Consider the following 115,343-nt stretch of genomic DNA (forward strand, 5'->3'; position numbering starts at 1 on the left):
GATGTTTATATTTATGCTGTGAATATAGGTTTTTCTATAGATAAGAAAGAACTGATTAAACATTATCTGGAGTTGAGTGGTAACGATAAATTAGATCAAGAATCTAAAGAAATTTTAGAAGAAATTTTATTTGATATTTAATAATTTTAAAAGTTTGCTTAATTGAGGTTTAGTGATAAATAGCCTGTAATCGAAGAGGGGGCTGTGGTGGACGCCTATTTATTGGATAGATTATCAAAGTTCTATAAAGATAACCCAGAAATGAAAGGGGTTCCATTAACTTTGGATGATATTAATAATGTGGAAAATATCTTGAAAATAAAGCTTCCAGAGGACTATAAGCTATTTGTTAGTACATATGGTGGTTCATACGCAGGTTTAGCTATATATGGTTTGAAAAATGCTGAGATGATCGGGGATGAAACTGTTATTGAATTAACTAATAGAGCAAGAAAACTTTTAGATGATTTGAAAGTTGATAACTATATTTTAAAATCAGTAGTAGTTTCGGATGATGGTGCAGGTAACCCTATTTTTATAAATGTAAATGGAGAAGTATATATTTATTATGTAGATAATGATGAGTATAATAAGCTGGGAGATTCTTTGGGTGATGTAATAGAAGAAAATTTCCATGAGCGGTAACTATTGAAGAGAAACTATATATGTGTAATATTATGGGGTGCAGGTTGTGTTAAATATTGAAAAATGAGTATAAATGAGAAAAAATGTTAGATGTATATCAGTTGATAAATCAGTTTTTAGATTATTTAAATCAAAAGGATCAGCATCAACTTGAAGAAAAGTTTGAGTTGTCATCAGCAATGTATGAAGAAATTATTGAGGAATTAGAACGGAACTTTGATAATAATTCGTATGTTTTATCTTTGATACCTTTTAGCGAGATAGAAAGTGTAAAAGTAAAATCTCCTAATAGACCTATTTTTGAAATAGAGGATACCAATGAGGATGGTCAGTTTGTTGTTGAGTGTAATATATACAACAAATCAAAAATAACTGATTTAATTTTGCAAGGTTATCTTGAATACGAGGATGGAATGTTGGAATTTACATTGCCATTATTTAGGTCTTGATTTTTAAAAAATAAAATCAGAATCTAATTTTCCTCTAATATATCAATATGGAACGATTTGGTATAGGAGAGCTATAAATGTCTTTTAAAACAAAGTTACATCTATGGTTGGGTTTAGCAGAGATATCTGAACAAGAGTATTGGGATTATTTTGATGATTCACATGGATTACCAAAATTTTGCAAAGAGGTTGGTCTAGATTGGTTAGACCAAGACTTTATGGGATATCATTTTGATGAGCAGGCTAATGATGTAAGATCTATTATAGATGAGACACCTGAACCTGATCATCATCAAAAAATGTTAAAAGACTCTTTGGATAAAGGAATAAATAATGCTAATGCTATGTTTTATTACTGGGGTGATGATCCAATTAAAGTTGATAAAGATAAGCGGTATAATACTCTAACTTATATTGGTTGTTATGAATGGGATTAAATTCCTATATTTTACATAAAATTTTATACAAGCCAAATTTTCATAAATTTGATTTTGGCTTTTTTATTAAAAAGAGTGAAATTCTTTTATGAAGAAACACTTAAAGCAAGTCAATATTTTATAGGTAATGGAGTAGATGTTATTGAAAAGAGGGAATCATTTAATGATTTCTTAGAATGGTATTTTGGGGTTTAATTTAGCTTTATAAGAGTCAATTGATCTAGAAACTGAATATAAGGCGTGAGGTGAACTCGTTTCTGCAAAGTAACGCTTTGCACAAGTGCAAGACCTTGCGTCATATGGCTCATATGCTCAAAGCAGCAAAGTCCGCATCTAACTTTTTTGAAAATTCAGAAATCATCACCAATAATATCCGCTTCCAAGGACAGTATTTTGATGAAGAAACAGGTTTACATTACAACCGCTATCGATATTATTCGCCTTATGTAGGACGTTTTATCTCTAAAGATCCGATTGGGTTGTTGGGCGGTAATAATATATATCAATATGCTCCTAACCCCATAATTTGGGTCGACCCATTAGGTTTAACAAATAATAATTGTGCGCCTACAGAGCAACAATATCTGTATCGAGGAGTTCATGCGGAACATCCAGAGTTGGAGAATGCTAAAAAAGGTATTGTTAACCCTGGAAAATTAGATGGAACAGCTAGTGCAGATGCACATAATGCTGGTGGTGTACAATCAAATAGCCCATATACTTCTTGGTCAAGATCTAAGGAAGTAGCCGAAGGTTTTGGTAAGAGTAAAGGTGAAGGTGGGGTCTTACTTAGAGTACCAGTTGGCGCTCCGAAAGAAAATGACAAATGGAAATGGGAATACTCACCAGATATCTGGGGAGAACAAGAGGTTTTAATGAAAGGAACTCGAAAAGGTGTTGAGGTGTTTAATTTATGAGTTTAAAAAATGAGATTTATGAATATATTGAAAGCAATAGATTTTTAATGAAAAATATTCCTAAATTTTCGCAAATTAATTTAAATGAAGTCCATTCTTTTGAATATTATGATTTGTTGGATTGTGAATATTTGGAGAATATTTTAATAATGAGGAAGAAGAATTTTGATGAGAAAGAAATTGAATATTTTCATTTGAAAGAGTGTATTAATGATCTCAAGAAGCGGGAGGGTGTAAAAGTAAAATGGATACCAATAAAGTTTAATGAAACTTATGTGGTATTTGTTTTTAATCAAAAAAAAGAGATTTTAACTTTTTTTGGATTTAAGCAATAAGTTTAGACGAATGTAGATAACTTGTTATTGTAATCAAGGTTGGTCAACTATATTGAGATGTTGATTTAGATAATATTATCCTAAAAAGTATACTTTTCGGGAGGGCAGGACGAGAGCTATACTCGAAGTAGCAAAGTACAAAAGGAGCAATCTAAATATTTTGAAAATAATGAACTCATTACAAAATATTTTCTTGCAAAGGTAATATTATGATGAGGAAACTGGTCTCCATTACAATCGACATCATTACTATTCGCCTTAAGTAGGCCGATTTATTTCTAAGGATCCTATTGGTTTACTCGGAGGACATAATGTTTATGCTTACGCGCAGAATCCAGTGGGTTGGATTGATCCATTAGGGCTTAACACAACTAATCAACCCTCTAAAAATATAAATAATTTACCAGCATTTAAAGGTAAATCTATTCCTTCAGTACAAAAGGTTTTAGTAGATAATAATTATATAAGAACGAATCCTGCAAATCTTAGAAATCAGCGCTGGGTACATCAAGATGGTTCTGAGGTTCAAATTCATGCCTATGGAAATCAAAATACGAGTCAATACAAAGCAGGAAACAATGCACATGTGCATAAATCTATTGGTAAACACGGTGAACCAAATACGATAGAATTGGATGATGATGGAGTGACTCAAGTTTCTAAGCATTCAAAAGAAGCTCATATCGGTGTGAAAAATCCAAAAGATTTTTGTCAAGTTTCAGGTCGTAATCACGGAGATTAAATGATGTCAGCCGAGTTATATATAAAATTCAATGATAAAGAATGGCTTGAGAAAAACAAGTTAAAAGTGATTGATAAACTTAAAGAATTAAAAAGTTTTTCTGTGTTTGATACGGAAAAGAAAGTAGTTTATTTGAAAGATGAAAGTGGAGATAATGGTTGGGTTTATGATGTTAGATTCTTCTTTCATGAGAATTATATTTTTTTTGAAGTGTCATCACATGGAGAAACTGTAACTTCAGATTTAATTAGATTTTTTGGTTGGTTACGTAATAATACAACTATTTCTATACAAGATGAGGATGGAGAACTTTCAAGCTGGTGAAATAGGGGGGTGAATAGCTATCCATTTAAGTAGCTTTATTTTTTAGTATATTTTTATGGTGAATAGAATCCGATGATTGTTGAAATAGAAATTCCCTTTTGGCAAGATCCCCAATGTCATGTTTTTACTCAACATTATCGGGATGATTTAATTACCTATTTTACATGCTGGGATGATAATGCTGAGCTGATAAAAAATAAACTCGGAGAGATTTTTTTTAATGATGTTTTAAGTGTCAAAATTGAAAGTGAAATTAGAAGTTACCTAATAGATGAGCCCGAGTATAGGTCATCTATATATGAGGTTTTAGATTCTAAAGTGATAAGAAAATACTTAAAGAAAAGAAAGAAATGGGAATATTCTAAAGTTAATATTAAAGATTATAGGTGCTTTGTTGTTAACAGTCATGATTATCAAATTGTAATTATAGCAAAAAAATATACATTTAAATTAATTTCAGTTGATCCACATACAGATGTGATATATAAAAAAATTTTAGAGGTAATTTAGCAATAAGCTAGTAAAATTTAACTTGCCCAATATAACCGAGAAAATCTACATCCATGTATATTTTCCCAATTGAAACTTTATTGCCGTACCAACTCCACTTGGCCAGTATGCCAACCACCACCTAAAGCCCGAATGAGATCAACACCGGTAATCATTCGACTGCCATGAAGCTGTGCAGCGAGTTGCTCTTGTTGCAAGATACTCCGATCCGAATCAATCACATCCAGATAACTAATGCTGCCTTCACGATAACGCAAATGTGAAAGCTGATTGGCATGTCGGGATGACGCAAGTGCTTGACCTTGTGCCTGAATTTGCTGATCCAGAATACGCTGATCAGACAAACCATTTTCAACTTCACGGAAAGCATTCAGCACGGTCTGCCGATAATTGGCCACACTTTGTTCATAGCCTGCACGTGCCTGAGCAACGCCCGCCTTACGTTGCCCACCATCAAATAACGGTAAAGACAAAATTGTGCCTGCAACAGGGCCGAGTAAAAAAGTTCGACTCGACCATTTACCCAAATCGCCTAAACTTGCTGATTCATAACCCAACGCACCAGTGAGATCAAGTTTGGGGAAAAAGGCAGCACGGGCAATACCAATGCGTGCATTATCAGCGGCCATAGCGCGTTCTGCGGCAGCGATATCGGGACGGCGTTCAAGCAAGCTCGAAGGCAAACCCGCAGGCAGGCGAATCGCAGTAGCAGACAAGGGTTGAATCGCTAAGCTAAATTCGGCAGGTGGTTTACCGAGTAATACTGCCAATGCATGTTCGGTACTGGCACGATTCCGTGTAATGCTGAGCGCAGTGCTTTGGGCGGTCGAGAGTTCTGTTTGTGCTCGAGAAACATCCAGATCACTGACGAGACCATTGCGATAACGTGCTTGAATCAAATTTTGATTCTCTGTCAGTAATTTGATGTTTTGCGTATAGATGGCTTGTTCAGCATCGAATTGACGAATCAGAAAGTACGCCTGTGCCACATCTGCTTGCAAGGCTAACAGTGCAGAATGATACAAGGCTTCCTGTTGCTGCACATCTGCGGTTGCTGCATTGATACTGCTAGCAACCCGTCCAAATAGATCCAGTTCATAGGAGACATTGGCTTGTGCCCGCCATAAGGTACGTGCAGATGTAGATGCATCCGAATCAACTCCTAAAGAAGCGGGTGAGGGCTTTTGGCGGGTGGGCCCAAAACCTGCGCCAATACTAGGTAAGCGTTCAGCTTGTGCAGCAGACCTTAAAGCACGTGAGGCCTGAATATTGGCCGCGGCTGCCTTTAAATTCTGGTTACCCGCAATGGCCTGCTGTTCCAGATCATTCAGTTGCGGGTCATTAAAAATACGCCACCATTCACCGCGAGACTGCGCATCGGCAGGTTGCGCGAGGGTCCAGTTGGGATCATCCAGTTTGGCATCCGCTTCCTTGAATTGCAGTGGAATAACCAGCTTGGCAGGCTGATATTCAGGTGCCAATGAGCAGCCTGCAAGCAGCAGGCTTCCCATCAGTGAGGAGAGTATCCAGTGTGTTTTGAATCCTGTCATGTCCTGCTCCTTAATGATCGTGTGAGCTGTGCAGTGGTGCTTCATGCACCGCTGCCGAATGCAGTTTATGTTTGCTGTTCAGGGTACGAATCAATACATAGAAGGCAGGGGTCAGGAACAAACCAAAGAAGGTTACCCCGATCATACCAAAGAACACCGCAACGCCCATGGCATGACGCATTTCAGCACCTGCACCTGTTGATGTGACCAGTGGAACCACACCCATAATGAAGGCGATTGATGTCATCAAGATCGGACGTAAACGTAGTCGGCTGGCTTCAACCGCAGCATTGAATGCGGTCGCGCCTTGCATCTCCAGTTCTCGGGCAAATTCCACGATCAAGATGGCATTCTTACAGGCCAGCCCGACCAGTACCATCAAGCCGATTTGGGTAAAGATATTGTTATCCCCGCCTGTGAGCCAAACCCCTGTCAGTGCAGCTAAAATACCCATTGGGACAATCAGAATCACGGCTAATGGCAAGGTGAGGCTTTCATATTGTGCGGCCAAGACCAAGAACACTAATAGCACACTGATCGGGAACACCCACAATCCGGCATTACCTGCCAAGATCTTTTGATAGGTCAGATCGGTCCATTCAAATTTCACCCCACGTGGTAAGGTTTCAGCGGCAATGCGCTCAACCGCAGCTTCGGCTTGGCTGGATGAATAACCCGGTGCAGGTCCACCGTTAATATCGGCTGCGGTATAACCGTTATAGCGCACCACCATTTCTGGGCCATAGGTTTGAGTGACATTAACCAGTGAAGACAACGGTACCATTTGCCCTGCATTGTTACGGGTTTTAAGCTGTAAAATATCTTCAGGATTGGCACGGAACGGTGCATCGGCTTGGGCACGCACCTGATAGACACGACCAAAGCGATTAAAGTCATTTACATATTGTGAACCGAGGTAAATCTGCATGGTATTAAATACATCGGTCACGGCAACGCCTTGCTGCTTGGCTTTGACCCGATCCAGATCAACATTCAATTGCGGTACATTGATTTGATAACTGGAGAACATTGGCCCCAATTCAGGTGCAGATTGTGCCGCCTTCATAAAGGATTGGGCTGCGTTGTTTAACTCGGCATAGCCTAAAGCACCGCGATCTTCGAGCTGGAGTTTAAAGCCGCCCATGGTGCCGAGACCCATCACGGGTGGTGGCGGGAATACAGCAATATAAGCATCTTGGATCGCGGCGTATTTCTGATTTAAAGCACCTGCAATGGCATTGGCAGAAAGATCGGCTGCTTTACGTTCAGCAAATGGTTTTAAGGTGACAAACACAATCCCTGCGCTGGAGCTGTTGGTGAAACCATTAATCGATAAACCAGGGAAAGCCACCGCACTTTCTACGCCGGGTTGTTTCAGTGCTGCATCACTCATTTTACGAATCACGGTTTCGGTTCGATCCAGTGAGGCACCATTCGGTAATTGGGCAAAGCTGATCAGGTATTGCTTATCTTGTGCAGGCACAAAACCACCCGGAACGATATAAGAAATCCCGATGGTCAGGCCGAGTAAAGCTGCATAAACACCCATCGCAGAGGCTTTATGGGAAATCACCCGACTAACGCCACGACCATACTGATCAGAGGCACGTGAGAATACGCGGTTAAACAGGGCAAAGAAGCGTCCGAAGACACGGTTCATCACACGGGTCAGGAAGTCAGGTTTGGCATCATGACCTTTCAGCAACATGGCGGCCAAAGCAGGTGACAGAGTGAGGGAGTTGAAGGCCGAAATCACGGTGGAAATGGCAATGGTCATGGCGAATTGTTTATAGAATTGGCCTGTTAAGCCGGTCATAAAAGCGAGAGGGACGAACACGGCAACCAGTGTCAATGCAATCGCGATAATCGGTCCACTGACTTCACGCATGGCACGGTAGGTGGCATCTCTTGGACTGAGTCCTGCTTCAATATTCCGCTCAACATTTTCCACCACCACGATGGCATCATCGACCACAATCCCGATGGCGAGTACCATCCCAAACAGGGACAGGGCATTGATGGAATAACCGAAGGCCAGCATTAAGGCGAAGGTACCAATGATTGAAACAGGTACTGCCAATAACGGAATGATTGAGGCACGCCATGTTTGTAAGAACAGGATCACCACCACAACCACCAGTGCAATCGCTTCAAGCAGGGTATGAATCACCGCTTTGATACTTGAGCGTACGAATTGGGTTGGGTCGTAAACAATATCGTATTTAATGGATGCTGGAAAATCTTTGGACAGTTCCGCCATGGTGCTACGCACTTGGTCCGAGACCTGTAAGGCATTGGCACCCGGCGCTTGGAAAATTGGAATCGCCACCGCCTGTTTATTGTCCAGTAATGAACGTAAACCATATTGCGAAGCGGCCAGTTCAACACGTGCCACATCACCGAGTCGCGTTACTGCACCATCCGCAGCCGTTTTTAAAATAATATCGGCAAATTCCTGTTCGGTGCTTAAACGACCTTGAGCATTCACCGATAGTTGTAATGGTGAATTGTTTGGCGCTGCACCAATGGTTCCTGCGGCAACCTGAATATTCTGCTCACGGATGGCATTGACGATTTCAGTGGCCGTGAGGTTACGTTGTGCCACCTTTTGTGGGTCTAACCATACACGCATAGCGTAATCGCCTGAACCAAATAGCCCCACTTCCCCTACACCTTGTAAACGTGCTAAACGGTCTTTGACATTGAGTACGGCATAGTTACGCAAGTAAGTCATGTCATAGCGATTGTCAGGAGAGGTGAGATGCACCACCATGGTCAAGGTCGGTGAACTTTTGAGTGTAGTCACACCGAGACGCTGTACATCTTCTGGTAAACGTGGCAGGGCTTGAGAAACTCGGTTCTGAACCAGTTGCTGGGCTTTATCGGGATCAATTCCAAGCTTGAAATTGACGGTAATGGTCAGGTTGCCATCGCTGTTGGCCTGAGACTGCATATACAGCATGTTCTCAACACCGTTGATGGATTCTTCCAAAGGAGAAGCAACCGTTTCAGCAATGACTTTGGGGTTAGCACCTGGATATTGGGCACGTACCACGACAGAGGGTGGCACTACTTCTGGATATTCAGAAATCGGCAGTTGGAAAAGGGAGAGTAAGCCCGCCAGTAGAATCAGGACGGACAGCACCCCAGCAAAGATCGGGCGATCAATAAAAAATTTAGAAATATTCATAAGGGTTAACCTTTTGCCGAAGTTGGGGTTTTATCTGTAGGCTGAGGTTGTTGTACGGTGTTATCGGTAATGATTTGAGGATTTGGCATAGGGACCAGATGTGGATTTACAGGATCACCCGGACGGATACGTTGCAAACCATTCACCACGATGCGGTCACCGACTTGCAGGCCGCTATTGATGATTTGTAGGCCGTCTTGTTGTGCGCCGAGTTTTACTTCACGGTATGCAGTTTGGTTTTTCGCATCGACCACCACGACAAAGCGTTTGTCCTGATCGACACCAATCGCAGTCGGGCTAATCAGAATCGCTGCGCGAGGCTGTCCACCGCCCAGACGAATGCGGGCATACAGTCCAGGGAGCATCACACCTTTGGGATTATCAAAGGTGGCACGAACCCGGATGGTGCCTGAGGTGGTATTTAAATTATTGTCGATCGAGCTGATATAACCTTCACGACTAAAACCAGATTCATTGGCAAGACCTAAATAGACAGGAACTTGAGCCGAATTGCGTTGATTGCTGATGTATTTTAAATAAGTTTGTTCATCGACATCGAAAGAAGCATACAGACGTGACACCGAAACCAAACTGGTGAGGACTTGTGCGCCATTGCCTGCGGAGACCACGTTACCAACCGTGACTTCGGCACGGGAAATACGCCCACTGACAGGGGCAGTAATACGGGTATATTCCAGATTTAAACGGGCGGTTTCCACTGCGGCTTTAGCAGCCTGCAAGTTGGCATTGGCTGAGCGGGCTTCATTTTCCGCTTGATCGAGTTCTTGATGGGCAATCGCATTACTTTGAATTAAACGCTGGTTGCGGCCTAAGTTAGCTGAAGAGTAAGTCACTTGCGCTTCAGCCGAAGCCAGTTGTGCTTTGGTGCGATTTAGTTCTGCTTCAAAAGGCCGTGGGTCAATGGTAAACAGCAGATCGCCTTTGTTAACTAAACTACCATCTTTAAAATGCACGGCAATCAGTTTTCCGGAAACTTGGGGTCGAACATCGACTTGATCAATGGCTTCAAGCCGCCCTGAATATTCTTGCCAGTCGGTGATGGTCTGACTGATAACACTAGCGACATCAACGGTTGTGGCAGGCGGCGCACTGGTGGTTGGGGTGGCTTTCGCATCTGCATTTTCTTGGAAGAGAATAAAACTGCCACCCGTTGCAAAAATAGCAAGAATGACGGCAGACAGCGTCAGCTGTTTGCGAGAAAGTGACATGGGATGCTCCTGGTTATTTGAATCCCTGTTTTCAGACTTTTTGTTGTGGTCTGTATGGGAGAAACAGGTTTATGGAATGAAAGGAGCATAAAAGTTTGTCAATTACGAATAAATATACTAAATTTGATAACACTATTCGTATTTTTATAATAATTGTTGTATGAAACTGGAAAAATACAACAATGGGAGTGGGCCTGTGGATCTATTTCATGCAATGAGAGTCTTCAATAAAGTGGTTGAAACCAACAGCTTTAGTCTGGCTGCCGATAGTCTTGGGCTACCGCGCGCTTCGGTGACCACGACCATTCAGGGTTTAGAGAAACATTTACAGGTTCGCCTACTCAATCGCACCACGCGTAAACTGAGCCTAACACCTGATGGTGCGGTGTATTATGACCGTAGCTTGAGAATTTTGGCGGATGTTGAAGATATCGAAGCATCTTTCCATGATGAGGAACGAGGGCCACGAGGCCGTTTACGGATTGATGTGCCTGTGTCGATTGGTCGCTTGATTTTAATTCCAAGGTTAAGAGAGTTTCATCATCGTTATCCCGATATTGATTTGGTGATTGGCATGAATGATCGGCCTGTGGACTTGGTAGGTGAGGCGGTGGATTGTGCGATTCGGGTGGGAGAGCTACAAGACTCGAGCTTGATTGCTCGCCGTATTGGGACGTTTCAGTGTGCAACAGCAGCATCCGCATGCTATTTAGAAAAATATGGTGAACCGAAGACACTGGAAGATTTACAAAAAAATCATCAAGCCATTCATTTTTTCTCCAGTCGTACAGGACGTAATTTTGACTGGGATTTTGTGGTTGATGACCTGATTCAGAGTGTCAGTGTAAATGGACAGGTGTCTGTTAATGATGGCGATGCTTATATCGATTTGGCCTTGCAAGGCTTTGGCCTGATTCAAGGACCACGCTATATGTTGACCAATCATTTTGAAGCGGGAACTTTAAAGGAAGTGTTACCACAATGGACGCCTGCACCGATGCCAATTTCGGTGGTGTATTTGCAAAGTCGGCATCTATCCCACAAAGTTAGAGTCTTTGTCGACTGGGTGGCTGAGCTGTTTGCAGGATGTCCATTATTAGGCGGTAGTGCTTTGCCGTTGGATCAGAAATGTGAGTTTGCCTGTGACCAAAAAACCAATCATGAATATACCATTCGGACTTTGGTGGAGCAGCATAATATTGCTGAGGCGCGTGCTTTAAAGACTTAAAGATCAGTGATGCAGTTACGAGCTTAGTCATCACTGAATCTATAAAAATGCGTAAAAAGGAGATCAAAACGCGACGATCTTCTGCATGCGCTTTATCCGAAAAATGATAAAAAATGATCAGAAAAATAAAATATATGGTAAAAAAAATGCTCAACAAAAAGTTGAAATAATATTAAAAATCAAAGGGGAAGTATAAGTGAATAAAGTTTATAGAATTGTCTGGAATGCGACGCATCTTTGCTGGCAAGCCGTGAGTGAGAAGGCCAAAGGTGGCGTTGTTGCAACGCAATCAACAACAAAAATCAAATCTAAAAGCTCAGTTGCTCATACAGCAAAACTAGCAGCATTCTTTGCGGTGAATGTACTGAGTGCAAGTATTGTTTTTGCAGGACCAACAGGTGGCGTGGTGAGTTCAGGAACAGCGAGCATTTCAACCGCAGGTACCACCACCACGATTAACCAGTCTACTGCAAAAGCTGCAATTGACTGGAGCAGCTTTTCTACCAATAGCAATGAAATTGTGAATTTCGTGCAACCGAATAGCAGCTCGATTACCTTAAACCGCGTCACAGGTACCAGTGCATCCAACTTAAATGGTCAGTTAAATGCCAATGGACAAGTGTTTATTATTAACCCGAATGGGGTGTTATTTGGCAGTACCTCACAGGTGAATACCGCGGGTTTGGTGGCATCAACCTTAAATCTGAGTAATGCTGATTTTAATAACAATCTATTTAATTTTAACAATCCTACCAATAACAAAACTGTTGAGAACCGCGGCAAAATTACTGTACCTACAGGCGGTACGGTTGCCTTAATTGCACCAACAGTAAAACAGACAGGTACGATCAAAGCACCGCAAGGCAATGTATTATTGGCAGCAGGTGGTGATATTACCCTGAATCTAAATAATGGCAGCCTATTGGGTTACACCATTAATCAAGGTAAAGCACAGGCCTTGATTAACTCAGGCGGAATGATTCAGGCCGATGGCGGTAAAGTAATCCTTACTGCAAAAGGGATTGATGAATTAAGTAATGCGGTGGTGAATAGTGTTGGGGTGATCCAAGCACAAACGGTGAATAATGTTCGTGGTGTGATTGAGCTCGGCAGTGATTTAAGCAGTGGTAAGGTAAATGTTAGCGGTACCTTAGATGCATCAGCCCCGAACGGTGGCAATGGTGGGCAGATTAAAACCTCTGCGGCAGAAGTAAATATCAATTCTGGTACCAATATCACGACACAGCGAAATAGCACGAGCAGCTTACCGCCGACCACCAGTGGCTGGGAACTGAAAGCTAAAAATGTCGATGTCGATTTCTTTGGTGGCAGTGTCAGCAGTACCACCTTGGGAGATGCCTTAAACAAAGGCAATGTCACTTTGAATGCGATGGGTACAGCAGAAGGCCAAGGCAATATTAATATCAATGACGCAAGCAGTTGGAATGCCAATACCGCACTGACATTAACGGCAAGTAAGGATATTAATTTTAATAGTGATTTGGACTTAAGTGGAGATAAAGCCAAACTCGCTATGAATTATGGTACAGGTTCGGATTACAACTTAAATAATGGTGCCAAGATTAATATCAGCGGTTCATCACCGACGTTATTGATTAATGGAAGTTCCTACATTGTGATCAATGACCTAGGCGAAGAAGGTGATGCCAATATCAATACCTTGCAAGGGATGAACAATAACCTGACTGGGAATTATGCCTTGGGTAGCAATATTGATGCATCGGATACGGTGAATTGGAATAATGGGAAAGGTTTTGAGCCGATTGGTGATGTTGGCGCAATACTCACGATATCGAATGACCCAAATAATCCCGGTGGAATTACTGCAACACAAACAACGATTGATAAACCTTTCACAGGCGAATTTCATGGTCTTGGGCATACAGTTGCGGGGCTATATATAAACAGAGAAAATCCGTTACCTTATCCAATTCCGACAGAACTGCCAGCAATTTTTGATTTTCATTCAATTGGGCTCTTTGGGGCGACAACCAATACGGTGAGAGATCTTGGAACGATTGGAGGTGTTATAAAAGGAACCAGTAACGTTGGTGGCTTAATTGGTTTTCAGAAATCAGGTGTTATTAAAAATACATTTAGTTCCAATTCAATTTATGGCTTGTCGCAAGTTGGGGGATTAATTGGTACAAGTGGTTATCGTGATGAAAATCATAATCAAAGTTCTGGAACTATTTTGAATTCCTATGCTTCAGGTGATATTACAGTTATGTATATTTCAGAGCCTTTACTTGGCAGTTCTATTGGAGGATTAATTGGTCAAAGTTTTAGTTTAATTAAAGATAGTTATGCAACAGGCCATATCAACTCAGAAATGACAAATTCATATGGTGTTGGTGGGTTGGTTGGCGAACAAATGAATAACGATATAATCAGAAGTTATGCGACAGGAAATATTTCAGGCAACATCGAACATTTAGGTGGTTTGGTGGGCTCACTCAGATTCTCTCAAGGAAATACCAAAATTTATCAAAGTTATGCAACGGGAAATTTGGACGGTAAAGCTAAAGTAGGTGGATTAATCGGATTTGTTGGACTTGAGGCCTCTTATAATAATCCAAGCCGTGATATAGATTCGATTGCAACCGTTGAGCAGAGTTACGCCACTGGTAAAGTAAGTGCTTACGATAATACTTATCTTGCATCTACAGGTGGTCTTATTGCTTCAATTAATGGTGCTGTCAAAGTTAAAAATAGTTACTCAACTGGAGAGGTGATTGGGACATCTAAAACTGGAGGTCTCGTTGGTGCAATCAGTAATAGCTTCCCAAGTTTGCAGAATAAGACTGAAATTGAAAATAGCTACGCAACTGGTAAAGTCACTGGAACCGAATATACAGGTGGCTTAGTTGGTTATAACTTGTCTGAAAGTATTATCAAGAATAGCTATGCTCAAGGCGATGTTCAGGGAACAAACAGTGTAGGTGGTTTAGTCGGATTTAATGCCACTGAAATTTTGAATAGTTCAGCTCAGGGGCATGTCACTGCGGAAAAAGATGTGGGTGGTTTAGTCGGGAAAAACTTACAGGGTGTGAACAATAGCTTTGCGACAGGCAATGTAACTGGAACCGAGAATGTTGGTGGCCTCGTCGGGTACAATGAAAAGTGGGCAAATGCTGAAGAGGGTGTAATTTTTCGTAGTTATGCCACTGGTTCGATTAACGGAAGTACCAGCGTCGGTGGTTTAATTGGTCTGAATCATTTAGGGCTTGTGTCCTCAAGTTCTGCCACTGGTGATGTGAAGGGCTATCAATATACGGGTGGATTAGTTGGGAATACGCAAGGAGGGCATCTTCTCAATACCTATGCTTTAGGTAATGTTATTGGGCAAAACTCTACTGGTGGATTACTTGGAGGTAGAACAACGAATTACTTACCAAAAGTTGAAAATAGCTTTTCTTCTGGTTCTGTCAGTGGCGTAACGAATACAGGCGGACTGATTGGCAATACCAATGGAATCACGATTGATGTAAATAGCTATTGGAATAAAGAGACCTCTGGACAAAGCCAAAGTGCTGGAGGATATGGAAAAACCACGGCTGAACTGCAACAAATTCAGACTTTTGCAGGTTGGGATATTGCTGATGTTTCAGATCCAAATTCAACTTCGACGTGGGTAATTGATGAGAATAATAGCACCCCATGGTTGCGCTATAATCACTAGTATTCAAAACAAGAATGCGTAGATAAAACAAGAGGTTTCGGCCTCTTGTTTTGATGAATTGTTCATTTAAACGATGATTTAATCTGAATACTCATCGATTAAACACGTTGTATTCTAATGCTGCATCGGATTATGCTTTTGATAATGCAAAAATAAAACATAAGGTAAGCGATGTCGACTCAACTAAAATGGTTCATGTTCGGAACCAGTATTGTTCTCGTACTTGCAGGCTGTAGCGCCGCATCTCAATTTCCGATTTCAGCAAGTTATGGCCCTCAACCCGTATTGCCCAAACCTCAATCGAGTTTAGTGCCTACTGTTAATATTGCTCCTGCTAAAGGTTGGCCGAAGGGAGTGATGCCGACGCCAGCAGAAGGTTTAAAAGTTCAAGCATACGCGCAAGGGCTAGACCATCCAAGATGGCTCTATGTATTACCAAATGGTGATGTGTTGGTGGCTGAAACCGATGCACCACCTAAGCCAGATGATAGCAAAGGGATTCGTGGAAAAATTGCGAAAAAGGTGATGCAACGTGCAGGGGCATCTTTTCCAAGTGCCAATCGTATTCGTTTATTGCGTGATACCAATGGCGATGGTATTGCCGATAAAAATACGATTTTTCTGGAAAATCTAAACTCGCCCTTTGGTATGACTTTGGTGGGGAATACACTTTATGTCGCCAATACGGATGCCTTGATGCGTTTTCCTTATCAGGATGGTGCGACAAAAATTACGGCGCAGGGAACGAAAGTTTTGGATCTACCTGCAGGAAAACTCAATCATCATTGGACGAAGAATGTGATTGCAAATCCAGAGGGTACCAAACTATATCTCTCTGTTGGGTCGAATAGTAATGTGGCTGAGAATGGGCTGGACAAGGAAGTTGATCGAGCGCAGATTTTAGAGTTTGATATTGCCACTGGCAAAGCCAGACCTTTTGCGACAGGACTAAGAAACCCAAATGGAATGGGATGGCAACCACAAGGTGGTCAGCTCTGGACGGTAGTAAATGAGCGTGATGAGTTAGGTAGTGATTTAGTGCCTGACTATATGACCTCAGTCAAAGACGGGGCATTTTATGGTTGGCCTTATAGCTATTACGGGCAGCACGTCGATACGCGAGTAAAACCACAAAATCCTGAGATGGTGGCCCGTGCACTTAAACCTGATTATGCTTTGGGAAATCATACTGCATCTTTAGGATTGGCCTTTTATGCAACGGAATTAATGCCACAGTATCGGGGTGGGGCATTTATTGGTCAGCATGGCTCATGGAATCGTAAACCGCATAGTGGTTATAAAGTGATTTTTGTGCCGTTTAGAAGTGGTCAGCCGTATGGGCAACCACAAGATGTATTGACTGGCTTCTTAAATGACAAAGGTGAGGCATATGGAAGACCAGTCGGCGTTGCGATTGATTTTTCTGGTGCATTGTTAGTGGCTGATGATGTGGGAGATGTGATTTGGCGTGTATCACCTATCGCTCAAACGACCTATGAAACGCCAATGCGAGAGTAAAATGGCAGCTTAGCAACTTGAATCATTTTTTCTTTTGAACCTGATCACAGCAAAGCTTAGATAGACAGTTATGTATTGTTTTTGTGATTAGGTATGCATTTTTATTATATTTAGTGATATAAATAACGCATTCGCGATAAGCTTCTCTGTGGAATGTCTATATCGTAATCTCATTCTCTTCCCCAAGGGTTTGAGATTTTTTTTGTTTGAAAAATATAGATCAATTATATTTAGACATGAAATGGATGTTGTAAAACAGCCGATCAGCCTTATTGAACAAGGATTTGATTTAGATACATTTGGAGAACTGATTTAAAATCTGTTCCCCAATTGATTTGGAATAATAAATGAGGTCTTATCTCTTTTGTTTAAAACGATATTTGCACTTTAAGCAACGGTAATCCTGAAAAATGTTTTTATCAACCATGACGCCTGCTTTTTTCCCAAATATATTGCCAACCACACCACCCGTGATTCCTGCACTGATTGCACCGACAAACGTGCCTACCGTACCACCGACAATCACACCTAAGGGGCCAGCAACCGTACCAATTGCTGCACCAATCGATGCACCACCTGCAGCACCACCGACTGTACCCGCAGTCGTACCAGCAGCTGTGAGTAATACACCGCCTGTAGTTCTCAATAATTTGTCATGATTACGTGTTTCAATTTCTGTTGAACCACATTTAGGGCATTCGATAGGTTTTTCCATAAAACGATTTATCCTGTCTTTCTTTATTGAGTCACCCAGTTGACTGTGCTCAAGTAGAATTGTGAGCCAAGGTCATACTTTGGAAGCGGCGCTGTTTTCGAGTCGATAAACCAGAGACATCACTTTTTCAGTTTTGATTTTAGCGGAACAAGGGCATAAGTATTTATAGTTCATGTAAATTATCTTTGCGTATATCTGTCTGCATTTTGTAGAAGTGAAATACTTTAATAGGTCTAAGTAAAGGAGAGGTGACTGTGTTATACAAAGAGATATTGAGTTGAAATTTTGGAGATTAAAAGGAAGGATCGTTGCTGAATGAGATAATTCGAATCAGCAATAAAGCTCCTGTTGCTACAAGAGCTTTAATGTGGCTTGCTCAAGCTTTAGGCTAAAAAAGTTTCTTGTAGATAACTCCACAACATTTTGCCATCGATCTCTTCAACTAGCGCACAAGAACGTCGAATCAGCACGCCAGACGCTTTGGTATGTTTTTCCGTATAAGTCAAAACAATCGCATCAGGCTTTTGCATCAAGATTTGCTCATCATAAATTTCAATTTGGATATCTGGCATTTTGCCTTGATTATTGGCAAATAGGCCTTTTACTTGTTCGAGTGAAATACGTTTTCCAGCCGCACCGACCATTTCAAAATGATCTGCAAAATACTCAATCAGCAGGGGAAGGTCGTGTTCCGCATGTTTGCCACTAAAAATATTTTCAATCAACACATGCATGCTATGGATGCTTTCGATTGCCTGTTCTTTTATCAGTGCCATATTCATTTCCATTGAAAAGTATCATTTGGCCTTATTTTAAACCAAAAATAAATGTAATATTCAATATATTTTTAAAATAAATTTGTCGATAGATTATCCATTTGATTGGATATAATTATAGAAATATTATTTTTATCATATATTTAAATTCATATATTGATTTTCTGGAAGTTGTAAAACAGCTAAAATGGTAAAAAAGGTATAATTTTATACCTAAAATATTATGGAAAATTCCATGTAAAAATAATAATTATAGAAGAAGGAAATTTACCTTATTGAAGACAGAGCAGAAACGGATTCTGCTCATATTGTCTCCAATAAGAAGACCCATTAGAAAAATGGCAAGGACAAGGAAGCAAAATGGATACGCAATCTACGGAGCCGAAACAAGCTCAATCAAATCTTTATGCATGGTATGTGGTTTTACTGTGCATGTTGGCCTATATCTTTTCATTTATTGATCGACAAATCCTGGCGCTGATGATCGAGCCCATTAAGGCTGATCTAGGAATTTCAGATACTCAATTCAGTTTATTACACGGTTTAGCCTTTTCTCTGTTTTATGCCTTTATGGGTCTACCCTTGGCATATTTGGCAGATCGTTTCTCCCGTCCAAAAATTATTGCCATCGGGGTGGTCTTTTGGAGTATTGCGACGGCATTTTGTGGGCTAAGTAAAAACTTTCTGCAACTATTTTTGAGTCGCATGGGTGTCGGAGTAGGTGAAGCCGCTTTGTCTCCAGCAGCTTATTCAATGTTTAGCGATATGTTTAGCAAGGATAAGCTTGGACGCGCTGTTGCAGTTTATTCAATTGGTTCTTTTGTCGGTGGCGGGATCGCGTTTCTGGTCGGTGGCTATGTGATTGGTTTACTCAAAAATATGGATAGCATCATGGTTCCAGTTTTTGGTGCGCTTAAGGCATGGCAAGCGGCATTTATTATTGTCGGTCTGCCTGGTGTCTTTATTGGTCTATTGGTTTTACTCACCGTGAGAGAGCCACAACGTAAAGGTCAGCGTCTAAATGCACAGGGGCAAGTAGAAAAAACCAGTATGAAGGATGCATTCAAGTTTATTAAAAAGCATGGTCGTACCTTCAAATGTCATTATTTAGGTTTTACTTTTTATGCAATGGCCTTGTATTGCCTCATCAGTTGGTCGCCTGCGTTCTATATGCGCAAGTTTGGTCTGACCCCAACTGAAGCGGGCTATATGCTGGGCAGCGTGTTGCTGGTGGCGAATATCCTAGGCGTATTTTGTGCCGGTTGGCTCAATGACTGGTTTATTCAAAAAGGTCGTAAAGATGCGCCGATGATTACAGGCGTGATTGGGATTGCGGGTTTAATCATTCCAATAATGATCTTTACTCAAGTGAATGAGTTATGGCTATCAGTGGTTTTCCTCGTACCTGCGATGTTCTTTGCTTCATTCCCGATGCCGATCTCAACCACCGCTATGCAAATGCTGGCGCCGAATCAGTTACGGGCACAAATTTCAGCAGTCTTCTTGTTGATTAGTAATCTGGTTGCGGTCGGGATTGGCACTACATTGGTGGCTTTGATTACCGATAAGGTGTTTGAAAATCCACTTATGGTCGGGATGTCCCTGTCGATTGTGGGTACGATTTCCTGTGTATTGGCCTTTATCTTACTGAAAAAAGGCTGTCAGGCATTTAGTGACAGTATGCAGCAGGAACATGGATCTTGATTTGATGCTGTACTGAGTATGTAAGGCCCATTCTTTGTAATGGGTTTTATGCTTTGCCTGTGAAATCTTTAGCAAGGGAGTGAAGTGATGCAAGCGAGTTTTAAACTGGATCATTTGCATTATCTGGATGAGTTTTTATTATTTCAGTCCAATGATTATCAAACTATTAAAGATCAAATCAGTCACTATCTCTGTCCGCATCGTTTTGATGTCGAAGTACGAGAACCTCTAAATACGCGTTTGAATGGCTTTAGCTTTGGTAATGGCGCGCTGTACGATCTGAAATATAGTGCGCCAGTTATGATTAACATTGAGGATAGTGCTGACTTTTATTTATTTAGAATCACGCTGGAAGGACAATGTGAGCTCAAATTTGATCGGCAGCAGATCGTGCAATCTGCAGGAATCATGTCGGTCACCCATCCGCATACCAAACAGCAGATCATCACCAATCAGCATTGCCGTAATATTATTTTAAAATTGGCGCAACAGGATATCGAAACTCAATTATTCAACATGTTGGGATGTCGTAGCCAAGAACCGTTGCGCTTTAATTCCTCATTATCCCGTAGTTTGGAAGGGATTGATGCGATTATTGAAACACTGAATTATCTGTGTCATGCCTATTATAATATTCGCAACTGGAGCTTTATTTCAGCCAGTTTTAGCCAGTATTTGATTGAGCTAATTTTGCTGAAAATTCCGAATAATTATACCGAACGGTTGAATGCCCAACGGCAACAACTGCTGCCAAGCTATATGAAAAGAGCACAGCAATATATTCAGGAACATCTGCAACAGGCTATTTCCTTAGCTGATTTAAGTCAGTATTGCGATGTGTCGATACGAACCTTGCAAAAAGGTTTTAGTCAGTATTTACAGCAAACCCCAGTGGAATATATCCGTGAGCAACGCTTGGAGCAGGTACATTTGGCTTTGCAGTATGCACAGACAGATGAAACTGTGACCGATATTTTATTGGAGCATGGCATCCAAAGTTTTGGGCATTTTTCCAGCCTATATAAAAAGCGTTATGGCTGCTTGCCTTCGCATACTTTAAAAAAAGATACTGTGCCAGTTCATCAAATGCGTGCGTAAATGGAATAACGCTTGCGTATTTGGATAAGCCACAGGTCGTGCTCTCTTTTATGCTGAATTGAAAATCAATCAGCAGGAAAGCACATGAAAATTACAGTACTCGGTGGTGGACACGGATGTTATGCAGCAGCGCTAGAGATGGCGGAAAAAGGCCATGACGTGGTGTTATGGCGTCGTGACCGTGAAGCCTTGCAACAGTTGGCTGCTACGGGTGAGCTTAAAATCAAAGATTATCAGGGTGAGCGCGCAGTGGGTGTTGGCTTTGAAAATAGCCAGATTAATCTCTCGAATCATTTAGAAAAAGCCATCCAACATGCCCAGTTGATTATTATTCCTTTACCCGCAACCACACATCTGGATTTGGCTCAACAGGCCGCGCCGTTCTTTCAAGCGGGTCAGGTGGTGTATTTACCGCCTGCAACCTTCGGTACTTTTATTTTTGCCAAAGCCATGCGTGAAGCAGGTAACACAGCTCAAGTGGCTTTTGCCGAAACAGGCACACTGCCTTATCTGGTGCGCAAGCATGGGGTCAATCAGATTGTGGTCAGTGGTTATGCGACTCGTTTACCGACTGGGGTTTTACCAAGCAGCTTGTCCGAGCATGCATTTCAAATTTTAAAACAGGCGTACCCAAGTGTTGAGCCAATTGAGGACAGTTTAAGTGGTGCTTTGATGAATGCGGGGCCGATTATTCATCCACCTTTGATCTTGATGAATGCGGGGCCATTAGAACATTTCGAAGCGTGGGATATTCATAACGAAGGCACTCAACCCTCGATTCGCAGTGTCACCAATCAGCTTGACGCAGAGCGTATACGTGTAAGGGAAGCATTGGGTTATTCTGCACCGCATTTTCCACTGGCTGATCACTACAATAAAGATGGTGAGGGTGATGAATGGATGTATGGGCGTGGGGCGCATGGCAAATTAACCGATAGTGGAGACTGGCGTGAGGATATCGACTTACAGACACATCGTTATATGTTGGAAGATACGCGTCTAGGATTATCCTTTCTGGTTTCGGTCGGGCGTTGGGCAGGTGTCGCGACACCTGTGGCAGAAGGGCTACTGAATATTGCTTCTGCGGTGACAGGCAAGGATTTGTATCAGGACGGACGGACGTTTGAGAACCTAGGGCTTGTCGATAAAAGCAAGGCTGAGTTGCAAGTGACTTTGCAGCAAGGAGTCTAAGATGAACCCAATTCAACAGGTTGCGGTACTGGGTGCTGGTCGTATGGGTAAAGCCATTGCGCTTGCCTTTGCCTATGCTGGACTCAAAGTGGCTTTAATCGATGCCCGACAACGCACGGAGGCTGAGTTTGAGCAATATCAGGCTCAGGTCCTAACCGACTTAAAACAAGAATTGCAATTGCTGGAAAGTATCCAGTTTATTCAATCTGAACAAAGCATCTTTATTCTGGATCAGGTTAAGGTTTTAAGTCGCGCGGCTTCAATATCAGTTTTAGCCCACTGTGATCTGGTTATGGAAGGCATACCCGAGGTGAGGCAAGCCAAAGAAGATATTTTTACTTGGCTGGATCAACATATTACACCGGCTTGTATTGTTGCATCGACCACTTCAACCTTTTTGGTCACTGATATTGCGCAAATGATTTCTCATCCAGAACGGGTAGTCAATGCGCATTGGCTCAACCCAGCCTATCTGATTCCGCTGGTTGAATTAAGTCGCTCTGAGCAAACTTCAGATGAGGCGGTAAATACTTTGAAAAGCTTTCTGCATGCAATTGGCAAAGTTCCTGTGGTTTGTCATGCCAAAGCGGGCTATATCGTGCCACGGATTCAAGCGTTGGCAATGAATGAAGCGGCGCGAATGGTGGAAGAAGGTGTGGCATCGGCAGAAGATATTGATGTTGCGATTCGGACCGGATTTGGTCTGCGCTTTTCGGTATTGGGCTTGTTGGAATTTATTGATTGGGGTGGTGGCGATATTTTGTATTATGCTTCGCAATATTTGCAGCAGGAACTCGGGGAGCGTTATCGAACGCCTGAGATTATTGCCGAGAATATGCGGCAGCAACGCAATGGTCTACGTGAGCAGCAGGGTTTTTATGATTATCAGCAGATCGATATTGCTGCTTATAAACAGCGCATTTTACATACCTTTTCAGATCGGATTGCCGCAAATCAGCTGAAGCCGCCGTTTAATATTTTAAATCAGTAATCAGCTTGGTCCACACTTTTGCCCATCTCTGCATAGACATGGGCTTTTGTCGTTGCTTTAACTAGAGGGCATTAAATCAAATAGCTTTTTTAATTGACCGTTGAGCTGATGCAATTCAGCATCATCAAAGGCGTTCAGAATCCCAGATAAGGTGACCTGACTAATTTGATTAATTTGCTCAACCATTTCTTTCCCCTTATCGGTCAGTTTCACCATGGAGATACGTTCATCCGATTCGGATGAGAACACCTGAACAATATCATCTTCAACCAAACGGTAAATGGCTTTGGTTGCCGTGGTCAGCTTGAGGGTAGAGAGGTTGGCAATCTCGGTAATACTGGCTTGTTCAAGCGCATTGGTGCTTAAAATAATTTTACGACGTGTATTGTCGATACCTAATTTTTTAATTGATTTTTCAATAAGTTGTGTGTATTTACCATTCACTTGAGAGATCCAGAAAAAAGGATAGCTCTGTAAGCTGCTCGGTTCATTGTTGGGTAGAAATTGTTCTAAATGAGTAAGCATAGCCAAGTCATTACTTTTATAAAAATGGACATTCAGCATTATACAAAAATTAGAAACATTTTCTTTGTTCTTAATCATGAAAAATACTTGACAATTACATTACTTTTTCCGATATTTGTAATAAGTATAAAAATACATGGAAAAGTGAATGAATGTTATTGTACAAGAGGTACAAAAAGGAGCAGGTGCTTTGAAAGTCATGGTGAAAGATTCCATTGATATTCAAGGTATGCAGACCATGGCAGGTAGCAAAGCCTTAATGCACAGCCAACCTGCAAGTACAAACGCGGAAGTGGTAAACCGTATTCTTGCTGCGGATTGCCAAATTATTGCAAAGACCAATCTGCACGAACTGGCTTTTGGGATCACAGGCATTAACCATGTGTTTGGTACGGCCATAAATCCGAAATATCCTGAATTGATTCCGGGTGGTTCTTCAAGTGGTTCTGCGGCTGCGGTTGCAGCTGGTCTGGCAGATTTCACATTAGGTACCGATACTGGTGGTTCGATTCGTATGCCAGCAGCCTGTTGTGGTGTTTTCGGTTTAAAACCAAGCTTTGGCCGTGTCAGCCGTGCAGGCGTACATCCAGCAACAAGTTCATTGGATTGTGTTGGCCCCTTTGCAAATTCAGTCGAGATGATTGAAACCGCAATGCAGATTATTGATCCTACGTTCCATCAATCTACTGAATTGACTCAGGCACCGAAACTGGCGTGGCTCAATGTTGTTGCTGATTCAGTCGTCATTGAGACGATCCAGCATTGTCTGACTAAAGCCAATCTGACAGTATCAGCTGTGACTCTGGAAGGCTTTGAAGCTGCTTTTAATGCAGGTATGCAAATCATTAATTACGAAAATTGGCAAGCCTATGGTGAGTTGACTGAAACAGGCTTGCTGGGTGCTGACGTCAATGCTCGTTTACTCAAAGCAGCCGACACCACATTGACCCAAGTCAAACAGGCCGAACAGGTGAAAGCAGATTTTACCGCTGAAATTAATGCCTTATTCGATCAATACGATGCCTTGATTTTACCGACCTTGCCACAGCTTCCACCTAAAGTTGCTGATGCCGAAAATACCGTGGCTTTTTTAAATCTCACGGGTTTGGTTCGGCCTTTTAATCTTTCAGGACACCCTGCGATTTCAATCCCACTGCAAACCAGTGAAGGATTACCTGTGGGCTTACAAATCGTGGCGAAACACAATGCCGATGAATATTTATGTGCTGTTGCGAAATATATCGTGAGTGCAGCGCAATAACCGAAAAGGAATGAGGGAATGAATAACTTATCGATAAAGGAATTTGTTATGGACACAACCACAACGGAATTAGAGCGCTTGTGTCAGGAAATTCGTGAACGTGCCTGCACCGGGGAGTTCGATAATCAGGCCTATGTCAGTCAGGACATCATCGACAAACTCAAACAGATTGGCGTTTACCGTGCTTTGGTTCCAAAACGTTTTGGCGGCAATGAATGGTCACCGAAACAGTTTTGCGAATTGATCGAGCAACTCTCCAAAGCTGATGGCTCAGTCGGTTGGGTGGCAAGTTTTGGTATGAGTCCAGCCTATTTGGGCAGTTTGCCAGAAGCAACGCTTGAGCAACTGTATAAAGATAGCCCTGATATTGTGTTTGCAGGTGGCATTTTCCCTCCACAACCTGCGGAAATTACGGATGATGGCGTGGTAGTGAGCGGACGTTGGAAGTTTTCCAGTGGCTGTATGGGCGCAGATATTGTTGGTGTTGGGATTTCTCCACAAAAAGACAACGAAGCCCAAGGTCTACCGCGCATGGCGGTGATGCCAGCCAATAAAGCACAAATCGATATGACCTGGGACACCGTTGGCTTGAAGGGCACAGGTAGCCATGATCTGGTGGTGAAAGATGTGTTGGTGGCAAAGGAATGGACCTTTGTCCGCGGTGAACCATCCAAGTTACCTGAGCCATTTTTTAAATATCCATCGCTGTCTTTAGCCACTCAGGTCTTAACCGCGGTCGGGATTGGCGTTGCAGCCGCAGCGATCGAAGAATTTCAAAAACTGGCGCCGGGCAAGTCTTCAATTACTGGTGGGGCTGAAATTGCCAGCCGACCTGTAACCCAATATGAATTTGCCCAAGTCGAAGCAGAGTTTAAGGCTGCACGCGTGTGGTTCTACGACACCATGCAGATCGTCTGGAATGAAGTGCTTGCAGGGCGTACGCCAACTGCAGAACAGATCAGTGACATGCGTTTGTCTTGTACCCATGTGGCACGAGTTTGTGCCCGTGTGACTCGCAAAATCCAGATGCTGGCAGGCATGACCGCGATTTATACCCATAACCCGTTTAGCCGCTTTGTCAACGACACCAATGTGGTGACGCAGCATGCCTTTATGGGCGATGCCACTTTACAAAATGCAGGCTTGGTCAGCTTCGGTATGAAGCCAGCACCCGGTTATTTATAAGCCGGATTGATTAAAGATTGTGATGGCAAGGATGAATGACATGAATGCGCCAATGGATTTAACGGAACTGTTACAACGCCTGCAACGGCTTGAAGCCCAAAATGCGATCCGTAACTGCATTAACCGTTATATGGAAATTTGTGATGCCTTGAATGCCGATACTGACCTGAATGAATTGATGGATTTATTTGATCAGGACAGCATTTGGGAAGGGATTGGCGAGAAATATGCTCAGTCTTTTGGTCGCTATGCGTCTTGGCAAGCCATTTATGGCATGTTCAAAAGCTATACCCAAAAGCAGTCGCATTTTGTCATGAATGCGCATTTTGTCAGTTCAGAACAAATTTATATCGAAGCGGATCAAGCCAATGCCAGTTGGTTGATGTTGCAGACTTCAACTTTTCGTGATGGGCGTAGCCATTTAAATGCCGCCAAACTCACGGTGCAGTTTAAGCAGCAACACGATGGACGTTGGAAGATCAAACATTTTCAGACTGAAAATATTTTCAGTCGCCCCGTATCTCACTGGGACAGCACAGCCGCATTGCCAGTGCCGTCTCAGCAATAACCAATGGATAGACCGAAAAGGATAGTGGATATGAACAGTATTATTCCAATGCAGAATATTGAAATGGATTACAACGAATTAGTGCAAAGTGATCGTGCCCATACCTCATTGTATAAGGACGAAAAAATCTTTGAAGATGAGATGGAAAAGATTTATTACAGCACGTGGGTGTGGGTGGCCCATGCCAGCGAGATTCCAGATGGCGGTAGCTATAAGACCATCAATATTGGTAAGCAACCTGTGGTGGTGGTACGGGATCGTAAGAAAAAAGTCCATGTCTTACTCAATCGCTGTCGTCATCGTGCGGCAACGGTCTGTGAACATAAAAAGGGTAAAACCAACAGTTTTGTTTGTCCATACCATGGCTGGAGCTATGCGCTAGACGGTTCTTTACGTGGTGTACCTTCACCTGAAAGCTATGGCGAATGTTTAGATAAATCTGAGTTTCCATTGATCAGCCTGCGCGTTGAAGAATATAACGGCATGATTTTCGCCACTTTTAAACAGGACATTGAACCTTTAGAAGATTTCTTGGGTGCTGCGAAAAAATGGATCGACTTGTTTATGAAACAAGGGGCTGGTTATCCAATCAAGGTCTTGGGTGAACATCGTTTCCGTTTTCCGGGTAACTGGAAAATCCAGTTGGAAAATACCACGGATGCTTACCACTTCCCATTGGTACACAAGTCATTCTTAAGTTCAGTTGATGAAAAAACTGAAGAACTGTTTAACTTTGAAAATCAGCCGGGCTATGTTGAAGACCTCGGTAATGGTCACAGTGTCATGGTGATGATTCCTGAACTGGTTGACTTGGATGAAGAGTTAATGGAACGTCCAATTCAGGAACGTTTTGAAGACCTTGCCCAAGCCTTACGTGATGAAGGGCATGAAGAACTGGAAGTGCGTCGTATGGTCCGTGCTGTGGGTGGTTCTGGTTTCAACCTGAACCTGTTCCCGAACATTGCTTGTTCAATGGCGTTCTTCCGCGTTATGCAGCCGATTTCAGTGAATGAAACTGAGATTCATCATTCTGTAATTACCATGGATGGTGGTCCACAAATTGCCAACCAATATCGCTTACGTCTGCATGAACATTTCCAAGGCCCATTTGGTTTTGGTACGCCAGATGATTCAGAAGCGTGGGAACGTGTACAACATGGTGCCAATGCAGGTAATGACCTGTGGATCATGCTCAATCGTGGCCTGCCAGGTGAAGTCAAAACTGAAGATGGCTTAAAAAGCGATGTCAGTGCTGAAACAGGGATGCGCGCTGCCTATCAGCAGTGGAAAAAGATGATGACGGCTTAAGGAGAGCGCCATGAAAATTGATTTAAATTTACTGAATGAAGTGACCGCTTTTATCTGGGCAGAAGCCGATATGCTGGACCATTCTGAGCATGATACTTGGCTGGATCTGTGGAATGAAAAAGGCGTGTATATCATCCCGATCGATCCGAAACTGACCGATTATGAAAATAATTTGAATTATGCCTATGACGATCATCATATGCGTAAGTTGCGGGTACAGCGTTTAGAAAATGGTGAAGCAATTTCAACTGCACCCAAAGCCAATACGGTACGTAGTGTTTCGCGTATTCGCATCGTCAAAGATCAAGATGGTGAAATCATTCTGCGTTGTGCACAAAACCTGCGTGAATTCCGTAAAGAAAGCCTCAAACATTATACCGCTGATGTGACCTTCCATTTGGTTCGTGATGCTGAACAAGGCTTTAAGATTAATCGTAAAATTATCAACTTAGTTAACTCAACCGATACCTTGGCAGGTATCAGCTACATTCTCTAGGAGTGAAAAAATGAAACAGGTTGTTTTAGTCACAGGTGCTGCTTCTGGTTTAGGGAATGTCATTGCCGAATATTTTGCAGCGCAAGGGCATCAGGTGATTCTTTCTGCCAGTACTTTAGAGAAAGCAGAGCAAGCCAAAGCACGCAGTCCATATGCAGAGAATCTATTTCCACTGAAACTGGATATCTCGGTTGAGGCTGATTTTCATGCCGCTGTGCAGTGGATTCAGCAGACATTCTCAAAACTGGATGTGTTAATCAACAATGCCACCATGACCAAAGCAACGCCTGTCTTAGAGATTAGCGCAGCGGATTTTGACATGATCACGCAAGTGAATCAGCGTGGCACGTTTCAGTCTTGCCAGATCATTGGTAAATATATGGCTGATCAAGGTTATGGCCGCATCGTCAATATGGCATCTTTAGCGGGACAAAATGGCGGTACTGCAACGGGTGCACATTATGCGTCCACCAAGGGTGCCATTATTACCCTAACCAAAATCTTTGCCAAAGAGTTTGCAGCCAAAGGCGTGACGGTGAATGCGATTGCCCCAGGACCGATGGAGTCACCGATTGTGCATAGTGTCGTGTCTGACGAAAAAATGGCGCAATTTATTCAAAATATCCCCGTCAAGGCTTTGGGCAGCATGGAATTTATTGCCGAGACCTGTGCGCTATTGGCAAGTCCAAGTGCAGCTTTTGTGACAGGGGCAACATGGGATATTAACGGTGGATTATTTATGCGTTAAGCCTTCGGCAAGACGCATATCAGGGAGAGAAATCATGACGATACTGTATAACGTGGTGGTTAAAAACCGTCATGTGGAAGGTGGGAATGTTGCAGTCATGGAGTTTGAATCTGCAAATTCGACCGTATTACCCAAAATTGAAGCAGGTGCGCATATTGATGTGCACCTCCCGAATGGCATGGTGCGTCAGTACTCATTATGCCAAAACCCGAATGATGTCGGTAAGTTCCGACTCGGGATTTTACGTGATCCTGAATCACGCGGTGGTTCAGTATCTGCTTTTGATCATTTAAAAGATGGCATGCAGATTCAGGTCAGTGAACCGAAAAACCTGTTTCCTTTAGTGAAATCTAAACATGCTGTGTTGGTGGGTGGTGGTATCGGAATTACTCCACTGATTACGATGGCTTATCAGTTGGCACAGGAAGGCACTTCTTTTGAACTGCATTACTGTGGTGCAAGCCCAGAACGCTGTGCTTTTGTCGATGAAATTAAACATGGCATCTTGGCGCCTTTCACGACCTTTCATTTTAAATCGGAAGGGGCGAGTCACCGTGAGTTTTTCCAATCCGCCATTCAAGACATTGATCAAGACAGCCATATCTATACCTGTGGCCCGAATGGATTTATGGATTGGGTGATCAATTTAGCCCTGACACAAAACTTTCCTGAACAGCAGATTCATAAGGAATATTTTCAGGTGGAGGTTGAAACAGGTGGTGATGCATTTGAAGTGGTGGCACAGCAAAGTGGCAAGATCATTATGGTCAATGCCGAAGAAACCATTTTACAGGCCTTGGCACGTGAAGGCATTGAGATTGAAATGTCATGTGAACAAGGTGTTTGCGGGACCTGCATGTGCGATGTGATTGAGGGGGAACCAGACCATCGTGACGTGTATTTTACCGATGAAGAAAAGGCCAGTAATGAGCAGATTTTGGTGTGCTGTTCACGTTCCAAGTCTGCGCGGTTGGTGCTTGATATTTAATTGATTCGAGCAGCAGGTCAGTCTGGTGATTGGCCTCAATAGGATAAAAGATTCAGGAGAGAATAATGAATTCACTAAAATCAATGGATGAAATCACAATAGATCCAATGCAGTTCAGACGTGCTTTGGGCAATTTTGCCACAGGTGTCACCATTGTGACTGCGCAAAATGAACAAGGTGAAAAAGTGGGCGTGACTGCCAATAGTTTTAATTCAGTGTCGCTAGATCCACCGCTGATTTTATGGAGTATTGATAAAAACTCATCCAGTTTTCCTGTATTTGAACAGGCTTCACATTTTGCAGTGAATATTCTATCGGGCTCGCAGATTGAATTATCCAATAAGTTTTCACGCCGTAATATCGATAAATATGAAGGCACCAGTTATCAGATGGGTTCGGGTCAAGCGCCCATTTTAGATCATTGTTCTGCGGTGTTTGAATGTGAACGCCATGAAATTATTGAAGGTGGGGATCACTGGATTATTATTGGTAAAGTGGTGCGTTTTCGTGATGAAGGACGTAGTCCGCTGGTGTATCACCAAGGGGCTTATTCGGGCGTGATTCCACATCCGTTATTGCAGTTAAAAGACACCGTTGAAGCTGAAGATATTGGTGAAATGCATCAAGGGCATTTATATAGCAATGTCTGTTATTTGATGAGTCGGGCTTTTAAATTCTATCAAACTGATTATATTCCCAAGCAGCTAGTGACAGGATTCCGCACCAGTGAAGCGCGTTTATTGTTGGTACTGGGCAGTGGTACTGCGTCGAATAAAGCAGATTTGCCTCGTGATATTGCCATGCCGATGCGCGAAGTGGAGCAGGCAGCGACTATTCTGAAAAAAGATGGTTTGCTGATTGAGAGTGACGGCTTTTTCAAACTCACGGAAAAAGGCAAGAAAACTGCGCATTATCTATTTGATATTGCCGATAGTCATCAAAATGAGGTGTTTGAAAAATATTCGGATGAGCAAAAGGAGACCTTTATCACCATGCTGAGAGACTTTGCTGGTGTAGCATAAGCTGGGTGAAGCTGATAAATTGAGTTCATTTATCAGCTTTTGATCGAGCTGACTCTAATCAAAAAAGAATTCCAAGGATGAGGAATTTTTGGCACGCAACTTGTTTATTGATCAAACATGATTGCATACAAGCCTAAACAGAGCACCAGTGCTAAAGAACAAACTTTAGCACTGGTGCAGCACAGGGGAGCGAAGGGATGAACCAATATGTGAGTGATGCGCTGTTAACGTGGACGCATCATATCAAGAATGTGTGCGGCAATTTTGAAACAGATTTTGATGGGACACGACATTTATTTATTGGCGAAGTACAATGTTTTTTACTGGGTGATACCGAGATTGCCTTTATTAAAAATAATGCCAATAAAATTGTCCGAAAGGCGGATGAAATCGATCGGGTCAATAATCGCTTCTGTTTTTTGATTTTGCAGAATTCGGGCAAAATGCTGCTGCAATATAAAAATGAAACTTTAACCTTAAATGAGGGTGATATTGTCTTGGTAGATCCCGTCGAAACCATTTCAATGTTTCCACAAGGTTTAGTCAGTCAAATTTCAGTGCATCTGTCGCGAGAAAAATTACTGAAAGAGAATATTAGTTCTGAATATTTTGGCAAGTTGATCACCCAAAATATGAGTGGTTTTCTGCTGAAGAATATTTTGAAAAATATGTCGCCTGAAAATATCAAGCTCTGGTATGCATCGGAAGATGGTAATGCCTTTGAAGATGCGCTGATTGCCCTCATCAAACCGACCATTAATTATAAAAACATCAATAATAATCAGAATCATCTTTTGGAAAAAGCCGAGCGCTATATTATTGAAAATCTGACAAAACCTGATCTTTCTCCAAAGTTGATTGCCGCGCATATCGGGGTATCGTTACGGCATCTGTATCGATTATTTGTGCAAGAAAATCTATCGATTAATAAATACATACAGATCAAACGACTCGAGAAGGTCAAAACAGATCTGTTGGATAAAAGAAACAAGCAGAGTTCGATCACTCAAATCGCGCTGAAATGGGGCTTTTGGGATGGTGCTCATTTTTCAAAGATCTTCAAAAAAACCTATGGCATCTCTCCGAAAGAATTTAGAGAAACGATGTTGGCTTAAACATTTTAGATGTCATTTTTAGACAAGTTCCGCGTCATTCTTGGACAAGCTAGACCCATGTAACTGTGTTGAAATTAAATCAATAAGGGATGATTAAAGCGCTTCAATCGACTTGAAATATGAAGTTGATTTTAGCCGCTGCACACAGAGCAAAGAGCATTTTAACGATCTGATACAGATCGCTCAGGGATAGATGAAAAAGGATCAACGTGATGCATAAACAAAGATTATTCAAAGAGATACAAAAAATACTGGCGCTTAACCTATCTATCGCTGCGAGTTTGTGTGCTGTTCACAGCACCGCTTATGCGCATGGTGAGGCTGCTGAATTGGTGCCACTGTATCAAAACATGACTGAACAGGGTGCCAAAGTGGTCAAGGATGACTTCACTAATAGCTATACCATCTCCAAAGGTTCTATTGTGGTCAGAGCCAAACCCAATTCAGATCAGGTCTTGGTGAATGGAAAACCCTTAAAGCTGAGCGTCCCAGTATTAATCAAAGAAGGTAAACCTGTTATTGGGAAAGATTTTTTCAATGAAGTATTCCAGTCGGGTTTAGACCAGACCTTTAAAATTGAAAATACCTTTCATCCGCTCAATAGCCTAAATATGGCAGAAATCAAAAAGACCTTTGACGTCATTAATCGCTCAAAATATGCCTATAAAAATATGCGTTTTGCCGAGTTGAAGCTCAAAGAGCCAGAAAAGGCCAAAGTCTGGGATTTCTTTATCAATCATAAAGAATATAAAGATGATCGGGTGGCATCGTTCATTTTATTGAAAGGCAATCAGGCGATTGAAGGCGAAGTGAATCTGACGACGCAACAGGTTAGCAAATGGAATGTATTAAAAGACACGCATGGCATGGTGTTACTGGACAACTTTGAGACGGTTCAGCGTGTGATTGAGGCCAGCAAAGAATATCAGGACGCTTTGCGTAAACGTGGTATCACCGATGTCAAGAAAGTGATTACCAATCCATTAACTGTCGGCTATTTTGGTGGTAAAGATGGCTTGGATAAACAGCTTAACGTCTTAAAAGTGGTGTCTTATCTGGATACGGGAGACGGTAACTATTGGGCGCACCCGATTGAAAATCTAGTCGCAGTGGTGGATCTGGATAAAGAAAAAATTATTAAAATCGAAGAAGGAGCAATGATTCCTGTACCGATGACAGACCGTCCTTATGCCACCAAGAATACCCAGCCACCGAAAATCAAACCGCTGAATATCAGTGAACCTGAAGGCAAGAACTTTACTATTACAGGGCAAACCGTACATTGGGGAAATTGGTGTTTCCATGTGGCGCTAGATTCACGTGTCGGCCTGCAACTTTCAACGGTCACCTATAAGGATAAAGGGGTAAAACGCAAGGTTATGTATGAAGGGAACCTTGGCGGCATGGTGGTTCCTTATGGTGACCCAGATATGGGATGGTACTTCAAATCTTATCTGGATTCAGGTGAGTATGGCATGGGAACCCTAACCTCAAACATTCAACTGGGTACCGATGCACCAGAAAATGCGGTGTTACTGGATGCAGTGATTGCCGACTATAAGGGCCAGCCGCAGATTATTCCGAATGCCATCGCTATTTTTGAGCGTTATGCAGGACCAGAGTACAAACATCAAGAGATTTTTGGTGATCAAGATGCCAGTGAAGCACGTCGTGAACTTGTTGTGCGCTGGATTAGTACGGTGGGTAACTACGATTACATGTTTGACTGGGTTTTTGCCCAAAATGGCGTGATTGGAATTAATGCAGGTGCGACAGGGATTGAAGCGGTGAAAGGGGTTAAAGCCCGCACCATGCATGACAGCACCGCCAAAGAAGACACCAAATATGGCACCTTGATTGACCATAATATTGTGGGCACAACCCATCAACATATCTATAACTTCCGCTTAGATATGGATGTAGATGGGGAAAATAACAGCTTTATGCATATGGACCCTGTGGTGAAGGCCAATGATCGAGGTGGTGTGCGTACAAGTACGATGCAAATTGACAGTAAAGTGATTAGCAATGAGCAAAACGCAGCTGAAAAATTTGATCCATCTACTATTCGTTTACTCACCAATTTCAACAAGGAAAATAAATTAGGCAATCCGGTTTCTTACCAATTGATTCCGTTTGCGGGCGGTACTCATCCAGTGGCGAAGGGAGCCAATTTTGCCCCAAATGAATGGCTATTTAAACGTCTTAACTTTATGGATAAACAAATTTGGGTGACACAATACAAGCCAGATGAACGCTATCCGGAAGGGAAATATTCGAATCGTTCAACTCATGATACGGGTTTAGGTCAGTTTATTCAGAACAATGAAAATATTGAAAATAAAGACCTTGTGGTGTGGATGACCACAGGAACCACCCACGTGGCACGTGCCGAAGAATGGCCAATCATGCCAACAGAATGGGTCTATACCTTGATCAAACCGTGGAATTTCTTTGACAACACCCCGACCTTGAATTTGGGTGATGATCAGGAACATGCCCAGCACGAGCATCACTAACAACGCAGATCAAGTGACATGGGTAATCCAAGATTACCCAAAACTGAGTGTTGAGTAGATCGCTGACAAAAAAGGAATTTTGTATGAAAACTTTACTTTCTCAAGTCATGAGAGGGACGCTGTTTGTCTCATGTTTTTCAACTGCATATGCAGGTGATTTTGAAATTAAACCGATTTTTGAAGTAACCTTTGGAGCTTTTAGCAGTGCTAAAAGCTATAACGGTGAAAACATCGATGACCAACGGATCAATTGGCAAGAAGGCCATCTTAAATATGGGGCCAAAGGGCAGCAAACATTTCAAAACCATCAGCTCTATGCCAGTTTAAGCGGGATCAGCTCAGCGACATGGGGCGATGGTGATGCAGGCCAGAATAGTAATGGCAAAGAACGTAAAACCGATGTGAATGAATGGGTGATTGGCTTTAAAGATGGTACCCATAAAGATGAATTGACGACCTACAATTTCAGTATCGGTCGGCAAAATATCATGATCGGTGATGGATTTTTCATTGCCGGAGATGCATTAAATCTGGGTAAAGCACCTGCGGATGGGGCACTCGATCGAGGTGGGGCTTATTATCTAGCAGCACGACGCAGCTTTGATTTTAGCAGCCTACTGCAATATAAACCGCAACAAGATACAACGCTAAAACTGGCGTATTTAAAGTCGAATAACAAAGCACAATTTTCATCTGAACTGTTTGTGACGGATCTGATCTATCAACTTAAAGATAAAGGTATCGGTTTTACTTATTTAAATGTCTTGGACCTTGAAGATGCCGAACACATTTCAGGACGTCAAGATCTTAAGAATTATGCCTTACGCTGGAATTATCAAGTCTTGCCTGAACTGCAACTGAAGTCTGAATGGGTGGTTCAGGATAAACAGGACAGCACGGAAAATGCGGGCTATCTGGGGCTGAACTATAACTTCTTATCTACAAAATATACGCCGTCACTAGGTTATCGTTTCAGCCATTTTTCCGATCAGTACGACCCCATGTTTTACGGCAACACGGTTGGATTTGGAACATGGTTTCAGGGTGAAGTTGCTGGAAATTATGCAGGGCCCTTCAATAAAAATGCCGATATTCACCAAATCTCTTACAGTATGAATTTAAAAGAAAATTTTATGTTGGGTGCTTTGGCTTATAAGTTTCAAACCGTAAATAAGTCATTTGCAAATGTGGATGGGCATGAGCTGGATGTGTTTTCAGTCTGGTCAGTCAATAACAATCTCACCGTTATTCCGCTGATCGGACTATATAAGCCAAAGCATGATATCCACAGTGGTGGCACTCAAAATTATGATGACAAAACCAATTTATATGCCCAGTTGATTCTGCAATACATCTATTAAATCAGTGCGAAGCAGACCGGTATTTATTGGCGGTGCATTCATAGAAATAAAATGAGGGTGAAATCAGATGAATACACAATATGACTATATCGTGATTGGTGCTGGCTCGGCAGGCTGTGTTGTTGCAGCACGACTATTAGAAGCCAAGGCTGGGCGTGTTCTCGTTCTAGAGGCAGGAAGTCGAGATAGCAGTATGTTTCATACCATACCTGCCACGGTGGTTAAAGTATTCCAGCAGAAATCATGGCAATACATGACCGTCCCACAAAAGTATTGTAATCAGCGAGAGATGATCCTTGCACAAGGCAAAGTGTTGGGAGGTGGAAGCTCGGTCAACGGGATGATCTATTGTCGAGGTCAACGTCAGGATTATGATTTATGGGCCTCGGAATGGGGATGTAATCAGTGGTCTTATCAACATGTACTGCCTTTTTTTAAAAAGGCAGAAAAAAATGAAAGTCTTGCTGATGAATATCACGGACAAGATGGCATTTTACCTGTCAGTGAAAACCGTTATCGGCATCCTTTGACGCTTGCTTGTATTAAAGCAGGTCAGCAAATGGGGATGAATTACGTCAATGATATGAATGGTTGGGATCAGGTGGGTGTAGGGTTTTATCAAACTACCACTCAAAACGGTTCTCGGGCGAGTACCTCAAAAACTTATTTAAAGTCAGTCGAAAACCACCCAGACCTTACAGTGATTACGGATGCTTTAGTCCATAAAATTGAAACTCAAGGTGATCAGGTTACTGGGGTGACTTATAGTGTTGGCGGAAAATCCCCCATTACTGTACAGGCTCAAAAAGAAGTCATTCTGAGTGCTGGTGCAATTGGCAGTCCTAAGGTTTTATTACTTTCGGGAATTGGTCCAAAACAGCATTTAGATGAACTCGGAATAGAATGTATAAGTGACTTACCTGTAGGTGAGAATTTTCACGACCATTTGCATATGTCTGTTAATGCGACAGTAACAACCAATAATAGTCTGCTCGGTGAAGACCAAGGTTTAACTGCGGTACGACACTTTTTACAGTGGTGTTTTACACGTTCAGGATTGTTAACCACCAACATTCTAGAAGGTGGTGGTTTTATTGACACCAATAACAATGGTCGACCTGATGTCCAATTTCACTTTTTACCTGTGCTGGATAATTTCGATAATACCCCTGGTGAAAAAGACACAGCTCAAGCACATGGACTGACGATTAAAGTCGGACATATACAGCCAAAAGCACGTGGGACTTTACGTTTAAGCAGTAAAGATCCGAATGCAATGCCGATTATTGATCCAAACTATTTAGGCCATCAAGACGATATTGAGGCCAACATTCGTGCGGTACAGGCTGGGCTGCGCTTATTACAACAATCTGCCTTAAAAGCCATTGTCCAAGACATTATTGAGCCTGCAAATATTGATCCTGAGAATGTTGCCGCGATTGATGCATGGATGCGCCAGAACATTAAAACGGTTTATCACCCTGCGGGCAGTTGCAAAATGGGCAATACACCAAAAGATTCAGTCACAGACCAGACGCTTAAAGTACATGGCTTCCAAAATTTACGCGTCATTGACTGTTCGATTTGCCCACAAGTTCCAAGCGGAAATACCAACGCAATTGCCATCATGATTGGTGAACGCGGTGCAGACTTTATTTTGAATCAAGTCGCTTAGTTGCTGTCATAACAAAATTTTAGAAATGAAAAGAGGAAAAGAAAATGAGTGAAGTTCAGATTTTACAAGGCGTACAGCAATTTATGGCACGTCAACATGGGCATTTTATTGATGGAAAACTAGTTGCTGCTGAGCTTTTAGATAAAGTGGATATTGTAAATCCATCGACGGAACAAGTGGTTGCTCAAATTAGTATTGGTAGTCAACACGATGTCGAAAATGCGGTGAAAAGTGCGGAACATGCTTTTCAAAATGCTTGGGCTGAAACTACGCCCTATGAACGCGGCGTTAAACTGAACAAGCTCGCAGATTTAATTGAGCAACATGGTGAAGAACTTGCACAGCTAGAGTCGTTGTCTACTGGAAAACTCATTAATATTTCCCGCCATCTTGAAGTCGCACAATCTGTTATTTTCTTAAGATATTTTGCGGGTTGGGCAACCAAAATTAATGGTCAAACCATGCAACCTTCTATTCCTTCTATGCAAGGTGAAAAATATACGGCCTTTACTTTAAGACAACCGATTGGTGTGGTTGCAGGGATTGTGCCTTGGAATTTTTCACTGATGATTGGTGTCTGGAAAATTGGTTCAGCGTTAACAACTGGTTGCAGCATTGTGCTTAAACCAAGTGAGTTTGCCAGCTTATCTTTATTACGTTTAGCTGAACTTGCCATTGAAGCAGGGATTCCAGCGGGTGTGATTAATGTGGTGACTGGTAAGGGCGATACAGGACAATATTTAATTGAGTCTCCGCTGGTTAAGAAAGTCTCATTTACAGGTTCAGTTCCGACTGGCATTGCGATTGGTAAACTTGCGATGAGCAGCGATTTAACCCGTGTCAGTCTGGAGTTGGGCGGTAAAAATGCCATTGCTGTTTTGGCCGATGCAAATATTGATGAGATTTTACCAACTTTGATGCAAGCAACTTTTGTGCATCAAGGTCAAGTTTGCGCATCCCCAGAGCGTTTTTTTGTACACCGTACAAAACATGATGAACTGGTCGAGAAACTCTCTAAAGCACTTTCACAGTTTAAAATTGGATCGGCTATGGATGAGGGAAGTATGTTTGGTCCGCTCTCTAATCAGCCACATTTTCATAAAGTAAAACATTATTTAGATATGGCAAAAGCCAACAATCAAATTATTACAGGGGGCGAGGCTTTAGATCAGACAGGGTATTTTGTACAGCCGACTTTAATTTCCTTCAAAAATACCGATGATCCTTTATTTTCAGAAGAAACTTTTGGTCCAGTGGTCGGCGTAATGCCATTCGATACTGATGAAGAACTTATTCAACTGATGAATCAGTCGCGTTTTGGTTTAACTGCAAGTATTTGGAGCAATGACTTATCTAAAGCTTTGCGGTTAATTCCGAAAATTGAAGCAGGGACCTTGTGGGTCAATATGCATACGTTTTTAGATCCATCTGTTCCATTCGGTGGAGTGAAAGCGTCAGGAATTGGCAGAGAGTTTTCAGATGCATTTATTGATGATTATACTGAACTTAAATCGGTGATGATTCGATACTAACCTTATGTAAGATATAAAAAAATGGCCGTTTCAGGCCATTTTTTTAATGATTAACTTTATCAGCTAGTCAGTCAAAAAGTCCTTTAAAATATGATTGAAGCTTTCTGCCTGCTCAATATTTGAAATATGTGAGGCATTGATTTCGACCAGTTTCGATTGTGGTATCTGCTGTTGCATAAATTGACCATCCGCGACAGTGGTGACAGGGTCTTGTGTACCAGCGATGATCAAGACTGGAATAGTAATATCTTTCAACTGTTCACGGACATCCGCTTTAGCCAAAGCCTCACAACAATTGGCATAACCATTTGCGCTGCCAGCACTTAAGTCGTTACACAGATTATTGACGATTGCAGAATGACTTTGGATAAAGGGATCTGTAAACCAGCGTGAAGCTGCTGTGGTAGCGATTGGAACCAAACCTTGCTTTCGAACCAGTTGGGCACGATCCAGCCATGCTTGTTCCTGTCCAATCTTCGCAGCGGTATTACTCACAACCACACGCTGAAAGCGTTCTGGGTAATGGATGGCAAGCCATTGACCCGTTATTCCACCCATGGAAATACCACAGAAATTGGCTTTTTCGATCTTTAAATGATCGAGTAGGTGAATGACATCTTCACCGAGTTGTTGCAGGGTATACGGGCCTGTTGGTGTTGAAGATGAACCATGACCGCGTGTGTCATAACAAATCACATAAAAGCGTTCTTTAAAATAATTGAACTGCTTTTGCCACATGCCATAGTTAGTGCCCAAAGAGTTGGAAAACAGCAGTGCAGGGGAGCTGGGATCGCCAAAAGTTTGATAGTTGATCTGTGCATCGGCGAATTGAAAAACTGACATTCACTATTCCTTAATTTTGTTCGATACGTTCAATAATCAATGCAATCCCTTGACCAACACCAATACACATCGAACATAAGGCATACTGACCTTTGATTTGTTCAAGCTGGTTTAAGGCGGTGGTGACTAGACGCGCACCTGAAGCACCCAAAGGATGACCCAAGGCAATTGCACCACCATTCGGGTTGATACGTACATCGTCTTCACTTAAACCTAAATCACGAGTCACCGCTAAAGCTTGTGCGGCAAAGGCTTCATTGAGTTCAATCACATCCATTTGTTCTAGCGTGATATTAGCCTGTTTCAGTAATTTTTTGATCGCAGGTGCAGGCGCAAAACCCATAATCCGTGGTTCAACGCCAACGGTAGTCGCAGCAATAATTTTGGCGCGAGGCTTGAGCTGATATTTTTCCACTGCTTCATCCGAAGCAATCAACACCGCAGCAGCACCATCGTTAATTCCAGAAGCATTACCTGCCGTGACCGTCCCTTCGGCTTTTACCACCCCTTTAAGTTTGGTTAATGCTTCCAATGTGGTTGATGCACGTGGATGCTCATCCATATCCACCACAACTGCATCACCCTTACGCTGTGGAATACTGACAGGCACGATTTCATTGGCGAAGAAGCCTTTGGCTTGTGCAGTCGCCGTACGTTGTTGGCTGTTGAGGGCAAACTGGTCTTGATCGGCACGATTAATGTTGAATTGTTCCGCCACATTTTCCGCGGTTTGCGGCATGCTATCCACACCATACAACTCTTTGAGTTTTGGATTGATAAAACGCCAGCCCATGGTGGTATCTTCAATCTTTTGACTACGGCCAAATGCACTGTCGGATTTTCCCATCACATAAGGCGCACGACTCATGCTTTCGACCCCACCCGCAATAATCAAATCAGCTTCATTGGCTTTAATGGCACGTGCAGCCATCGCAATCGCATCCAGTGATGAACCACATAAACGGTTTACAGTGGTAGCAGGCACTTGATAAGGCAAACCTGCTAATAATGCTGACATACGGCCTACATTGCGATTGTCTTCACCCGCCTGATTGGCACAACCATAAATCACATCATCGACTTGTTGCCAATCAACACTTGGGTTACGTTGCATCAAGGCTTGAATCGGAATGGCTCCCAAGTCATCGGCACGTACAGGTGCAAGACCGCCGGCATAGCGACCGAATGGGGTACGGATGGCATCGATGATATAAGCGTTTTTCATAGTCTTACATTTCCATTTCTAAATCTGTTGTGATCACTGCCATATCGTTAAAGTCTTTTTGAGCATTTATCGATAGTTGATTGTCATTACTCCGTTATGAGTGAACACGACGGAGTCTTATCGTCTTAAATCAAATGCCAGTAGCTCATTCTTGTCACTTTTTTAAAAAAGTGACCAAAAACCTTTGTTACTCAGACACAACTTCCTTGTTGTGCTGAGTAACGGGGCGACATCCTTGTCGCCAATCACGATAGCAACTCTCAATTTACATTCGACTATGTGAAAATCTCGATCTGAAGCTTTCCCATGAGCATTTCGCGGCGGCGGCATGGATGCCGCCCGTTAGACTGTGGTATATGGATATACCATCAGTCTAACAAAGGATTTTTGTTACTTTTTATCCTTAAAAAGTAAGGCAATGCCTATACAAAAAGCCTCTGCTTTAACCCGTAATTAGTGGCTGTTAAACATTATCCTTGAGTTGCATCAATCAACTGAGCACCTGTCAATGCCTGTAGCTCCTCAAAGCTCAGACCATCCACTTTCTCAATCACTTTTAAACCGTCTACGGTCACATCAATTACACACAGGTCGGTATAAATACGATCGACACATTTCAACCCTGTTGCTGGATATGAAAGCGTTTCAACAATCTTGGGTTCACCTTGCTTGGTATTGTGATCGGTGGTGATAAACACTTTCTTGGCACCGACAGCGAGATCCATGGCACCACCTACCGCAGGAATGGCATCTGCCGCACCGGTATGCCAGTTGGCCAGATCACCATTGGCTGCCACTTGGAAAGCACCCAGTACTGCGATATCCAAATGCCCACCACGCATCATGGCAAAGGAATCACCATGATGGAAAAAGCTGCCACCCGTCAGCATGGTCACATATTCTTTACCTGCATTGATCAGTTCAGGGTCTTCTTCACCTTTGGCAGGTGGTGGACCGAATGCCAGTAAGCCATTTTCCGAATGCAGGAACACATCTTTATCAGCAGGAAGATAATTGGAAATCTTGGTTGGTAAGCCGATGCCTAAATTGACATAAGCACCATCAGGAATATCTTGTGCGACACGTTCAGCAATCTGGTCACGGCTTAGTTTTTGATAGCTCATTGTTCTGCTCCTGTACCGTTGGCTGCATCGACAGCGACCACATGCTGTACAAAAATCCCAGGGGTAATAATGTGTTCAGGATCAAGCTGGCCGAGTTCGACCAGTTCAGACACTTGTGCAATGGTGACATCCGCAGCCATCGCCATGATCGGGCCAAAATTACGTGCAGATTTGTTATAGACCAGATTGCCCCAGCGATCACCTTTGTGTGCTTTGATTAAGGCAAAGTCAGCTTTGATGGGATATTCAAGTACATAGTCTTTGCCATCGATATGACGGGTTTCTTTGCCCTCTGCCAATAAGGTACCAAAGCCAGTTGGGGTAAAGACTGCACCTAAGCCCATACCTGCAGCTTGAATACGACAAGCCAGATTGCCTTGTGGCACCAACTCCAATTCAATCTTACCAGCACGATAGAGTTCATCGAAGACCCATGAATCAGACTGACGTGGGAAGGAACAGATAATTTTACGTACCGCACCTGTTTTAAGCAGTTTGGCCAAACCATAGTCACCATTGCCTGCATTGTTATTGACGATGACCAGATCTTTGATACCAAGCTCAATCAATCCATCAATCAGTTCAGCGGGTTGTCCTGCGGTGCCAAAGCCACCAATCATGATGGTTGCGCCATCCTTGATCTGTGACAGTGCCTCAGTCAATGTGCGCGTACTTTTATCAATCATAAGGCCAACCTTTTATCCATGTTTTCAAATTTCTATACATACGGATTGCTGGATAAGCGGGTATGTATAGAAATTTAAAAACTGTGAGCTAAGGCTTAGCTCACAGTAGTTTTGAGGGAGTTAAGCACCAACGCGACGACGTTCAACTTCTGAACTTGGCGCACCTGCATGTTCTTTGACAAGTTCAACATTAAAAGTAATGTGTTTGAATGGCTTATTCACACCACGACGAGCAAGTTCAGCTTCATCAGTCACATCAACAGCAGTTGCGACCAAGCCTTCACGCGTTGCAAATGCGAAGTCATCCCATAGATATTGATCACCTTCAATATTGAACTGCGTGGTTAATTTGCGATAACCCGGCGCAGACACAAAATAATGCACATGAGAAGGGCGGTTACCGTGACGGCCAAGCAAGTTCAGTACTGCTTGTGTGGTCCCTTCTGGTGGACAGCCATAACCGACAGGCATAGTGGTTTGTGCCACATAGTGACCGTTGATATCAGATAAAATGGTACGGCGTAAGTTAAAGTCAGATTGTGACTTATCGAAGAATGAATAGTTACCTAGGCTGTTGGCATGCCAAACTTCGACTTTAGCGCCTTCGATAATATTACCTTCAGGATCTGTGACAGTGCCTTCGATGAATAAGGTATCCACTTTGTCTGATTCAGAACCGTCATCCATACGGGCAAAACCAACAGATTCAGGCGCACCAGCCACATACAATGGACCTTCGATGGTACGTGGAGTTCCACCCGTAATACCTGCTTTGGCATCTGCTTCATCAGCACGTAAATCTAGATAATGCTCAAGACCTAAACCTGCTGCCAATAAGCCGAGTTCATTGGCTTGGCCTGCATCGGTAAAGTATTCCAGACCTTTCCATAGTTCACTTTGCGAGATGTCCAAATCTTCAATCGCCTGAAAAAGATCACCGAGCAGACGAACCACAATTTGTTGTACACGTGGATTGACTTCACCTGTCGCGGTATCCACATTCATTTTTTTAACCAGTGCATCGATTTCTTGACGGTTCATACATAATCTCCTGAAGTATGATAGTTTTTGGTGGCTCGCGGACTTGCTGTTTTGCTGCTTGCTTGGCTTGCCACATTCCTTGTTCAAATTCTGTTTTTAACTTTATCTGCTATGCGCGTTTAGCTGTCATCTTCACGAATAGTGGATGGGTGACGATTCATTGCCATCACTTCAATATTCATGTAGGGATACAATGGCAGCCCCTGTAAAATATTGTGCAGCTCTTCATTGCTTTCCACATCAAAGATACTGATATTTGAGTATTGTCCGGTAATGCGCCAGATATGACGCCATTTGCCTTGACGCTGTAAATCTTGTGAATAGGCCTTTTCAACAGCTTTAATTTGATTGGCTTGTTCAACTGGCATATCGAGTGGGATATTTACATCCATTCGTACATGAAAAAGCATGGCAACTCCTTAAATTATTGACGACGTAAGTTGTCGATTTTGTCTTCATCCAGTTCAATACCGAGACCTGGGCCAGTTGGAATTTTGAGTTCAAAATTGCCATATTGAAGCGGTGTTTTTAAAATTTCTTCCGTGAGTAGTAGCGGACCAAACAGTTCCGTACCAGCGGCTAAATTGCTAAAAGTAGAGAAGGCATGTGCGGAAGCAATGGTGCCAACTGGACCTTCCAACATGGTGCCACCGTAAAGATCGATCCCTGCCAGATTGGCAATTTTCCCGACTTCACAGGCTTCAATCAGACCACCTGATTGGGCAATTTTTACTGCAAACACTGAGGCGGCATTGCTTTTTGCCAGTTGATAAGCACTTTGCGGACCGGTTAAAGATTCATCCGCCATAATGGCAATATCGAACTTACGGGTGAGACGTTGCATGGCATCAATATTGTGGATCGCACACGGTTGCTCAATCAGATCAACACCGCCATCCTGAAGCATTTGAATCCCTTTAATCGCATTCAACTCAGACCATGCACGGTTGACATCAACACGAATCGAAACCTCTGCGCCCAAGGCTTGTTTAATTGCCAGTACATGTTCAACATCCTGCTCAACTGGGCGAGAGCCGATCTTGAGCTTGAACACATTGTGGCGTTTTAACGCAATCATTTTTTCTGCTTCGGCAATGTCCTTTTCAGTATTGCCTGAGGCCAAAACCCAAAGTACAGGGACGCTATCACGTAGGCGCCCACCTAACATTTCACTGAGCGGCAAAGCTAAACGTTGTGCCTGAATATCCAGTAACGCCGTTTGAATAGCACATTTAGCAAAGCGGTTCCCATTGATACTGTGTTGAATGGCCTGTAGGGTCTGAGCCACATTAAAACTGTCCAAGCTTTTTAACAATGGCGAAAAGTAGTGCTCGATATTGGTTTTTACACTTTCAGGACTTTCATCTCCATAACCCAAGCCACCAATAGTCGTTGCTTCACCCCAACCAATCAAACCATCTGCTGTTGTCACTTTAATGAGGACTAAGGTTTGGGTTTGCATGGTTGCAACCGCCATCTTATGTGGGCGGATGGTTGGGATCTCGACAAGTAGGGTTTCTATGGATTTATACATCTTTGGTATTTCTTTCGTCCTAAGCTATTTACATACCCTAAATTAATGTAATATCTATAACTAGGCTGAATTTGGTATTTTTAGATACTTAAAAGGTATATTAAATGGAATTAAGACATCTTCGTTATTTCGTGACGGTGGTCGAGGAACAGAGCATTACCAAAGCCGCAGAAAAGTTATGCATTGCGCAACCACCATTAAGCCGTCAGATCCAAAAGCTGGAAGAGGAACTCGGTATCCTGTTATTTGAACGTGGTTCGCGACCTGTGAAAACCACAGAGGCAGGGCAATTCTTTTATCAGCATGCGGTGCAGATTTTGACCCATACCGCCCAAGCGGCTTCAATGGCAAAACGCATTAGCACGGTGAATAAGATCGTACGTATTGGCTATGTCAGCTCACTACTTTATGCACTGTTACCGCAAGTGATTTATTTATTCCGTCAAAATCATCCTGATATTCAGGTGGAGTTGATTGAACACGGTACCAAGGATCAGATTGAAGCATTAAAGCTGGGTAAAATCGATTTGGGTTTTGGACGTTTAAGAATTAGTGATCCTGCAATTAAACGGATTTTATTGCGCAAAGAAAAACTCAAATTAGCCATTCATAAAAATCATCATTTAACTCGCTTTATCGATCAAGGCATTTATCTGTCCCAGATTATTGATGAACCTATTTTTTCTTATCCCGCCACCCAAAAACCGAATTTTTCCACCTTAATTCAATCGATTTTTACTGACTTGGGGCTGGTGCCTAAAGATATCGTTGAAGTACGTGAAATTCATATGGCACTTGGTCTGGTGTCATCAGGTGAGGGGATTTGTCTTATTCCTGAAAGTGCCAGTGACATTGGTATGAAGAATCTGGTGTATATCCCAATCTTAGATTTAGAAGCCTATACCCCGATTTCATTGGCAGTGCGCAATATGGATCAGAGTCCGTATCTACCGCAGATTTTAGAATGCATTAAGCAGGTATTTGAAGAAGAAGGCATTCCGATCCAACTAGAGGGTGATTAAGCCACTCTAGGCAGCAAGTTTATTTACAAGCGATCATCATGATCGCTTTTTTAATTGTGGCGAAAATAACCTAAAACTAGACTTAAAAGGTATAACTATATACTTCATTATCTATGGAAAATTACATTAATAATTCAAATAATAAAGCATGACCAATATTTGATCCAAATATATCTTTCTGAATTTATGTCGGTTTTAAAGCAATCGGAAAGCATGGTCTATCGAATGGATTAGCTATCAATTCATCTCTTATAGCAACAATAATTTCAAAACTTAGGAAAGGATTTCCCATGTTAAAACCAGATACGCTGTATCGAGCACAGCGCGTAGCCCTATTTACATTCTTTGGTTGCCTTAATATTAATGTGGCTTATGCAGATTTTTTTAAAGACAGCGAAAAAAGCATTTATCTGCGTAATTTTTACTTGGAACGGGATTTTGAAAATACCACTAAAGATTTAGGCAGTTGGTCTCAGGCGATGGCAGGACGCTTTGAATCAGGTTATACCGATACATCGATTCAAGTCGGTTTGGATATGGGCTTTCAATATGCCTTGCGTTTAACGGATCGTTATGATGAACGCCTAGATACCGTATTTAAATATGATCAGCATGAAGGACGACAGGAGCGTGATTATTTAAAATTAGGCGCAACTTTAAAATTTAAATATCACAATACTGAACTGAAAGTCGGTGAGCTTTTCCCAAAAACACCAGTACTGTTTATTGATGATTCTCGACAATTGGTCACCACCTATGCGGGTGCAATGTTGGAAAGCAAAGACATCAAAAATTTAAAAGTCTCGGCAGGGCGTTTTACCCATGTGAATGCTCGAGATGATGATGAGTATCGAAAGTTCACCTTAGGCAACTCGACAGATCCAAACAAAAGAAGTGACGGGCTGAATTTTTTGGGTCTCGATTATAATTTTACCCCTCAGTTGACGGGTTCTTATTGGTTTGGGCAGCTCGAAGATATTTACCAACAACAATATTTGAGTGCGGCCTTTACGGAAACGGTCAACAAGAGCAAGCTTAAAGTGGATGCCCGCTATTTTAACTATAAAGAAGATGGTGATGCTTATTTTGGCGATATTGATGTCCAATCAATTGGTCTGCAAGCCAGTGTACAAAATGGACCACATACCATTTTGACAGGTTTGCAAAAGCATATGGGTGAGGATAATATTCCTTTGTTGAATGGTTATGTACCACAAGCCTATTTACAGAGTTGGTCTGCAATTGCTTTCTACAAAGCTAAAGAGTTCACTTGGCATGTTTTATATAGTTATGACTTTAAAGAGCAAGGTATCCCTGGGTTAAAACTGACATTACGCTATTTAAATGGCAGTGAAATCTATCGTGAAGGGTTTAAGGATAATAAAGAAACCGAGAAAAATGTGATCGTCAATTACACCGTACCTGAAGGTAAACTGAAAGGCTTGGGCTTTGAATGGCGACATATCCGAGCCGATATTAAATATGGCGCAGGCAATAATTCAGGTACAGATTTTGTCGAAAATCGAATCATGACGACGTATACACATAAATTTTAATTATCGATTCAATACAAGAATTGAACAGCCCATCTCATTCAAATTCGTGAATAAGATGGGCTTATTTTTTTAATCATAATCACTAAAACCTGCGAACACTTCCCCCCCAAGCCTTTTTCAAGTTAAGCGCATCATTATTCATTGATCACCTTACCTCACCTCATAAGCTTTTGTTGTTATTGATGACTTTAAATTATGGAGGGATATGGGGTGTTAATGTTATTATTGATAATAATTATCATTATTATTGTCATTTTTGTTTGTTTTGTGTATTATTCACGAAATTTTTAAGAATGAATTAAGGTTCTTACGTGTTAGAACAAAATAACTCTCTCAAATCATCTCAATTTATTAGAACAACACTCTGCACTTCTGTTTTATTGGTGTTGTCATGTCCGCATGTATTTGCACAGGACAGTGCAGATAAAGCCTCGACGCTGCCGACCATTGCAGTGACGGCAAGTAAGGCCGATGTTGCCTATAAATCGGGCAATATGGATATTCCACGTAGTGAAGACGATGTCCAAGCCTATACTATGATCGAGCGGGAAGAGATTGAGCGCTCAGGTACCACCACAGTCACCGAGTTATTGTCTAAAGTATTGCCAATGGCGACCTCAACCAATAATTCCAGTTATTTCTCCGGCACATCGAGTCAAATTAATTTACGTGGACTTGGTGCCAGTCAAACTTTGGTGTTGATTAATGGTCGCCGTAGTGCGGGAACAGGCAGTCGTGGTACTTCTGAATCCACCGATCAACCTAATTTAAATAATATTCCTTTGGCTGCAATTGAACGGATTGAAGTATTACCGACATCAGCTGCCGCGATTTATGGCAGTGGGGCGATTGGTGGTGTCATCAATGTAATTTTACGCAAAGACTATGTTGGCACCGAAGTGAATCTGCGCTATAGCGATACTGTGGATAATCAACAACCCGCCAAATCTTTTAATTTGGTTTCAGGCTTTTCTCTGGAAGATGGTCGTACCCATGTGATGTTGACTGCTTCTAAAAAAGATCAAGATAGTTTGCTAGCGAGCGAACGTGACTGGAAAAGTAAGTCACGCCAAAATATTTTAAAAAATAATCCAAATAGTCTTATTGGGCACAAGGTCAACCCGCCTGCAGGTAATTTAACCAATATTCGTAGTAAAGATGGTTCTGAATTAGTACCAGGATGGGGCTCATCTATGGCGCATCTTCCCAAAGGTTGGAATGGCGATCTGAGCAAACTTGGTCAAGGCTATGTATTGGGTTTGTCAGATGGAGTGAGTGGCTGGTCAGGTAAAGAGGGATTACTTTACGATACCAAGACCGAAGCCTTTGGTCTTTCTTTAAATCGTGATTTTACTGATCGTCTGAATGTATTTCTTGAGGCGGGCTATGAAAAAGAAGAGGGTTGGTCATTTAATACCTCGCCGCACGGTTATAACGTGGTAACAGTGAGCAAAGATAGTCCGCATAATCCTTTTGGCAAGGATATTCTGGTGAATTATCCAATGCGTTTGGATAGCCTAGGTGGCTTTGCCAAGGACACCTTTGAAACTACTCAGAAGAAAGTAGCAACAGGCTTTACCTTTGACCTTACACCAGAATGGATACTCTCGGCAGATTATGCATGGAGTAAATCGGATATTCGTCAACGTTATACACGTCAAGGCAGCAAAAATCCGAAAGCCAGTGCATGGAACAAAGACACTGCCAATAATGCAATTGATTTTTTGCAAGATTTCACCACTACACCAACCGACCTAATTTCAAAATACTGGAACTATCCAAAAAATAATACGCAACAGACCTTAAATGATTTCTCGATTCGAGCCACAGGTCCAATTGCAAAATGGTATGCAGGCGATATTCGATTGGCAACGGGGATTGAACACCGTCGTTATGAAAGTGAAGGCTTTGCAGATCACCAACATGTCGACAATCCTTGGGTGAAGCCGACTGAGCGTAAGAGCAATGCATCCAGTGTTTACACGGAATTTAATATTCCCCTGATTTCCCCTGAGCTGAATTTACCTTTCGCCAAATTACTCGATGTGCAACTGGCTGCACGTTATGAGGATTTCAATGTCCAAGCCAAGATACCGCAATATGACAGTAAAATTGATCCTGCTACGGGCTATCGTTCTAAATTCTTAAATTATAGCGATTCGGGTAAATCAAAATTTGATGCGATCACGCCAACAGTAGGTTTCCGCTTCGCACCGAATGACCAATTGATGTTCCGTGCGTCTTATAGTGAAGGTTTTGTTACACCATCGGTTTCGCAGATCTCTCAAGCGACTTCGACCCAAGTGACGGGAGCGACATTAACTGATCCAGCAACGGGTAAAATCATTAGCACCTATGAAAGCATTTCTGGGGGCAATCCAGATCTGACGCCAGAAAGTTCAAAAAGTATTAATGCTGGGATTGTGTTAACCCCAGAGGCGATTCCTGATTTACGCCTATCGATTGATTATTACAATATCAAAAAAACCAATAATATCAGTTCGATCAGTGCGCAATATATTTTAGACAATCAAAGCAAATATGGTAGCCGCATTCAACGCAATCAAGCTGGCGATGTGGTTTCAATTGATATCACGCCATTCAACGCTTTAAACCTTAAAACCAGTGGGATTGATACCAATTTAAATTATCGCTTTGATAGCGTGATTGGAGAAACCACCTTTAATTTGGGCTATACCCATGTTAATGAATATCGCCAACAACATAATTTGATTGACCCAGAGAAGAATTTTGTCAGTGTGGTGGGTGGCGCGGTATCCGATGCACCGCTAAAACATCGTGCCAATGCCTCGATTTATCTACAGGCCAATGACAATTGGGGCTTTGGTTGGGCAAGCCAATATTATGGTTCTTATGACATGGTTAATGCGACTGCGATTTTGAATCAAACGGGTCGTGCCGATCAAAAATTAAAAATCGAAGATCAAATCTACCATGACATTTTTGCCAAAGTGAAATTGCCGAGCAGTAAGTTGCTAAAACACAGCTCAAGCGAACTGAGCTTCGGTATTCAAAATTTATTTAACGATTACACGGTCGACATGTCTGGAACGCAGTCTTACCTCAGTAAATACAGTGATGTCCGTGGTCGCCAATATTATCTAAATCTTAAGTTTTCTTTCTAATCTTCCTGAAATGCAGGTGGTGATTATTTTGCATCATCGCCACCTGACTGGGTGTCTTTTATGAATATTGAAGCGTCTGTGCCCTTGGCCTCCGCCAAAAGGGTCACAAAAAAGAAGGTTGAACAATCATCATTGATTAAATATCGATTGATGATTTTTTCACGTTTTGTCTTGGCTATTTTGGGTGGTTATTACTTTGCTGCGATTGCTGCAATGTTGATGGGTTTCCTGTTTTCAGCTGAACCTTCCAAAGCCAATGCCGTATTTGGGGCAACCATGTTGGCTTTTGTGATCCATTGTGCCGTGTTCATTTGGGTATTTTTGGTCAACTCAACCGTGAAAGTCTGGTTAGGCATTATTGTTCCCAGTGCTTTGATGACGTTGATGTATTGGTTTTTAAAAGGGTAAAGTCATGCGTGTTGATGGTAAAAATGAAGGCCCTCGCCAATCCATGTCATGGTTACATACATGGACAAGCCTGCTCTTGGGATGGCTGCTTTACGCCGTTTTTCTGACGGGCACGCTCAGTTTTTTCCAAAATGAAATTACGGTGTGGATGAAACCTGAATTGCATCAGTCTGTGAATAATACTTCTCAACAGCAACAATTGGGTTATGCATTACAGTATTTGCAGCAAAACGGGCAACCTGCCGAAAGCTGGAATATTCGTTTTGCCAATGAACGCCAACCCGCAATTATGCTGAATATCCGTAAGCCGGGTGAAGGTCGTCGTCGTGGGGGGGAAATTTATTTAGATGCACAAACTGGACAGGAAATAAAAGCGCGTGAAACTCGGGGTGGAGGTTTCTTATATCGCTTCCATTTTGAACTTTATGGTATGCCGCGTATTTGGGGACGCTGGATCGTCGGTATTGCAACCTTATTCATGTTTGTCGCGATTATCAGCGGTATTATCACTCATAAAAAGATTTTCAAGGATTTCTTTACCTTTCGCCCAGCCAAAGGTCAGCGTTCGTGGCTCGATGCGCATAATGCAACGGCTGTGTTTGCTTTACCTTTTCATATCATGATCACCTTTAGTGGTTTGCTGCTGTTAATGTTCATGTTTATGCCTTGGGCGATGAACAGCCATTATGGAAATGGTCAGAATTTCTATCAGATGTTGAATGAACCTGTTGCCAAAACACCTGAGCAAGCACGTCTACTCGCTGAGCAAAAACAAAAAGAAGCCGCAGAGGAAGGGCGTGGCAATCGAGGTGGTGGTCGTCGTGGTGAAGCCGAACAAGCAGCACCTGTACTTGCCGTAGCACCGATGGTGAATTTGCTGACATTGAGTCATTACGTTCAACAAGGTTGGCAGGATAACCCGATTGCTTCAATTCGAGTGAATAAACCGAATACCGTTGAAGCTGATGTTGAATTTAATGCAACCCGTACCACTACATTGCTTGATCGAGAAAGCATTCCTTCAATGAAGTTTAATGCGGTGACAGGACAATTGATTGATGAAGCCAAGCCTGTTAACTCGGCATCAAAAGCCATTTATACCTTGGTGACATGGTTGCATATGGCTCATGGTGTAGATTCAGTGTTGCGTTGGTTGCTATTTTTATCGGGCATATTAGGCACCATGATGGTGGCTTCTGGTCTGATCTTGTGGGTGGTGAAACGTATTCCAGATGTACAGAAATTGGGTTATAAGCCTTTTGGTCATCGTCTGGTTGAAGTGCTGAATATTACTGCAATCACAGGTCTACCGATTGCCTGTGCTGCCTATTTCATTGCCAATCGCTTTATCCCAGCTCAATTGGCCGAACGTTCTCCGTTAGAGATTAATGTGTTCTTTATGGCATGGTTGCTGTGTTTAATTCATGCGGCTATTCGGGCACATCGTCCCGCATGGTTGGAGCAACTGGCTTTAGCCGCTGTGCTGTTCTTGTTTATGCCAATCCTAAATTTCTTAACAGGCGGGCAGGCGTTGTGGATGAGTATCTATCATGGGCAGTGGATGATCGCCAGTTTTGATCTAGTGTGCATGATTTTGGGTCTGATTTTTATCTATTCTTATTACAAATTAAAGCGTTATCAAGGTTTGGCGGTGAAGCAGAAAAAACAGCCTAAAGCTCAAGCTGTACAGGAGCAAGCATAATGGCGGCATTGATGTTGTGGTGTGTTGCTGTGTTAGCGTTATCAGCACTTGCCTGTGGGATGAGTAAGCATCAGCGCGATATTTTTAGTGCTCAGATTTCAGCGAAAAATAGTCGCCGTTTTGAGATTGTAGGTTGGGTAATTCTTCTTATATCTGCGTTGGTGATGATTTACTTTAAAGGTGCCTCAGTTGGTTTATCTGAGTGGTTGGGTTGTATCACCTTTGCTGCTTTGGCTGTGGGGTTGTTATTGACTTATCACCCTAAAAAACTATGGCAAGCAAATGTGATCGTGACTGTTGTATTTGGGCTGCTGCTGATTGTGACCTTGATTTAAGCTTTGCTTGTATCGAAGTGAAATAAAAAGAGGAAACATAAGTTTCCTCTTTTTATTTTGGTTGTGAATTGATTTATAGAGCTTTAGTAACTTGCTTTTAAAGTCAAAAGGAAATTACGCGGTTCGCCATAAAAATTACCATAACCTGGGTAGCCAATCGTGCTGTAATAGGTTTTGTCAAAAATATTGTTTAAGTTAAGTGCGATATTCCATTGCGGATTAATATCATAAGCGACACGCGCTGACCAAATAGCATAATTAGGTTGAACCAGCTCAATACTTTTCCAAGCACCATCAAACTTTTGTGTCACTGGATTAAATTCTCTGACTGATCCTGCTGCATAGTTTTTACTTTGAGCAATTACACCTCCACCTATTTCTAAGCCATCGACAATTTGATCAAGCTGATAGGTTGTCCAAATTTTTAACAGATTTTTAGGGGTGTAGCTATTATATGGATTTTCAGTATTATCCTTTTTCTCATTTTTATTGTAGGTATAACCTACAGATAAATTCCAGTCAGGGCTAATATTGCCATTCAGTTCGACATCAACCCCTTTACTTTCCATAGAGCCTGTACCGATATAACAGCATAATGAGTTACTGTTTGGAATACTGGTATAGGCGTTATACACTTTTTCCTTTTCTTTTTTGATATCGAAATAAGCAATGGATGCAAGCAAGTTTGCATTAATTTGATGCTTGATACCAAATTCAATATTTCGCCCTGTTAATGGTTCGAGTCCAGGGCCATCGGCTGCTGTTAAATAGTTACGCTGATTTTTATAAATTTCTGCAAAGCTTGCATAGGCTGTAGTAGAAGGCAAAATATCATAGGTAATCCCATAATAAGGAACAAATTTTTTGTCTTCTGTATAGGTGTTTTCAATATTGCTATTGTGGTTATTGATGGTTAACTCATCTTTAAAGGTGTAGCGGCCACCAAGAATGAGGGCTAAATCATCAATAGGGCGTAATTTTAAAGAACCATAAAGTGCAGATTTATTATTCTTGTTGGTCGTATCTGTTGCCCAAGAGAGCGCAGGGTAGTCCCATTCTGGTGGTGCAACGCGATTAAATGCATCGCCATCAGCATAATAGGTCCAATTTAGTCGATAATCTTTTTGGTTGTTACTACGATCAATACCTAAAATCAGATCATGCTTTTGTTTAAATAAATTAAAGCTGCCTTGTAGGTTTAAATCCATTGTTGTTTCTTTAAAGCGCGTATCATCTTGATAGCGCCACCATTGGCTTTGGTGAGTGTCGTAACTGACAGCACCTTCCATTTCAGCGCTGTTAATCGCATCATTACCAATGTTGTGACGCACATTTAGTTGTGTTTTCCAGTCATCATTAATTTGATGTTGGAGATTGGCGAAGAAGGATGTGTTTTTACGTTCGATCCAACCCCAAGGTGCTCCCATCGTCGTACTACGCGGTAAATGCAGATCTGCGCCATCTTCCCAACGAGGTAAGCTAGCATTAAAAGCATCCACTTTATCTTTTTGATAACTCACACCCGTAAACAATGTTGTTTCGGGTAATAAGTCAAAGCTTAATGCACCGTAGACCATTTCACGGCGGCTTTGTGTTGGTTTGTAGAAGAAGTCTCGATCTTGAAAAACAGTGACCAAACGTCCCTTAACACTTTGATCTTCTGTTAAAGAACCTGTTGCATCGAATTCACCACGATAATTATTCCAGCTACCTGCTGAAATTGATCCATTGATTTCGGTTTCTGCTTTTGGTCGTTTAGAGGTGAGATTAATCACACCGCCAGCTTCACCAGCACCGAATAAACCATCCGCACCACGCAATACCTCAACTGCGTCATATTGTGCCATATCAGCACTGTTACTTCGGTCTTCTAGACTTGAAGTACTGCCGCCGTCATAACGGATATTTTCAATCTTTAGACCACGTGCACTATAGTTATTATTTAACCAGAGCTGTTCGCGTGTTACCCCTGTTGTTTGTACCATGACATCATCAAGGGTTTTTAGGCCTTGCTCATCAAGACGCTGACGAGACATAACTGTTACAGATTGTGGTACGTCTTTAATATTCTGAGCTTGCTTGCCAACATTTGTCATATTTTGGCTGGCAGCTTTGATCGAAATTGTTGGAAGCTGTGTTGAATTGCTTTCTTGCTGAGCGTTGTTATTTTTAGCTTGATCTGCTCGTGTGTGAATCGCTTCTAATTGAACCACTTTCGGTTCAACAGCAGCTACAGTTGCTTTGGCTTGAATGCTATATCCCGCATTGGCAACTTTGATGGCTTCAAATGCATGTGGTTTAAGCAAAATCTCTAAAGCAGTTTCTACTGAATAATTTCCTTTTATTGAAGCACTTTTTATTTTAGAGAGTGTGGTCGAGTCATAGCTGATGGTGGTGCCTGTTTGAATCGCGAGCTGTTTAAGTGCTTGATCGAGTGTGGTCGAGCTAATCGAAATCTGATAAACATTGGCAGCATAAGCAGAAGTTGTTGCTACGCTAATAACGCTGAGTGGCATGCCCCATAAAATGGCGCGTACAGCCAACGCCAAGGTAGTTTTCGCCTGATAATCCTTCATGTGGTCTTCTCGACTGGGAGTGTATTTCTCTATAAGTCGAACAAGATCAAAAAAAGGGTCAAATTTTTATCTTTTTTTTATTTTTAATACATATGGACTGTAATAGCTCAGCTCAAGTTGATGGGTATAGGCCAGTGTTTCTAAGCTTTGTTGAGGATTTTTTAATGAAAACACACCTGAAACGCGAAGGCCTTTTAATGCTGGCTCGATAAAATAAGTGCCTTTTTTATAACGATATAGTTCACCAATGACTTTTTCGAGTGGCCATTGTTCTACCACCAATAAGTGCTGAGTCCAGTAGGGTTGCTCGTTATTCAATGGTAAAGGTTTAGAGATCTGTTGACTGTTGAAATATGCACGTTGACCTTGCTGTAAAATCTGCCGTTGCCCAGAATCCTGCGGCTGTAAAGCGACTGCATGTTGATAGACTTTGACCCGAGTTTGATCATGATGCTCTTGTCTTACCGTGAACTGAGTACCCAAGGCCTCAATTGCACCATCTTTGGTCTTCACCATAAAGGGGCGATGTTGCGGATCTTTGGCGGTCTGGATATAAATTTCACCTTCGATCAGTTGAATCTGTCGAGTCTGTTCGGAGAAATTCACGTTGATATAACTGTCACTGGCCAAGATCAAGGTTGAACCATCTTGTAGTGCAACAGTTTTAATTTCACCGATCTCAGTATGATCATCAGACTGCCATTTTGCCCAAGGCAACAAATACATTCCGTAGCCGATAACCAACAATCCTGAAAGGCTCAACAGCATATTTCGTTTTGCAGTCAGATTAAATTTTTGCTTGGACTGGACTAAAGAATCTGAGGGAAAGTGGTTGGATAAACTTGTTAAGCCATGGGTGAATTTATTGATTTGCTGAATGGCGAGAGCATGTTCTTGCTTTTCTGCTTGCCAATGTTCAAATTGTTGCTGCTGTAACTTAGTCATTTCACCTGAATGTAATAGCACCAGCCAATCTGCGGCTTGGTCCAATACATGATCAGGGATTTTAGGGGCTTGAGACATAGCAGCAAAGAAAATTCAGCAATTAATCGGTCTGATTATAAAGACTTATGCAGGCCAAGAAAGCCTGTTTCATATCTCTTTTGACTGTTGCCTCTGAAATATCCAGTTTTTCACTAATCGCACGATAGGTCAGCCCATCCAATTGCGATAATAAAAACACCTGTGCAGTGCGTTCAGGTAGCTTTTCCAGCATCAAATGCACTTGATAAAGCGTTTCACGAATACAGACTTCGTATTCAGCAGAGGGGTAATATTCTTCTGGCAGCTGTGCAAGCGCATCTAAGTATAAATGTTCTACATGCTGATGCCGCCAATAATCAATAATCACATGCTTGGCGATGCCCATTAACCATGCTTGAGGTTCTTTAATCTTTTCAAAGCAATAGTCACTTTTTAAGGCACGATAGAACACTTCCTGACTCAAGTCTTCTGATTGATGGTGGTGCTGTAGTTTGTGCTTAAACCAAGACAACAGCGAGCTTTGTTGTGATTGATAAACGTGGCTAAACCATAACTGTTTTTCTACATTCAGGTTCATAGCAAGGAGTCCACAAATGAGCAGGGAGATGCACAATTAAAGGCGGATGGAAAAAATATTTTCAAATAGTAATGATAATTGTTATTAATATCAATAAAATTGTATACATACTTTTACAGAAAAAATTGAGCTGATTTTGATTTTCGTTCGACTAAACCAATGTAGGGGAACATTTTTTGTTTTCTTCATCTCCCATATTTCTAATGAATTTTGTTTGATTAAGTAGAGCATGCCATGAGTGAACAACAGATTGATTTAAAACCACAACAGCATCCTCGATCAAATAAAATCAAATGGTTGATTGCATTGACGGTACTTTTATTGCTCATGACATGGGGTTGGAATTATTGGAAAAAATCCCAAGCCAATAAACAGGAGTCGTTTAGCCAATGGAGTAAACCTGTGCCTGTGCGTGTGGTCGGGGTACAACGTGGTGATTTGCAATTACAAATTAAGGCGATTGGTACAGTGGTTCCAGCCAATACCGTGAATGTACAAAGTCAGGTGTCAGGGGTGCTGCAAAAGTTGTATTTCCAAGAAGGGCAATATATTCAGAAAGGGCAGTTGTTGGCACAAATTGACCCGACACCATTCCATGTGGCATTGGCACAGGCACAAGGGACAAAGCAACAAAATTTAGCGCAGTTGCAAAATGCACAAACGGAATTGAATCGCTACCAGTTGCTATTTAAGCAAGATTCGATTGCCAAGCAACAGGTCGACCAACAACAAGCCCTAGTCAATCAGCTCAAGGGACAGATGCAAGCCAATCAGGCACAGGTGGATGCGGCAAAGTTGCAACTGTCTTATACCAAAATATATGCGCCGATAGATGGTCGTGTTGGCTTTCGCTTAAAAGATGCGGGTAATTTAATCCAAGCCAATGAAGCAACAGGTTTATTGAGTATTACTCAAATCCATCCTGTGTATATTCAGTTTGCGATTGCAGAAAACTATTTAGACACGATCCGCCAAGCCACAAAAAATAAGCAAAGCATTCAAGTCAGTGCTTGGGATCGTGCTGAACAAAAACAACTGGCCACAGGTTCAGTTCAGGCACTGGATAATCAGATTGATTTGAATACGGGCACACTCAAAGTAAAAGCTGTGTTTGCCAATCTCGATGATGCTCTATTTCCGAATCAATTTGTCAATGTTCGTTTAAATGCCAAGACCTTGCAAAATGCGGTGCATCTGCCGAGTGACGCCATTCAACATGGGGCAAAAGGCACGTATGTTTATATTGTCAATAAAGAAGATAAAGCCGAAGTTCGTATGTTAAAGCTAGGTGCGGTTTCACAAGGACAGACCGAGATCATTGAAGGCTTACAAGGCAATGAACGTGTTGTATTAGAGGGCATTGATCGACTTTCTGAAGGACAAGAAGTACAAGTCATTCAAGATGATGTTTCTAAGCCACTACCAGCAAAAACAGTAGCTGGATAAGCACATGAATATTTCCAGATTCTTTATTTTACGACCCGTCGCCACCACTTTATTGATGTTGGCACTGTTTTTTAGTGGCCTACTGGTTTGGCGCATGTTACCTGTGTCGGCATTGCCACAAGTCGATTATCCGATTATTCAGATATACACCTTTCAGCCAGGTGCAAATCCAGACACGGTACAGCGAACCATTAGCTCACCTTTAGAACGAGAAATGGGCAAAATTGCAGGTTTGAAGCAAATGTCTTCAAATAGCTCGGTGGGCGCATCGGTGATTACCCTGCAATTTGAGTTATCTGCCGAACTGGGCATTGTCGAGCAAGAAGTACAATCTGCATTGAGCACAGCAAGCAGTAAATTGCCCAGTGATTTACCCACTCCACCGATCTATCGCAAAGTGAATCCTGCCGATGTGCCCGTGATTACCTTGGCAATTAGTTCTGACAGTTTGCCACTGACCACGGTCTATGACATGGTCGATACCCGAGTGGCACAAAAACTGTCGCAGCTCTCAGGGGTGGGGATGGTCAGTCTTGCAGGCGGGCAACGTCCTGCAATTCGGGTGCAGATGAATCCAACTGCTTTGGCAGCGTTTAAGCTCAGTGCTGAAGATGTGCGTTCGGCGATTGCCGCCGCCAATGCCAATCAACCGAAAGGGAGTTTTGATGGGCCTTTTCGATCGACTATGCTGGATGCCAATGATCAGATGCGTTCGATAGCCGATTATGAAAACCTGATTTTACGTTGGAACAATGGTGCACCGATTCGCTTAAAAGATGTTGCACAGGTGCTTGAGGGCAGTGAAGATCGCTATATGGCTGCATGGGCAGATAGCCAGTCGGCTATTTTGGTGAACATCCAGCGTCAGCCCAATGCCAATGTGATTGAGGTAGCAGATCAGATCAAAAAAATCCTACCTGAATTACAACAAAACCTACCCGACAATGTTCATATTCGCGTCCTGACCGACCGAACGGAAAGTATTCGTAGCTCGATTAAAGATGTGCAAAAAGAATTGGTTTTCGCCGTGTGTTTGGTGGTGTTGGTCACCTTCCTGTTTTTGCGTAACTTTGCTGCGACCTTGATTCCGAGTATTGCGGTACCGCTGTCGATTATTGGTACATTTGTGCTGATGTATTTTCTTGGCTTCTCGGTCAATAACCTGACTTTAATGGCATTAACCATCGCCACAGGTTTCGTGGTGGATGATGCCATTGTCATGCTCGAAAATATTGCGCGACACCGAGAGTCAGGTGAAAGCATGTTGCAAGCAGCACTGAAAGGATCAAAAGAAATTGGCTTTACCCTGATTTCCTTAACGATTTCACTGATTGCTGTTTTGATTCCCTTGCTTTTCATGGGCGACGTGGTCGGACGCTTATTCCACGAGTTTGCGGTGACACTGGCAGCTGCGATTGCACTTTCATTGCTCGTTTCACTGACTTTAACTCCAATGATGTGTGCCTATTTACTCAAAGATGCACCGAAGCATGCAGAGCAACCGAGTCGATGGAGTCTGGATCGTGTGATTCAGCATTATGCGAAGTTGTTGCAATGGGTACTTCGACACCAACTAATGACCTTGATGGTGATGTTGGCAACTGTGCTACTGGCAGGACTGTTGTATTGGTCGATTCCAAAGGGTTTTTTCCCAGTACAGGACAATGGTGTGATTCAGGTGGTGACTGAAGCACCTGACCAGATTTCATTTCAGGCCATGAGTGAGCGTCAACAGGCTTTGGCCGAAGTGGTTTTAAAAGATCCTGCGGTAGCTAGCTTATCTTCCTTTATTGGTGTGGATGCCAATAATCCGAAGTTAAGCAATGGACGTATTTTGGTGAATTTAAAACCACATGCTGAACGTGCACCTGCTGCGGAAGTGATGGCACGACTGAATGAAAATTTTGCACAGGTACATGGCATTAAAGGTTGGATGCAACCCGTACAAGAACTCAGTATAGAAGACAAAATTAGCCGCACCCAATATCAGCTCAGTGTGACAGCACCAAAAAATCAATTGGTTGAGGAATGGACGCCTAAACTGGTTCAGGCCTTGCGTCAGCAGGCTGCATTTGCAGAAGTGACCAGTGAAGATGCAGGGCAGGGTTTACAAGCCTATATCGAGGTCAATCGAGATACGGCAGCACGTTTAGGTTTGAGTGTTGAAGACATTAGTTTGGCTTTGCAGAATCTATTTGCGCAGCGGCAAATTGCAACTTTATATACCCAATCCAATCAATACCGCATTGTTTTAGAGTTAGATCCAAAACTCACCCAAGGCATTGAGGCCTTAAATCAGACTTATATCCATAACAACCAAGGACAGCCAATTTTATTGAGCTCTGTCGCTACGATTGTCGAAAAACATGCGCCTATTCTTTTACAGCAACAGTCGCAATTTCCTGCCGTTGGGATTTCTTTTAATTTAGCCAAGGGGGTGTCTTTAGGCGAAGCGATTAATGCGATTGAGCAGGTTAAACAAAGTCTTGAGTTACCGCCAGAGCTACAGGTTCAACTGCAAGGGGCTGCGGCCGCTTTTGAAAACTCACAGCAACATACCTTTTGGTTAGTGATTGCTGCGATTGTGACTATGTATATTGTGCTCGGCATGCTGTATGAAAGCTTTATTCATCCTGTGACCATTCTTTCTACTTTACCTTCTGCCGCGATTGGCGCATTACTGGCCTTGTTTATGGTGGGTCAGCCGTTGGACATGATTGCACTGATCGGGATTATTTTATTGATTGGTTTGGTCAAGAAAAACGGCATCATGATGGTGGATTTTGCACTTGCGGCACAACGTCATCAGGGCTTGTCGGCTGAGCAAGCCATTTATCAGGCTGCTTTGCTACGTTTCCGTCCAATTCTGATGACCACGCTTGCCGCAGTAGTGGGTGCAATCCCGCTGATGCTGGCTTCGGGTTCTGGGGCTGAACTTCGTCAGCCATTAGGGTTGGTGATGGTGGGGGGATTACTGGTCAGTCAGGTGCTCACCTTATTTACCACACCCGTGGTGTATCTGTTTTTTGATCGCCTGCAAGTCAAGCAAACTGATGTAAGCCTACTTTCTGATCAGACAGGAGCATCGCAATGACGTTGCTGTCTGTGTTTGTACAACGTCCAGTAGCCAGTGTGCTGTTGGGGATTGCGATTGTTTTACTTGGTATATTGGCCTATTTACGCCTACCTGTTGCGGCATTGCCACAAGCGGATATTCCCACCATTGTGGTGCGTGCCAATCTACCCGGTGCTAGTCCAGAAAGTATGTCTGCAACCGTTGCCACCCCGTTGGAACGTGCCATGATGGGGGTGTCTGGGGTTAAAGCGATTAATTCATCCAGCAATCAAAGTTCCACACAGGTGGTTTTACACTTTGACTTAAATACCGATATTAATGAAGCTGCGCGCGAGGTTCAGGCTGCCATCAATGCGGCAATGTCGCAGCTACCTGCGGGCATGCCGAGTCCACCTGAGTATTTCAAAATCAACCCGAGTCAAAGTCCGATTTTTTATTTGGCACTTAGCTCAAAACAACTTTCAGCGGCAAAGCTATACGAAATTGCGTCTAATCAATTACAGCCTAATTTGGCCCAGATCAGTGGTGTCGGTGAAGTGTCGATTGACGGGGCTTCTATGCCTGCCGTGCGTATCACCATCAATCCAACTGCTTTAGTTTCAATTGGCCTATCTCTCGAGCAAGTACGACAGGCTGTTGCGAAAAGTAATGTGGTGCAGGCATTGGGCGTGGTGGAGCAACAGCAATTACGTTGGCAAGTGGCACTTTCTACAGAATTAAAGACCGCCCAAGATTTTGCCGATCTGGTCATCCGACACACCGATCAAGGCGTTGTTCGGTTAAAAGATGTTGCAGAAGTGCGTGATTCGGTTGAAAACCGCTATGTCAGTGGTTTTCACAATGAACAGCCTGCTGTGATTTTAAAGATTAGCCGACAGCCCAATGCTAATACCGTGGCGACCATTGACCTGATTAAAGCCAAATTGCCCGTTCTAAGAGAACTGATGCCGCGTGATGCGCAATTGACTGTGGTGATGGATGGCTCAACTATTGTCCGTAACAGTTTAGAGGAAGCAAGGGATACCTTGTTTTTATCCATGTTATTGGTGGTCATCGTTGTGGTGTTGATGTTGGGGCGGCTGCAAAGTGCTGTGATTCCAGCAATGGCACTGCTGGTCACTTTAATTGGCGTATGCAGTCTGATTTATTTGGCTGGATTTTCACTGAATAACCTGTCGATTATGGCGATCATCGTGGCAATTGGCTTGGTGGTGGATGATGCCATTGTGGTACTCGAAAATATTGAACGCTATATCGAACAAGGTGATTCACCTGCACAAGCGGCGGTAAAAGGCATCCAAGAGGTTGGCTTTACCTTGATTGCCATGAATCTGGCATTGATGGTGATTTTTCTCTCAGTCTTGTTTATGGGCGGTGTGATTGAACGTTTATTCAGAGAGTTTTCGCTAACATTGGTGTTTGTGGTGGTTTTATCGGTCTTTGTTTCCTTGATTTTAACCCCAAGCTTATCAGCACGCTGTTTAAAACCTCTATCTCTTAATCACCCCCCACGACTGTATCGTTATAGCCATGATCTGATTCAGGGCTTGACCCAATCTTATATTCGCTCTCTTCATTGGGTACTCAAACATGCTTATCTGATTGTGGTGCTGTGGCTGGCGGCAATTATTGCTTCAGTTTATCTCTACAATTTATTGCCTAAACGCGTTTTGCCTGAACAAGACACGGGGCGAGTTGGTGCTTTTATTCGTGGCGATGATGGCTTTTCTTTTCAGATTATGCAGCCGAAGATTGCCGCATTTAACCAAGCCTTACTCAAAGATCCTGCAGTACAGAATGTGGTGGGTACTTCTGGTGGCGGTGGTGGTATGACCAACTCATTTTTGATGGTCAGTCTCAAACCAAAAGCTGAACGGGACGGTTTAAGCTCCAAACAAGTGGTCGAACGTTTAAAGAAAAATGCACCTTGGCAGGCGGGGGCAGTGTTCTCCGCGGATGTTGAACAGGATTTGGAACTTGATGATCCTTTTTCCAGTGGCAATGCCCAAGAATATTTATTGCTACTACAATCTGACAATGTGAGCTTATTACGTGAATGGGCACCCAAAGTTGCCGAGGCCATGCGTAAACTGCCTGAATTTGAAGAGGTGGAAACACAGGGTGATGAAGGGGCGCAGCATGTCACTTTAGACATCGACCGTGAAGCGGCGAAACGATTGGGCATTGATATTGAAAGTATTTCCAGTGTGCTCAATAACTCCTTTTCGCAACGGCAGATTTCCACAATTTATGATCGCAATGATCAGTTCTATGTGGTGATGGAAGTTGACCAACGTTTTACCGAACATCCAGAAGCCTTGGCGGATGTGAAAGTGCCAAATCAACAAGGGATCTATGTGCCCTTAAGCAATTTTGCTACGTGGAGTTATGGCATTAGCAATGATCGGGTTTATCGCCGTAATCAATTTGCTGCCATGGGTGTTGGCTATGTAGTGAAGAAAGGCTATAGCTATGAACAGGCAGATGCTGCGATTCGTCAGGTCTTGCCAAAGATCATGCTGCCAAAAGAAATCTTTGTGATGACAGATCGCGATGTTGAAACTGAAAGCCTACAGGCAGGTTTGAGTACACCTGCTTTGATTGCGGCTGTGATCGTGCTGATTTTTATTGTCTTGGGGATCACTTATGAAAGTATTGTGCACCCTTTTACCATTTTATCGACCATTCCGACAGCAGCTTTGGGTGCTTTACTCAGCTTATGGCTGTTTCAGATTCCGTTTAGCCTAATTGCCTTGTTAGGCATCTTTTTGCTGATTGGGATTGTGGTGAAAAATGCGATCTTGCTGATTGATTTTACTTTGCAGCAACGACGTCAAGGTCACACCGATTTAGACAGCATTATCGCTGCGGCAACATTGCGTTTTAGACCGATTTTAATGACCAATACCGCAGCTTTATTGGGTGCCGTTCCTTTGGCACTCGGTTGGGGAGAGGGCTCGGAAATGCGGCAACCACTGGGGATTGCCATTGTTGGCGGATTGGCGCTGGGTCAATTATTAACCTTATATACCACCCCTGTGATGTATCTCATATTTGAAAAATTCGCTCAATTCCTGAATCGCTTCAAACTGCGATTGAATATCTTGCGTTGGAATAAATAGGAAGTCGCTATGAAAAAAACAGTTTTTACACTTTCTATAAGTATCACAGCGATGACACTGCTCACGGCATGTCAGTCCAGTAGCTTTAAGCCTGCAGCCTATCAGCAGCCTGAGATTCAGAGTGCAGCGCAGTATAAATATGTAGATTTGCAGTGGATTGAAGCTTCTAAGATAGCAGCGACACCGCAGCAATGGTGGGAGATGTATCAAGATCCGATCTTATCCAAACTGATACAGCAATTGGATCAGGACAACCTGAGCATCCAACAGGCCCAAGCCAAGTATCGCCATGCTATGGCACTGTTGGATGGGCAACGGGCCAATGCGCTTCCGAGCATCAGCATGGGCGGCAATGCCAATCAGACCGAGACTAAAAACGCTGGCAAGAGTCGTCAATTCGGTGCCAATGTCGCAGTGAGTTGGATTCCCGATCTTTGGGGGAGAGTTGCAAAAGCGGTGGAAGGTCAACAGGCCAACCTACAAGCTTCAGCTGCAGATTTAGCCGCCATTCAGCTGAGTCAGCAACTGCTCGCAGCAGAGGCCTATTGGAGCATTCGCTTATTCGACGCCAAACTGGATGTGTTAAATCAGACCCAGCAAAGTTATCAACGATCTGTACGTATTTTACAGCAGCAATACCAAGTAGGCATGATTGCACGGGCTGATGTGATTCAGGCTGAGACCCAACTGAAGCAAGTCGGGTTGCAACTGTTAGAGCTAAAACGTAGTCGTGATTTGCAAGAAAATGTGTTGGCGGTCTTAGTTGGACGCAATGTGGCGGACTTTAATTTAAATAAAAATCGCTATCAATTTAGTACCCCTCAAATTCCGACCCAAATTCCAAGTCGGCTGTTGGCACAACGTCCCGATGTGATTCGTAGCGAACGCGAATTGGCATTCACACATGCGCAATTAGGCCTAGCGCAAACGGCTTGGTTACCTGATTTGACCATCAGCTTGGATAGCAGTGCGAATAGTCAGGTCTTTCATACCTTATTGCAATCACCTAATACCGCATGGTCAATGGGGGCAAAAGTCTTAGGCACATTGTTTGATGGGGGGAAACGACAGGCTGATATTCAACAGGCGCAAGCCAATTACGATGAAAAGCTTGCAGCTTATAAGCAGTCAGTTTTAACAGGCTGGAAAGAGGTGGAGGATGGTTTGCTACAAACAGGTCATTTCCAGCAGCAGATCGTAGCGCAACAGCAACTGCTTAAGCTGTCGATTGAAAATGAACGGGTTGCCAAGCAGCGTTATCAAGCTGGTTTGGTCAGTTATCTAGAAGTCGCGACTGCACAGAATCTGCGTTTGAGTGCAGAAGAACGTTTATTGGAATTACAGCAATTGCATCTCAAAAATTCAGCGCAATTGGTGGCTGCATTGGGTGGTGGGATGAATTCTTCATCTTAAATCGAGTGGCATTATCAATCATTGCAGCTATTCATATTCAATTTGAATGGCATTTGGACAGCTGCAATTTATTTATTAAATTCGAAAGTTACTGCTTGGATTATTATTTTTTTGCTTTATAACATGAAAAAAAATCGTGATTGATGATTTTATTTTTGGATTTTTGAGGGGAAGGATTCCAATTTTTTAGAGCGGTATTCTATTCAGCTCATGATTTTTATTTTTCAGTATCATCTGAATGCCTTTGTGTAAATTTTAGTAGTTAATCAAGCAAATAGCGCTTCGATATGTAGAATAAAAAATAGCCATTTTATTAGAGAAAGACGTTCATCATAAATTAATTTAGATCTTTCTTATTTCATCTTCATCCCAATCTGAGATAACGGAGCAAATATGATTGTATTATTGATATTGCTTGGCCTATTGATTCAGTTAGTTGTGGTATGGGCTGTTTTTTATTTTGAAGCCAATCGAATTGTTGGCTGTCTTGTTTCCATTGTCGCCGCCATTCTGTGTAGTGTGTTGATCACACCGTGGAGTCTGTTACTGGGCATCCCGATTATTCTCGCAAGTGTAATTGTTTTGATTGCACCTTTACGTGATGCTTTGGTGAGTCGACCTGCGTTTAATATTCTCTCAAAAGCAATGCCGAGTATGAGTATCACCGAAAGAGAAGCCTTGGAAGCAGGGACTAGCTGGTGGGAAAAAGAACTATTTATGGGGGCGCCTGATTGGGAAAAGTTTGATCAATATCCTTATCCAACTTTATCCGCAGAAGAACAGGCATTTTTAGATCATGAAGTACAACAGCTCTGTTCCATGTTAGATGAATGGCAGATTCATCATCAAGAAAAAGACCTACCGCCAGAGGTTTGGCAGTTTATTAAAGATAACGGCTTTTTAGGTTTGATCATTCCTAAATCATTCGGTGGTAAGCAATTTACCCCGTTTGCACAAAGTCGAATTATGAGCAAAATTGCGTCTCGTTCCTTAACTGCTGCCGTCAGTTGTATGGTACCAAATTCGCTTGGGCCAGGTGAGTTACTGCTGCACTATGGTACCGAAGAGCAAAAGCAACGCTATTTACCCGGATTGGCAAAAGGGACAGAAGTGCCTTGTTTTGGTTTGACCAGCCCTGAAGCTGGGTCAGATGCAGGGGCAATTCCTGATACGGGTGTGGTTTGTTATGGGCAGTACCAAGGCCAAGAAGTTCTAGGTCTAAAAATGAATTTCTCCAAGCGTTGGATTACGCTCGCACCGATTGCGACCGTGATTGGTTTGGCGTTTAAGCTCTATGATCCAGAAGGCTTGCTTGGTGATAAAAGCAAAGTGGAATATGGCATTACCTGTGCCCTGATTCCTGCTGACCATGAAGGTATTCAGATCGGCCCTCGACATAATCCGGGCGCACCGTTTATGAATGGTACGGTTGAGGGTAGTGATGTCTTTATTCCATTGGACTGGATTATTGGTGGGCAGCAAAATGCAGGTAAAGGTTGGCGTATGCTGATGGAGTGCCTAGGCGTGGGGCGCGGTATTTCACTGCCTGCTTTGGCAACTGCCGGAGGAGAAATGAGCTATCTGTTGGTCGGTGCATTTGCCAGTGTTCGCCAACAATTCAAAATCTCGGTTGGGCATTTTGAAGGCGTACAAGAGGCGACCAGTGATATCGCCAGCGATGCCTATATGTTGGAATCATTTCGTTATCTAGTGACTTGTGGTTTAAACCAAGGTGGAACGCCTGCGGTGATGACTGCAATGGCCAAATACTATGCTACTGAAACCATGCGTAAAGTGGTCAATCACGGTATGGACGTGGTGGGTGGGCGAGCGATTCAATTAGGGCCACGTAACTTTCTTGCGCTGACTTATCAATCCATTCCTGTGGCGATTACCGTAGAAGGGGCCAATATTCTGACCCGCTCATTGATGATTTTTGGTCAAGGCTCAATGCGTTGTCACCCTTATTTATTCGAAGAATTACAGTTATTGCAATCGGAAGATAAGGCATCTGCTTTCAAAACTTTTTCTCCTTTACTATTTAAACATTTGGCTTATACCTTTAATCGAGCGGCGAGAGCAGCAGCATATTCGATTACTGGTGGTTCGGATAAAGGCTCTCAACAAGCAGACGATTTTTCCAAAGCGTATTACAGCAAAATCAACCGTTTTAGCGCTGATTTTGCATTGACTGCGGATATGGCACTTGGAATTTTAGCAGGTGATTTAAAACGTAAAGAAATGCTGTCTGGTCGGTTGGCTGATATCCATTCCAACTTATTTATTGCTACGGCAATTTTGAAATACTATGAGCATGGTCAAAGAACTGAGGCCGAACAGAAACATGCAGAATTGGCCCTCAATAAAGCTTTATATCAAGTGCAAGAAGCGTTCTTTGGCTTCTATGATAATTTCCCAATGAAGCTTGCTGCGTGTCTAGTCAAATTGCTGTGCTTCCCATTTGGACGTCCAATTGCAGCACCATCGGATCAGTTGAAGCAAGAGGTGGCTCAGCTAATCATGCAAGAACATGCATTCCGAGATCAGTTGAAGCAACATGTTTATTACAACACCGATGCTAACGATGTGATGGGGCGTATGGAATCTACTTTTCAGGCATTATTACCACTACAACCGTTGTGGAATAAGTTTAAAAAGGCAGAATCGAAAGATCAGTTTAGTGGTTTGACCTTTGAGGAACATATTGCTGATGCGATTGAGACAGGTTTCATTACCACTGCTGAAGCAGAGTCACTTGTACAATACAACGCCAAACGTTATGACAGTATGTTGACGGATATTTTTGATGCACATTTAGACAAGGAGTTGCCGCTGGATAATCCGCATCTTAAAACCTGATTGTTTTTAGTATCTCGAAATTAAGATCGAACAGTCTTGAATATATTGATGATGGTATTGTCCACGTTTTAATAATATTTGGGACTGTTTTCATAACAGTTCCAATTTTTCCATGCTTATCTGTTATATTTTTTTTAGAAAATTCTGTGTCTTTTTTTTGTCTGTATCTTATTGCACTATAGCAGCATGAGTTGAGCAAAGCCAAAGGTGCCGATATGAGTTTTTTGAAAAAAAAGAATAATGCCAGTTTTGTATTCTTTATCATTACACTGTATGCATTCCTCGGATTCGGTCTAGGCTACATTATCTGGGAATATGTTTTATAAGCAGCAATTTCTGTGTGTTGTTGAAGCTGGGTTAAGACAGGTAAATAGGGAATAATATTATTCCCTATTTGCTAGAGGATTATATTTATTTTGCCAAAAATGTAGCAGCTTCAGTAATTAAGGCAGTCACTTCTTTCGGTTGTGAAGCCAATGAAGCATGACTTGCATTTAAAGAAATCACTTTTTTAGCATTTAAACGATCTGACATCACCGCTTGGTTTTCTGGGCTAATCATTCGGTCTTGAGTTGAAATTTGATACCAAGAAGGTTTGGTTTTCCAAGCTGGGTTGCTAATGTTATCGCCAAAGGTACTGGCTAAAGGCGCCTTTTGAGTGACACCCATGGCAAAGCCTTCATCTTGGGTGAGATCCTGACAGAAACTTTCGTGAAATTTATCTACTTTTAACCAAAGATAACCATCACTATCTGGTTCTAGATTCGGCGCTGCAACAGGTAAATGTTGTTGGGTAATTGCCCCTGGGCTTTCATTGCTATCTGGTGCAAAGGCGGCAATATAAACCAAACCTACGACATTTGGATGATTACCTGCTTCGGTAATGACTGCTCCGCCGTAAGAATGACCCACCAAAAGCACATCACCATCAACTTGGGCAATCATTTTTTGAGTTCGTTCAACGTCATCTGCGAGAGAGGTTAATGGAAGTTCCACGGCACGTAAGGCCTTATAACCTTGATGGGACAATTCAGTAATCACTTTGGTCCAATGGGCTGCACCGCCCCAAAAACCGTGTACGAGAATAATGGTCGGTTGAGTACTCATATTTATCTCCTAGATAAATGCTATTGTATTGAATTTTCAGTATTTAATAGTGGAAGCTTTACGGTATAAAGAGATATGAAGTGGTGGGTGTTTTTTATACTAACGAAATCTTCTCAAAAGATTATTGGTGTTTTGTTATGCTTTCACAATAACTGAAACGCCAATGTTTTTGCAGAAACACTTTTAAGGACAAAAGCATAAAATGAGTGATGAGTATGATCCGCAGGTGTTAACCGATATCTTCTTTGATATTTATCGCTTTGCCGATATCTCGGGTGAAATCTATGGCGTAGAAAATCTCTTAGCAGACAACAAACTGTGCTTTCCTGCCCGATATGCTTATATCCATATTATTCAAAATGCAAGTTGCAGAATTAAAATTAAACGACTTAATCTTGAGCTGATCTTAAAAGCTGGAGACATTGTTGTCTTGCCAACGAAGCTTGAGCATTCGATTGAAATCGTAAGTGGACAAACAACGGAAGCATCTGTGATTAGCTGTACTTTTGAATTGAACGGTATTTATGGAGAGGCGATTGCAGAAGGATTGCCGAGTTACATTCATGTACCGTCACATCATAATGCTGAAAAAGTCGCGGAATGGGTACCCATGACAGTTGCTGCAATCAAGCTTGAGCTTGAACACCCAGCACTTGGCAGTCGAGTCATGCTGTCTCGAATCATTGATTTATTGTTGGTCTGGTCGATACGGTTTTGGTTAGCAACGGAGAAGATTGAACATCAAAGTTGGATTTCTGCATTACGCGATCCAATCATGAGTAAGGCATTATCATTGATACATGCACAACCTGCTTATGAATGGGATGTTGCGTCGCTTGCTCAACTGACCAAACAATCTCGCTCCAGTTTTTCCAAAAAATTTGTTGAGTTGGTTGGCGTACCCCCTATGCTGTATTTAAAAAATTGGCGGATGAAATTGGCCAGCCAATTGCTCCAAGAAACCGATAAAAATATTGCACAAGTTGCTGAATGCGTCGGCTATTCCTCTCAAGCCGCTTTTAGTCGTGCTTTTGCGCAAAGCTTTGGGTGTGCTCCGAAAGTATTTAGGGCCGCGATAAGTCAGGAAGTATTTTAAAGTGTTCGAGCAAATGTATAGATGATAATTTGCACTGATGCAGAGTGAACTGCATCAGTGCATTGAAATCTAAGTTGGGATTTTACTTATTCAGTGACCACTGAATTGCAGCATCAAATAGTTTCAATCCATCCTCAGACAGATTGCTAAAGGTCTCGTTATTGAGAAAAAACATCAGTCGTTTTGCCGGTGCTAGCGACTCATAATCCATGGTCGCACCTTTTTCATAGCCCCAGATTGCGACTTTTTCAGGTTGCCCATAGATAGTCGCAATGATGGTGGCACCGAGTCCTGGTTTACCCCAACTCATTGGTGCTTGTGATTTATAGACGTTACGTGTTCCCGCGGAAAGATGCGCAGATAGGGGATGTGGTGCATTGACCAGCCACAAATAACGTTCTTTCTCGACTTCACCAAAATCTGTATTGATGCGTTTACTTGTCATGGCTAAATCATCCAGATAATCATTTTCCCATGTCATCAGTGGAATCGGCAGCTGTCGCCAACCCGATTGAAGATTTTTGGATGCCACCGTTGAAGAGATAATCACTAGATCGGTGTTTGTTAAACTGTTGGGGGAAACAGATTGATCAATGACTTCAACTTGATAGCCCTTGCGTTGCAAGTAATTTTGAATCGCAACATCGGTGGCAAAGGAAGAACCTTTGAGCTGTGAAATCAGGGCAATCCGTGTTTGGGCGTAAACAGAGGATGTCCATGTACTAAAGGCAAGGATCATCATCATGATCGTAAGAATTTTTTTCATAATGAACTTACTGCGCTGATCCTCTATTAGAATTTAAAAGTGGCACGTAATACCGCTTGACGAGAATCCCCTTGAGACACCGCCAGATTATTAACGCTGGCCGTATAGTAGGTTTTATCAAAGATATTATTTAAATTAAATTGAAAATTAACCGCTTGTTTGGCAATGGTGGTGTCATAACTGACAAAGGCATTGGTCAGTGCATACTCAGGCAGGTCAAAGCTATTTTCTGAGTCTCCCGCACGTTTACCGACATAATTGCCACTGAGACCTAAACGTAATTTGCCATTATAAAGTTCACCATAATTATAGGCTAAGGCCAGAGATGCTGTATCTCGTGCGACATTACTCAAGCGATTGCCTTGCAGACCAAGCTCATCTTCAGTGACTTTGGCATTGGTATAGGCGTAGGTCAGGGTTGCATCAAGTTGATCAGTCAGACGGCCTGTCAGGTCGAGTTCAGCGCCTTTGGAACGGACTGCACCTGTGGTATGTAGTTCAATTTCATTGCTCGATGGGTTGGTGACTTTGGCTAAAACATTACGTTTTTTAATATCATAGACAGCAAAGTTGGCTTTAATACGCTCATTGAACTCGTATTTTGCACCGACTTCATAAGATTTGGCTTGCTCAGGTTTGACATCAGCATCAATGACTGCATTGCCGCCTAAAGGTGCAATTGAAGACGAGGGTTTGAGGGATTCGGTATAGCTGCCATAGAAAGACAGCTGATCATTCCATTGATAGACTAAGCCCGCATGCGGGAGCCAAGCATCGTCTTTGATATTGGTATTTTCCTTAAATGGTCGTCCACGTCCAGCGGTCTGTTGATAATTCAGATAACGGCCACCGAGTACGGCAATCCAGTTTTCATTTAAGTGAATCGCATCTTGCAGATAAAAACCATAGGTATGCAATTTATCGGTTTGGTCGCTATCGGATGCAACGATATTTTTAGATGCTTCAACAGTTCCAAACTTGGGATTTAAATAATCTAAGGTTGAGCTATCACCACGAACCATATCTGGACGGAAATATTTACGGTATTCGATATCTGAACCAATTTGAATATCATGCTTTAAACCCAGTAAATTGACCGAACCATTGAGATAGGCTTGAGCATTACTGTCTATACTTTCTGCGTTTAAGGTGGCATCGGTACGGCGTGTCACCGTATGGTTGGCCGTATTTAGCTTGGTCACACGGAGTTGATTGGCATCATAGGTTTCATAGTTATAGCTATAACCCAAGTGAGCTGACCAGTTATCATTAAGCTGATGATCAACCAATAGTTGTGCCAAATGAGCTTCACCTTTCATTTGGTTAAAGGCTTCATCTAAGCGTTGATATTTCGAGATCGGTAAGGCTTGTTTCGTTTTAGGATCAAAAATGGTTGAGCGATCAAAAGGTACGTCAAAGTCACGATATTGATAACTTAAATTGACTTTAGTCTGACCATTATCCCAACCCAATGAGGGCGCAATTAAAGTCTGTTTGAGATTACCGAAATTACGCCAGTAGTCTGCATCGGAATGATCGGCAATAAAACGATAGGCAAAGTTACTGTCACTGATTGCACCCGTAGTATCCAGACTTGCACCTAAACCATTTTTACCTGCGGCGAAGCTTGAACCATAAACTGAAAATTCAGTTTTTTGCGTCGTTTCAGGTTTTTTTGTAATGACATTGACCACACCACCTGGGTCCATAATGCCATAGAGTAAAGACGCAGGCCCTTTTAAAACTTCAACCTGTTCAACCGCAGCATTCATGGTACGACCTTGCACAATCGGCATGCCATTCACAGTAATCGAGCCATCACGATTATCACCAAAACCCCGTTTCATGACGGTATCTTGAGTACCACCCAAAGTATTGCCCTGCGTAATGCCGCTGACTTGGGTCAGTGCATTATCCAAGTTTGCTGGCAAATAATCTTTCATATATTGTTTAGACACCACATTTACGGTTTGTGGGCTTTCTAGATTGTTTTGATTACCGCGTAAGGTTGATGCTGTTTGTGCGGCGATATAACTGGAGGATTGTTCAGCTTGAACATTAATAGTTGCGAGTTGCGTGGGGTGTTCTGAGGTCGTTTCTGCCCACGACAGCACAGGTATTAAAGATAAAAGGAATGGGCTGCTTTGTTTTAAAATTTCAACAGTAATAAGATTTTTGCGTGGGGAGAAAGCAGACATAGGGATACCAGTGCGATACAGAAAATTAGGTTGATGCAGGAGCGTAATCAACTTATTGGGCTTAAAAGGCGGTTGAGCATGCAATAAGGGGCTTAAGTATAGTTAAATAGGAATCATTTACAATAATGGCAAGATTTATAAAAATTAAAGTATTGATAATGCATTTATTATTTTTGCTAATGAATGAATACAATTCATACTTAAATATTTAAATAAATCATTTTATTCATAATGCTTTGTTCAGTAGGCTAAAGCCACAAGCACTATATTTAGAAATATTAGAGATGTCATGGATGAGCATCATTTCAGATTTTATGCGCTGAGCTTATATCGAGTACAACAATGACAAGATTAGATTTTGCAATTATCGACCCGCATATTCATCAGTGGGATCCTTATCACACACCGCATTCAGCAGCCTTATTGGTCAAAACTTTGGGGAAATATCCGAGAGTGATGGATCGAGTGGTCAGATTGGTCAAGCCTAAGCCTTTATTGGATAGTTTAGGCTTAACAGAATACGCATTGCGTCCTTATTTACCTGAGCATTATCAGGCAGACACTTCGCCATTTTTAGTCGAGAGTGTGGTCCATGTCGAAGCCAACTGGCATCACCACAAAGGCTTTGGTGTGGTTGAAGAAACGGATTGGATTCAGCAATTAGATTTTAATGTACAGGGTCTAAAACTAGGTGCAATTGTTGCAACAGCCGACCCAAGAGATCGAAAGTTCAAAGATATTATTCAAGCCCATCAGCAGGCGAGCCCACGCTTTCGCGGTATTCGTAAAATGGCGGCTTGGCATCAAGACAAGGGTGTTTACCGTTGGTGTGATCGGCCACATTTATACCAGAACAAGAAATTTCTACAAGGCTTTGAACAACTGGCAAAACTGGATTTATCTTTTGATGCTTGGGGCTATTCCACGCAATTAACAGAAATAATAACTCTCGCTCAGCAATTTCCTGAAACACGTATTGTGCTTGACCATCTGGCGACGCCTGTTGGTTTATTTGGAGCCGTGGGCAAGAAAACGGGAATGACACAATCGCAGCGTGATGCCATTTTTAAACAATGGCAACAGAATCTAGCACGACTCGCAGAGCAGAAAAATGTTCATGCCAAAATCTCTGGTTTGATGATGCCCGTATTAGGACACCGTTTTTATCAGCAAGATCGAACGGCAAGCATCGCAGAGATGGTGCATTTACTGACGCCCATGATTCAACATGCAATTGCGGTATTTGGTACAGAGCGGATCATGTTTGCATCCAATTTTCCCATGGATAAGCCAAATGCCCGTTTAAATGACTTAATCCATGCCTATATTCAAATGCTGAGTCCTTATGGTGATCAGGCTTTGCATGCCATGTTTAGACAAAACGCTGCCAATTTTTATCAACTTCAAATAGAGTCATCATATGAAAAGTTTTAATCAAAAAGTCGCTGCAATTACGGGCGCGGGATCTGGTATTGGACAACAACTGGCGATTTTATTGGCACAGCAAGGCGCACATTTAGCACTGAGTGATGTCAATGAAAAAGGTTTGGCAGAAACACAAGCATTGTTACAGCAATATCCAGTCAAGGTCACATTGACGAAACTGGATGTCTCTGATCAACAAGCCGTTCGTGACTGGGCAGAAGACAGCTTCAAAGCCCATGGCAAGATCAACCTGATTTTTAATAACGCAGGTGTGGCACTCGCCAGCACAGTTGAAGGTATGAGCTATGATGAACTGGAATGGATTTTTAAGATTAATTTCTGGGGTGTGGTCTATGGCACCAAAGAGTTCTTGCCTTATCTCAAGCAAAGTGGAGAAGGGCATATTATTAATATTTCAAGTCTGTTTGGCTTAACTGCACAACCGACTCAAAGTGCCTACAACGCGACTAAATTTGCAGTTCGTGGTTTTACCGAAGCCTTACGACAAGAATTAAAACTTCAAAATGATGGTCTCAGTGCAACCTGTGTACATCCAGGAGGAATCCGCACCAATATTGCCAATAGTGCACGGATGAGTGACAGTATTCGGAGCCTAGGCATGAATCCAGCCAAAGCCAGTCAGGCATTTAATAAGGTTTTAAAAACACCACCAGAGCAGGCGGCCAAAGTGATTCTAGATGCGGTGAAAGCGGATAAAGCACGGATCTTGATTGGTAATGACGCCAAAGTACTGGATCTGATTCAGCGGATTACACCGACGCATTATTCGCATGCCTTAAGTTTTTTTAGCAAGAAATCCAAAAAAAATAAGGCTTAAAGCATTCGGACGGGTATTGAAACCATTGAGATTAGATTCAGTTTTAACAAGACCATTGAATGATTTAAACGGGCATAAAAGAAGGTTTAACTGAACTTTCTTTTATGCATATTGCATTTAATCCAGACTTTCTACAATACGGACCATTACATCAGCATCATCATATTAAATTCTTTGATTTAAGAAAGTTCTTATGTGGACTTATAAAACCCAATTAATATTCTTTATTATCTAGTAACCTTTATCACGGTTGGTAGGTTCGATCTTTCCACGACGAAAGCACTTGCTACCAAAATCAGCTCGGTTCGCACCGTCTTCAATCTTTCTAATGTTCTCTGGTTTACAGTTTTCATCATTAACCTCTGGCATCTTTTCTGAACAAGCTGACACAAAGAACGTAAAAAGAAGAATAAGGCCTAATTTTTTCATATAAACAACCTTTATATTTTAACTGTCTATTCGTTTCCGGGTTGGGTGAAATTGATTTTGGGGGTATCACCATCTTGGTTTAATTTTTATGGATGAAGGCATTGCTCATGATCAAACAAGGAGCGTTATAAGGTGAGCAATGCTTTCACTTAGATCATATAAAACTGGTGATCATTTGCAAGAGATAGGGCAAAATTGTCCCATCTTGTCGGTTTTAAAGGGTTTAGTCGTAGTGTGGTGAACGATAAGAAGAAAAAAGATTTGAAAACTAAACTCAGATGATCGGGTGTCATGCGATTTTAAAAAAGTAAATCTTCACTGCTTAAGATAGATTGTTATAACTTGCAGTAGCCGCTCCTTATTTGAGATAGATGTCTATTGCAAAGCTTGTAAAACGATATCACTACAATTCTAAAGCGATGTTGGTGCAAAAATAATTCAAAATGTTGCAAGAAGATTAAAAAGTGATCCAAAATAGGGTTTACTATTTATTTACTAAATGTTGAATTGGTTTACATACCGCCAGTTTATTCGGTTTTGTGCTCTGATTGGTGTAAATTATTGCCCATGCCAAAGCACTTTTTTAAAGTACGTCAGCAAATCCATTTTTTGTACATTCGAGAGAGAGTCTAAAGAGTAAAGTATGTCTGTGAACCTTAGTAAAATCAAAAAACCTTTATATATTCACTATGCTGGAAACGCTCTTTTAGAACTCCCTTTGTTAAATAAAGGCTCTGCTTTTTCGGAAGAAGAACGAGAGAATTTTAACTTGCATGGTCTAGTTCCGTACAATATTGAGAATATTGAAGAGCAGACTCAGCGTTCGTATCAGCAGTACCTTTCCTTCGATAGTGACTTGAATAAGCATATTTATTTGCGAAATATTCAAGACACCAATGAAACCCTGTTCTATAACCTATTGAGTCAGCATTTAGATGAAATGCTGCCGATCATTTATACCCCAACAGTTGGTGAAGCCTGTCAGCGCTTTTCGGATATCTACCGCCGTCACCGTGGTATTTTTATCTCTTATCCAGAGCGCCAATACATCGATCAAATTATCCATAACGTCAACAAGAAAAACGTGAAAGTGATTGTGATTACTGACGGTGAACGTATCTTAGGTCTTGGCGATCAGGGTATTGGTGGCATGGGTATTCCAATTGGCAAATTGTCACTCTATACCGCATGTGGTGGGATTAGTCCTGCTTATACTTTGCCGATCACCATTGATGTCGGTACCAATAACCAAGAATTGCTTGATGATCCAATTTATATGGGGTGGAAACAGCCGCGTATCCGTGGTGAGCAATATTATGAATTTGTTGAGCAAATTATTACGGCAGTACGTCAGCGTTGGCCAGATGTGCTGATTCAATTTGAAGATTTTGCGCAAACCAATGCCATGCCTTTATTGACTCAGTACCGCGATAAAATTTGCTGTTTTAATGATGATATTCAAGGCACGGCAGCAGTCACTGTTGCGACCCTCATTGCTGCCTCAAGGGCACAAGGCAAACAACTGAAAGACCAAACGGTTACTTTTGTTGGCGCAGGCTCAGCAGGTTGTGGTATTGCTGAACAGATCGTTAGACAGATGATGGATGAAGGTCTGAGTGACCATGAAGCACGTTCGCGTATCTTTATGGTGGATCGTTTCGGTTTGATGACCGATCAACAACCAAACTTACTCGATTTTCAGCAAAAACTTGCTACACCCGTCAATGCAATCAGCACTTGGGAATATACAGGTGACAATGTTGCTTTGTTGGACGTGGTCAAGAATGCCAAACCAAGTATCTTGATTGGGGTTTCTGGGCAGGCAGGTTTGTTTAGTGAAGAAGTCATCAAAACCTTAGCTAAATATTATAAGCATCCAATTGTATTGCCATTATCGAACCCGACTTCACAAGTTGAAGCACAACCTAAAGATATTATTGAGTGGACGCAAGGTGCTGCAATTGTGGCAACAGGGAGTCCTTTTGCACCGATCTATTATCAAGGCAAGGTGTATAGCATTGCACAGTGTAATAACTCCTATATTTTCCCTGGGATTGGCTTAGGTGTGATTGCTTGTGGTGCAACCCATATCAGTGACTCGATGTTAATGGCTGCAAGTACAGCTTTGGCAGATTGTTCACCACGTTTGAAAAATGCCGCAGCGGATTTATTACCAAATATCAACGATATTCAACAGGTGTCTAAGTTTATTGCCTTTAAAGTGGCAAAAGCTGCTATGGCTGATGGCTTGGCGGTACCGTTGAGTAATGATGTGTTGAAACAAGCGATTGAAGATAATTTTTGGACACCAGAATATCGTAACTACCGCCGTGTTAGTTATTAAGCCATTTTATTTAAAAAGGGACTCTAGCTAGAGTCCCTTTTTTTAGGTCTTATAGGTGGAGAGCAAAATACTGGTTTCACTATTGTAAATCCCTGAAATATTTCGGATTCGTTCCAGCGCTTTATCAAAGTTTTCCAAACTATCAGATTGCAACTCAACCAGAATATCCCATTTACCATTGGTGGTATGCAGTCGCTCAACGGCTGATTCTAAGCGTAACTCTCGAATTACCGCCTGTGCTCGCGTACCTTCTACCATGATATTCATCCATGCCCGAATGATATTTTTTTCAGCATTGGGACGGAAACGTACGGTATAGCCTGTGATGATCCCCGTTGATTCCATATATTCAATTCGTTTCTGCACGGTGGCACGTGACACCCGTGTTTTTGCTGCCAAGTCGGTAATCGACATCCGTGCATTGTCTTTGAGTAAGCCTAATATAATATGATCGATATTGTTCATTTTGATTCTTTCTATTAGCAAATTGATAAAAAATAATTCATTTTAATCATTATAACGAATTTTGTGAATCAATTTGATTCTTAATAATAATAACAATACAACACCCCAAGCATTTTCACTTCGGCACGAAAGAAGCTGAATGCGCATCAGGGAGGATGGGGGTAGGACGCCCTTAAACAAAGGGAATCTGTGAATAACAGGGACAATTGATTAATTAAGGAATAGATGATGTCTTTATCATATGCGGCTCAAACTGGCAGTGCTTGGCAAACTTTTCTCACTCAAGTAGATCGAGTGGCACCTTATTTGGATGCGGACCTCAGTAACTTTGTCAACACACTGAAAACCCCAAAGCGTACGCTTATCGTTGATGTTCCAATCGTGATGGACGATGGTTCAATTCGCCATTTTGAAGGTTACCGTGTACAGCACAATTTATCACGTGGTCCTGGTAAAGGCGGTATCCGCTATCACCAAGATGTTGAACTGAATGAAGTCATGGCTTTATCTGCATGGATGACCATTAAAACTGCAGTGCTGAACCTGCCGTTCGGTGGTGCCAAAGGTGGTATTCGTGTCAATCCAAAAGAACTTTCAGCGCGTGAATTAGAGCGTTTAACTCGTCGTTTCACCAGTGAAATCAGTCCAATCATTGGTCCTCAAATTGATATTCCTGCGCCAGATGTCGGCACCAATGCCAATATTATGGGCTGGATGATGGATACCTATTCAAGTATCAAAGGTCATACCGTAACAGGTGTGGTAACAGGCAAACCTGTACATTTAGGTGGTTCACTTGGTCGTGTTCGTGCAACAGGCCGTGGTGTATTCGTAACGGGTATGCAGGTTGCGGAACGCATTAAATTACCAGTCGAAGGCAGCAAAGTCGCTGTGCAAGGCTTCGGTAACGTCGGAAATGAAGCCGCTTATTTGTTTAGCCACGCAGGCGCAAAAATCGTTGCTGTACAAGACCATACCGGTACCATTTTCAATGCAGAAGGCTTGGATGTTAAAGCACTGCAAAAGCATGTCGTTGAAACAGGCGGCGTGATAGGCTTTGTTGATTCAACTGTGATCTCAGACGAAGAATTCTGGACGGTTGATATGGACATTCTCATTCCTGCGGCATTGGAAGGTCAGATTACGGTTGAACGTGCACAAAAATTGAAAGCGAAAATCGTACTTGAAGGCGCGAACGGCCCAACCTATCCAGAAGCAGATGATGTATTTGTCAGTCGCGACATTACCGTTGTTCCTGACGTGATCTGTAACGCGGGTGGTGTAACTGTTAGTTATTTTGAATGGGTTCAAGATATGGCGAGTTACTTCTGGACCGAGGATGAAATCAATGAACGTCTTGATAAGTTGATGATCCAAGCGATTGCTGATGTTTGGAACACGGCAGCACAGAAGGAATGTAGCTTACGTACCGCAGCTTATATTTTGGCATGTGAACGTATTCTGAAAGCGCGTAAAGAACGCGGTATTTTCCCAGGTTAAGTCATTTATAAAATTAAGGTGAAGGGCTTGTTGAGCATTCAACAAGCCTGAAGATTAAAACAGGAAGTGAGTAAATAAAATGAGCGAAGTCGCAATTACACGTAGCAATTTTAATGATTGGATGGTTCCAGTTTTTGCCCCAGCAAATTTCATTTTAGTGCGTGGCGAAGGGTCACGTCTTTGGGATCAAAACGATAAGGAATATATTGATTTTGCAGGTGGTATCGCGGTAAATGCCTTGGGTCATGCACATCCTGTTGCAGTAAAAGCCTTAACTGAACAAGCGCAAAAACTTTGGCACATTGGGAATGGTTATACCAACGAGCCTGTATTGCGCTTAGCGAAACAATTGGTGGATAGCACCTTTGCTGACAAAGTCTTTTTCTGTAACTCGGGTGCAGAAGCCAACGAAGCTGCATTAAAACTGGCACGTAAAGTCGGTTTGCTGAGTGGCAATGCAAATAAGAACCAGATTGTTGCATTTAAGAATGCCTTCCACGGTCGTACTTTATTTACCGTAACAGCAGGTGGTCAGCCAAAATATTCTCAAGACTTTGCACCATTACCGGGTGGCATTGAACATACTGCATTTAATGACCTTGAAGCAGCAAAAGCAGCGATCACTGAAAATACTTGTGCAGTCATTGTCGAGCCGATTCAAGGCGAAGGTGGCGTTCTGCCAGCAGATATTGAATTCTTAAAAGGCTTGCGTGCACTGTGTGATGAAAAAGGTGCCGTGCTGATTTTTGATGAAGTACAAACGGGTGTGGGTCGTACAGGTTCTTTGTATGCCTATATGAATACAGGCGTAACGCCTGACATTTTGACCACTGCAAAAGCATTGGGTGGTGGTTTCCCGATTGGTGCAATGATCACTACAGACCATTATGCCAACATGTATGCAGTCGGCGATCACGGCACCACTTATGGTGGTAACCCATTGGCTTGTGCAGTTGCTGGCGCGGTATTTGAATTTATCAATACACCAGAAGTATTAGACGGCGTTAAACAACGTCATCAATATTTCATCGATGCCTTAAACAAAATCAATGCTGAGTACGGATTGTTCAAAGAAATCCGTGGTCAAGGTTTGTTAATCGGTTGTGTATTGAAAGATGAACATGCTGGCAAAGCGAAGAATATCGTGACCTTAGCGGGTGAAGAAGGGTTATTGGCCTTGGTAGCCGGTGCAGATGTGGTTCGCTTTACCCCTTCATTGATCATTCCTCAGCACGATATTGATGAAGGTCTAAGCCGTTTTGTTCGTGCATTAGCACGCCTCTAAGTCTGCCGTGAGCATCTGCCCATGATGATTGTTCGACATGCAGCGCATCGGGACTTAGATGATATTTATCGTTTAGCGCAACGAGCGGGGGAGTCTGGCATTGGCCTGACTTCCTTACCACAAAATAAAGACATCTTGGCTGAACGTATTACACGTACCACTCGCACTTTAGACGGCTTATCCGAAAAGTGCGAGGCAAGTTATCTATTTGTATTGGAAGACACCAGCATTCACAAAATTGTGGGTGTAAGTGCAATTGAAGTTGCGGTTGGGTTGAATGAGCCGTTCTACAACTTTCGTGTGGCCAAACAGGTGCATGCCTCTAAAGCCTTAAATGTGTATAAGACTTTAGACACCTTGTTTTTAAGTAATGACCATACCGGTTGTAGCGAACTCTGCACTTTGTTCCTTGATCCTGAATATCGCAAAAACCAAAACGGCAAATTTTTATCCAAAGTTCGTTTTCTGTTTATTGCCGCATTCCGCTCTTTTTTTGAAGAAAGATTGATTGCTGAAATGCGCGGTTTCTCGGATCAAAACGGACAGTCACCTTTTTGGGATTCCTTGGGCTATTTATTCTTCAATATGGATTTTGCTGCCGCAGACTATCTGAGTGGTGTGGGGCAAAAAGCCTTTATTGCAGAGCTGATGCCTAGATTTCCAGTCTACGTAGATTTACTGAGCTCAGAGGCACGTGAGGTGATTGCAGAGGTACACCCACATACGCTGCCTGCGGCAAAAGTGTTGATGTCAGAAGGTCTTAAATATCAAGGTTATGTTGATATTTTCGATGCTGGTCCAACATTGGAAGCCAATACTGCTGAGTTACGGGCAGTGAAAGAGAGCCGCTTGCTCAAAGTTAAATTCACTGAGCAAGTCGAAAGTACAGAGACACATTTTTTGGTTGCCAATGACCAATACCAAGATTACGCCGTGTTGCTGATCAATAACAAAGTTGATGAAAGTGAGACTTTGCATATGACGGCAGCACAAGCACAGGCACTGAATATTGCTGAACACGATCAAGTCCGTGTCTTAGCATTAGAAAAAATGGAGAATAACTAATGTCACAAGGTGCATTATTAATTGATGGTGCTTGGGTTCAAGGACAAGGAAGCGCATTCGAAAAAACCAATCCGGTTAGCAACGAGCAAATTTGGGCGGGGCATGAAGCAAGCCCAGCCGATGTTGCACAGGCATGCGATGCAGCGCGTCAAGCATTTCCTGTATGGGCACGTTTGCCAATCGAAGACCGTATCGCGACCATTGAGCGTTTTGCTGGATTATTAGAACAGCATAAAACCCAATTGGCCGAAGTGATTAGCCAAGAAACCAGTAAACCACTTTGGGAAACCTTGACTGAAGTACAGTCGATGATTGGCAAAGTGGCGATTTCGATTCGTGCTTATCATCAACGGACAGGTTTTAGCGAAACTGAAATGCCAGATGGCGTGGCTTCACTACGTCATCGTCCACATGGTGTTCTCGCTGTATTTGGCCCGTATAACTTCCCGGGTCACTTGCCAAATGGTCATATTGTTCCTGCATTGATTGCGGGTAATACAGTGGTATTTAAACCAAGTGAACTCACGCCTTGGACGGCTGAAGAAACTGCAAAATTATGGCAGCAAGCAGGTCTACCAAACGGTGTGCTGAATATCGTACAAGGTGGACGCAGCACGGGTGAAGCACTTGCAGCAGCAGAACAAATTGATGGTTTACTGTTTACGGGCAGTGCCAATACAGGCTATCACTTGCATAAACAAATGGCAGGTGCACCTGAAAAAATCCTTGCTTTGGAAATGGGCGGCAATAATGCCCTGATCATTGATGAAGCCAGCGATATCGATGCCGTAGTGAATTTAGCGATTCAATCCGCTTTCGTTTCTGCGGGACAACGTTGTACTTGTGCACGCCGTATTATTGTCAAGCAGGGTGCCAATGGCGATGCCTTCATTCAACGTTTTGTTGAAGTCGCTAAAAATTTGGTTGTTGGTGCGTGGAATGCTGAACCTCAACCCTTTATGGGCGGGGTGATTTCTGCACATGCAGCAGAACAAATGTTGGTAGCGCAAAGCAAACTGATTGCTTTGGGTGCAAAACCGCTTTTAGAAATGACCCGTCCACAAGCCGATAGCTCATTACTCACGGCGGGTATTTTAGATGTTACTCAGGTGACCGATATTCCTGATGATGAATACTTCGGCCCGCTCACCACGATTTATCGCTATAACAGTTTCGATGAAGCCTTGAACATTGCCAATAACACTCGCTTTGGTTTGGCAGTGGGCTTGGTTTCACCTGACCGTAATTTATTTGATCGTGTACTGATTGAAGCGCGTGCAGGCATTGTGAATTGGAATAAACCATTAACAGGTGCTTCAAGTGCCGCACCATTTGGTGGTGTTGGCGCGTCGGGTAATCATCGTGCCAGTGCTTTCTATGCAGCAGACTATAGTGCATGGCCAATGGCTTCACTTGAAAGTGACAGCGTTACTTTACCTTCAAAATTATCACCGGGCATTGTGCTGTAAGTCGGCTCGTATCGGGACACAGGGAGAATAAAATGTCAGGTTATGAAATTAATTTTGATGGTTTAGTGGGGCCGACCCATCATTATGCGGGTTTGTCGTTTGGGAATGTCGCATCAACCAAGAACCGTAATAACGCGTCAAATCCTAAGCTGGCTGCAAAACAAGGCTTGATGAAAATGAAAGCCCTTGCGGATTTAGGACTCAAGCAAGGTGTGTTTGCCCCACAAGAACGTCCGCATGTGCCAACGCTACGCCGTTTGGGTTTTACGGGCAGTGATATTGACGTGATTAGCCAAGCGATGCGTACTGCACCGGCCTTGTTATCGTCATTGAGTTCAGCCTCATCGATGTGGACGGCCAACTCATGTACGGTGTCGCCATCGGCAGATAGTGCTGACAAACGCATGCATTTTACCGCTGCAAACTTAAATAATAAGTTCCATCGATCAATTGAGCATCATACGACCACGCGTATTCTTCAAGCGATGTTCAATAATGATGTATATTTCGCGCATCATGAAGCACTGCCTGAAACCGCCTTATTTGGTGATGAAGGGGCAGCCAATCATAACCGTCTTGGTGGTGGATATGATCAGGCGGGTGTACAGGTTTTTGTTTATGGACAGCAACAACTGGGTGGAACGGTTGCACCGCAGAAATTTCCTGCGCGTCAAACCCGCGAGGCAAGTGAGGCAATTGCTCGTTTACATCGTTTGGATGCGAAACGGACCGTGTTCATTCAGCAAAATCCAGATGTGATTGATCAAGGTGTATTTCATAACGATGTGATCGCCGTGAGTAATCAACAGGTCTTGTTCCACCATCAACAAGCCTTTTTGAATCAAGCTGCGGCATTGGATGAAATCCGTCAAAAAATGGCGGGGATCGAACAAGATTTTATCTCGATTGAAGTCCCTGACAATCGTGTCAGCGTTGAAGATGCGGTCTCGACTTATTTGTTCAACAGCCAGATTTTGACCCGTGCAGATGGTGGCATGAGTATTGTGGTACCAGAGGAATCACGCCATAACAAGGCGGTATGGAGCTACTTGAATGACATGATTCAAATGGGTACGCCAATTGATGACATCAAGGTGTTTGATCTGCGTGAAAGTATGCGTAATGGTGGTGGACCTGCATGTTTGAGATTGCGTGTTGCCGTGAATGAAGCGGAACTAAATGCGGTGAATCCAAACTTGTTTATGAATGATGCATTGTTCAAAACGCTGAATCAGTGGGTCGATCAGCACTATCGTGATGAGTTAACACAAGACGATTTGGCCGATCCAAGTTTGTTGATCGAGAGCCGTACCGCATTAGATGAGTTAACCAAAATTTTAGCTTTAGGTTCGGTTTATCACTTCCAAAAATAAACAGTAAACAACGGCTTTTAGGGATGAAAGTACATGGTTGATCTATTAACGTTGACTTTAACGCAACGAATGCCTGTGCAGATGCAAGGTGAGACGACGGGATTTACATGGCAGTGGTTGGGTGAAGGGCTATTGCAATGTACACCGAAGACAAACTATGGAAAGACCATGCTGCTTTCTGCTGGGATTCATGGCAATGAAACTGCACCGATCGAGCTATTGGACCAAATTATTCATGACCTATTTGCCGAGCGTTTAACGCTTGCAGTACGGGTGCTGTTTGTGTTGGGGAATCCTGAAGCGATTCGACATGGGTTGCGCTATCTTGAAAATGATATGAACCGCATGTTTTGTGGGGCCTATCAGCACTTAGCCCAAGATCAGGAAACCGAACGAGCTGCTCACTTAGAGCAAGTAACAGCACAGTTTTTTGAACAAAGTCAGCCGCAAGCACAGCGCTATCATTATGATCTGCATACGGCAATTCGTGCCTCATTGTTACCCGTTTTTGCGCTATTTCCATACCAAAGCCAGCCTTATGATGAATTCCTCATTCAAAGTCTAGAGGCTGCTGATTTGGATGCTTTGGTCTATCACAATGCCGCAGGCAAAACCTTTACTCACTTTACGGCTGAAAAATTTCAGACAGCGAGTAGTACTTTGGAGCTAGGCAAGGCCAAACCTTTTGGAGCCAATGATTTAGCCCAGTTTGCCAGTACTGACCAGATGCTGCGCGCAGTTCTTGCAGATCAAGCATTGCCGATCAGACAGAAATCCGACATTCGCCAGTTTAAGGTGGTGGATTCAATTTTAAAACAAAGTGAAGATTTTCAACTCAAATTGAGTGCTGACGCACCAAACTTTTCTACTTTTCAGAAAGGCGAGTTGATTGCAACACAACAGGCTGGGGATTATGTCGCGCATGATCAACAAGTCTGGATTTTATTTCCAAACCCTAAGGTAAAAACAGGGCTTCGGGCTGGACTGATTTTAAAAAAAATTGAATAAACAGTCGCCGCTTTAACAGTTTAACTGTCGGCAAGGAATAGTTGAAATGGAGTTTGAATATGGATGTTCAATAGAACAAAACGTGTCAAAGAATATCGTTTAGATATTCGTTTTTATGAAAGTGAAACAGCAAGGACAGGTTGTCATAAGAATACAGTTGGAGTGACCGTGTATGAGTAACAATAACGAAAAGACATTTCCCTCAGGCCAAGCCCTGAGTGGACAATATGTACCACAGCAGGATGTTGCCAGTTTATTGGAAACTTCGAGCGCAGAGATTGAGGTGGGTAAACCATTGAAACGTGCCATGACCAAGCGTCATCTGGTCATGATTTCTTTAGGTGGTGCAATTGGAACAGGGCTGTTTTTAGGCTCTGGTGATGTCATTTCTCAGGCTGGTCCAGTCGGTGCGATTCTCTCTTACCTACTGGGTGGTGTGATTGCATACATGGTGATGTTGTGTTTAGGTGAACTCGCTGTACAAATGCCAGTTTCAGGTTCTTTTGGTGAGTATGCCAGAACCTATATTGGCCCAGGCACAGGCTATATGATCACGTGGTTGTATTGGCTGACGTGGACTGCAACATTAGGGACTGAATTTACAGCCGCTGCTTTATTGATGCAGGAATGGTTTCCGTCTATTTCCATGTGGACCTGGACCTTATTATTTGCAGGGCTGGTGTTTAGCTTGAATGTCAGTTCGACACGGCTATTTGCTGAGTCAGAGTTCTGGCTGTCTTTGGTTAAAGTCCTGACCATTATCTGTTTTATTGGATTGGGTTTAGCCGCTATCTTTGGCTTTATTTCTTATCATGGGCATGAGTCGGCACCGTTGTTCAGTAAGTTGACGGAACATGGCTGGTTTCCAAATGGTATTTTCCCAATTTTTGCGACCATGTTGATCGTGAACTTTGCATTCTCTGGTACAGAGTTGATTGGTGTCGCGGCAGGTGAGGCAGAAGAACCTGCGAAAACAGTACCTAAAGCAATCAATGCCGCGATTTGGCGTTTGTTGATTTTCTTTGTGGGTACCATTGTGGTGATTTGTGCATTACTGCCTTATGAAATGGCAGGTATAAATGCCAATAGTGTCAGCAATAGCCCATTTGTTACCGTATTTAATTATATTGGGATTCCATACGCAGAAGATATTATTCGTTTTGTGATTATTACGGCACTTTTATCTGCTGCAAACTCCGGTTTATTTGCTGCATCGCGAATGATGTGGTCACTGTCTGCAAAGAATCAGTTACCGAAGGTGTTTTCAAAATTAACCCGTTCAGGCACACCGATTATTGCGATTATTGTGACTATGTTTGGCGCAATTCCAGGGTTATTATCGGAACATTTTGCACCTGAAACGATTTTCAAAAATTTATTGGGTGTTGCTGCTTTTACCATGGTGGTGGTATGGATTTCGATTTGTGTTTCCCAGTTTAACTTCCGTAGACAATGGATCAAATCGGGTAAAACAGTCAAAGACCTAAAATTTGCTGCACCATTATTCCCACTCACCCCGATTTTAGGTGGTGTGTTCTGTGTGATTACCTGTATCAGTATGGTGACCGATCCATCAATGCAAGTCGGTTTTGTCTGTTGTGTATTATTTATTATCGCCTGTTATGCGAGCTACAATATTTTTTATAAAAACAAAGCCATTTAAATAACATTTTTATTTAAAAATAAACGTGTAGACGAATAGGTTGTAGGCGTGATCTGCAACTTATTCGTCTTTTTTATGTATGATGATAGGGCGATCTCTTGGTCGGTGATAGACTACCTATACCTGAGCTTTGCTCTTTCAGATAAAGACTGAATAAGCCATCAATGGATATGATTAAGAATGCTTTTAGATGATGATTTGTTTACATATTGTGTAAGAAATATAGTCCTTGGTTGTGATTGCAAAAATAAAAGGTATAAATGGGTTAAGTCGATTTCTTAAACAATAAACAATCTGTGTGATGAGTTTGACTTTATGGCGAATAAAAATAATCCATCCTTCGTAATTGGTCAGCAAGTCAGACCCACTGAACTGGCGGGTTGTGAAGAATGTGACGCGATTTACCGTAAGGTTGAGTTGGCGTCGGGCGAACGCGCTTATTGTACTTGTTGTGGTGCTGAACTTTATCGCCGCAGCCGTTCGTTTTCATCCCTACTGGCGCTGGTCATTACTGCATTGATTATCTTCGTGATTGCCAATAGTTTTCCTATCGTCATTGTTGAACTTCAAGGCAATACCTCGCAAACCACCTTGATTGGTGCAGCATGGACCATGTTTCATATTGATCGTGCCTTAGTCGGGGTGCTGATTCTGATCACAACCTTTATTGTGCCCTTGATTGAGTTGCTGTTACTCAGTTATGTGCTTTTCTTCATTAGTGTATTGAAGATTAGGCCTCAATTTTTGACTTTGGCACTGAGAGCCTTATTTCTGTTTCGGACATGGGGCATGGTTGAGGTTTTTTTAATTGGTGTACTGGTAACCTTGGTCAAACTTGTGGGGATGGTCACCGTCATTCCTGGTGTCGCACTCTGGGCATTTACATTATTGAGCGTGCTTTTGGTCTATATCGCTTCGGTCAAGATTAAAGATATCTGGGATGAAGTTGATCGGAGTTTGGGATGAAGCAAAAACACGACCATGACACCGAGATCGGTTCAATTGTAGAACACCTTTCCGATGTTGATTTACAGATCAAAAATTATGTCAGGGCAAAGCAGGTTGGGCTCATTCAATGTCATTGCTGTGGATTACTGAATGCTGTAGCGAGTCACGCAGATCAGCACAATCATGCTCAATGTTCGAGATGTAAAAGTACCTTGCACTCACGTAAACCACAAAGTTTAAATCGTACTTTTGCTTTGGTGGTCGCCGCAGCAATTTTATATATACCAGCCAATGTACTACCCATGACGGTAACAGATTCTTTGTTGGGGCGTCAGCAAGATACTATTATCAGTGGTGTGATCTATTTCTGGCAAAATAGTGATTATCTGGTGTCTGTGGTTATTTTTATGGCCAGTATTTTTATCCCGATTTTAAAACTATTGATTCTGATTTTTTTATTAATTTCAGTCTATATGCAGTCATCATCGAGATGGCATTTTACCCCTGAACAATGTGCGCTGATGTATCGTATTGTTGAATTTATTGGGCGGTGGTCGATGATCGATGTCTTTGTGGTTGCATTGCTGACTGCATTGATTCAAATTCAGTCATTGGCCACTATTTTGGCAGGGCCTGGCGCAGTCGCTTTTGGTGCTGTAGTGGTGTTGACCATGTTGGCTTCACTCAGTTTTGATCCAAGAATTATTTGGGACAATTATTTCAAGGCGCGTCACGCGAATGCGCAACAATCAAATCATTTGAAAGGAACGGCGATTCATCAATTAAAAAGTTAAGATTGACGATGAGCCTTATTTTTGACCTATAAAAGAAAGATCACTATGTCAGAAAATACCCCGAATAGCCAAGATTCTGAAGAAAACACTACGGTGTTAACGCAGAACGATGCAATCTTTGACGAACCTGAAAAAAAGAAGGGACGTTGGAGACCTGCGCTGATTTGGCTGGTTCCATTTGTTGCGCTTTTAATCGCACTTTCGCTTGCAGCAAAAGCCGTTTTGGATACAGGCCCAACCATTGAAGTGTCTTTCCGAACAGCAGAAGGTTTGGTTGCAGGGAAAACCACGGTACGCTATAAGCAGGTCGATATTGGTTTGGTTCGACAAATTGATCTTTCGGATGATCGTTCGCATGTCATTGCCAAAATCGAATTACGTAAAGATGCCAGTAATTTTGCTGCCAAAGATTCGCGTTTTTGGGTGGTGAGACCTCGAGTAGGAACGGGAGGTATTTCGGGTATTGATACCTTACTCTCTGGGGCATACATTGAAGTCGATGGGGGGAAGGCTGAACAGAAGCAAGAGAATTTTACTGGGCTTGAAGTTCCACCTGTAGTGTCTTCGGATATACCAGGTAAGGTCTTTTTCTTAAAAGCACAGGACTTGGGATCACTTGATGTTGGCGTGCCGATTTACTATCGCAGGATTAATGTCGGGCAGATTACGGCATATAAATTGGCAGCTGATGGGAAAAGTGTTGAACTACAGACCTTTATTCAATCTCCTTACGATAAGTTCGTAACCACAGATGCGCGTTTTTGGCAGGCCAGTGGGGTTGATGTGACTTTAAATGCATCAGGATTTAATCTGGATACGCAATCGCTTGCCAGTATTATCGCGGGTGGTATTGCCTTTGGCTATCCAGAAAATTCTGCTGGTACTATTGCACCAGACAATAGTTATTTTACTTTATCAGACTCTCGCAAAGAGGCCATGAAGGAGCCTGATGGTAAGCCGCGTCCAATTATTATGTACTTTGATCATTCGCTTCGAGGTTTAACTGCGGGTGCACCAATTGACTTTATGGGTATTGAGATTGGTAATGTCAAAGCAATCAACGTCGAATTTGATCAGTCTTATACGCATTTAAGAATGCGCGTGGATGCAGTGATTTATCCATCGCGTTTAGCGCATGGCAAAGAACTTGATCCAGATGGCGAAATTTTTAAATACTTTATTGAGAGAGGTTGGCGTGCGCAGATGCGGACAGGTAATTTATTAACAGGTCAGAACTATATTGCCTTTGATAAGTTTCCAAAAGCCAAAGCCGCTTCTTTAATTACCAGACCAGATGGGCGTGTTGTAGTACCAACCACGGCAACAGAGTTGAGTGGCTTACAAGCGCAAGTTTCACAAATCGCGGATAAAGTGAGTAAGTTCCCACTCGAAGAAATTGGACAAGATGTTCGTAAGACGCTTAATAATATGAACACCACCATTGAATCGACAGACAAACTGGTGAAACAGTTAGATGGTAAAGTCGCACCTGGTCTACAAGCGACGCTGAATGATGTGCGTAAAACCATGCAATCGAGTGAATCCATTTTATCCAGTGATGCACCAATGCAGCAGGATGTGCGTAAAGCATTGCAGCAAATGACTCGAGCTGCGGCATCTTTACAATTAATGGCTGATTATATTGAACAGCATCCTGAATCATTGATTCGGGGTAAAAAAGCAGAGGCAAACAAATGATAAGAACAATCATCGCTAAACATTCATCTGCTGTAGCAGGAGTGCTCAGTAGCGTGAGCATCTTATCTGCTGCGGTGTTACTCACAGCTTGTTCGGGGTCACCCACACCGAATTATTACACCTTGGCAAGCAAAGTTTCTCCATTGCTAAGTTCAAAGGTTAAGGTCATTGAAGTATTGCCTGTTGGATTACCAGATCGTATCAATCGTGCGCCTATCGTGATACAGGATGCAGCAGGTAAATCTAAAATCATGGAAAACGAGCGTTGGACCTCCACGCTTGGAGCAGAATTAAGAGATAACCTGTCTGCAGGTTTACAGCAAAAACTTGGTGCGGTTGATCGTTATAACAGCGGTATGGTGGGTGGCAAGGTGTCTTATCGTGTTGCAACTGATTTTTCACATTTTGATATCATTAATACATCCGATATCGCCAACAAAAATGTTGAAGTTTCGGTTGCGTGGATTATTAAGCGTAATGATCCGAATATTACCTTAGATCAGAACTCAACCCAAAATCAGCAGCTGGCATGTCGTATGACGTTTACTCAGCCAGTATCAGGTAAGAACAATCAGATACAAGATATTGTGAGTGGTGCGAGTAGTTCATTGAGTCGAGTTATTGATGCAATGGCGCTGTCAATTGTGTCCTTAGATGCAAAAACCTCACCCAACATAAATGGGGTAATTTGTTCATAATTTGACTAAAAAGTGGTCAGATTGATCACTTTTGTTCTGTTCAGGTTTTATTGTTTATTCAGACATCACGCTTTAATGTTGTTTTAAGTTGTTCTCTTTAATTTACCAGCTAATACGAACACCTCATTTCGTCTTTGGCTAAATCAAAACATTAAAGAGAGCATAAAAATGAATCAATGTGTGATGAGCGCAAAAAATATTATTCGTGGTAAGCACCACCCAGAATTTTTACAGCATGAAGTCCTTGCTGATATTTTTATTCAGACGGCACAGACATTTCCAGAAAAAGTTGCCTTGATTGAGGCTGAACAAAAGCTGAGCTATGGCGAGTTATATCAACAAGCTTTATTGATGGCACAGCATCTGACGCTGAAAGGAATCAAAGCGGGTGATATTGTTGGTTTATGGCTACCTCGTGGTATTGAATTATTAAAATCACAGTTAGCCATTTGTTTAAGTGGTGCGGCTTGGCTACCATTTGATATGGATACACCTGCAGACCGAATTGCCGTCTGTCTTGAAGATGCTGCGGCAGTGGGGATGATTACCAGTGATGAATGGTATGAACACTTACAAGAAGTACCACAGACCAAATGGACCAATACTGAATTGCAGCGACCACTGCATGAGACTGTGGAATTAGCCAAAACCTCACCTGACCAACCCGCCTATATTATTTATACCTCAGGTTCAACAGGAAAGCCGAAAGGGATTGTAATTACCCAGAAGAATATCTGTCATTTCTTGCGTAGTGAAAACAGTATTTTAGGGATTCAAGAGCAGGATAAGGTCTATCAAGGTTTCTCGGTTGCTTTTGATATGTCCTTTGAAGAAATCTGGTTGTCTTACCTCGTCGGTGCAAGCTTGTGGATTGCACCAAAATCTTTAGTCAGTGATCCAGAGCGACTCTGTCAAACATTGAAACAGCAACAGATTACCGTATTACATGCTGTGCCGACCTTACTGGCTTTATTTCCAGAAGATGTACCGAACCTGCGCATCATTAATCTGGGCGGCGAGATGTGCCCTGATTCATTGGTGGAACGTTGGGCCTTACCACACCATCAAATGTTTAATACCTATGGACCGACCGAAACCACAGTCACTGCCAGTCTGGAACTGTTGCAGCGTGGCAAACCGGTCACCATCGGCAAGCCCTTACCCAACTATGGCATGTTGGTCATTAATGCGGAAAGAGAATTATTGGCACAAGGTGAAACAGGGGAACTGTGTATCTTTGGCCCCAGTGTAGCTCCAGGCTATCTCGGACGCCCTGATCTGACTGCAGATAAATTTATTGAAAATCCTTGGGCAAATAATGAGGATGAAATCAGCTTGTACCGCACTGGAGACTTGGCCAAAATTGATGAATTTGGTCAGGTGCATTGTTTAGGTCGTGCTGATGATCAGGTTAAAATTCGAGGCTTCCGAGTTGAACTCGGTGAAATTGAAGCAGCGCTATGCGATCTTGATGGAATTGGTACGGCAGCAGTCATCCTAAGAGCGGAAGATGGTATTGATCAGTTGATTGCCTTCATTGCACCTGAGTTGGAGGCAAAACAAAGCATTGAGATTAAACAGCTTCGACATCATTTGAGCCAACGCCTACCGCCATATATGGTGCCTAATCGTTTTGAAATTATTGAGGAAGTACCACGACTATTATCTGGAAAAATTGATCGTAAGGCATTGAAGGCTCGCCCATTAACCAGTGTGATTGACCGGAGTGAATCAGACCAGCCACAGAATGAAGCTGAACAGATTTTATTTGAGATTCTAGGTCGTTTGTTTCCGAATATCCCAATTAAGTTAGACTCAGATTTCTTTGATGATCTCGGAGGCCATTCCTTACTCGCTGCTGTACTGATCTCGAATTTACGTGAACACCCTCAATATAGCCATCTGACCATTCAAAGCTTATATCAGGCCAGAAAAGTCGGGGCGATTGCAGCTTTAATGTTAGAACAACCAGAACCCTCCTTATTTGATCGCCAGATTGGACAAGATAATCCACGTAATCAGGCTTATAAATGGCTGTGTGGGATTGCACAGGCGGTGACGATCCCTGTATTGATCTCGATCAATATTCTGCAATGGTTGGCACCATTCTTTACTTATCACTATTTCACAGGCGGCACACGAGACAGTATTCCTTCGGCGATTTTATTGTCGCTCTTGGTCTATATTGTGGTCATCCTTGCCAGTTTTGCAGTTTCAATTACGGTAAAACGGTTATTGATGTTAGGGGTTGGCGCAGGCCGTTATCCATTATGGGGAATGACCTATTTCCGTTGGTGGTTAGCTGATCGGATCAGCAGTATTTCACCTGTATATCTTTTATCTGGTTCAACCTTACTGAATTTATATCTCAAAGCACTTGGGGCAAAAATTGGGCATGATGTCACGATTAGTTCCGTGCATATCCGGATGCCATCGTTGTTAAAGATTGAAGATGGGGTCAGTATTGGTTCCAATGTAAATCTGGAAAATGCCAAGGTGGAACACGGACACCTCGTATTGGGTTCAATCCAACTCAAACAAGACAGCTATGTGGGATCTTATGCAGTATTGGAAGAAAATACCGTGTTAGAACCGCAAGCGCATGTCAATGCTTTAACCTCAATTGAATATGGCACGACGGTACCCACAGGTGAAATTTGGGACGGAACACCAGCGAAAAAAATAGGGCATATTGATGAGTTGGAATCATTGGCAGCACGTCCAAAATTATCTTTAGTGCGCAAATTTTCTGAATATGGCTATTACAGTGTCAGTGCTTTAATCATTGCCTGTTTGTTCTTTATTCCGATTTTCCCAAGTTTCTTGTTAGTGGATTGGTTAGATGTCAATGTGTTTAATATTGATCCGAATAACCATATTCAAACCGCACTGTATTATTTCATCCTTGCCATTCCTGCCAGTGCCATGATGATGGTCATTACCGCATTGATTTCATCGGCTATACGTAAGATTGTATTACCGCGTTTAGAGACAGGCACTTATGCCATACATGGTGGTACTTATTATCGTAAATGGTTCGCAGCTCAGATTTTAGAAACCAGTTTACAGACTTTACATGGCTTGTTTGCAACCTTATATGCTCCGACATGGTTTCGTATGTTGGGCGCAAAGGTGGGTAAAAATACAGAAATTTCGACTGCCACAGGTGTAATTCCTGAAATGCTGACACTAGGTGAAGAAAGTTTTATTGCAGATGCGGTGATGTTGGGTGATGAAGAGATTAAAGGCGGCTGGATGTCGTTGAAATCTACTCAAATTGGCAATCGTAGCTTTGTTGGGAATAGTGCCTATATCGCGGATGGTACGGTATTACCGGATAATGTTTTGATTGGTGTGCAATCAAAAACGCCAGATAACCGAGAAATGTATTCAGGTCAGACATGGTTCGGTTCGCCACCTTTATTGTTGCCAGCGCGTGAAGCAGCAGCGCAATATCCAGATCATCTTACCTTTAAACCAAGTATCAAACGCCGTTTCATGCGAGGCTTGATTGAGGGTTTACGTATTGTATTACCGACAGCACTCGCCATTGGTGTAGGTTATATGATTGTTTTAGAAGTGATTGATGTCATTAATGACTATAGTATTGCGATGGGGCTATTGGCTTTAACTATGGCTGGACTGTTATACGGCGTCGGTTGTTTTGTCATCGTGACCGTATTGAAATGGGCTTTAATTGGACGTTATCAACCACGTTCAGCACCGATGTGGACCATGTTCGTTTGGCTCAGTGAAGGCATTACCAGTTTATACGAATCTGTTGCGATTCCGAACTTTTTGAATTACTTGAGAGGGACTCCGATGTTGCCATTCTTTTTACGCCTATTAGGAGTGAAAATTGGTAAAGATGTCTATCTGGATACGGCTGATATTACTGAATTTGACTGTGTGAAGATTGGAGACCGTGCAGAATTTAACAGCTTCTCTGGGCCACAAACGCATTTATTTGAAGACCGCATCATGAAAATTGGTCAAGTCAATATCGGCAGTGATGTGGTAGTGAATTCGCGTAGTATCATTTTATACAATGCCAATGTGGCTGACCATGCGGTATTGGGTCCACTGACATTGGTAATGAAAGGAGAGAATATTCCTGCAAAATCAGCATGGATTGGCTCACCTGCAGTACCTTGGAAACATAGCTAATCATTTATAAGTGATCACTAAATGGATAAGAAAATAGTTTTTCTTATCCCTTTTCTATATGTGTAACGAAGAGGATTAGCGAAAGATTTAATGTGTTGTTGAAGCAGGTTTGGATTTAAACAACACTAAACAAACAAGGATAAAAGCCAATAATACAAAAGAAGCACCGAATCGGCTTAAATCCAATCCGCCGTGATCAAGAGGTTTATCTAAGAAGTCACCTAAGACCGCACCGAGAGGTCTGGTTAAAACAAAAGCTGACCAGAATAAAAATGTTCTAGAGATCTTGGTCCAATAATACAAGACAATCAAGATAAGCAGTAATGAACCAAAGATCAGGGCAGCCCCTGTATAACCTAGTCTTTGGGTATCTGCTGTCCAGTCACCAAGCGCTGTTCCTAGGGTTTGAGAGAACATAATGGTGACCCAGTAAAAGGCTTCGGTCTTTGCAGACTGCACACTGTTCACCGCAATATTGCCACAGCTCCAATACCAGATCGCAAGTGAGCTAAGCAGTAGGGTGAGTAAAATAATACTCCCTCCGAGATAGCCTATGCCTAGAGAGCGATCGACATAATCAGCAATGGTGGTTCCCAGTGTTGTGGTTGAGATAATGGTTGCCCAATATAAAAAGGGTTTGTACTCTTTGGCTTTCATTTGCAGTGAAACAAAGCCAATAAAAATAATAGAAAAAATATATGTACTTAAGATATAGCCCAGATTGAGCGACATTGATAAAGCATCACCAGCCGTTTCACCGAGTGTTGTTGCTGCAATTTTTATAATCCAGAACAGCAATGTCACTTCAGGCACTTTGCTTAATACTTCGGGTAGCCTATTTTTGTTATCCATAAGTCACTCCAATTTGAGGGTAGATCAAATTTAGGATTTTTTTATTAATAGCGACTTAAAACTAAATTGTAATTTTGTTTGGTTTTTAAGGGGATTTAATTTTATTTTAAGCTGATATTTTTATATTTGCATCGTCAAACCATCATGGAACGATTGACGATGTCAATTGAAACTATCGATATCAGCTTATTTAATTGGATTAACTCAGCTGCAACCCAAAATCCTATTTTAGATAAAGCTGCATTATTCGCATCTCATAATTTAATTGCAGTATTATTTGTATTTTTAATTGCTTCATTGTTTTTTCAGGATAAGAAATATCGAGTGCAGTTTATCAAAATGCTCATTACCATCGTTGTTTCATTACTCGTGACTCAGATCATTCATGCGGTCTACTACCATCCACGTCCTTTTGACATGGGAATCGGACACATCCTGACAGGACATGGTTCATCTTCTTCATTTCCAAGCCAGCATACCTTGACAGTAGCAACGATTGCATTTTCATATCTACTGTCTGGTTATCGAAAAATTGGAAGTGCAGCATTGCTATTGGCTTTAATTGTAGGTTGGTCCAGAATTTATATTGGTGTCCATTTCCCTTTCGATGTACTTGGATCATTTGTGATTGCTTTTATGCTGGTATTAGGAATGAATATAATATTTAAGGAGTTTATTTTTAAAGTTAAAAAAACAGTTCCCATATCTGTTGTGGATTAAGATTTTTTTAATTTTAGTGTGATTTATATTTTATTGAAATATTCTAATTTGATATTAAAATAAAGCCTATCAATTTATAAAGATAGGCTTTATTTAATTTAATTGTACTTTAGATCTGTTTTTAAGACTCATCTGATCGGGCGGTTAATTGTCCTTCTGCTGTGAGTTGTTCAGCCATTTCTTTGGTTTTTCTTAAGCCTGGCATACGGTATTCGGTATGACCATAATCTTGAATAGATTTCCAACGACCACCCCAAGTTAAACCAACGGATTCAGCAACTTGCCCATAGAGTTGATAACCACGCATTGCCCAAGGGTCACGTTCTGAGATAACGACTTTACCGTTGCGTTTAAAAGCAACATCGGCAGCTAAACCAAATTGGTGATAGCTTTGATAACCTTTGGCACGGGTTGTATTTGGATTCCCTGCAAGCATATTTTGACGGCTTGGACTGCGGTAACCTTCAAGTAACACCAACTCATAACCGTGGTGTTCTTTCATGATTTTGAATACCATCAGTAGGCGTTGCTTATAGCGAGGATTAATTTTGTCCCATTTACGATCAACCATGGATACATCAAAACTACCATGTGAATGTGTAAGTGGAATCTCAATTTGAGATGCATTAATACTCGGATCTGTTGGATGCTGGGCTTGATAGGCCTGTTCAAGACGAGTTGCTTCGACAATCGCATCTTCAATCAAGTTGGCATCGACTTCTGGTGGTGGGCTCAGCATTTCACCATTGAGTAGCGTATAAATTTGCGGATCAGTTTCTTTTAAATATTCAGCTTCAATTCGTGTGGAATTGATCGGGCGGGTAAACGCAAAAATCAGGATGCTGGCAAATAAAAAGAAACCTGCGATTAAAATCCACCATTGTTGTAAGTGCCAATGCGATTGTAATTTTTCTGGCGAGGCCGCTTGATGCATATTCTCTGCAAACTGCATCGCATTGGCAATTTTCTTTTTGCTACTTGGAAGTAATGATTGCAACAACTGCTTGCATTTATAACGCAGCTCATATGACATGAGCAGGGTTAATCCGATCGCGACAGCGACAAAGCAAAAGAAAATAAGAAAAATCATGCTTTATTGCAGTTCATTCACAGCAAAAGGCTTTTGTGTGACTTTGATTTGTACCGTTGCCTCAGGTGCTTCAGCTTCTACCTCAGGTGTTTTAGCAGGCGCTGTCGTCTTTGTTGTTTGAGGAGCAGTTTTAACCACTTTATTTGTTGCCGCAGGGGCTGCCTCATTCTTCCCTGAAATAGGTTTGGTTGGCGCTACAGCTTGTGTGGATTTTGCATTTGGCTCATTGGCAAAAGGGGAAACGTGCTGTCCAGTCGGTGTTGGTGCAGCGGCTGGAGGTGTGCGTTGGAAGAATTTATTTAAATCATTACTACCGGGTTGAGTGAAATTATTATCCTCTACCGATTCGGCTGTTTCATGATGATTAGCTATTGTTTCCTCTGAGTTTTGAGTTGTCGTTTTGGTATTATGGGCTTGAGCAGGATTATTTTCTTCTACAGCATGCTCTGGTTGCGTTGTAGCTGTATTGGTTCTACTCGAGTCGGTAACAAATAAGAGAAAGAAAACCAGTGCTGCAAAGATAACTCCTGAAAGAAATCCAATCAGTAAATAAATGACAGGCGATAAGGTTTTTTTCTTATTAGTCTGTAATATGCGTAAAGAAGTTGCTCTTTCCTGAGTCATACGTTATCAACTAAGGCAAATGGATGGTGATATGTGCTTCTTCAGCAGGTGCTGAAATCACATTTTGATAAGGAGCTAAAGCACTCTGATTCTGTTTGGATAGCATGAACTTTAAGCCTGCAAAAGTGAGTGCAGCAAACATGAGCAAGAAGATTAGAATCCAGAAAAAGGGTAACTCGTGATGAATAATGTGTTTAATATGGTCAGGAATTGCGGCAAAAGGAGAAAATGCTGCTTTTTTCCCTTTGAGATAATCAATTTCATCTCCAACACGAGCTACGAGGTGATTTAGACTTTCTACAGATTCCAGACGGTATTTACCCTGAAAACCGAGTAAGAGACAGTAGTGGAAAACCTCAAGTGATGCTAGGCGGTCTTTGCCACGACTGCGCAGTTGTTCCAAGATTTCAAAAAAACGATAACCCGCCAGTTGAGAGCCAAACAGGCTCAATTGCAATGGGCTGATAAGCCATGAATTCTGTAAGTTAAAATAGGCAGCATCCTGTTGCGTCGCAATGGTTTCATCAATCAAGGCACAAAATGCATATTTGGCGTCGTGAATATCATCAGCAGAAAATTGTAAGCGTTTGGCTTGTTGCTCAAATCGGTTCAATAAATCGACGATTTTTTCACGAAAATCAGTTGGATTTGCAGGTATATAGCGATTGCGAAGTAAAAAAACCAGATAGAACCCATCATGTAATAGATCAATCAAGTTAGTCGCTTGCACTTTATTTTGTGGTTGGTCAGACGTAGGGAAGCCTGAACCAATTTTTCCATCATCAAATAAAGAGGGGATGCCTGTTGGTTGAGTCATTGTGATTCTCTTAACTATTCATTACGGCAATGAGTTCAATACTGATATCTTGGAATCCAGCTGGTACATAGACACAGATAGATTCTGACTCAAGCATACGGTGATACAATTCGTGATGTGGTTCGATTTCAAAATAGCTCACTCCAGAACGTACTGGAATAGCAGTTGGCACCTGCATTAAATGATGGAGTGGAACCGCTGGAAGAGCCGCAATAACACGTTGTTCTACATCAATTGTGCTACCCACTTTAAAGCGCAATGGAACGATCTGGATCAATTCATGGGTTTGCATCATGCTGCTTGAAACCGCAATATAGAGACGAGTGTCACGGGTAATTTTGTCAGACTCAAGACTACCAACCCAATACGATGGTCGTGTTTCTTTTAATGCAATGCTGAAATAACGGCTCGAAATAATGGTGTCTAATAAATCTCGCAGAATGAGATCAAGCTGCTGAAAACTGTCTTGTAACTGATGATGTTTATACTGTGGCAAATGATCCACATCATAGGCGGTAGAGAACGTCAGTAAAGAGCCCGTTAAACGTAATAATTCTGAGAATAAACGCTCAGGGTGAATTAGTGGATATTGGAGTAAATGATTCAGTCCTGCATATGCCGTGTTTAAAGCATTGATCAACCAGAACGAAACAATATCACCTGAACGGAACTCAATCAGTTTCTGTTCATTTTCACGGTTATTACTTTGAATCATCTTAATTTTTGCCTTAATCACGTTCAAGGTACGTTTTAGGTTGTTAATTAAAGATTCTGATGCAGCAATATGTAAAATTGGCGGAATAAACTTATTATCTAATTCAAAATGACCTGAGCTTTGGCGTTTAATTCTAGCGACAGGAACATATAAGAAACCATCTAAATTTTGGCTCGGCTGAATATGTTGTTCAAGCAGTTTGAATTCGGCACGACGACGCAACAGATTCAGTTCAGCAGGGCTGGCATCGGTAAACAGATCATGGGTTTCTGTCAAATAGTTATGATAGCGACTAGACACTGAGCGTGTTTCATCCGCGATATTCTTCTTATTGGCTTGTAAAATTGGGAGCGCCAAATAAACCGTCATTTCACCTTGTAGATTAAGATCATCCAGCAATAATGGCTCTGGCAATAAGTCTTGTGCAGGCGCGTGATAAATCTCACCGTCTTGCCAAATGATTTCCACTTCTTGGAGTGCCAGAATATGGGTAGAAAGTTGAACCTCATCAAATTTCAACTTTTGTACACCATAAGCATGCGGAATCATCGCCCGAATCGTATGATTCAAACGTTGTTCATGATAGGTATCTTGGATCTGAAAATGCTGAGGACGTAAAAATAAGCCTTCACCCCAAAGAATCTTTTCTGCTTTAAACATATGTATTTACCAACAATTATTCGTATTCATTCTTTGGCTGAACACCAAGGGTGTCCTGTAGCATTTGTAAAGGATGTTCATCCTTAATCACTTGAGTTAACCATTCATGCAGTGGCATTTGGCTCCACTTGATGGTTTTTTGCAGCATATAGCTGACTGGGCTATGTGGTTCATTTTTCTGAAAATAAGTGGCAATTTCTTGCAGCACACGCATCGCCTGTTCGCGGTTTTCAACATGCGATTGAACTTGCGGCTGAAAAGACAGCTGATTTTGAGGTGCAGCAGATTGAGTCGTCACGGGTTGTACCATCGGTGTTGTCGATGTTTCGATTTCTGTAATGACCGTCTGAGTGCTTTGCTCAAACAGGTCGCTTTTATAAATCTTTTTCAGTGTGATATGAATGGTATCTAAACTTGAGTCGATTGCCGCAAAACTCGGTGAGTCTAAACCAAGCAGGGCATCTAAAACCTGTTTCAATGTTGCCCATTGTTGCAAGATTTCATTAAAACGTTGATAGTTTTGACGCTGAAAATTTTTATCTGTATTTGATAAAGCTTGTTCAAATTGCTCTAATTCTGTTGAACCACTTGAACCTTCATAATCATCGCTTTGTTTACGACGGATATTTTCGTGATAAAGAAAGTTGTCGTAGTCGAGCAAATGATAATAAGGTGCATGATTAATCAAAGAGACTTTTTTGATCAGTAGTGGCAGCTGGTTAATCAAGCCCTGTAATAAGCCAATACGTTGATCTAGATCCTCATCTTCAACTTCAGGATGTAGTGTTAGCCAATATTGTTCTAATAAGCGATGGCTGAGTTCCAGACTTTTGGAAACACCTTCAAAACCATAAAGATTTGCCCAAGCTTCAGAAAGCCAAGTGAGTAAACGGATATCTTTACTTTTCGATTGGAGTAAATCTATAGATGTCGTTGCAACAAAGTCCCAATCGGCCTGTTTAGGTTCAGTGACCCAATCACCCTGATCAAGCAGTACATCATCTTGGGTCTTTGCTTTTTTAATCGCATGGAACTCATTTGAAAATGAGTAATCTTCACCACAAGGTGATTGCTCATTAATTGGCGTTAGTAAAGATAAAATATCCATATGCATCACAAATTTGGCTCAATCTTAAAATTTACACTTCAGCTTTGGTTTTTTTACTCGAACGTTTCTTGGTTGCTTTTTCAGCAGGATCTAACTGATAGGTAATTTCATCATCTTTGCTATCAATCACGATCAGTTTTGGTAACTTATGTTCAGCTAAAGCCACTAAAATTTCAGTTGCCAATGCAGGAAGGACGGTTGAGTTGAGGATGTTATCCACATTTCGCGCACCACTATCCACTTCAGTACAACGGCTTAACAGCAACTCGATTAAATCATCAGAATACTGAACCTTGGTTGCATACTGCTTTTCAATACGATCAACAATTTTCCCAAGCTTGTGTTTAATAATCCGAACCAATAACTCATCATGCAGTGGGAAGTAAGGCACAATGCGCATACGACCAATAAAGGCTGGTTTAAACTGCTTATATAAACTTGGTTTTAGATGTTCGATTAAGTCTTCGGCATGTGGCCATTCTTCTACAGGTTGATTTAAGCATGCCTGCATAATTGCACTTGAGCCTGTATTTGAGGTCAGAATGATTGTGGTGTTTTTAAAGTCAATCACACGACCTTCGCCATCTTCAAGCATTCCCTTGTCGAAGACTTGATAGAATAATTCTTGAACATCACTATGTGCTTTTTCAATCTCATCTAATAGCACGACACTATAAGGATTGCGACGAACGGCTTCGGTGAGAACACCGCCTTGACCATAGCCGACATAGCCAGGAGGAGCACCCTTTAACGATGAGACCGTATGCGCTTCCTGATATTCAGACATATTGATGGTGATGAGGTGATTTTCGCCGCCATACAGCTCATTGGCGAGAGCAAGGGCTGTTTCAGTTTTACCCACACCACTTGGGCCAATCAATAGGAACACACCTTGTGGTTTGTTAGGATCTTCTAATTTTGCTTTAGAGGTTTTAATGCCTTGTACCAATTGAGTGAGCGCATAATCTTGACCCATGACGCGTTCGCCAAGCTTGTCCTCAAGGCTTAGAATTTGTTTGATTTCATCATTCACCATTTTCCCAACGGGAATACCAGTCCAATCTGAAATGATTTCATTGATGATTTGTGCATTGACACGTTCAAATACTAAAGGTGTTTGACCTTGTAATTGTGCTAAGTCCGCTCTTAGTGAAGCAATTTGTGTCTTATTGTCCTGTTCTGTATGTGCATTCAATTGCTGGATTTGTTTAACCAGCGCTAGTTCTTGCTGCCATTTAGTTTCAGTGTCTTGAATTTCTTTGTCTAAGTTTGCAAGTTGCTGATTAAGATCATCTAACCGTTCATGATGGATCGGGAACTGTTGATGTTCGTGGGTAATAATTTGATGTTCTAATTTAAGATTATGTTGTTGTGCTTTGAGTTGATCCAGAATTACAGGTTGTGCATTCTGAGTTAAAGCAACACGGGCTGAAGCGGTATCGAGTACGCTCACTGCTTTATCTGGGAGTTGGCGACCACTGATATAGCGATGAGAGGCTTGAACTGCAGTAATAATGGCTTGATCTTCAATATGTAAATTGAAGTGACTTTGCATCACTGGAATCATGGCGCGTAACATATCGATCGCCACTTCTTCGGTTGGTTCTTCAACTTTGACCACCTGAAAGCGACGGCTGAGGGCTGCATCTTTTTCAAAGTATTGTTTGTACTCAGCCCAAGTTGTTGCTGCAATGGTTCTTAATTCACCACGTGCTAATGCGGGTTTGAGTAAGTTTGCGGCATCATTTTGTCCAGCTTGCCCGCCAGCACCAATCATGGTGTGTGCTTCATCAATAAATAAGATGATTGGGTGAGCAGAGGCTTGTACTTCTTGAATCACTTGTTTTAAACGATTTTCAAACTCACCTTTAACGCTTGCACCTGCTTGTAACAGACCCATGTCTAAACTATGAAGCTGTACATTTTTGAGCGCTTCAGGTACTAAACCTTGTGCAATTTTTAAAGCTAATCCTTCAACAACAGCAGTTTTACCTACACCAGGCTCACCCGTCAAAATTGGATTGTTTTGACGACGACGCATCAAGATATCCAGCATAAGTCGAATTTCAAACTCTCGACCAATTACAGGGTCAATACCCCCTTGTTTCGCTTTTTCAGTCAGATTAATCGTGTATTGATCAAGGGCAGGTGTTTTTGCAGCCGTGATAGTAGATTCAGTATTTGTTGTTTGTTCAGTACTGTTCGAGGTGTTTTCTGTTTGTGGTTGTTCGCTACTTTTTTCACAAATATCGAGAAACTTATGTTTCATTGTGTCGATTGGAAAACGTTCAAATAAGCTTGATGCTCTAAATGCGATTTGTTGTAAATCGGGCGCAGTTAACAATGCTATCAATAAATGACTACTACGTATTAAAGGCGTTTGTTCTGCAGAAGCGAGTAACCATGCTTGTTCAAATAACCGAATGATTGATTTTGCAAAGATGGGCGTACGGGTATTACCTTTGGGTAAAGAAGCAATGGTTTCTTTTAAATCAGTAATTAAGGCATCAGCAGAGATATTATTTTTTTTTAATAAAATGTGTAAATCATTGACTATGTTTTGATTTAATATTTCAACGAATAGATGTTCAATCTCAATTTCATAATTCAATTGGTTAATACAATAGTTTGCAGACTTTTCTAATGCAGTACGAGTAGGAGCTGATAGTTTTGTAATTAAAACTTTTAAGTTACTCATTTATTACTCACAATAATTTTTAAATACCAAGCGCTATTTACTAACTTCTAACTTGGTATGGTTGTTTTTGCTAGAAATATTTTTTGAATAAAATCAAAAACTTAACATAACTCTGCTCGAGTATACAGATTATTCTACAACAAAAAATGTCACTTTTAAACAAAAAATGCACCAGTTTTAAATTTTTTTTTACAGGAATGTCTGTCATGAAAATTTAATAATGTTAATAAACGTAACTAGTATTGACTTTGTATGTGTTTTTTTTGTTAAATTCGCGGAAATGATGTAAATGTACAAAAATTGACGAGTAAGAGGGTTTTTTAACAATAATTGTCAGCTCTTCAATTATAAGTTAAATAATGACGAGGCATATTTTGAAAAAAGGTATTGTAATATCAATTCTTTGTATAACAGCAGGTTTAATCGGTAATTCGGCTTTTGCTGATGATAAAGAAATAAAACCAATTAAGTTAAAAAGTAAATGTCTAAAACAGAATCCGTTGGCAGTAAACCAAACGGATCATGCTTTATTAGATATTTATCAACAAGTTTGTGACAAAGATAATGCTTCGCGTGTAAACGATTTATTGGCTCAAGCAGCAATGCGTATGTATGAATTAAAGCAACCGATGAATGCTTTAAAACTGGCAACGCAGTTACAAGAGCAAAATGTACGCGGTACTACTTTAACGGATGTTACTTTTTTAGCCAGTGTTCAAATTGCCAATGAAGCATTGCAACATATGCGCTCAAGCGAAATGCGCTATTTGAGTAATGAACTCACTTATCCACCAGCAAAACAGCTCAGTGACAGCATCCGTGTTGCTTTACCTGCTCCAGATACCTCAACGAGTAAGGCGATCACCGATGAGTCAGTTAAAAATGAGATGCGAAATACGTCGACCAATAACACAACGCGACGTACAACGAACAGAAAAGTACGTACAACCCAACCAACACGTAGTACTGTTACTCAAACAGTTGCACCGGTGAAACGTCAAACGGCTGTAACACCAACAGTTAGCAAACAACCAAATACTGTTCAAAAGGCAGGTTCGAATCCATTCGATTCGTTGAAATAATAATCAAGGGTGAAAAGTTATGGCAAAGAGAGAAAGCGTACAGAAGAAACTGCAACGCATACGTCCCCCTCGTGTACAGCTGACATATGATGTCGAAGTTGGTGATGGTAAAGAGTCAAAAGAACTCCCTTTTGTTGTGGGTGTGATGGGGGATTTCTCCGCTGCATCTGAGCTAGAAAAGACCAAATTGAAAGACAAAAAATTTATCAATGTTGATTTAGATAACATTGATGAAGTGATGGAATCTTTGGCTCCGCGTGCGGCTTTCCAAGTTGAAAATACTTTGACGGAAGAAGGTGGGCGCATGTCGGTTGACCTTACTTTCAACTCAATGGAAGACTTCCGCCCAGAGCAAGTAGTTCAACAAGTAGATCCATTACGTAAGCTGGTTGCAGCACGTGAGCGTTTGACTGATCTTCGTAACAAGATTTCAAACAGTGAAAGGTTAGAAGATTTGTTAGATGAAGTGTTAAAAAATACGGATCAAGTCCGTCAACTCAGTGCGGAGGCTGAAAATGAGTAATTTACAAGCAGCCGCTGCAGCGAGTGTTGAAGCTGAATCAGCAAATTTGTTGGACTCAATTGTTGAGCAAAGCCGTATTGCCCGTAATGACGATGAGCATGTTCGTGCAAAAAGCTTAATTGGTGAGTTGGCAAAAGAAGTCATGGCAGGAACCATTACTGTTTCTGAAAATATGACCTTGTCAATTGATAAGCGTATTGCGGAAATTGATGCATTAATTTCAAATCAATTGAGTGAAATTATGCATCATGAGCAATTCCAAAAAATCGAATCGACATGGCGTGGTCTTTATTATTTCTGCCAAGAAACACCGTCTAACTCAATGATTAAAATTCGTATGTTGAATACGACGAAAAAAGAGTTGGTGAAAGACTTCCAAGGTGCAACAGATTTTGATCAAAGCACCTTGTTTAAAAAGATTTATGAAGAAGAATATGGCTCATTTGGTGGTGCACCTTATGCAGCGTTGATTGGTGATTTCGAGTTCGATCGTACACCGTCAGATATGTATTTATTGGAACAAATTTCTCATGTTGCTGCAGCAGCACATGCGCCATTTGTTTCGGCAGCAAGCCCAAGCATTCTTGGTCTTGAATCATTCACCGATATTGATCGTCCACGTGATGTTTCAAAAATCTTTGAAACAGCTGAATACGTGCAATGGCGTTCTTTCCGTGACAGTGAAGATTCTCGTTATGTCGCATTGACCATGCCTCACGTCTTAGGTCGCCTGCCATATCACCCGAAAGAAGGTACTGCAACTGAAGGGTTTAACTTCGTTGAAGATGTTTCTGGTGAAAACCATGATGATTATTTATGGATGAATGCGGCTTATGCATTCGGTACACGTTTAACCAATGCCTTTGATATGCATGGTTGGTGTGCTGCGATTCGTGGTGTTGAGGGTGGTGGTTTAGTTGAAGGCTTGCCAGTACACACCTTTAAAACCTCAGATGGTGAAGTGGTGTTTAAATGCCCAACTGAAATTGCCATTACAGACCGTCGAGAAAAAGAACTCAGCGACCTTGGCTTTATTCCATTGGTTCACTGCAAGAACACAGATTACGCAGCCTTCTTTGGTGCGCAGTCTGCTCAAAAACCAAAGAAATATGACAGTGATACGGCGAATGCAAACTCTGCACTTTCTAGCCAAATCCAATACATCATGGCGGTATCGCGCATTGCACATTACTTAAAAGCAATGATGCGTGACAAAGTGGGAAGTTTTGCATCTGCAGGCAATGTCGAAGCATTTTTAAATGAATGGCTCTCGCAATATGTTTTGCTAGATGATGGTGCATCTCAAGAAGCAAAAGCACAATATCCGCTTCGTGAGGCATCTGTAAAAGTTGTAGAAGATCCAGCTCAACCGGGTCACTACAAGTCTGTGGTTTTCTTAAGACCACATTTCCAGCTGGATGAGTTGTCTGTTTCTTTACGACTCGTGACTGAACTACCTCAGTCCTCAAATTAACAATGAGATCAGCTAGATAATAACTTTAAATAAAATAGAGGTAATTTTTAAATGAAAGATATATATGTTGAGTTTCGTGGTAAGTACAAGGTAGACGGAGAATCTCGCGATTCTGAACACAAAGGTTGGCTAGAAGTTAACTCTTGGTCTCATAACATTCGTCAACCTAAATCTGCGACTTCTAGTAGCGTAGGTGGCCATACAGCTGAACGTGTTGAGCACTCAGACATGATCTTCGTTAAAGATTTGGACGCAACTAGTCCTAAGCTTTGGGAAGCTTGTTCTGCGGGTTATACATTTGATGAAGTACAGATCGATTACTATCGTGCAAATGGTGATAAGCGCATCAAGTACTTACAAATCAAATTGAAACACGTTCTTGTTTCTAGCGTAACACCGACTGTAAACGAAGAAGGTGTTCCAACAGAAACATTTGGTTTGAAATACGCTGCTGTTGAGTGGACTTATAACCAACAAGACATTAACGGTACTGCGAAAGGTGCTGTTACTAAGAAATGGTCACTTTCTAATAACACAGCTTCATACGCTGCGTAATCAGTATCGTGATTTTCTGATAGAGGTTAATAGGTGCCTATTAGCCTCTATTTTTCCAAGATGCTGTTCTTATAAAAATGAATTTAGATCATCTATATCCTTATGGATTCAGATCAACATTATTTGATCGTTTAGTACCAGAGCAAGAAGATTATTTAAGAGGGATGTCGATTCAGCAGTTACGAGAGTCAGTTGCTCGTGATTTGGAAGACTTGTTGAATAGTCGGATCGCACAATTTGATCGAGAGATGGATGAATTTCCGCTGGCAAAAAAATCAATTTTGCAGTTTGGAATTATTGATTTCGTAGGCTTGTCGACGGCCAATCCATTGGATCGAGATAAAATTTGTCAATCGATTGAGCAGTCCATTGCAGCACATGAGCCGAGATTGCGGCAGATCAAAGTTGAGATGCTATTAGATGGGCATAACATGGGATCGCTGTGTTTAAGTATTCAAGCTTACTTAAATATCCACCCCTTATATGAACCTGTTTTTTTCGATGCTTTACTCAAACCAACAACACAACAATATGTTATTTCTGCCAGAACTTAGTGTGAGCGAACAGTGATAGAGCAACTTTTACCGTATTATGAAAAACAACTACAAGAATTCGGTCAACAATCTCGAGAGTTCGCGCAGAAATATCCGAAGATTGCGCAACGTCTATCACTTAACCAAGAACAAATTGATGACCCGCATATTGAACGCTTAATTCAGGCCTTTTCCCTGATTGCTGCACGGATTGATAAAAAATTAGCCGATAGCTATGAGCTGTTTACTCATTCTTTATTTGAGGTGATGTTCCCGCAATATTTGCGTCATTTTCCAGCCTGTACTGTGGTCAGTTTTGAAGATACTAATAAACTTAAACAATTAACTGCAGCACATTTGATTCCACAAAAAACAGCGTTGAAGTCACGTAGTTTTAAAGGCGTGCAATGCGAGTTTAACACCAGTAATGAGGTTCGATTATTACCGATCGCATTGACGCATTTGGAGTTTCAAACTTCGCCTAGCACGCATATGCATTTGAATCAAAATGCGACCTTGAGTTTGAAATTTGAAATCTTTAATGATGCCCAACAATGGATTTTGGATGAAAAATTACCGATCTATTTAGATGCTATTTCAAATTTTCCACTGCAAGTTTTGGATAGTATTTTCCGTAAAGATACGGGTTTTGCAATTCGGGTAGGGCAGCGCGTCATTGAGGTAAGTAATCCTTTTGAGGTGATGGGCTTTAGTGAACAAGAAAGTTTATTGCCGATTGATCAGCATACCCATCATGCCTATCGTTTATTGATGGAATATTTTTGTTTCCCTGAGAAGTTTAATTACTTAAATTTGGATTTGAGTGTCCTCAAAGGATTATTACAGCAGCACAACAGCTTTGAAATTTTGATTCATCTCAAACTTAATTTGAATGATCAAGCGGTGGTCCGTAATTATTCAGAACTCAATATAGCCAACTTTAAATTATTTACCACACCAGCAATTAATCTGTTTGAAAAGCAGGCCGAACCGCAAAAGATTTCACATACCCAATTACAATATCCATTGGTCACGGATGCGCATCATCCTGAGTTGTATCAAGTCTATTCTATCCTTGAGATGAATATGGTGCGTGAAAAGACCAATCAAGAGCAAACGCATCTCCCTGTATTGCCTTTTTTTGCAATGAGTCATTATCACAATGATAAGGTTCAATTTTTCTATTCTTTAAATTATCTGCCTTCGCAGACCAAAACCATGCAAATGGGTTATTCGATTGTTTCCAAGCATTTGAAACCTTATGAAATCAAATCCGATTTTATTAGTACGCGTTTACTGTGCTCCAATGGTGATTTGCCGCATGAAGCATTAAGTCAGAGCAATAATATTCTGAATTTAAATGACAGTAGTTTGGCAAGACGTGCCTTGATTTTAAAGCGTCCGACATCGCCTTTTCATTTTGATAAAAACAGCAATGAGCAATGGCGCATTATTTCGCATCTTTCGTTGAATACCTTGGCATTGATGAAAGGGGATGCTCTGAGTCATGTGAAGGAGCTTTTGGCTTTATATAACTTACCGCATTCCAAAGAAAACATTTTATTGATTGATGCTCTGAAACAGCTCAACTTCTCAACAACCAATAAGTTGATGAATGCAAAACCTTTCCCGATGTTTATTCGTGGGGTTAAGGCTGAGCTCTCGGTCAATAAGAGCGTTTTTCGTGGACATAGTCTCTATATTTTCAGCCAGTTATTAAGCCATATTTTTAATTTAAAGGTTCAAATCAATAGTTTTGTTGATGTGGTCGTCAAAGACAGTCTTAACCAGCAGGAGATATACCAATGCGTGCAGAACGTTGGTGGCAAGACTCTTCTGTAGTCGACCAAGTTTTTAAAAAGTCAGGTTCATTTGAATTTATTCAATCTACACGCTTGTTACGCCACCATCCACAGGCATTACAAGCACAGGGTTGGTCTGAAGATTTTAAATTTGGCACCTCATTTAGTTTAAGTTTCCCTGCGACTGAAATTGAAGAACTCAGTTATCAAGATCAGCGTGTCCATTTAACCAATCTGGTAGTAGGACTCACAGGAACACAAGGGGCGCTGCCTTATACCTATACCAATAAATTAAAACAAAGTAGTCGACAGCAGCGACTCGAGATTAAAGAATTTTTAGGTCTGTTCAATCATAAGCTGACAGCCAAATATGTTGATGCCAGCTTAGCGTATAACTTGGCAGTGCGTTATGAGATTGAACAAGACAATCATTATCTGGACATTCTGCATGCCTTAAATGGCTATATTCGTTCTCAGCATCAACAACAAGATCTAGATGAGTATTTTGCCGAATTTTCTGGTTTGATGCAGGGGCAAAACAATACCGCGCATGCCTTAAAAACAGTGTTGTCATGTGTGTTTAATCAACAGGTTCAGATCCAAGAATTTGTCAAAGAAACCTTTCATCTGGCTGATGAACAGAAGACCAGCCTAGGTGGTAGCAATCCAAGCCTACTGGGGGTGAATACCTTTTGTGGCGATACGGTTCAGCAAATTGATGGCAAAATCGAGATTCAAATTGGGCCATTATCTCGAGAGCAGTATTTAGCTTTTCTGCCTGAGCAGCCTTTGAATAAAAAATTAAAACATCTGATCCAGACATGGTGTAGCCCAACATTGTTTATTGATGTACGTTTGATTTTAGATAAACGTGAAATCAATCCAATCTGTTTAAATTCTGGGCATCAGGTAGGTCTGGGCCAAGGGGCATTTTTAATGCCATCCGAACAATTACAACATAACACGGAAACACGTTATGCACTTTTAGGAGCCGCATAATGGTGAAGAAAATTTTAGCCACACTCATCAGTTGTTTTATCTTGGTCGGCTTGGTGGTGGTTTATTATTGGCGTGATATTCAATATCAACCAGAATCTGCCGATTTAATTAATTATTTCCTGATTTTACCAGTCGTAATTACTTTGGTATTACTGTCACCTTGGTTAATCTATAAGGCTTATCAACATCATAAAGACAAAAAGCAACACGCTTTACAGGCCGAACAAAACGCAGAGCAGAGCTCAACCGAGTCACAGCCGATTGTGCTGGAGAGTAAGTGGTTAACACTGAATCTGTATGCGGCAGGCGCATATAGTGCACTGGGTGAAAATGCTTCGATTCTGGATGGAATCAAGCAGTTTACCAGTCCCCAGTTAGATCAGGATCTGGTGAATTTTCATGGGATCCCCATTCTTTCTTATCGCATTGCAGACTTAGATCAACAGGTCCAAAGCGAGGATGATGAGGAATTGCAGTTTTTGTCGGTTCGACAGCAGCGCATCATGGCTTTGATCCATCATCAAA

At 42.0% G+C, this 115,343-nt stretch carries 94 protein-coding genes (2 of these 94 running past the window's edge); 66 read left to right on the forward strand and 28 right to left on the reverse strand.

The window, feature by feature from the left end; genetic code table 11:
- The 9 genes from A7P54_RS10225 to A7P54_RS10265 all read left to right on the forward strand — a co-directional run.
- A protein-coding gene (locus A7P54_RS10225; protein WP_065342575.1) for a hypothetical protein crosses the window boundary here: on the forward strand, positions 1 to 141 show its end. It extends 225 nt beyond the left edge of the window; the window shows 141 of its 366 coding nt (coding positions 226–366); its start codon lies beyond the left edge, outside the window; its stop codon occupies positions 139 to 141.
- A 66-nt stretch (positions 142 to 207) separates the two neighbouring features.
- Entirely contained in the window at positions 208 to 645 is a 438-nt protein-coding gene (locus A7P54_RS10230) for an SMI1/KNR4 family protein (protein ID WP_354667337.1), read from the forward strand.
- Between the two features lie 83 nt (positions 646 to 728).
- The gene (locus A7P54_RS10235; protein WP_252728605.1) at positions 729 to 1,094 is read left to right on the forward strand and encodes a hypothetical protein; all 366 of its coding nucleotides are present in this window, start codon (positions 729 to 731) and stop codon (positions 1,092 to 1,094) included.
- A 77-nt stretch (positions 1,095 to 1,171) separates the two neighbouring features.
- Positions 1,172 to 1,531 (forward strand): immunity 22 family protein, encoded by a 360-nt coding sequence (locus tag A7P54_RS10240; RefSeq protein ID WP_171549499.1) that lies wholly within the window; start codon positions 1,172 to 1,174, stop codon positions 1,529 to 1,531.
- A gap of 299 nt (positions 1,532 to 1,830) precedes the next feature.
- Positions 1,831 to 2,448 carry an RHS repeat-associated core domain-containing protein gene (locus A7P54_RS10245; RefSeq protein ID WP_252728606.1) on the forward strand — a complete coding sequence of 206 codons (618 nt, stop codon included), beginning with the start codon at positions 1,831 to 1,833 and terminating at the stop codon, positions 2,446 to 2,448.
- Positions 2,445 to 2,783 (forward strand): hypothetical protein, encoded by a 339-nt coding sequence (locus tag A7P54_RS10250; RefSeq protein ID WP_171549500.1) that lies wholly within the window; start codon positions 2,445 to 2,447, stop codon positions 2,781 to 2,783. The genes A7P54_RS10245 and A7P54_RS10250 overlap by 4 nt, the downstream gene beginning before the upstream one ends.
- A 337-nt stretch (positions 2,784 to 3,120) precedes the next feature.
- Positions 3,121 to 3,525, forward strand: a complete 405-nt coding sequence (locus tag A7P54_RS10255; protein WP_354667338.1) for a hypothetical protein — start codon at positions 3,121 to 3,123, stop codon at positions 3,523 to 3,525.
- A gap of 3 nt (positions 3,526 to 3,528) precedes the next feature.
- On the forward strand, positions 3,529 to 3,849 hold the full coding sequence (locus tag A7P54_RS10260) for a hypothetical protein (RefSeq protein ID WP_252728607.1): 321 nt from the start codon (positions 3,529 to 3,531) through the stop codon (positions 3,847 to 3,849).
- 72 nt (positions 3,850 to 3,921) lie between these two features.
- Positions 3,922 to 4,359: a hypothetical protein gene (locus tag A7P54_RS10265; RefSeq protein WP_159725809.1), complete on the forward strand. Its 438-nt coding sequence runs from the start codon at positions 3,922 to 3,924 to the stop codon at positions 4,357 to 4,359.
- Between the two features lie 77 nt (positions 4,360 to 4,436).
- On the opposite strand, the gene A7P54_RS10270 is transcribed toward A7P54_RS10265, so the two are convergent.
- Genes A7P54_RS10270 through A7P54_RS10280 form a run of 3 tightly spaced genes read right to left on the reverse strand, consistent with a single transcriptional unit; the run spans position 4,437 to position 10,328 of the window.
- Positions 4,437 to 5,909, reverse strand: a complete 1,473-nt coding sequence (locus A7P54_RS10270) for an efflux transporter outer membrane subunit (RefSeq protein ID WP_171549501.1) — start codon at positions 5,907 to 5,909, stop codon at positions 4,437 to 4,439.
- Between the two features lie 10 nt (positions 5,910 to 5,919).
- Entirely contained in the window at positions 5,920 to 9,099 is a 3,180-nt protein-coding gene (gene adeG, locus A7P54_RS10275; protein WP_004805372.1) for a multidrug efflux RND transporter permease subunit AdeG, read from the reverse strand.
- Between the two features lie 5 nt (positions 9,100 to 9,104).
- On the reverse strand, positions 9,105 to 10,328 hold the full coding sequence (locus tag A7P54_RS10280; protein ID WP_171549502.1) for an efflux RND transporter periplasmic adaptor subunit: 1,224 nt from the start codon (positions 10,326 to 10,328) through the stop codon (positions 9,105 to 9,107).
- A 196-nt stretch (positions 10,329 to 10,524) separates the two neighbouring features.
- On the opposite strand from A7P54_RS10280, the gene A7P54_RS10285 reads away from it, so the two are divergent.
- The 3 genes from A7P54_RS10285 to A7P54_RS10295 all read left to right on the forward strand — a co-directional run bounded on the left by A7P54_RS10285 (position 10,525) and on the right by A7P54_RS10295 (position 16,777).
- Positions 10,525 to 11,556 (forward strand): LysR family transcriptional regulator, encoded by a 1,032-nt coding sequence (locus A7P54_RS10285; protein WP_004654891.1) that lies wholly within the window; start codon positions 10,525 to 10,527, stop codon positions 11,554 to 11,556.
- 196 nt (positions 11,557 to 11,752) lie between these two features.
- Positions 11,753 to 15,259: a GLUG motif-containing protein gene (locus A7P54_RS10290; RefSeq protein ID WP_171549503.1), complete on the forward strand. Its 3,507-nt coding sequence runs from the start codon at positions 11,753 to 11,755 to the stop codon at positions 15,257 to 15,259.
- Between the two features lie 171 nt (positions 15,260 to 15,430).
- Positions 15,431 to 16,777 carry a sorbosone dehydrogenase family protein gene (locus A7P54_RS10295; RefSeq protein WP_171549504.1) on the forward strand — a complete coding sequence of 449 codons (1,347 nt, stop codon included), beginning with the start codon at positions 15,431 to 15,433 and terminating at the stop codon, positions 16,775 to 16,777.
- 355 nt (positions 16,778 to 17,132) lie between these two features.
- Here A7P54_RS10295 and A7P54_RS10300 read toward each other — a convergent pair whose 3' ends face one another.
- A complete protein-coding gene (locus A7P54_RS10300) occupies positions 17,133 to 17,492 on the reverse strand; it encodes a hypothetical protein (protein WP_171549505.1) in 360 nt (119 codons plus the stop codon).
- A gap of 383 nt (positions 17,493 to 17,875) precedes the next feature.
- Positions 17,876 to 18,268, reverse strand: a complete 393-nt coding sequence (locus A7P54_RS10305; RefSeq protein ID WP_171549506.1) for a DUF4440 domain-containing protein — start codon at positions 18,266 to 18,268, stop codon at positions 17,876 to 17,878.
- A gap of 360 nt (positions 18,269 to 18,628) precedes the next feature.
- Between A7P54_RS10305 and A7P54_RS10310 the strand changes: the two genes are divergently transcribed.
- The 4 genes from A7P54_RS10310 (at position 18,629) to A7P54_RS10325 (ending at position 23,252) form a co-directional block, all read left to right on the forward strand.
- Positions 18,629 to 19,972 (forward strand): MFS transporter, encoded by a 1,344-nt coding sequence (locus A7P54_RS10310; RefSeq protein WP_171549507.1) that lies wholly within the window; start codon positions 18,629 to 18,631, stop codon positions 19,970 to 19,972.
- A gap of 87 nt (positions 19,973 to 20,059) precedes the next feature.
- On the forward strand, positions 20,060 to 21,070 hold the full coding sequence (locus A7P54_RS10315) for an AraC family transcriptional regulator (protein WP_171549508.1): 1,011 nt from the start codon (positions 20,060 to 20,062) through the stop codon (positions 21,068 to 21,070).
- An 84-nt stretch (positions 21,071 to 21,154) separates the two neighbouring features.
- Positions 21,155 to 22,261, forward strand: a complete 1,107-nt coding sequence (locus A7P54_RS10320; RefSeq protein ID WP_171549509.1) for an NAD/NADP-dependent octopine/nopaline dehydrogenase family protein — start codon at positions 21,155 to 21,157, stop codon at positions 22,259 to 22,261.
- Position 22,262: 1 nt separating this feature from the next.
- Positions 22,263 to 23,252 carry a 3-hydroxybutyryl-CoA dehydrogenase gene (locus A7P54_RS10325; RefSeq protein WP_171549510.1) on the forward strand — a complete coding sequence of 330 codons (990 nt, stop codon included), beginning with the start codon at positions 22,263 to 22,265 and terminating at the stop codon, positions 23,250 to 23,252.
- Positions 23,253 to 23,309: 57 nt separating this feature from the next.
- Here A7P54_RS10325 and A7P54_RS10330 read toward each other — a convergent pair whose 3' ends face one another.
- On the reverse strand, positions 23,310 to 23,777 hold the full coding sequence (locus A7P54_RS10330) for a MarR family transcriptional regulator (RefSeq protein WP_032860853.1): 468 nt from the start codon (positions 23,775 to 23,777) through the stop codon (positions 23,310 to 23,312).
- A gap of 148 nt (positions 23,778 to 23,925) precedes the next feature.
- On the opposite strand from A7P54_RS10330, the gene A7P54_RS10335 reads away from it, so the two are divergent.
- The 13 genes from A7P54_RS10335 (at position 23,926) to A7P54_RS10395 (ending at position 39,555) form a co-directional block, all read left to right on the forward strand.
- The gene (locus tag A7P54_RS10335) at positions 23,926 to 25,038 is read left to right on the forward strand and encodes an amidase (RefSeq protein ID WP_171549511.1); all 1,113 of its coding nucleotides are present in this window, start codon (positions 23,926 to 23,928) and stop codon (positions 25,036 to 25,038) included.
- An 18-nt stretch (positions 25,039 to 25,056) separates the two neighbouring features.
- Positions 25,057 to 26,223 (forward strand): acyl-CoA dehydrogenase family protein, encoded by a 1,167-nt coding sequence (locus A7P54_RS10340; protein ID WP_171549512.1) that lies wholly within the window; start codon positions 25,057 to 25,059, stop codon positions 26,221 to 26,223.
- Positions 26,224 to 26,263: 40 nt separating this feature from the next.
- The gene (locus tag A7P54_RS10345; protein WP_171549513.1) at positions 26,264 to 26,791 is read left to right on the forward strand and encodes a nuclear transport factor 2 family protein; all 528 of its coding nucleotides are present in this window, start codon (positions 26,264 to 26,266) and stop codon (positions 26,789 to 26,791) included.
- A 30-nt stretch (positions 26,792 to 26,821) separates the two neighbouring features.
- Complete coding sequence (locus tag A7P54_RS10350) at positions 26,822 to 28,099, forward strand: aromatic ring-hydroxylating dioxygenase subunit alpha (protein WP_005321703.1); 1,278 nt, start codon at positions 26,822 to 26,824, stop codon at positions 28,097 to 28,099.
- 10 nt (positions 28,100 to 28,109) lie between these two features.
- Entirely contained in the window at positions 28,110 to 28,595 is a 486-nt protein-coding gene (locus tag A7P54_RS10355) for an aromatic-ring-hydroxylating dioxygenase subunit beta (RefSeq protein ID WP_016164400.1), read from the forward strand.
- Positions 28,596 to 28,605: 10 nt separating this feature from the next.
- Complete coding sequence (locus A7P54_RS10360; protein WP_171549514.1) at positions 28,606 to 29,343, forward strand: SDR family NAD(P)-dependent oxidoreductase; 738 nt, start codon at positions 28,606 to 28,608, stop codon at positions 29,341 to 29,343.
- A 34-nt stretch (positions 29,344 to 29,377) separates the two neighbouring features.
- Positions 29,378 to 30,331, forward strand: a complete 954-nt coding sequence (locus A7P54_RS10365; protein ID WP_171549515.1) for a PDR/VanB family oxidoreductase — start codon at positions 29,378 to 29,380, stop codon at positions 30,329 to 30,331.
- 62 nt (positions 30,332 to 30,393) lie between these two features.
- Complete coding sequence (locus A7P54_RS10370; RefSeq protein ID WP_171549687.1) at positions 30,394 to 31,353, forward strand: p-hydroxyphenylacetate 3-hydroxylase reductase component; 960 nt, start codon at positions 30,394 to 30,396, stop codon at positions 31,351 to 31,353.
- Positions 31,354 to 31,550: 197 nt separating this feature from the next.
- Positions 31,551 to 32,468 (forward strand): transcriptional regulator FeaR, encoded by a 918-nt coding sequence (gene feaR / locus A7P54_RS10375; protein WP_004805411.1) that lies wholly within the window; start codon positions 31,551 to 31,553, stop codon positions 32,466 to 32,468.
- A 203-nt stretch (positions 32,469 to 32,671) separates the two neighbouring features.
- Positions 32,672 to 34,987 (forward strand): primary-amine oxidase, encoded by a 2,316-nt coding sequence (tynA, locus tag A7P54_RS10380; RefSeq protein WP_171549688.1) that lies wholly within the window; start codon positions 32,672 to 32,674, stop codon positions 34,985 to 34,987.
- 107 nt (positions 34,988 to 35,094) lie between these two features.
- On the forward strand, positions 35,095 to 36,348 hold the full coding sequence (locus A7P54_RS10385) for a hypothetical protein (RefSeq protein WP_171549689.1): 1,254 nt from the start codon (positions 35,095 to 35,097) through the stop codon (positions 36,346 to 36,348).
- 67 nt (positions 36,349 to 36,415) lie between these two features.
- Positions 36,416 to 38,023 (forward strand): GMC family oxidoreductase N-terminal domain-containing protein, encoded by a 1,608-nt coding sequence (locus A7P54_RS10390; protein WP_171549516.1) that lies wholly within the window; start codon positions 36,416 to 36,418, stop codon positions 38,021 to 38,023.
- A 44-nt stretch (positions 38,024 to 38,067) separates the two neighbouring features.
- Positions 38,068 to 39,555, forward strand: coding sequence for an NAD-dependent phenylacetaldehyde dehydrogenase (locus A7P54_RS10395; protein WP_171549517.1), 1,488 nt, complete (start codon positions 38,068 to 38,070; stop codon positions 39,553 to 39,555).
- Between the two features lie 63 nt (positions 39,556 to 39,618).
- Here A7P54_RS10395 and pcaD read toward each other — a convergent pair whose 3' ends face one another.
- The 7 genes from pcaD to A7P54_RS10430 form a co-directional block, all read right to left on the reverse strand.
- Positions 39,619 to 40,398 (reverse strand): 3-oxoadipate enol-lactonase, encoded by a 780-nt coding sequence (pcaD, locus tag A7P54_RS10400; RefSeq protein ID WP_171549518.1) that lies wholly within the window; start codon positions 40,396 to 40,398, stop codon positions 39,619 to 39,621.
- 10 nt (positions 40,399 to 40,408) lie between these two features.
- Positions 40,409 to 41,623 (reverse strand): 3-oxoadipyl-CoA thiolase, encoded by a 1,215-nt coding sequence (gene pcaF / locus A7P54_RS10405; protein WP_171549519.1) that lies wholly within the window; start codon positions 41,621 to 41,623, stop codon positions 40,409 to 40,411.
- A gap of 470 nt (positions 41,624 to 42,093) precedes the next feature.
- Positions 42,094 to 42,747, reverse strand: coding sequence for a 3-oxoacid CoA-transferase subunit B (locus A7P54_RS10410; RefSeq protein ID WP_005204606.1), 654 nt, complete (start codon positions 42,745 to 42,747; stop codon positions 42,094 to 42,096).
- A complete protein-coding gene (locus A7P54_RS10415; protein WP_171549520.1) occupies positions 42,744 to 43,433 on the reverse strand; it encodes a 3-oxoacid CoA-transferase subunit A in 690 nt (229 codons plus the stop codon). Before A7P54_RS10415 ends, A7P54_RS10410 begins: the two co-directional genes overlap by 4 nt.
- A 120-nt stretch (positions 43,434 to 43,553) precedes the next feature.
- Positions 43,554 to 44,474, reverse strand: coding sequence for a catechol 1,2-dioxygenase (catA, locus tag A7P54_RS10420; protein ID WP_171549521.1), 921 nt, complete (start codon positions 44,472 to 44,474; stop codon positions 43,554 to 43,556).
- A 119-nt stretch (positions 44,475 to 44,593) separates the two neighbouring features.
- On the reverse strand, positions 44,594 to 44,884 hold the full coding sequence (gene catC / locus A7P54_RS10425) for a muconolactone Delta-isomerase (protein WP_171549522.1): 291 nt from the start codon (positions 44,882 to 44,884) through the stop codon (positions 44,594 to 44,596).
- 14 nt (positions 44,885 to 44,898) lie between these two features.
- On the reverse strand, positions 44,899 to 46,008 hold the full coding sequence (locus tag A7P54_RS10430) for a muconate/chloromuconate family cycloisomerase (protein ID WP_171549523.1): 1,110 nt from the start codon (positions 46,006 to 46,008) through the stop codon (positions 44,899 to 44,901).
- Between the two features lie 104 nt (positions 46,009 to 46,112).
- Here A7P54_RS10430 and catM point away from each other — a divergent pair, with 104 nt between their 5' ends.
- The 6 genes from catM (at position 46,113) to A7P54_RS10460 (ending at position 54,177) form a co-directional block, all read left to right on the forward strand.
- Positions 46,113 to 47,030: a cis,cis-muconate-binding transcription regulator CatM gene (catM, locus tag A7P54_RS10435; RefSeq protein ID WP_151714865.1), complete on the forward strand. Its 918-nt coding sequence runs from the start codon at positions 46,113 to 46,115 to the stop codon at positions 47,028 to 47,030.
- A 290-nt stretch (positions 47,031 to 47,320) separates the two neighbouring features.
- Complete coding sequence (locus tag A7P54_RS10440; protein ID WP_171549524.1) at positions 47,321 to 48,586, forward strand: OprD family outer membrane porin; 1,266 nt, start codon at positions 47,321 to 47,323, stop codon at positions 48,584 to 48,586.
- A 311-nt stretch (positions 48,587 to 48,897) separates the two neighbouring features.
- Positions 48,898 to 51,732 (forward strand): TonB-dependent receptor, encoded by a 2,835-nt coding sequence (locus tag A7P54_RS10445; protein WP_171549525.1) that lies wholly within the window; start codon positions 48,898 to 48,900, stop codon positions 51,730 to 51,732.
- 60 nt (positions 51,733 to 51,792) lie between these two features.
- Positions 51,793 to 52,140, forward strand: a complete 348-nt coding sequence (locus A7P54_RS10450; RefSeq protein WP_171549526.1) for a DUF3649 domain-containing protein — start codon at positions 51,793 to 51,795, stop codon at positions 52,138 to 52,140.
- Between the two features lie 4 nt (positions 52,141 to 52,144).
- On the forward strand, positions 52,145 to 53,842 hold the full coding sequence (locus A7P54_RS10455; RefSeq protein WP_171549527.1) for a PepSY-associated TM helix domain-containing protein: 1,698 nt from the start codon (positions 52,145 to 52,147) through the stop codon (positions 53,840 to 53,842).
- Positions 53,842 to 54,177, forward strand: coding sequence for a DUF3325 domain-containing protein (locus tag A7P54_RS10460; protein WP_171549528.1), 336 nt, complete (start codon positions 53,842 to 53,844; stop codon positions 54,175 to 54,177). The genes A7P54_RS10455 and A7P54_RS10460 overlap by 1 nt, the downstream gene beginning before the upstream one ends.
- Positions 54,178 to 54,260: 83 nt before the next feature.
- Here the strand turns inward: A7P54_RS10460 and A7P54_RS10465 are convergent, their stop codons facing one another.
- The 3 genes from A7P54_RS10465 to A7P54_RS10475 form a co-directional block, all read right to left on the reverse strand.
- Positions 54,261 to 56,753, reverse strand: a complete 2,493-nt coding sequence (locus A7P54_RS10465) for a TonB-dependent receptor (protein WP_171549529.1) — start codon at positions 56,751 to 56,753, stop codon at positions 54,261 to 54,263.
- 66 nt (positions 56,754 to 56,819) lie between these two features.
- On the reverse strand, positions 56,820 to 57,776 hold the full coding sequence (locus A7P54_RS10470; protein ID WP_171549530.1) for a FecR family protein: 957 nt from the start codon (positions 57,774 to 57,776) through the stop codon (positions 56,820 to 56,822).
- A gap of 22 nt (positions 57,777 to 57,798) precedes the next feature.
- Positions 57,799 to 58,314: a sigma-70 family RNA polymerase sigma factor gene (locus A7P54_RS10475; RefSeq protein WP_159884587.1), complete on the reverse strand. Its 516-nt coding sequence runs from the start codon at positions 58,312 to 58,314 to the stop codon at positions 57,799 to 57,801.
- 234 nt (positions 58,315 to 58,548) lie between these two features.
- On the opposite strand from A7P54_RS10475, the gene A7P54_RS10480 reads away from it, so the two are divergent.
- From A7P54_RS10480 to A7P54_RS10505, 6 genes are all read left to right on the forward strand, one after another.
- Positions 58,549 to 59,760, forward strand: coding sequence for an efflux RND transporter periplasmic adaptor subunit (locus tag A7P54_RS10480; RefSeq protein WP_171549531.1), 1,212 nt, complete (start codon positions 58,549 to 58,551; stop codon positions 59,758 to 59,760).
- A 4-nt stretch (positions 59,761 to 59,764) separates the two neighbouring features.
- Positions 59,765 to 62,854: a multidrug efflux RND transporter permease subunit gene (locus A7P54_RS10485; RefSeq protein ID WP_171549532.1), complete on the forward strand. Its 3,090-nt coding sequence runs from the start codon at positions 59,765 to 59,767 to the stop codon at positions 62,852 to 62,854.
- Positions 62,851 to 65,958: an efflux RND transporter permease subunit gene (locus A7P54_RS10490; protein WP_171549533.1), complete on the forward strand. Its 3,108-nt coding sequence runs from the start codon at positions 62,851 to 62,853 to the stop codon at positions 65,956 to 65,958. The genes A7P54_RS10485 and A7P54_RS10490 overlap by 4 nt, the downstream gene beginning before the upstream one ends.
- Before the next feature lie 9 nt (positions 65,959 to 65,967).
- Complete coding sequence (locus A7P54_RS10495) at positions 65,968 to 67,371, forward strand: efflux transporter outer membrane subunit (RefSeq protein WP_171549534.1); 1,404 nt, start codon at positions 65,968 to 65,970, stop codon at positions 67,369 to 67,371.
- 393 nt (positions 67,372 to 67,764) lie between these two features.
- A complete protein-coding gene (locus tag A7P54_RS10500) occupies positions 67,765 to 70,230 on the forward strand; it encodes an acyl-CoA dehydrogenase (RefSeq protein ID WP_171549535.1) in 2,466 nt (821 codons plus the stop codon).
- A gap of 215 nt (positions 70,231 to 70,445) precedes the next feature.
- A complete protein-coding gene (locus tag A7P54_RS10505; protein ID WP_085942822.1) occupies positions 70,446 to 70,556 on the forward strand; it encodes a hypothetical protein in 111 nt (36 codons plus the stop codon).
- 85 nt (positions 70,557 to 70,641) lie between these two features.
- Here the strand turns inward: A7P54_RS10505 and A7P54_RS10510 are convergent, their stop codons facing one another.
- On the reverse strand, positions 70,642 to 71,337 hold the full coding sequence (locus A7P54_RS10510) for an alpha/beta hydrolase (RefSeq protein WP_005205159.1): 696 nt from the start codon (positions 71,335 to 71,337) through the stop codon (positions 70,642 to 70,644).
- 202 nt (positions 71,338 to 71,539) lie between these two features.
- Here A7P54_RS10510 and A7P54_RS10515 point away from each other — a divergent pair, with 202 nt between their 5' ends.
- Positions 71,540 to 72,433 carry an AraC family transcriptional regulator gene (locus tag A7P54_RS10515; RefSeq protein ID WP_171549536.1) on the forward strand — a complete coding sequence of 298 codons (894 nt, stop codon included), beginning with the start codon at positions 71,540 to 71,542 and terminating at the stop codon, positions 72,431 to 72,433.
- Positions 72,434 to 72,515: 82 nt separating this feature from the next.
- On the opposite strand, the gene A7P54_RS10520 is transcribed toward A7P54_RS10515, so the two are convergent.
- Both A7P54_RS10520 and A7P54_RS10525 read right to left on the reverse strand, forming a co-directional pair.
- Complete coding sequence (locus A7P54_RS10520; RefSeq protein ID WP_171549537.1) at positions 72,516 to 73,199, reverse strand: hypothetical protein; 684 nt, start codon at positions 73,197 to 73,199, stop codon at positions 72,516 to 72,518.
- A 26-nt stretch (positions 73,200 to 73,225) separates the two neighbouring features.
- Positions 73,226 to 75,397 (reverse strand): TonB-dependent siderophore receptor, encoded by a 2,172-nt coding sequence (locus tag A7P54_RS10525; RefSeq protein ID WP_171549538.1) that lies wholly within the window; start codon positions 75,395 to 75,397, stop codon positions 73,226 to 73,228.
- 342 nt (positions 75,398 to 75,739) lie between these two features.
- Between A7P54_RS10525 and A7P54_RS10530 the strand changes: the two genes are divergently transcribed.
- Positions 75,740 to 76,831, forward strand: a complete 1,092-nt coding sequence (locus A7P54_RS10530) for an amidohydrolase family protein (RefSeq protein WP_171549539.1) — start codon at positions 75,740 to 75,742, stop codon at positions 76,829 to 76,831.
- The gene (locus tag A7P54_RS10535; protein ID WP_171549540.1) at positions 76,818 to 77,660 is read left to right on the forward strand and encodes an SDR family NAD(P)-dependent oxidoreductase; all 843 of its coding nucleotides are present in this window, start codon (positions 76,818 to 76,820) and stop codon (positions 77,658 to 77,660) included. The genes A7P54_RS10530 and A7P54_RS10535 overlap by 14 nt, the downstream gene beginning before the upstream one ends.
- Positions 77,661 to 77,891: 231 nt before the next feature.
- On the opposite strand, the gene trbK is transcribed toward A7P54_RS10535, so the two are convergent.
- The gene (gene trbK / locus A7P54_RS10540; protein ID WP_171549541.1) at positions 77,892 to 78,089 is read right to left on the reverse strand and encodes an entry exclusion lipoprotein TrbK; all 198 of its coding nucleotides are present in this window, start codon (positions 78,087 to 78,089) and stop codon (positions 77,892 to 77,894) included.
- A 643-nt stretch (positions 78,090 to 78,732) separates the two neighbouring features.
- On the opposite strand from trbK, the gene A7P54_RS10545 reads away from it, so the two are divergent.
- Complete coding sequence (locus A7P54_RS10545; RefSeq protein WP_005321811.1) at positions 78,733 to 80,433, forward strand: NAD-dependent malic enzyme; 1,701 nt, start codon at positions 78,733 to 78,735, stop codon at positions 80,431 to 80,433.
- Positions 80,434 to 80,475: 42 nt separating this feature from the next.
- Here the strand turns inward: A7P54_RS10545 and A7P54_RS10550 are convergent, their stop codons facing one another.
- Entirely contained in the window at positions 80,476 to 80,898 is a 423-nt protein-coding gene (locus A7P54_RS10550) for an Lrp/AsnC family transcriptional regulator (protein WP_004654809.1), read from the reverse strand.
- A 228-nt stretch (positions 80,899 to 81,126) separates the two neighbouring features.
- Here A7P54_RS10550 and A7P54_RS10555 point away from each other — a divergent pair, with 228 nt between their 5' ends.
- From A7P54_RS10555 to posA, 12 genes are all read left to right on the forward strand, one after another.
- Complete coding sequence (locus tag A7P54_RS10555) at positions 81,127 to 82,398, forward strand: Glu/Leu/Phe/Val dehydrogenase (protein ID WP_171549542.1); 1,272 nt, start codon at positions 81,127 to 81,129, stop codon at positions 82,396 to 82,398.
- 79 nt (positions 82,399 to 82,477) lie between these two features.
- Positions 82,478 to 83,683 (forward strand): aspartate aminotransferase family protein, encoded by a 1,206-nt coding sequence (locus tag A7P54_RS10560; RefSeq protein ID WP_005205143.1) that lies wholly within the window; start codon positions 82,478 to 82,480, stop codon positions 83,681 to 83,683.
- A gap of 21 nt (positions 83,684 to 83,704) precedes the next feature.
- Entirely contained in the window at positions 83,705 to 84,748 is a 1,044-nt protein-coding gene (gene astA, locus A7P54_RS10565; RefSeq protein ID WP_171549543.1) for an arginine N-succinyltransferase, read from the forward strand.
- Positions 84,748 to 86,217, forward strand: coding sequence for a succinylglutamate-semialdehyde dehydrogenase (gene astD, locus A7P54_RS10570; RefSeq protein WP_171549544.1), 1,470 nt, complete (start codon positions 84,748 to 84,750; stop codon positions 86,215 to 86,217). Before astA ends, astD begins: the two co-directional genes overlap by 1 nt.
- A 32-nt stretch (positions 86,218 to 86,249) precedes the next feature.
- The gene (gene astB, locus A7P54_RS10575) at positions 86,250 to 87,590 is read left to right on the forward strand and encodes an N-succinylarginine dihydrolase (RefSeq protein WP_171549545.1); all 1,341 of its coding nucleotides are present in this window, start codon (positions 86,250 to 86,252) and stop codon (positions 87,588 to 87,590) included.
- A 33-nt stretch (positions 87,591 to 87,623) separates the two neighbouring features.
- Positions 87,624 to 88,598, forward strand: a complete 975-nt coding sequence (gene astE / locus A7P54_RS10580; protein WP_171549546.1) for a succinylglutamate desuccinylase — start codon at positions 87,624 to 87,626, stop codon at positions 88,596 to 88,598.
- Between the two features lie 172 nt (positions 88,599 to 88,770).
- Positions 88,771 to 90,261, forward strand: a complete 1,491-nt coding sequence (locus A7P54_RS10585; protein ID WP_242725289.1) for an amino acid permease — start codon at positions 88,771 to 88,773, stop codon at positions 90,259 to 90,261.
- Between the two features lie 315 nt (positions 90,262 to 90,576).
- The gene (locus A7P54_RS10590) at positions 90,577 to 91,227 is read left to right on the forward strand and encodes a paraquat-inducible protein A (protein WP_171549547.1); all 651 of its coding nucleotides are present in this window, start codon (positions 90,577 to 90,579) and stop codon (positions 91,225 to 91,227) included.
- Positions 91,224 to 92,003, forward strand: coding sequence for a paraquat-inducible protein A (locus tag A7P54_RS10595; RefSeq protein ID WP_171549548.1), 780 nt, complete (start codon positions 91,224 to 91,226; stop codon positions 92,001 to 92,003). Before A7P54_RS10590 ends, A7P54_RS10595 begins: the two co-directional genes overlap by 4 nt.
- Positions 92,004 to 92,042: 39 nt before the next feature.
- A complete protein-coding gene (locus A7P54_RS10600; protein WP_171549691.1) occupies positions 92,043 to 93,701 on the forward strand; it encodes an MlaD family protein in 1,659 nt (552 codons plus the stop codon).
- Positions 93,698 to 94,399 (forward strand): PqiC family protein, encoded by a 702-nt coding sequence (locus tag A7P54_RS10605; RefSeq protein ID WP_171549549.1) that lies wholly within the window; start codon positions 93,698 to 93,700, stop codon positions 94,397 to 94,399. The genes A7P54_RS10600 and A7P54_RS10605 overlap by 4 nt, the downstream gene beginning before the upstream one ends.
- Before the next feature lie 168 nt (positions 94,400 to 94,567).
- Positions 94,568 to 98,566 carry a delta-poly-L-ornithine synthetase PosA gene (gene posA, locus A7P54_RS10610; protein ID WP_171549550.1) on the forward strand — a complete coding sequence of 1,333 codons (3,999 nt, stop codon included), beginning with the start codon at positions 94,568 to 94,570 and terminating at the stop codon, positions 98,564 to 98,566.
- Between the two features lie 87 nt (positions 98,567 to 98,653).
- Here the strand turns inward: posA and A7P54_RS10615 are convergent, their stop codons facing one another.
- Complete coding sequence (locus A7P54_RS10615; protein ID WP_171549551.1) at positions 98,654 to 99,418, reverse strand: hypothetical protein; 765 nt, start codon at positions 99,416 to 99,418, stop codon at positions 98,654 to 98,656.
- A 159-nt stretch (positions 99,419 to 99,577) separates the two neighbouring features.
- On the opposite strand from A7P54_RS10615, the gene A7P54_RS10620 reads away from it, so the two are divergent.
- Positions 99,578 to 100,138, forward strand: a complete 561-nt coding sequence (locus A7P54_RS10620) for an undecaprenyl-diphosphatase (protein WP_171549552.1) — start codon at positions 99,578 to 99,580, stop codon at positions 100,136 to 100,138.
- A 121-nt stretch (positions 100,139 to 100,259) separates the two neighbouring features.
- Here A7P54_RS10620 and A7P54_RS10625 read toward each other — a convergent pair whose 3' ends face one another.
- The 6 genes from A7P54_RS10625 to tssH are packed head-to-tail and all read right to left on the reverse strand — an operon-like array spanning position 100,260 to position 107,850.
- The gene (locus tag A7P54_RS10625; protein ID WP_171549553.1) at positions 100,260 to 101,228 is read right to left on the reverse strand and encodes a M15 family metallopeptidase; all 969 of its coding nucleotides are present in this window, start codon (positions 101,226 to 101,228) and stop codon (positions 100,260 to 100,262) included.
- Positions 101,229 to 101,231: 3 nt separating this feature from the next.
- On the reverse strand, positions 101,232 to 101,852 hold the full coding sequence (locus A7P54_RS10630) for a hypothetical protein (RefSeq protein ID WP_171549554.1): 621 nt from the start codon (positions 101,850 to 101,852) through the stop codon (positions 101,232 to 101,234).
- A gap of 10 nt (positions 101,853 to 101,862) precedes the next feature.
- On the reverse strand, positions 101,863 to 102,669 hold the full coding sequence (gene icmH / locus A7P54_RS10635; protein ID WP_033133149.1) for a type IVB secretion system protein IcmH/DotU: 807 nt from the start codon (positions 102,667 to 102,669) through the stop codon (positions 101,863 to 101,865).
- Positions 102,670 to 102,679: 10 nt separating this feature from the next.
- Complete coding sequence (tssK, locus tag A7P54_RS10640; protein WP_171549555.1) at positions 102,680 to 104,044, reverse strand: type VI secretion system baseplate subunit TssK; 1,365 nt, start codon at positions 104,042 to 104,044, stop codon at positions 102,680 to 102,682.
- A gap of 16 nt (positions 104,045 to 104,060) precedes the next feature.
- Positions 104,061 to 105,158 carry a type VI secretion system protein TssA gene (gene tssA / locus A7P54_RS10645; protein WP_004805518.1) on the reverse strand — a complete coding sequence of 366 codons (1,098 nt, stop codon included), beginning with the start codon at positions 105,156 to 105,158 and terminating at the stop codon, positions 104,061 to 104,063.
- A 25-nt stretch (positions 105,159 to 105,183) separates the two neighbouring features.
- Positions 105,184 to 107,850 carry a type VI secretion system ATPase TssH gene (tssH, locus tag A7P54_RS10650; protein ID WP_171549556.1) on the reverse strand — a complete coding sequence of 889 codons (2,667 nt, stop codon included), beginning with the start codon at positions 107,848 to 107,850 and terminating at the stop codon, positions 105,184 to 105,186.
- 374 nt (positions 107,851 to 108,224) lie between these two features.
- On the opposite strand from tssH, the gene A7P54_RS10655 reads away from it, so the two are divergent.
- From A7P54_RS10655 to A7P54_RS10690, 8 genes are all read left to right on the forward strand, one after another.
- The gene (locus A7P54_RS10655; protein WP_171549557.1) at positions 108,225 to 108,932 is read left to right on the forward strand and encodes a hypothetical protein; all 708 of its coding nucleotides are present in this window, start codon (positions 108,225 to 108,227) and stop codon (positions 108,930 to 108,932) included.
- A 19-nt stretch (positions 108,933 to 108,951) separates the two neighbouring features.
- The gene (tssB, locus tag A7P54_RS10660; protein ID WP_004805522.1) at positions 108,952 to 109,455 is read left to right on the forward strand and encodes a type VI secretion system contractile sheath small subunit; all 504 of its coding nucleotides are present in this window, start codon (positions 108,952 to 108,954) and stop codon (positions 109,453 to 109,455) included.
- Positions 109,448 to 110,929: a type VI secretion system contractile sheath large subunit gene (gene tssC, locus A7P54_RS10665; protein WP_005190398.1), complete on the forward strand. Its 1,482-nt coding sequence runs from the start codon at positions 109,448 to 109,450 to the stop codon at positions 110,927 to 110,929. Before tssB ends, tssC begins: the two co-directional genes overlap by 8 nt.
- Positions 110,930 to 110,980: 51 nt before the next feature.
- Positions 110,981 to 111,484: a type VI secretion system tube protein Hcp gene (locus tag A7P54_RS10670; RefSeq protein ID WP_004654761.1), complete on the forward strand. Its 504-nt coding sequence runs from the start codon at positions 110,981 to 110,983 to the stop codon at positions 111,482 to 111,484.
- Positions 111,485 to 111,561: 77 nt separating this feature from the next.
- Complete coding sequence (gene tssE / locus A7P54_RS10675) at positions 111,562 to 112,038, forward strand: type VI secretion system baseplate subunit TssE (RefSeq protein WP_171549558.1); 477 nt, start codon at positions 111,562 to 111,564, stop codon at positions 112,036 to 112,038.
- A 12-nt stretch (positions 112,039 to 112,050) separates the two neighbouring features.
- The gene (tssF, locus tag A7P54_RS10680) at positions 112,051 to 113,859 is read left to right on the forward strand and encodes a type VI secretion system baseplate subunit TssF (protein WP_171549559.1); all 1,809 of its coding nucleotides are present in this window, start codon (positions 112,051 to 112,053) and stop codon (positions 113,857 to 113,859) included.
- Entirely contained in the window at positions 113,823 to 114,818 is a 996-nt protein-coding gene (tssG, locus tag A7P54_RS10685) for a type VI secretion system baseplate subunit TssG (RefSeq protein ID WP_004805525.1), read from the forward strand. The genes tssF and tssG overlap by 37 nt, the downstream gene beginning before the upstream one ends.
- Positions 114,818 to 115,343, forward strand: partial view of a hypothetical protein gene (locus A7P54_RS10690; RefSeq protein WP_171549560.1) — the start only. 899 nt of this gene lie beyond the right edge of the window; the window shows 526 of its 1,425 coding nt (coding positions 1–526); the start codon lies at positions 114,818 to 114,820; the stop codon falls past the right edge of the window. The genes tssG and A7P54_RS10690 overlap by 1 nt, the downstream gene beginning before the upstream one ends.

Source organism: Acinetobacter sp. Ac_3412, from assembly GCF_013072675.1.
Classification (GTDB): domain Bacteria; phylum Pseudomonadota; class Gammaproteobacteria; order Pseudomonadales; family Moraxellaceae; genus Acinetobacter; species Acinetobacter higginsii.

Excerpts from the sequence above, each read along its gene's own strand:
- A7P54_RS10235 (WP_252728605.1), top strand. The coding sequence starts at position 729 with ATGTTAGATGTATATCAGTTGATAAATCAGTTTTTAGATTATTTAAAT.
- A7P54_RS10240 (WP_171549499.1), top strand. The coding sequence starts at position 1,172 with ATGTCTTTTAAAACAAAGTTACATCTATGGTTGGGTTTAGCAGAGATA.
- A7P54_RS10245 (WP_252728606.1), top strand. The coding sequence starts at position 1,831 with ATGGCTCATATGCTCAAAGCAGCAAAGTCCGCATCTAACTTTTTTGAA.
- A7P54_RS10250 (WP_171549500.1), top strand. The coding sequence starts at position 2,445 with ATGAGTTTAAAAAATGAGATTTATGAATATATTGAAAGCAATAGATTT.
- A7P54_RS10260 (WP_252728607.1), top strand. The coding sequence starts at position 3,529 with ATGTCAGCCGAGTTATATATAAAATTCAATGATAAAGAATGGCTTGAG.
- A7P54_RS10265 (WP_159725809.1), top strand. The coding sequence starts at position 3,922 with ATGATTGTTGAAATAGAAATTCCCTTTTGGCAAGATCCCCAATGTCAT.
- A7P54_RS10270 (WP_171549501.1), bottom strand. The coding sequence starts at position 5,909 with ATGACAGGATTCAAAACACACTGGATACTCTCCTCACTGATGGGAAGC.
- adeG (WP_004805372.1), bottom strand. The coding sequence starts at position 9,099 with ATGAATATTTCTAAATTTTTTATTGATCGCCCGATCTTTGCTGGGGTG.
- A7P54_RS10280 (WP_171549502.1), bottom strand. The coding sequence starts at position 10,328 with ATGTCACTTTCTCGCAAACAGCTGACGCTGTCTGCCGTCATTCTTGCT.
- A7P54_RS10295 (WP_171549504.1), top strand. The coding sequence starts at position 15,431 with ATGTCGACTCAACTAAAATGGTTCATGTTCGGAACCAGTATTGTTCTC.
- A7P54_RS10300 (WP_171549505.1), bottom strand. The coding sequence starts at position 17,492 with ATGGAAAAACCTATCGAATGCCCTAAATGTGGTTCAACAGAAATTGAA.
- A7P54_RS10305 (WP_171549506.1), bottom strand. The coding sequence starts at position 18,268 with ATGGCACTGATAAAAGAACAGGCAATCGAAAGCATCCATAGCATGCAT.
- A7P54_RS10310 (WP_171549507.1), top strand. The coding sequence starts at position 18,629 with ATGGATACGCAATCTACGGAGCCGAAACAAGCTCAATCAAATCTTTAT.
- A7P54_RS10315 (WP_171549508.1), top strand. The coding sequence starts at position 20,060 with ATGCAAGCGAGTTTTAAACTGGATCATTTGCATTATCTGGATGAGTTT.
- A7P54_RS10320 (WP_171549509.1), top strand. The coding sequence starts at position 21,155 with ATGAAAATTACAGTACTCGGTGGTGGACACGGATGTTATGCAGCAGCG.
- A7P54_RS10325 (WP_171549510.1), top strand. The coding sequence starts at position 22,263 with ATGAACCCAATTCAACAGGTTGCGGTACTGGGTGCTGGTCGTATGGGT.
- A7P54_RS10330 (WP_032860853.1), bottom strand. The coding sequence starts at position 23,777 with ATGCTTACTCATTTAGAACAATTTCTACCCAACAATGAACCGAGCAGC.
- A7P54_RS10335 (WP_171549511.1), top strand. The coding sequence starts at position 23,926 with ATGAATGTTATTGTACAAGAGGTACAAAAAGGAGCAGGTGCTTTGAAA.
- A7P54_RS10340 (WP_171549512.1), top strand. The coding sequence starts at position 25,057 with ATGAATAACTTATCGATAAAGGAATTTGTTATGGACACAACCACAACG.
- A7P54_RS10345 (WP_171549513.1), top strand. The coding sequence starts at position 26,264 with ATGAATGCGCCAATGGATTTAACGGAACTGTTACAACGCCTGCAACGG.
- A7P54_RS10350 (WP_005321703.1), top strand. The coding sequence starts at position 26,822 with ATGAACAGTATTATTCCAATGCAGAATATTGAAATGGATTACAACGAA.
- A7P54_RS10355 (WP_016164400.1), top strand. The coding sequence starts at position 28,110 with ATGAAAATTGATTTAAATTTACTGAATGAAGTGACCGCTTTTATCTGG.
- A7P54_RS10360 (WP_171549514.1), top strand. The coding sequence starts at position 28,606 with ATGAAACAGGTTGTTTTAGTCACAGGTGCTGCTTCTGGTTTAGGGAAT.
- A7P54_RS10365 (WP_171549515.1), top strand. The coding sequence starts at position 29,378 with ATGACGATACTGTATAACGTGGTGGTTAAAAACCGTCATGTGGAAGGT.
- feaR (WP_004805411.1), top strand. The coding sequence starts at position 31,551 with ATGAACCAATATGTGAGTGATGCGCTGTTAACGTGGACGCATCATATC.
- A7P54_RS10385 (WP_171549689.1), top strand. The coding sequence starts at position 35,095 with ATGAGAGGGACGCTGTTTGTCTCATGTTTTTCAACTGCATATGCAGGT.
- A7P54_RS10390 (WP_171549516.1), top strand. The coding sequence starts at position 36,416 with ATGAATACACAATATGACTATATCGTGATTGGTGCTGGCTCGGCAGGC.
- A7P54_RS10395 (WP_171549517.1), top strand. The coding sequence starts at position 38,068 with ATGAGTGAAGTTCAGATTTTACAAGGCGTACAGCAATTTATGGCACGT.
- pcaD (WP_171549518.1), bottom strand. The coding sequence starts at position 40,398 with ATGTCAGTTTTTCAATTCGCCGATGCACAGATCAACTATCAAACTTTT.
- pcaF (WP_171549519.1), bottom strand. The coding sequence starts at position 41,623 with ATGAAAAACGCTTATATCATCGATGCCATCCGTACCCCATTCGGTCGC.
- A7P54_RS10410 (WP_005204606.1), bottom strand. The coding sequence starts at position 42,747 with ATGAGCTATCAAAAACTAAGCCGTGACCAGATTGCTGAACGTGTCGCA.
- A7P54_RS10415 (WP_171549520.1), bottom strand. The coding sequence starts at position 43,433 with ATGATTGATAAAAGTACGCGCACATTGACTGAGGCACTGTCACAGATC.
- catA (WP_171549521.1), bottom strand. The coding sequence starts at position 44,474 with ATGAACCGTCAAGAAATCGATGCACTGGTTAAAAAAATGAATGTGGAT.
- catC (WP_171549522.1), bottom strand. The coding sequence starts at position 44,884 with ATGCTTTTTCATGTACGAATGGATGTAAATATCCCACTCGATATGCCA.
- A7P54_RS10430 (WP_171549523.1), bottom strand. The coding sequence starts at position 46,008 with ATGTATAAATCCATAGAAACCCTACTTGTCGAGATCCCAACCATCCGC.
- catM (WP_151714865.1), top strand. The coding sequence starts at position 46,113 with ATGGAATTAAGACATCTTCGTTATTTCGTGACGGTGGTCGAGGAACAG.
- A7P54_RS10440 (WP_171549524.1), top strand. The coding sequence starts at position 47,321 with ATGTTAAAACCAGATACGCTGTATCGAGCACAGCGCGTAGCCCTATTT.
- A7P54_RS10450 (WP_171549526.1), top strand. The coding sequence starts at position 51,793 with ATGAATATTGAAGCGTCTGTGCCCTTGGCCTCCGCCAAAAGGGTCACA.
- A7P54_RS10455 (WP_171549527.1), top strand. The coding sequence starts at position 52,145 with ATGCGTGTTGATGGTAAAAATGAAGGCCCTCGCCAATCCATGTCATGG.
- A7P54_RS10460 (WP_171549528.1), top strand. The coding sequence starts at position 53,842 with ATGGCGGCATTGATGTTGTGGTGTGTTGCTGTGTTAGCGTTATCAGCA.
- A7P54_RS10465 (WP_171549529.1), bottom strand. The coding sequence starts at position 56,753 with ATGAAGGATTATCAGGCGAAAACTACCTTGGCGTTGGCTGTACGCGCC.
- A7P54_RS10470 (WP_171549530.1), bottom strand. The coding sequence starts at position 57,776 with ATGTCTCAAGCCCCTAAAATCCCTGATCATGTATTGGACCAAGCCGCA.
- A7P54_RS10475 (WP_159884587.1), bottom strand. The coding sequence starts at position 58,314 with ATGAACCTGAATGTAGAAAAACAGTTATGGTTTAGCCACGTTTATCAA.
- A7P54_RS10480 (WP_171549531.1), top strand. The coding sequence starts at position 58,549 with ATGAGTGAACAACAGATTGATTTAAAACCACAACAGCATCCTCGATCA.
- A7P54_RS10485 (WP_171549532.1), top strand. The coding sequence starts at position 59,765 with ATGAATATTTCCAGATTCTTTATTTTACGACCCGTCGCCACCACTTTA.
- A7P54_RS10490 (WP_171549533.1), top strand. The coding sequence starts at position 62,851 with ATGACGTTGCTGTCTGTGTTTGTACAACGTCCAGTAGCCAGTGTGCTG.
- A7P54_RS10495 (WP_171549534.1), top strand. The coding sequence starts at position 65,968 with ATGAAAAAAACAGTTTTTACACTTTCTATAAGTATCACAGCGATGACA.
- A7P54_RS10500 (WP_171549535.1), top strand. The coding sequence starts at position 67,765 with ATGATTGTATTATTGATATTGCTTGGCCTATTGATTCAGTTAGTTGTG.
- A7P54_RS10505 (WP_085942822.1), top strand. The coding sequence starts at position 70,446 with ATGAGTTTTTTGAAAAAAAAGAATAATGCCAGTTTTGTATTCTTTATC.
- A7P54_RS10510 (WP_005205159.1), bottom strand. The coding sequence starts at position 71,337 with ATGAGTACTCAACCGACCATTATTCTCGTACACGGTTTTTGGGGCGGT.
- A7P54_RS10515 (WP_171549536.1), top strand. The coding sequence starts at position 71,540 with ATGAGTGATGAGTATGATCCGCAGGTGTTAACCGATATCTTCTTTGAT.
- A7P54_RS10520 (WP_171549537.1), bottom strand. The coding sequence starts at position 73,199 with ATGAAAAAAATTCTTACGATCATGATGATGATCCTTGCCTTTAGTACA.
- A7P54_RS10525 (WP_171549538.1), bottom strand. The coding sequence starts at position 75,397 with ATGTCTGCTTTCTCCCCACGCAAAAATCTTATTACTGTTGAAATTTTA.
- A7P54_RS10530 (WP_171549539.1), top strand. The coding sequence starts at position 75,740 with ATGACAAGATTAGATTTTGCAATTATCGACCCGCATATTCATCAGTGG.
- A7P54_RS10535 (WP_171549540.1), top strand. The coding sequence starts at position 76,818 with ATGAAAAGTTTTAATCAAAAAGTCGCTGCAATTACGGGCGCGGGATCT.
- trbK (WP_171549541.1), bottom strand. The coding sequence starts at position 78,089 with ATGAAAAAATTAGGCCTTATTCTTCTTTTTACGTTCTTTGTGTCAGCT.
- A7P54_RS10545 (WP_005321811.1), top strand. The coding sequence starts at position 78,733 with ATGTCTGTGAACCTTAGTAAAATCAAAAAACCTTTATATATTCACTAT.
- A7P54_RS10550 (WP_004654809.1), bottom strand. The coding sequence starts at position 80,898 with ATGAACAATATCGATCATATTATATTAGGCTTACTCAAAGACAATGCA.
- A7P54_RS10555 (WP_171549542.1), top strand. The coding sequence starts at position 81,127 with ATGTCTTTATCATATGCGGCTCAAACTGGCAGTGCTTGGCAAACTTTT.
- A7P54_RS10560 (WP_005205143.1), top strand. The coding sequence starts at position 82,478 with ATGAGCGAAGTCGCAATTACACGTAGCAATTTTAATGATTGGATGGTT.
- astA (WP_171549543.1), top strand. The coding sequence starts at position 83,705 with ATGATGATTGTTCGACATGCAGCGCATCGGGACTTAGATGATATTTAT.
- astD (WP_171549544.1), top strand. The coding sequence starts at position 84,748 with ATGTCACAAGGTGCATTATTAATTGATGGTGCTTGGGTTCAAGGACAA.
- astB (WP_171549545.1), top strand. The coding sequence starts at position 86,250 with ATGTCAGGTTATGAAATTAATTTTGATGGTTTAGTGGGGCCGACCCAT.
- astE (WP_171549546.1), top strand. The coding sequence starts at position 87,624 with ATGGTTGATCTATTAACGTTGACTTTAACGCAACGAATGCCTGTGCAG.
- A7P54_RS10585 (WP_242725289.1), top strand. The coding sequence starts at position 88,771 with ATGAGTAACAATAACGAAAAGACATTTCCCTCAGGCCAAGCCCTGAGT.
- A7P54_RS10590 (WP_171549547.1), top strand. The coding sequence starts at position 90,577 with ATGGCGAATAAAAATAATCCATCCTTCGTAATTGGTCAGCAAGTCAGA.
- A7P54_RS10595 (WP_171549548.1), top strand. The coding sequence starts at position 91,224 with ATGAAGCAAAAACACGACCATGACACCGAGATCGGTTCAATTGTAGAA.
- A7P54_RS10605 (WP_171549549.1), top strand. The coding sequence starts at position 93,698 with ATGATAAGAACAATCATCGCTAAACATTCATCTGCTGTAGCAGGAGTG.
- posA (WP_171549550.1), top strand. The coding sequence starts at position 94,568 with ATGAATCAATGTGTGATGAGCGCAAAAAATATTATTCGTGGTAAGCAC.
- A7P54_RS10615 (WP_171549551.1), bottom strand. The coding sequence starts at position 99,418 with ATGGATAACAAAAATAGGCTACCCGAAGTATTAAGCAAAGTGCCTGAA.
- A7P54_RS10620 (WP_171549552.1), top strand. The coding sequence starts at position 99,578 with ATGTCAATTGAAACTATCGATATCAGCTTATTTAATTGGATTAACTCA.
- A7P54_RS10625 (WP_171549553.1), bottom strand. The coding sequence starts at position 101,228 with ATGATTTTTCTTATTTTCTTTTGCTTTGTCGCTGTCGCGATCGGATTA.
- A7P54_RS10630 (WP_171549554.1), bottom strand. The coding sequence starts at position 101,852 with ATGACTCAGGAAAGAGCAACTTCTTTACGCATATTACAGACTAATAAG.
- icmH (WP_033133149.1), bottom strand. The coding sequence starts at position 102,669 with ATGACTCAACCAACAGGCATCCCCTCTTTATTTGATGATGGAAAAATT.
- tssK (WP_171549555.1), bottom strand. The coding sequence starts at position 104,044 with ATGTTTAAAGCAGAAAAGATTCTTTGGGGTGAAGGCTTATTTTTACGT.
- tssA (WP_004805518.1), bottom strand. The coding sequence starts at position 105,158 with ATGCATATGGATATTTTATCTTTACTAACGCCAATTAATGAGCAATCA.
- tssH (WP_171549556.1), bottom strand. The coding sequence starts at position 107,850 with ATGAGTAACTTAAAAGTTTTAATTACAAAACTATCAGCTCCTACTCGT.
- tssB (WP_004805522.1), top strand. The coding sequence starts at position 108,952 with ATGGCAAAGAGAGAAAGCGTACAGAAGAAACTGCAACGCATACGTCCC.
- tssC (WP_005190398.1), top strand. The coding sequence starts at position 109,448 with ATGAGTAATTTACAAGCAGCCGCTGCAGCGAGTGTTGAAGCTGAATCA.
- A7P54_RS10670 (WP_004654761.1), top strand. The coding sequence starts at position 110,981 with ATGAAAGATATATATGTTGAGTTTCGTGGTAAGTACAAGGTAGACGGA.
- tssE (WP_171549558.1), top strand. The coding sequence starts at position 111,562 with ATGAATTTAGATCATCTATATCCTTATGGATTCAGATCAACATTATTT.
- tssG (WP_004805525.1), top strand. The coding sequence starts at position 113,823 with ATGCGTGCAGAACGTTGGTGGCAAGACTCTTCTGTAGTCGACCAAGTT.